This window comes from Shewanella algidipiscicola (assembly GCF_900380485.1).
In the GTDB taxonomy this organism is placed as follows: domain Bacteria; phylum Pseudomonadota; class Gammaproteobacteria; order Enterobacterales; family Shewanellaceae; genus Shewanella; species Shewanella algidipiscicola.
Genome location: NZ_OXJV01000016.1, coordinates 1 through 115,343, shown reverse-complemented (window position 1 = coordinate 115,343; position 115,343 = coordinate 1). Strand labels below are relative to the sequence as shown.

Below are 115,343 nucleotides of genomic sequence, written 5' to 3'. Positions count from 1 at the left end.
CGACATTAGCCGATATGATTGTCGCATGCCCGCACATTGAGTAAAGCGGGGTTCAGCGGCGTGCATCCACAGCATGTATCATTGCTCTTTTAGTAAGTAGATGTGTCGTCTGCTAGCTATGCTAAGTGCACATTTGTTAACATTCGCTACAAATTTGCCACAGCCTATATTGCCTCGCGGTTTAAAGCAGCATAGCCAGCAGCAGAGATTAATTAACAATCATCAATGTAAATGGTCAGCCGTAATTGCATAACCTACTGATATTTAACCGTATAACATAAATATCAGCCTGTGCAGTGAACGACGATACCACCTAATCATCACTCTATTTCTAAAAAGGGGATTTCATGTACCGTATCGTTAACGGCGGACTCGTGACTGTAGCGTTGCTCAGTTGCACTAGCTTAAGTGCCAATGAATTTGTATTAAGTAAAGTCGCTAAACCTATCTCTCAAGCGGTGCAGTTGTCACTGGATCCAGCCCGCGATGATTTTTCAGGTTCTACCCAAATCTCCCTTAACGTGCTCAACGCCACCAAGGTGCTCGACATCAATGGGCTGGCCTACACTGCCAGTAATGTGACCTTGAGTGGCAATAAGCCCTGTGAAATGTCGGCCACCATGCTCGACACCGGCATAGTGAAACTCAGCTGCCCGCATACTATTACCCCTGGTGAATACACCTTGTCGCTCGATTTTACCGCCCCCTATAATCGGCAATCGGTCGGCTTATATAAGACTATCGATGGCGACTTACCTTATCTGTTTACCCAATTTGAGATGAGTGATGCACGCCGTGCATTTCCGCTATTCGATGAGCCTGAGTATAAAATCCCATTTCAGCTCACCATTAGCGCTCCTAGTAGCGAAAAGGTGTATAGCAACACACCCGAAGTCAACACTCAGCAGCAAGATGGCATGACCATACATACCTTTGCGCCAACGCAGATCATCTCCTCTTATTTAGTGGCGTTTGCGGTGGGACAATTTGAAGAGATAGAAGTGAAGGGCATGAGTGTCCCTGGCCGGGTGATCACCACTAAAGGTAAAATTGCGTCAGCCAAATATGCCGCCGAGCAGATGCCTATCGTATTAGGAGCATTGGAGGACTACTTTGGTGTTGATTATCCTTTTGCAAAACTCGATTCTGTCGCCGTACCAGAGTTTCCGTTTGGCGCCATGGAAAATGCCGGGTTAGTCACTTACCGTGAAGATATTTTGTTGCTCGATAATGCCAGCGCCACCCAAAGTGCCCGTCAACGTACGGTCTCTATCGTAGGCCATGAGCTAGCCCATCAGTGGTATGGCAATTTAGTGACCATGGCGTGGTGGAATGATTTATGGTTAAACGAAGCGTTTGCTAGTTGGATGGCCGCTAAAATTACCCATCAGACTCATCCAGAGTTTGAGTCCAACTTGCGTTTGCCCAAAAACCGCGTCATGAGCCTAGATGCGCGTTTATCGACCAAGCCCATTCGCAAGCCGATTAATAATGAGGCCGATATTATGGATGGCTTAGGCTTAGCCTATAGCAAAGGGGAAGCCGTGCTCGCCATGGTTGAAAACTGGATTGGGGAAAGCGCTTTTAAGGCGGGTATTCGTCAATATATTCAAGATCATGCTTATAAAAATACCACCGCCGACGATCTGTGGAACGCGCTGGCGAAAGCCTCAGGTAAAGATGTCCCCCAAGTGCTACGCACTTTTATCGAGCAATCATCTTACCCACTAGTGAAAGTCAGTCTTAATGGTGATCAACTAACCTTATCTCAGCAGCGCTTTGTGAGTGCAGGGACGCAAGCTCCGGCGCAAACCTGGACAGTGCCTGTGTCGCTTAAGTTTGGCGATGCTAAACAGAGTCAGCAACAAACTTTACTGCTTGATAAGCCAAGTCAAACTTTTACATTGCCCTTTGCCCCCACTTGGGTCTTCCCCGATGCCGACGGCATGGGCTATTACCGTTGGTTACTGCCTGAGCAACAACTGAGTGCATTATTAGCCACAGCCAAAACGGCACTCAATCCACGAGAGCGACTCGCGTTGCTGTCGGGCGCCGATGCACTGCTTGATGCAGGCTTTATTGATGGCGGCGCACTGCTCAATATTGTCGGCGAATTTGTCGATGATCAGCATCCACAGGTGGTCGCCAGTGCATTAGGGCTGTTGCAGGCACAAAAACAGACCTTTATCGACGCTAGCAATCATCAGCTATGGGCCAAGTTTGTGACCGCCAGAGCCCAGTTAGCGGTCAAGCGTTATGGTTTATCGACCGTCGATGGCGAAGATCCACAGATAAGCAAATTGCGCCCAACACTGATTGCGCTGCTTGGGTTTGAGGGACAAGATCCCAATGTCATTGCAACAGCAACCAAACAGACACAGGCGTATTTAACGCAAAGCGATGCGGCCGATCCCTACCTGATTGGTACTTATTTGCAGATAGCCGCGTTTAATGGCGATGACACCTTGCTTGAGCAGATGCAGCGTCAGTTTGAAATCACTAAAGATGCTCAACAACGCACTCATCTATTGTATGCCTTAGGTTATGCGCCTGCGGGCAAGTTGCAGCAACAGATATTGGCTTACAGTCTGACCGATGCGATAACCGCGCCGGATCTGAGTTATCTTTATGCGGGGCAGTTGTATCGTGATGATCGCAAACAAGCTTTTCGTGATTGGGCCTATGCACATTACGCTGCCATAGCCAGTAAATTACCGCCGTTTGCACTGCCTCGCTTACCCGGTTACCTCGCCAGTGGTTGTGAGCTTGCACCACTTGAGCGTGCTGAGGTGTTTTTCACCCCAAAAGTTGAACAAGTCGCCGGTTATGGCCGCAGTTTAGCTAAACTTAATGAGCAGGTTAATGACTGCGTTATATTAAAACAGCGCGAGCAGGCCAGTGTGGTGAGTTTTCTTCAGCAGCAATAGCCACTCAGCTATAACTTATTATGACCAAAGCCCGCATGTGTGGGCTTTTTTGCGTAGCTTGATGGTTGTTAAATAAGCGATACGATAAAATAACGCCACCAGAGCAATTGGGCTTGGCTGCATGATTTAGGCGGCGAGTGCAGTTAATGGCCAACACTGTTATTTTATCGCGTAAAGCTACTGTAAATTGATGTCGACTTTGATAAAATGCCGCAAAATTTTCATCGAGAGTTAATTATGCCAATGTACGTTGTGGGACATAAGATCCCTGATTCAGATTCTATTTGCGGCGCAATCGCGCTGGCTTACCTCAAAAATCAGATAGGCGAAGCGGCCATTGCAGCCCGTCTTGGCGAACTTTCACCGGAAACGGCCTTTATTCTGGAGCGTTTTGGTTTTGACGCGCCAGAATTTAAAGAAAGTTATGCTGGCGAAGAAGTGTATATTGTTGACCACTCTGAATTAACCCAAGCGCCTGACGATATTGACCAAGCCACGATTGTGGGGATTGTCGATCACCATAAATTGGGTGACTTAACCACATCGACTCCGCTTGAGTGCTGGATCCGCCCAGTGGGTTGCAGCAACACAGTTATCAAGATGATGTACGATTTCTATGGTGTTGAAATTCCTAAAGATATCGCTGGCATCATGCTATGTGCCATTTTAAGTGACACTGTGATCTTTAAATCTCCGACGTGCACCACTGCCGACATAAAATGTGTTGAAGCGCTAGCTGAAATTGCCGGTGTTGAGGATTACAAAGCCTTAGGCATGGAGATGTTTAAGGTGAAGTCTGCGGTCGAAGGCACGCCAGTACGCGATCTGGTGATGCGCGACTTTAAAGACTTCAACATGAATGGCAAACTCATCGGTATTGGTCAGCTTGAAGTGATCGATTTGTCAGTATTTGACGACATCAAAGCCGATCTTGAAGCCGATATCGCCGCCTTAAAAGCGGAAGGTAACCGTCACAGTGTGCTGTTGTTGCTCACTGATATCATGAAAGAAGGGTCTGAAATGTTGGTGGTGTCTGATGACAGCGAACTCACCACCCGCGCCTATGGCAAAGCGACCGAAAATGGCCGCGTTTGGCTTGATGGTGTGTTGAGCCGTAAAAAGCAGGTGGTGCCGCCATTACAAGATGCGCTGGCATAAGCCACTCCCTTATATTGATAACTTGTATTGATAGTCAGTTGTAAAAAAGCCGGCAGTTGCCGGCTTTTTTTGTGGCGCGTGTTAAGGCCTATGGCTTAGTCGGCTTTTTTGGCTTGTTGCTTCGCATGCTGCCGTAATTTTTGCAGGCGTTTATCCGCTATACCTAACACTGTCTGCGGCGGATAGTCTTCAAACTCAAAGTCCCGCTCGCCGCAAGCTATGCCTGTGAGTAATTCAATGGCTTCTGAAACATGATTAATCGCCCAGATAGAGAAACGTCCTTCGTTAGCCGCTGTCACTATGTCGGCGCGCAGCATTAAATTTTGCACGTTGGCCTGTGGAATAATCACCCCTTGGCTATCGCTGCGTCCTTTTATGGTACAAACATCGAAAAAACCTTCGATTTTTTCATTAACGCCACCGATAGGCTGAGCATGGCCAAATTGATTCATCGAGCCTGTGATCGCAATATCTTGCCTTAATGGCAGGCCCGAAAACGCCGATAAAATAGCACATAACTCGGCCATCGATGCGCTGTCACCATCGACGCCACCGTAATTTTGCTCGAAGGTGAGGTGAGTCGACAGAGGGATTTTATCGGTTTGACCAAACAAGGTTGCCAAGTAAGCGGTTAAGATCATCACCCCTTTTGAGTGAATACTGCCACCAAGATCTACCTTGCGTTCAATATCAAATACTGCACCTTCACCGTAGGCAGTGGTGGCCGTTATACGATTAGGTACCCCAAATTGATGATCCGAGGTGGCAATAACCGATAACGCATTTATCTGACCGACAACCTTGTTGGCCGTGTCGATAAGAGTGGTGCCATCGACAAAACTTTGCATCACATTATCTTTTAAGCGGCACACTCTAAGCTCATGATTATAGAGGGCTTGCTCTACATGACTGACTCTTATCATATTGGCGTTGCTGGATTTTGCTACGTAATTAGCTTCACGTAATAGGTTAGCAATGTCGGCTGAGTGTAGGGATAATTTATGCTTTGAGTCGGCCTGACGCGCACTAAACTCGATGATCCGTTTTATGGCCCCTCGATCGCAATGCAGCATCTTATTACCACGGACAATACTGGAGATAAATTGGGCGTAAAGCGCCTCAGATTGTGCGGTGCGTGGCATCTCGTCCTCAAAGTCGGCGGTCACTCTAAATAGCTCTTTAAACTCAGGATCGTAATGTTGTAATAGCTGGTAGGTTTGATAATCGCCAAAGAGAATAATCTTAACATTGAGCGGCATTGGCTCGGGATCAAGCGAAATGGTGCCCGATAAGGTTACCTCTCGTTCGAGTGAGCTTAAGCTTAACTGGCGTGATCGCAGTGCCCGCTTTAATCCATCCCACACATAAGGCTGCTCTAATACCTTGATGGCATCGATCATCAACACTCCACCGTTGGCACGGTGTAGGCTGCCTGGGCGGATCAAAGAGAAATCAGAAAAAATAGTGCCTTTAAAGGTCGCATTCTCGATGTAACCAAAAATATTGTGATAATTAGGGCTCTCTTCCACCACGATAGGCATGGTTTTATCGGCTTGATTAACCAGTACATTCACTTGATATCGGCGGGGCATTTTTTTCTGCATCGACGCATAAGCAAGTGCAACTTGTTCTTCATTTTGCTCTAAGAAAATATCCAGATTTTCGATAATATCTTTATGCATATCATGCAAGTGGGCCTTAATCACGGGATAGTCTGCATAGCTTAGCTTTAATGGATCCATTAAATGCACTAAGACATCTTGAGCCACCTGTTCGTCATGCTTTTGTTGTTGATCGCTATAACGCTCTTCCCAAGCAGTAAATTTACGCACCACTTCACGCAGCTTTGATTCTATTTCACTGATGTTATTTTCAAGCGTCTGTTGCTGTTTATGACTTAATGCTGCAAATGTGGCTTCAGAGTGGGGTTCATCACCATTCATGGCGAGCAATTCATAGCTGCCCTGAGCGGTAATGCTTAAGCTAATGTGTTTAGCCGCGGCCTCTTTAGTGATCTTATTTAATGCCGCTTCTTGTTTACTGGCAAGTTGTGCTTTTAATTTGTCTGCCCGGGTATAGTAAATCTCGTTATCGAATGCCAAGGGCAGGGCTTTGACGAGTCGTTTCATCAACTCTTCAATATCTTTTTTAAATTGGGCGCCTTTACCCTGAGGCAGTTGCAGCACCTTGGGGGTGCGAGCGTCAGTAAAATTAACCACATAACACCAGTCATAAAGCGGATGATGCAGACCAGGATCATAACGGTCTAAATAGCGCATCACCATCGTTCGCTTACCCAAACCATTACGGCCGATGGCGTAAATATTGTAGCCTTTGTCCTGCATCGACATGGCAAACTCAACGGCACTTTGGGCCCGCTCTTGGCCAACGATTTTATCTAACGGGTTAAGGCTTTTAGTCGATTTTACTTTGGCATCTAAACTGCTTAGCAGGGATGGTAGGTAAAGTTCGGCACTGGTAAGAGGGGAGATTGGCATACGCTAACTATCTCATATGAAAATATTAACTTCAGTGTAAACAGCGGTTACACAAATGACAGCAGTCATTTACTCAATTAAGGCCATATTATTAACAAACCGGTTCGTTTGATTGTTTTTCATACTAAAAATAATCTATTCCCTATGATTTATAGTGGATCCTTTAGAGGAAAATACGCCAGTAGGTGATACTTAAGTGAATGATCCAGATAAAAATCGTGTCATCTTCACGCCACACACACATAACTTATTGGCCTGCTGAATGACATTACTTGTTGTCAAACCTAACCCGCTGATAAATAAACTTGCGCCTTTGTAGCTGGCTGCTAAAATAACTGTGTTTATATACAGTGTACTTATTGGGTCTTATCTATGCGTGTTATTCCTTTTCCAGCCAGTGCTGGCATTACTGGATTCGAAAGCCCTGCGGCTGAGTATTGCCAATTAGGCTTAAGTTTAGATGAACTACTGATAGTACATCCCAACGCGACTTTCATCGGGTTGGCACAGGGGGATTCAATGCAAGGCGTCGGCATTTTTGATGGTGATGTGATTATTGTTGACCGCCATGAATGCGCCCGCAGTGGCGATGTCATAGTGGCCAACTTCAATGGTGAGTTTGTCTGTAAAATTATCGACACCCAGCGACGTTTATTGCTGTCATGTAACCAACAATATCAACCTATTAGCATTCACGACCACGATATTTTTAATATCGAAGGCGTTGTCACTCGATCGATTCGTTGTCACCGTCAAAGCCCACTACTGGTGGATCATTAAGGTGATGTTTTTATGTTTGCCTTAATCGATGCCAATTCTTTACCGCGACAGGTCGACTCTGGAATAAATCTGGAAAGGTATGTGTGATAAGGCTTCTCAGCCTTTTCCAGAAAAACAGTAGTTTTTGACTATTTTTCCTAAAATTCGAGTTTTTAGAATACCAATTTCCAGATAATTTGTCACTCGCGAATTCAACTCCGAAGTGCACCACTCGCTAAATTAGGCTGCCTTGCGTAATTCATTGAATACCGCAACAGGTTGCCTGAAGCCGAGGTACTTTCTCGGTCTGGCATTTAATGTCCGTTCAATCTCACTAATTTGCCTATCTGTTACCGTCCGCAAATCGGTGCCTTTCCGTATGTATTGCCGCAGCAAACCGTTGAAGTTTTCATTCAGTCCGCGTTCCCAGGACGAATAAGGGTTAGCGAAGTAGACATCCGTTTTAAGCTTTTCTGCGACCTGTTCGTGGTCACAGAACTCGCTGCCGTTGTCCGCTGTGATAGTTCGGACACAACCTCGATATTTCCACAGCATGCCAACCATTGCCCGGGCCACATCGGCTGCGCTTTTCGCTGGCACTTTGCGTATCAGGTACAGCTTACTTTTCCGCTCAACTAGGCTGACAATCGCGCCCGTACCTTGCTTGCCCAGAACCGTGTCAGCTTCCCAGTCTCCGAACCGCTTTTTCTTGTTCACGATAGCGGGACGATGCTCTATGCCAACGCGATTCGGGATAATCACACGCTTCGCGCGATTACCTTTACGGTATCTTCGGTGACTCTGGCGTAGCTGTTTGTACAACTTGCCGCCGCATAATTTATCACGCTGGACATAGCCATAAATCCACTCATGACTGACGTTATATCCGATGATTTTACCGACACCGGCTATTTGTTCTGGACTCCACTTCTCATTGAGACCGAACTCAACAAAGGTGATGGTCAGTTCAGATACTCTAGACTTCGCGGACTGACTACGGCGTTTTAATGCCTTCACCTGAGCGACTTCCGGCAAGTAATGGTTATCCCGAATTCGATTGCGATTTACTTCCCGGCTGATTGTGCTGTGACTTACTTTCAGACGTTTTCCTATCTCCCGATAACTGAAACCCTCGCGTAAATAGGCCTCAATCTGGTATCGTTGTCCCTCGATCAACTGCTTGTAATTCATGGTAACTACTCATGTTTGTTTGGCGACTACAGAGTATCACCAACAGGCAGTTGATCTCTCCTCACCGTTTAACCATGAGTGGTGCACTTATTATCTGAATTCGGGCTATTTTTAATTAGTCTTTTTACTTCTCTAATCCACACACTTTCTGCTGTATAAAATTATTACACGAGCTAGCTCACAAAGAATTTTGCTTATTTATTTATCATATCGAAGAATTTTAAAATTAAGGGATGTTTAAATGAAAAAGCAACTTGTCACAGCCTTAGCTGCGCTTGTCGTGGCGCCAGCCATGTCGGCTACATCAGTCGATTTGGGCTATAAGGCGTACACCTCTGATACTAAATCCGATAATGGTGGTGCATACGATCAGCCTTTTGTGAAGTTAACTCATTTCAACAAGGCGGATTGGGGCACCTTACTGGCCTATGTGAAGTTAGAAAACCCAGGCGAAATCGAAGATGCTCAACAGGGCAAAGACGGTAAGCTGACAGTGAAGTCATTACTGGTGCTTGATAAGCAGATTGCTGAAAGTCAGTACAACTTTTGGGTCCAAAACTTCTTAGTCAGCAATCGTACTGTAATGGAAGACAACTTCTATTTGGGGGTCACGACTAATCGTAAGTATGGCGATTTGTTCATTAACGCGGGCTTAGGGGTGAACTATTCTGCGGCGCACTTTGATCCAACTGGGGCCAGTTTCGATGGCATAAGTGGTTACGCAGCCGTGATAAACGCACGTTACCCTTTTGCTTTTGCGGGACTAAAACATTCGTTGTCTGTCAATTATGAAGGCCAAATCGACCGTGATGACGAGCATATGAGCACACTGGGTTATGACAGTTATGGCCATCAGATCATCACAACGCTTAAAACCAGCGTTACTGATTCTTTCTACACCAAGTTGCACCTTACTCATTTCGACAGCTGGGGCTCAGTGCCAAATGACGGTATCGAATATGGCGTTGCCCTTGGTTTTACTTTCTAGTATTGGTTTGGCTTAAAAAGGAATAAACAATGATTAAAAGAACGATTATCGCCAGTGCAATTGTAGCTCTGGCCATGGGATGCTCTACACAAGAGAGTCAACCTATAGTGAAGAGTGAAGGCGCTGCTTTTGGTAAGCACGGAGAGATCCAGATCCAAACTGCTACTAAAGGTGGTCAGTTGGTGGATATTAGTGTCATTAAGCAAAATGAAAACAAAGTCTTAGCCGCCTCGGTATTTACCGAAATGAAAGATGCCATGATTGCCAATAACAGTACCGAAGTCGATGGTATCAGTGGCGCGACCATTACCAGTGGTGCATTTAAAGAGGCAGTTGAGAGCTCTCTTGCCGCAGCGGGTGTGACCTTGGTAGCCGGTATGGCTAAGAGCAGTGATAAGTCGAAAGATCTGATTGCCAGCGAGCAAAATTTCGATGTGGTTGTCATCGGTTCCGGTGGCGCAGGTTTCAGCGCCGCGATCACGGCTAAAAATGCCGGCGCTAACGTTGTGATTATCGAAAAGATGCCGACTGTTGGTGGTAACAGCTTGATCACCGGTGGCCAGATGAATGTGCCGGGCAACTGGGTTCAAAAGAAGATGGGCATCGAAGACAGTATCGATCTGTTTGTAAAAGATACCCTTAAGGGAGGCGACTACCTGGGTGATCCTGAGATGGTACAGCTCCTGGCCGAACAGGCACTGCCTGCCGCAGAGTGGCTAAGGGACTATATTAAGGTCGATTTTTACAAAGATCAGTTATTCCAATTTGGTGGCCATAGCGTTAAGCGTGCTTTGATCCCACGTAACCATACGGGAGCAGAGTGGATCAGCAAGTTTATGGCTAAAACTGATGAGCTGCAGATCCCTATTCATACCCGCACGACTGCAACAGCTTTGATTAAAGATCAAAGCGGACGCGTGATTGGTGTTGAAGCAGAGAAAAATGGCCAGAAGATAACCTACAACGCCAAGCGTGGTGTGGTCATTGCAACTGGCGGTTTTGGTGCTAATGTGGCGATGCGTACCAAATATGTGCCTGAGCTAGATAGTCGTTATGGCACCACCAATGCGCGTGGGATCATGGGCGATGGCATTGTTATGGCCGAAAAGTTAAATGCTAAAACCCATAATATGGAGTCGATTCAGACTTATCCTATCTGTCATATCGATACTGGGGTGATCTCTTTAATTGCCGACTCTCGCTTCTTTGGCGCCATCGTGGTGAATAAAGAAGGCCATCGTTTTGTTGAAGAGTTAGAGCGTCGTGACGTTATCAGCCGTGCGATCCTAGCGCAAACTAATCAGCAGGCTTATGTACTGTGGGGCGCAGAGATCGAAGAAGTTGCCGATGTGGTTAGCGTACATAAAGATGAATTCGCTGAGCTTAACCGTAAAGGCATGATGTTTAAAGCTGACTCAATCGAAGAGTTAGCCGACAAATTCGGCGTCGATAAAAAAGCACTTATGGCACAAGTTGACCGTGTGAATCAGTTTGCTAAAGCAGGTGATGATAAAGAGTTTAATCATCGTGGTGGCCTGAAAACGATTATGAAGCCACCTTTCTACATGCTAGTCGCCAAGCCTTCTGTACACCACACTATGGGTGGTTTGATGACAGATACCCATACCCGAGTGTTAGACACCCAAGGTAAGCCGATTGCAGGACTATTTGCCGCCGGTGAAGTGACAGGTCTGACGCACGGTTCGAACCGTCTTGGTGGTAACGCCATTACCGATATTACCGTATTTGGACGTATCGCAGGTCAAGAAGCTGCCGCGCAATAAGCGTTAGTGCAGCAATACCATGCCGACCAGCCAGCTGGTCGGCATTTTTCATCCTCAATCATGAATGACTTAGCGGCGCATTGACTCTGAGCTGATTGTTTTATCTCGTCACACCCTGTAATTATCACCGCCAGATGTCACTTTTATACGGCGTAAACTCGCTGGTCGCGACATATTCGAACGGCTTACTTAATGATTTAAATGACATTTTAGGCAATGCTGCGAACCATTTTACTGCTATAGGCTCTGGCCGCTGCCGTATCTGCTACTGCGTTCATTGTACTGACCATGTTGAGTTAATTAGCTGGCGCGCAGTCAGAAGAAGCACTGTGCCGACTTGGTTATTGTTAACGTTTTTACTGTTTTTAGCTAATAGGAAGTGCACAGTTGTTGAATTTTAAAAAAGCATTAATCTCTTCATCAGTCATATTACTGGCGCTTAGCCTGTTGGTGTCTAATTGGCTGTCATATACCCATATTAGAGATCTCACTATTAATAGTGTTAATCAGAAAAGTATCGCTTTAGTGGATGCCGAGTCGAGTAAACTCGGCACCTGGTTTGATAGCCAAGTATTAGCGGTTACCTCTGTGGTCAATAATTATAAAAGCGGCTTGCTTCATCAAGATTTTGCTGCGGTTGCTCAGTTAGCACAAAGCGGCAGCCATCTGACCAATATCTGCTTAGGATTTGAATCTGGCATTGCGTACTCTTCTAATAGCGATCATGGCTGGACCGATGGGATTAGTCCCGCAGATTATGATCCGCGTCAACGCCCTTGGTACAAGCAGGGGCGTAGTGCCGATGGGTTAGACATTACCGATGTTTATCTTGATAAATTTACCGGTGAGCAGGGCGTTTCGATTGTCAGTGATTTAGGTGACGGTGCTATTTTTGGCAGTATCGAACTCTCAAGGTTACATTCAAGCGTTGCCAATATCGCCTTTCCTGGTGCAGTGGCTGTTATCACCGATGGCACAGGTAAAATCATGGCATCGAGTGCGACAGAATATCCAATCGGTCAGCATTTTTCGGCAATGGGGCTAGGTCAGGTTGAGCAGCAGATGTTGTCCAATCAGACCACACAGCAAGCATATCGATTTAATGGTATCGAAAAGTTAGCGTTTTCTAAAGCGATTGAGTTGCTTAATGGCAAGCGATGGTATCTGTTTATTGGGGTGGATAAATCGGTTGCGTATGCGGAGGTGGAAGACGCACTGCATGATGCCATTATGCTATCGCTGTTGGTATTAGTCATGGCCATTTTGGCTTCCCTTGCCATATTAAAAATTCTCTATCGTCCTATCTTGGCGCTTAAAGAGATGGTGGAGGATCTGGCGATAGGTAATGGCGATCTAACCCGCCGTTTAACCGTCAATAGTGATGACGATCTTGGGCAGATCTCTGCCGGCATTAACCGCTTTATCGCTAAGCTGCAAGAGATGCTATTAGAGATAAAAAGCGCAGCAACACATATCTCTCACAGTGCACAGTCGTTAAAGGCACAGACTGATTCGAATGCAAAAATACTAGCCGCACATATTCAAGAAACGGATCAAGTGGTTACCGCTATTGAGGAGATGAATGCAACGGCACATGATGTTGCACAAAACGCCTCTGATACCGCCCAGTTTACTCAACATACCAATACACAAACGGCCAACGCCAGAGAGTGTGTCTCTGAGGCTAAGGCGACGGTTGCCCAGCTGATGTTAGAGGTCGATAACACCGCAACCGACATCGCCGCTATTGATAAGGATACCTTAAATATTACCCATGTTCTTAAGGTCATAGGGGATATTGCCGACCAAACTAATTTGTTGGCGTTAAATGCTGCCATTGAAGCGGCGCGAGCGGGAGAGCAGGGCAGAGGGTTTGCCGTGGTCGCCGACGAGGTGAGGGCGCTAGCCGCCAGAACACAGGCGAGTACCGCCGAAATTGAAACCACGCTGGCAAAATTGCGCCTCGGAGCCGACAATGCGATTTCGGCTATGCAAGTCACCAAGGACACCTGCCAAAAAACCACGCAGGCCACCGATTTAGTTGCCGATGATCTCGACATTATTGGCAATTCGGTAAGGCATATATCTGATCTTAATGCCCAAATAGCGACAGCTGCAGAGGAGCAGAGCTCTGTAGCGGCTGAAATCACGCGTAATATTGCTTCGATGAGTGAAATGGTTACCGCGTTAACCGCCAGTGGCGATGCCGCCGTGGCTGAAACCACGGAGTTAACGGCCGCACATGGCACGCTCAGCCAGTTAGTTGCGCAATTCAAACTGAGTTAATCTTAAAGCCTTAATCGATGCTTTCGGATTTATAGTCAGTGTGTAGCTGTAATCGACAAATCGGTGCGAAGAGCCTAACAAAGACAGTAATGTAATGAGCGTTTAAATGCACTGGCGGCTGGCCGTATTCCTTGCTCACTGGCAAGGTGGGTATAGATGGCGTTCAGGCTGCTTTTGCACAATTGATGACAAACCAGCATCACATTAAGGTGATCATCGAACCGTGGCGAAGTGGGGCGCTACACATGTTTGGCATAAACGGTGTTATAACGTCTTACTCTCATAAAATCAGCCTCCGAGCCTGCACTTTGAGGCTGATTTTTTTAGGCGATATTGAGTGTCTACTCGGCCCGCCTTGGGGTTAATGACCAATGGCGTTAAGGTGTTGGATCAGGTACATCCGCATTTCAGTTGGGGTTTGACTGACCCAAAAACCGCTCACATAGGCGATCAGTGGCAACATAAATAGCAGCATGAATAACATGATGGTCAAACCCCGGGCGGATAGGGTAAAGCCTTTTCGGGTACTTAAGTGCAGCGCCTCTTTCTTAGGGCAGGCGCTGACACAGCGCATGCAGGCTTGGCATTCGTCTGAGCGGATATGTTTTTGGGTGTGCACACTGATGGCCGCTGGGCAGGCGCGAGTGCATTTGTCGCAGTGCATCCCTTTAGATTCGATAAGGCAGTGCTGAGTGTTACGGCGTATTTTAAATGGGCTTAAAAAGCTCAGTAGTCCAAGAAGTGCACCATAGGGACAAATATAGCGACAAAAACCTTGTCGGCGCCAAGCGGCGAGCGCCAAAATCATCCCGAAGCAGATTAGGGTGACTACGCCTGGGGTGATAAAAAACAGCGCCATTTTTAGGTCGGCAATTTTATGGTAGTGACTGTTTAGGTATTGCGGTATCGATGCACTTGGCATGCTGAAGATGATGTAAAAAAAACCGGCTAATAGAAGGTATTTAAGCATCCGTAGTGGCCAGTCTAGCCATGCTGGTGGCATAAATTCACGTTTGATGACGCGTTTTCTGAGTTTATACAGATATTCACCCGCCAAGCCCAGTGGGCAAGCCCAGCCACAAAAGGCCCGTTTACACAATAGCCCTGTCAGTAGTACTACGGTTAGCATCACAGCTGCAGCAGGGTGGTTTTGATCCCAAATGCCCAAACTTATAATGGCCTTTAGTTCGATCCCCCCCGCGATAGGTAAAAAGCCATCACCCACATCGGGGCGCATTAACCAAGGCGTTATGCCCATTTTTAGTAGGGCTGCATTAGCGGCAAACTGTAACCCCACCAGCAACATCGACAGTGCCAGCAGGTGTTGGCATACCTCTCTTAAGGTGTTGGCTCTCACAGTGCCTTTTATCAGCTCAGGGTGATAGCGGTTGGTGATAGCCAGCCCTATAACGGCGATGAATAGCGCTAATAATAACGGCCAGTAAAGGGTGATTGCCAAGGCGCCAATGAGTAGGCCTCCCGTTAGCAGTGCCCCCCATTTTTTGCCGCTCCAATAGAGCAAGCTGATGCTATACACCAAGGCTAACATTAAGGTTACAGATTCGATTATGGTCATCGTGGAAATACCAAGTAATGGCTTGTATCTATAAGAGGAGAGAGCTTGATCTTAGTTCTGCTTCGCTATCGATAGTGTGGTGTGAATCGCGAAATTAAGCCCTTATATGTCTGGTTTGATGATCTGTATCGCCTTGTTAGTAAAGTGTAATACTTCGATTGGTTGGGTTTTACTGTTACAGCAGCATTAACTCATGTTCAACGGCTACTCTGCGTATCTTAAAATGCAAGGCACAAAAAAGCCCTCAAAGATGAGGGCTTTTTGCGAAGGGGTGGCTATTTTGCGCCTTCGAGCGATTCGATAAACTGGGTCGACTCGGCTATCGATTTATTCATTTCGTTAATCAGGCTAGCAATATCGGTTTGCAGGCTGGCAAACTCGCCCTTTATGGCGCCTATGGCTTGGGCATTAAGGTTATGCTTGAGATACAGCATATTGTCTTTCATTGCCGTTAAAATAGGTGCCATTTTGCCCTCGGCACGGCGCATAGTGCGCATCAGCTGGGTGTAAGAGCGTTGAGTTTCACGCAGCTTAGCCTCGCTATTGCGTCGAAGGCTGGCTTTACTTATCTCGCCAATCTCCGTTTGCCACTCATCAAATAGCGCTTCGGCGACATCTTCTACTTTATTGATACGACTGCTGACCTCGTCGGCGGCCTCTTGTGAGGCTTCGTACTCCTCCTTGGCCTTGTTGTAGGCGCTTTGTAGATCGCCGCCGTCATGGTTAAGCAGTGTCTGCATCTCTTCCAGAGCCGAGCTAAATTGTTCTTGCGCCTCTTGCTGCGACTCTTTGGCATCGCTCACTCGGTCGACCATGATGTCGCGTTTATGGTAACCCACTTTTTCCATAGCGCCGTAGTAGGCACTCTGGCAGCCACTGAGTAACAACACCGAGGTGATGATGGCCACAGATAGTCTGTTTTTCATCCTGAAAGTATCCTTGTGTGAGTTTAATAGGCCCTAAATTTGGCCGCATCGATAATGCTCCACAGGTGGGCGATACCGCCTATAATTGCCGGAACAATCAACCACCATAAAGCATAACCAACAATGGTGATGACGCAAAAGAGTAAGGCCGCCAAGATGCGCCCTTGCACTAATTGCCCCAACCCAGGGAAAAAGAAACTTGCGATAGCGGCAATCACATTGCCTGCAGAACCTTGTTGAGACATGAATTTATTCCTTACACTTGTATCTAGTGTCTTTAAACTTGTAATCTAGCTTACGCAGTTAACACGACTTGAATCAAGAGAATACCGTGATAAATAGAATCGATGTAAGCCTATTTCGTTCCATTATGCTGGGTATCTGGGCATTTATGATACATCTAAAGCAGCGTGTGGCGGAAGATCAGATCAACATGCGCGCCGGGCATTTGGCTTATGTGACCCTACTGTCTTTGGTGCCCATGGTGGCGGTAACCATGTCGATGCTGTCAGCCTTTCCCGTATTCAAAGGCATTAGAGTGCATATCGAGGCCTTTATTTACAATAATTTTATCCCTTCGGCAGGCGACAGCGTACAAACCTACATTAATGAATTTGTGGCAAATGCATCCAAAGGTACTGTGGTGGGGATCGGTGCCTTGGTGGTGGTGGCAATTTTACTGATCTCTAATATCGATAAATCAATTAATGGCATTTGGCGCACCACAGAGCAGCGCCCATTTGCGGTCTCCTTGTCTATGTATTGGATGGTGCTGACCTTAGGCCCTGTATTGATGGGGGCGAGTTTAGTCGCTACCTCTTATGTAGTATCGCTGCAACTGTTTAATGATACCGAGTTTGGTGATGTGGTGCCTTGGTTGGTTGAGCGTTTACCCATGCTGTTTTCTGTCGCGACCTTTTTACTCATCTATATGGTGGTACCCAATACTAAGGTGAAGTTTTTTCACGCCTTATTAGGCGCGATTGCTGCCGCGTTGCTGTTTGAACTGGGTAAAAAAGGCTTTGCATTGTACCTCACTGAATTTCCGGCCTATGAAGCCATTTATGGCGCGTTAGCCACTATACCCATTTTATTTGTATGGGTTTATCTGTCGTGGATCATAGTGTTGATTGGCGCCGAGATCACTGCCGCTATGCCTGAATATCTAGATAAACGCCTGTTATCACTCGATGATAGTGATGAGCCAGCTGCCGATGCCGTCAACCATGACGATAGTCATGCTAGCAGTAAGTCTAAAGATAACGCCGCTAAATCATGAGCTTGTTCGATGCCTTTGGACTGATCCGCCAAGATTGGTTGGATGTCGGTGATGGTCATCAATTGTTCTTAGCCCAATATGGCGATGCCGATGGCATCCCTGTGCTTTATTTGCATGGTGGCCCTGGGGCGGGATGCAGCCTTGATGAGCTGGCTCTGTTTAGGGTGAAAGGTTTACGTATCTATATGTTAGATCAACGTGCTGCAGGGCGCTCTAAGCCTTATGGTTGCTTGGAAGATAACGATCTTGTTAATTTGTTAACCGACATAGAAAAGGTCAGGCAATGGGCCGGAGTAGCGCGTTGGTGTCTGCTGGGCGGTTCATTTGGGGCAACCTTAGGGTACTTATACAGTTGCATCTATCCGCAGCGAGTCTTGGCTCAGGTGTTATGGAGCCTGTTTATTCCATCGGCGGCTGGCATCGACTGGCTGTATGGTCGCCGTGGTGTTGCGCAGATCTTTTCGAGCCAATATCGCCAGTTTGTTCGCCGTGTCGATGATACCGACCAATTGCTGCAGCAATTTGAACAAGACTTTAATGACCAAGATAGCGAGATTAGGGATGAGGCGATTCAACGTTGGTTGGCCTGGGAACTGGCACTCGCCGCCCCAGGTATGAGTATCGATAATGTTGAACAAGGCCGAGTGTTGGCCCGTATCGAGTTACATTATGCTCGCCATGACTATTTTGGTGCTTACCCATTGATGCAACAAGTTGGCGCCTTATTACAATGCCCCACAGTGATTTTGCAAGGAGAGCTAGATTGGGTGTGTCCACAACGGTTAGTGGATGACTTTTTAAGCCAATTTGGCCCGCCTTTATTACGCTCTCGCCTAGTCAATAGCGGCCATCATACTCTTATCGATACCAGGATGCGTCAGGCGGTCAGCGATGCGGTTGGGCAAATGAGCCGTTACATTAAACATCAATAAAAATATCGACAACTCGTGTTGAGGTGCTGGGCTAAGCCATAGTTAAGTGTCGCCCGCAGTGTCGTAATACAGACGTAGATAAGGAGAGTAAGGGTTGTGATAGCCTTAATTCAACGAGTAAAACAGGCTAAAGTCGAGGTGGCAGGGCAGACCATTGGCGCTATCGAGCAAGGCCTATTAATTTTTCTTGGCGTAGAGCGCGAAGACGATATCGCTAAGATGGAAAAACTGGCCACTAAGGTGATGAACTACCGCGTATTTGCCGATGATAATGGTAAGATGAACCTCAATGTGCAGCAAGTGGATGGGAGTCTGCTGGTGGTATCGCAGTTTACTTTAGCTGCCGATACTGGTCGTGGTTTGCGCCCCAGTTTTTCAGGGGCGGGGACGCCTGAGCAAGCCAAGGGGTTGTATCACGCTTTTGTGGATTATTGTCGAACTCAAGGCATGGCGGTCGAAACGGGTGAATTTGCTGCCGATATGCAGGTCAGCTTGATCAATGACGGCCCAGTGACCTTTAATCTGCAGGTGTAGCCTATGCCCCTTAGGATGACAGAGCGATTAATACAATTGGGTGAGATCTGGCATAACACCATTCCGGTGAGTGAATTTATGCAGATAACGCCTGAGTCATACCATGATGACACCTTGAGTGTATCGGCCCCGTTAGCTCCGAACATCAACCTACATCACACTATGTTTGCCGGCAGCATCTATACCTTGATGACGTTGACTGGTTGGGGGGCGGTTTGGCTAAATCAGGGCCTGTGTCAGGTTGAGGGGGACATTGTATTGGCCAAGGCGGATATTCGTTATCTTGCCCCTGTTGGTGCAAAGCCTGTCGCCAAGGTGCGCTGGCCAGATGCTGATTTAAGTGGTTTAGCCAAGGGGCGTAAGGTCAAAGTGACCTTACAGGTTGCGCTTTATTGTGATGACAAGTGTTGTGCCCGGTTTGAGGGGACATATGTGAGTCTGCCACATTTACCCTTGGCATAACGATCGATCCATAGAGAAGGGTTGGCATTAAATAACAAAAAAGCCTCATTACTGAGGCTTTTTTACGTTTATCGATTTAGGCTAGTGCCAAATACTCGATGATTATCCTTTTGGATAAGGGTGAGCAACGCCCTTGTGACAATCAACACAAGTCTTACGCTTGTCAGCGTCTTTCTTGAAGTTCATGTCGTGCATTCTCTTAGCCATCTTCTTCATGGTTTCAGGCTGGTTTTCGTAAATACGAGTATGACAGTGGCGACAGTTCGCACTATCGTTAGCGCGGAAATACTTAAGTGCAAGGTCTGCTTGTTCTTTACGGTTTTCATCTAACCACTCTTGCGTGTTAAAGCCATCGATAGTCAAGAAACCATAGAGGTCTTTAGACACGATGATCTTTTTAATTAGGTAGTCGACCGGGCCGTGAGGTAAGTGACAGTCTTGACACTGCACCGTGACACCTGCGCTACCGCCGCCATGGGCAGAGGCCAATACTTCATCCTTGAGTGAATGATTGCTATGGCAAGACATACAGAATTCATCTGTACTGGTTGCATGTAATGTTTGTTGTGTCGCGAAATAACCCACAACACCGATGACAACACCGACCACAATTAGGGCTAGTATTGAGTATTTCGCGCTTGGTTTGAATAGTGCACGCCAGTTCATCGCTGTATCTCCAAATATAGTTGTTTTATCTAATATTTACTTCATCTCTGACACTGAGTATAACCAGAAGCAGACGGCGGATCTGGGTTTATAACTGTAAAATGAGAGCTAGCTCTAACTCTAATTTACATTAATGAGAATATCGTAATTTGATTAATATATATGCGTATTAGCTAAAGTTACTGCAAACTGAAGAATGTAGCAAGGTTGATAACATCTTTGTATTAAAGTGAAATTTGTGGCGGATGGTGTGCAATAAATTGAGTCTGTCGATGTGGTGGGATATTTTTGTGGCGCAGACGGAACCTATTGGCGGCTCTGCTGGTCTACTGCAGTACAGCTATTGCACCAAGTGCAATAGCAATAACCCAGTGTCGACGTCGATAAACCTATGGTGCTGAAAGGCATACAAAAAGGCAGGGTGTTACCGTTAGATATCTGGGTTGTTTGTCTAGAAATTGTGAATTCAATCAAGGTTGTTTAAAAATTTCGTGATAAACTACCGTCATCTCATTGTTAGGAAAGTTCATGCGTAACGTATTTCGCCGCCATACATTAGTTATCTTTACTCTGTTCGCTATGCTGGGACAGGTAATGCTATCTAATGGGTTTTCTATGGTGCCCAATGCGCATGCCCATGATTCATCCATGATGATGCAGATGAGCAATAGTGATGCATGTCATCCATCCGAAGCAGAGCGCCAAGCTCACTGCTGCGATGCCGAGCAAAATGTGCTTCCCGCGGCTCAGCATTGCTGTGAAGGCAATGGATATTGCAAGGGAGATTGTACTCACTGCTTAGTGATTTCGATGACAGGTACCCTATTTAGCGTTACGTCTTGGCCAGACTTTCGCGGCTCAGAATCTATCCTGGCTACTCAAATGCCTCATTTCCACTCCATCTCGTTAGGGTCAGAAATTAAACCTCCGATTGCGTAGCATCGTCGGCTATTACCGACACTTAATGTTACCTGCAATGTCAGGTCTAATTTTTAGCTTTAGCTTTTTATATATTTTTAGTCGTTAACTCCTGCTATGCGCATGGCGCTAGGTTAGGTGATCTCACACCACAATAAGTTGAATTGTTAGTGTGGTGCACTTTTCTGCCATAGTGTTATGCAGTTACGGGATGCTAACGGTGATTATTTTATATTTAGCCGCCAATTGCTTTAGCCATATTTGGCTATATCAGGGCTCGAGGCCTAGCAATGCGGCCACCATTACGATGGAGTCAATCAATGCAAACCCTTATCAGTTTAGTGCTAACTGCTTTTCTTTTTGTTATCTCGGCGCCGATGGCATCTGCCCATCAGCACGCTCATGGTGAGCAAGCCCAGCAACATTATGATTGCCCTATGCATCCCGAAGTCATTGGTGAGAAAGGTGATACTTGCCCAAAATGCGGTATGAACCTCACGCCAGTTAAAGGTACCGCTGAACATAAGAAATACCCACATGGTAAACATCACTCAAACGCACAAGGGCACCATGGTCATCATGATGCAGGCAAGTGTGATAACTGTCCGAAACATCAAGGTGAGGCTAAAGCGTCTGCAAAATACGACTGTCCTATGCATCCTGAAGTTGTTGGCGAGAAAGGTGACACCTGCCCAAAATGCGGTATGCACCTCACGCCAGTTAAAGAGGCAGCTTTGAGTGCAAAATACGACTGTCCAATGCATTCTGAAGTTGTTGGTGAGAAAGGTGATACCTGCCCAAAATGCGGTATGAACCTCACGCCTGTTAACACGGCTCACGGCGCAGCAACGCATAAACATCACTAATTACTGAGTGGGATTGAGGCATTATGAGTTATTTCAATATGAGTGATAAGTGTAAACCATTGGCGTATTTTGTCAGTGCATTACTGATGGTGACGCCGCAATTGAGTGCGGCCCAAGTACAGTCAAGTGGCAGTGATAGTGCAACACAAACCCAGCATCAACATCTTGGTGAGCAAAAAACCTATGTGTGTCCCATGCATCCAGAAGAGACCAGCCACGAAGCCGGCAGTCGTTGCCCGCAGTGCAATATGTTTCTGGTGGAGCAAGAACATGAGTCGGCACTAACAGATAAGGTCGTCAGCGCCGACCAAAAAACCTATGTGTGCCCCATGCATCCAGAAGAGACCAGCCATGAGGCCGGCAGTCGTTGCCCGCAGTGCAATATGTTTCTGGTTGAAGAAGAGGAAGAGGAGGCGGTCGATAGCGAGCATACGGCACATCAAGTCGCCAGCGGCGAGAGCGCCGATCCCTTAGCGCGAGCCAAACCAGCCCCCTTAACCGGTGAGCCTTCGATCAAGTATGTATGCCCTATGCACGCGCATATCATCAGTGATGTGCCGAGCACGTGTCCTATCTGCGGCATGAACCTTGAAAAAGTCGAAGTGGGCGGTGCCCAGTCTGAAATCGAGATCCAGGTATCCGGTGGTATGCAGCAAGCCTTAGCGTTAAAAGTGGCGCCAGCCACAAGAGACACTATGTGGAAGTTTGTCAGAACCGTCGGTCAGATAGGCTATGATGAGAGCGAAATTAGCCATATTCATGCGCGAGTCAACGGCTGGATAGAAAAGCTCGCGATTAAATCTGTCGGCGATAAGGTCACTAAAGGGCAGTTGCTGTATGAGATCTATTCGCCCGACTTAATTAACGCCCAAGATGATTACCTGTTGGCGCTGGGCAGTTTACGCAGCTCGGGCAACAGTAAAAACTATCAAGATTTAGTGCGCCGCGCCGGATTGAGGCTTGAGCTGTTAGGTATGACTCGCGGCCAAATTGAGCGTTTAGCCAAGACGGAACAGACCCAATATCGGGTGCCATTTTATGCGCAAACCGATGGCATAGTTAAACAGCTGTCGGTCAGAGACGGCATGTATATTCAGCCCACCACCGAGGTGATGTCATTAGCTAACTTATCTAAGGTGTGGGTGATTGCCGATGTGTTTGAAAATGAGCAGAACTGGATTGCGTTAGGACAACATGCCGAAGTGTCTGTGCCTGCGATGGGACTACAAGATATCGAGGGCGTGATCGATTATATCTACCCCGAACTTGATCCCGTGACCCGCAGTTTACGGGTCAGAGTCGTACTCAATAGTGGCGATGTGGCGCTGCGCCCCAATACGCTGGCCAATATCGCCATTTTTGGCGGCCCTAATCGTAATGCCTTAGTGATCCCACAAGAAGCTTTAATCCAAACTGGGCATGAAAACCGGGTGATAGTTAAGCAGAGCGACAACAGTTTTGTGGCCCGTCAGGTCACTGTGGGCATGATGTCTCAAGGTAAAGCGGAGATCCTCAGCGGCTTAAGCGAAGGGGAAAACGTGGTGATCTCGGGGCAGTTCTTGCTGGATTCAGAAGCTAGCCTAAAAGGCAGTTTAATGCGCCTTAGCAGCGGCCATCAGCACTAGGGGACATTATGTTAACCAAAATTATTCAATTGGCCATCCAGCAAAGGCTGATGGTGCTGATCATCACTATTATGATTGGCGTGTGGGGTGTACAAGAGCTCAGAAGTACTCCGTTAGATGCCTTACCGGATCTGTCGGATGTGCAGGTGATTATTAAAACTCCTTTTGCAGGGCAAGCCCCACAACTGGTAGAGGAGCAGGTCACTTACCCTTTATCGACCGCTATGCTCGCGGTGCCAGGCGCGAAAACCGTGCGCGGTTATTCGTTTTTCGGTGACTCTTATGTGTATGTCATCTTCGAAGATGGCACCGACATCTACTGGGCCCGTTCGCGGGTACTGGAATATTTAAGCCAAGTAAGTAGTCGCTTACCGCCTGGGGTTCAGCCATCATTGGGGCCTGATGCCTCGGGTGTGGGCTGGATTTTTGAATATGCCTTAGTGGATCGCTCCGGCAGTTTAGATCTGTCACAATTAAAAAGTCTGCAAGATTGGTACTTAAAATTAGAGCTGCAGAGTGTGGCGGGAGTGTCAGAAGTCGCCACCGTTGGCGGCATGGAGCAAACTTATCAAATCGTGGTCGAGCCAGACAAGCTGGCCATCTATCGTTTAGATATCGCCACCATTAAAAACGCCATCGCGAAATCGAACACCGAAGCCGGCGGCTCGGTGATTGAGATGGCCGAAGCTGAATATATGGTGCGGGCTAAAGGATACCGACAAACCTTAGATGATTTTCGTGAAATCCCACTGGGGATCACCAGCCCGTCGGGAACGCCTCTGTTACTTAAAGATGTGGCGACGGTGCGCAAAGGCCCTGCGTCGCGTCGTGGTATTGCCGAGCTTGACGGTGAAGGTGAGGTGGTCGGCGGCATTATCGTGATGCGTTACGGTGAAAATGCCTTAGCCACCATTGAGGCGGTCAAAGCCAAGTTAGAGCAGCTCAAGGCTGGTTTGCCCCAAGGGGTAGAAATTGTACCTACCTATGACAGATCGCATTTGATCGAGAGTTCGGTCGACAACTTGTTCAGCAAGGTGATTGAGGAGATGGTGGTTGTCGGCGTGGTCTGTTTGCTGTTTTTACTGCATGCGCGCTCGACATTGGTGGCGGTGATCACCTTGCCGCTGTCTATTCTCATCGCCTTTATCGTGATGAATAAGATGGGAGTAAACGCTAACATCATGAGTCTGGGCGGCATCGCCATCGCCATTGGCGCCGTGGTCGATGGGGCCATTGTGATGATAGAGAACATGCACAAGCATCTGGAGCATTTTAGGCAGGAGCATCAGCGCGGCCCAGATAATAAAGAGCATTGGCACATCGTGGCGCAGGCCTCGGTCGAGGTGGGGCCGGCGCTCTTTTTCTCACTGCTTATCATTACCTTAAGTTTTGTGCCCGTTTTTGCCTTAGAGGCGCAAGAGGGGCGGCTGTTCAGCCCGCTGGCTTACACTAAGACCTTTGCGATGGCGGCCGCGGCCGTATTGTCGATAACCTTAGTCCCCGTACTCATGGGCTTTTTTATTCGCGGCAACATTCCTAAAGAGAGCAGTAACCCCATTAGCCGCATATTAATTGCCCTGTATAAGCCGTCGCTGACGCTGGTGCTACGTTTCCCTAAAGTCACCTTGTTAGTGGCACTCGTGGCACTGGGTAGTGCTTGGTATCCGGTAACGCAAATGGGCAGCGAGTTTATGCCTGAACTGGAAGAGGGCGATCTGCTGTATATGCCCACCGCCTTACCGGGGATCAGTGCCAGTAAAGCGGCCGAAGTTCTGCAACAGACCGACAGGTTAATTAAAACCGTGCCTGAGGTTAAGCGAGTGTTTGGTAAGGTGGGGCGTGCCGAAACCGCGACCGATCCGGCGCCGCTCACCATGTTAGAGACCACTATCATGCTTAAACCCAGAGCCGAGTGGCGCGAGGGTATTGCGTTAAGCGACATCATAGATCAGCTGCAAAAAACCGTTAAAGTGCCCGGTTTAACCAACGCCTGGGTGCAGCCGATTAAGACCCGTATCGATATGTTATCGACGGGGATAAAAACCCCGGTAGGGATTAAGATCACTGGCGCCGATGTCAATGAGTTGCAGCAAGTGGGCGCCGATATCGAGGCGATCCTCAGTCAGTTGCCACATACCAAATCGGCTTATGCCGAGCGAGTTGGTGGCGGACGTTATATCGATATCGCCCCTAAGTTAGATGTGGCTTCCCGTTATGGTATGTCGCTGAGTGATATCCAAGATGTGGTGCGCTATGCCATCGGGGGGATGAAAATTGGTGAGTCGGTGCAGGGCGCCGAGCGTTACCCTATCAACCTGCGTTATCCCCGAGAGCTGCGTGACAATATCGACAAGCTAAGAGAGCTTCCGGTGATCACTAAGTCAGGGCATTACCTGCCGCTACGCAACTTGGCCGATATCAGCATTAGCGATGGCGCGCCTATGTTAAAGAGTGAAAACGGTCGCCTGATCTCGTGGGTGTTTGTCGATATTGAGGGCACTTCAATTGGCGAGTACATCACTCAGGCGCAAACGGTGCTCGATGAGCAGTTGGTGGTGCCGCCGCGTTACAGTTATAGCTTTGCCGGGCAGTATGAATATATGCAACGGGTGGACGCTAAACTGAAACAGGTGATCCCCATGGCGCTGGCGGTGATCTTTATTCTGCTGATGATGACTTTTGGCTCAACCATGCAGGCCTCTATCATCATGCTCAGTCTGCCATTTGCTTTGGTTGGCAGCACTTGGTTGCTCTACCTGCTCGACTTTAATATGTCGGTAGCGGTCGCTGTTGGGATGATCGCGTTAGCGGGTGTGGCCGCCGAGTTTGGGGTGGTGATGTTGGTGTATCTCAATAATGCCATTAAGCACCGTAAAGAGACCGGCAGCTATGTGGTCATTGGCGATCTTAAAGCGGCGCTTATCGAGGGGGCTGTGATGCGTATTCGACCCAAGGCGATGACGGTCGCGACCATCTTCTTTGGCCTATTACCTATCATGTGGGGCTCGGGCGCGGGTAACGATGTGATGCAGAAGATTGCTGCGCCTATGGTGGGCGGCATGATAACCGCGCCGTTGCTGTCGCTGTTTGTGTTACCCGCGCTGTATTTGCTGATTTACGGTCGCACGTTGAGCAAGGATGACGCTAATACCTAGTTGCTTATCTTGTAAATGACAACAGTAAACAAAAAAAGGCGCTCTAAGAGCGCCTTTTTTATTGGGTTGCAGTGAGGTGAATTACGAACCGTAGACCGGCAACAATTCAGCCATGGCAAGCAGGTGACAGGCCGCGGTCAATACGCCATAACCAATGACGATGGCGATCACTGCTGTGCCGCCAGGCACTTTAAAGCTTTGGCTATGGGGAAACATCTGCCGCGCCCGATACGCCATCAAGGCAGGCACAATGGCCGCCCAAATGGTGGCGGCGATGGCCGCAAAGCCAATGGCAATTAAGAAGCCATTGGGAAACAGCAGCCCAAGTAAGGTTGGCGGTACAAAGGTGACCGTCGCGGTTTTTAAACGGCCAGCGCGAGTTTCCTCAAAACCGAATAGATCCGCAAGGTAGTCAAACAGCCCTAAGGTTACCCCTAAAAACGACGAGGCTACCGCCAAGTTAGCAAACAGGGTTAGCATGGTATTAAGCCAACGGCTACTCATCACATCAGATAGCGCCGCTACCAGCACGCCGATATTCCCCCCTTGGGCGATAATATCGATAAACTCGATACGTGAGATATTGCCCATGGTGGCCATGAGCCAGCAGACATAAATGACAAACGCGATTAAGGTGCCCAAAGTGATGGCTTTCACTATGGTATTGGCGTCCTTGCCATAGTACTTCACTAAGCTTGGCACATTGCCGTGATAACCAAAACTGACTAAACCAAACGGGATCGCCGCTAACATATAGGGTAAATAACGGTTTTCACCATTGGGATTAAACAACTTAACGGGCTCAATTTCGATAAGCAAGTTACCTATGGCCAAAAAGAAGGTGATTATCATCCCCCCCAGCATGATGGTGGTGATGCGATCGACCGCCTTAGTGCTGATAAACACCACTATGGCTAAGCCAACGGCGAAGATAAGCCCGGCTAAGCTTTGAGGCAATTCAATCCCTAAGCCCGTTAAGCTATGGTTGACGATGGACCCGCCGCCACTGATGTAAGCATAGGCCAGAATGTACAACACAAAGGCGATGGACAGGCCGTTTACGATGCGCCAAAAGTTGCCTAAGGTGTCGCGGGTCAGGGTGTCAAAACTGGCGCCGGGTTCAAAGTGTAAATTGGTTTCGAGCAGTAATAGCCCAGAGACCAACATACAAAACCACACGCCTAACATCATCACTAGCGAGTAACTAAACCACATACCCGCGCCGACGACAGGCAGAGAGAACATCCCGGCACCGACGGCGGTACCTGCGATAATCATTGCGCCACCCAATAATGATTTGCCAGAGGCTTTATGCTTGGCGGCATTCATATGGTTGGCCATTACGCGTGGTGCTCCGCAGCGACACTGTCGACAATGGTTTGTTTCACCGAGGCATGTAGCAGATGGTTCGCCCGTGAGCGAATACGCTGCACATCGGCTTGCTTCGCATTATCGGCCAGATAACCTAACTCTTTTAACTTAACGCTCAGGGTGCCGTAGAGTTTTTTATCATAAAACTCAGGTGCTGTGATGCCATGCAATGCGCCAAGGCGCTGAGCTAACTGATGGCTATCGCTCTCGAGTTCTGAGCGTTCAATGTTAGGTGCAGCGGCCAAAATATTGAAGATAATGGCGTAGCGCTGCATAGTTTCACTGATAGTGCCCGCCAAATACAGTAGTTGGTTAAGATGCTCTGGATTGACGCTAAAGCTTGTTGCTTCACTGATAAGCCCCTGCTCAAGCAGCAGATCCAACAACTGAGAGACATATTCAGGTATATCGTCTATTCCCATAAACAGTTCGGCTTGTAGCAGTGGATAAAAGTCTTCGACGGTATCGATAATCGTTTGACGAGTGCAGTTATCGTGCTGGGTTAGGCAACTGGCGATTAACGACGGGATAATCATTAAGTGAATGATATTATTGCGATAATATGTCATAGACACCGCCTGGCTTTCATCGATAGAGATGATGTCACCCAGTGGGTCACGGTCGAGTGTAAACTTTTTCAGCTCAAGCCCCTGTTCTATCAATTTGGCGCCGTCGCCTTCAACGACCGAGGCAAATTCAGTGTAAGGTAGCTTTTTGAGTATGGTCAGATACAGATCTAGCTGTTTTTCCAGCTGTGAACGTTCTAACGCATGTTGCTCTGAGGCCAGTAACACTAAACTGGTTAAGGTCACCGAGCTGACTGCGGCGGCATCGTTAATGCGCGTCATCACCCGATTAGCCAAAGTGTTGACCACAGGGGTGAGCCAAGTGGGTTTTTGCTCGCGGTCTTGGGCCAGCTCTTCACGCCAGTTTGGCACTTGCTCGTTGAGGAAGTTGTGTAGCGTGATTGGCTGACCGAAGTTAACGTAACCTTGACCGAAATTGCCTAATTTACGGATGGCACCAAACACCTGCCATAGCGACTCTTTTTTCTTTGTCTTACCGCTGAGCTCTTTGTGGTAAGTGGCCACTTCCATCACATGATCATAGCCAAGATACACGGGCACTAAGGTCACTGGGCGCTCGACTCCGCGCAGTACACTGTTAAGTGTCATGGCGATCATGCCGGTTTTCGGTGCTAATAAGCGTCCTGTGCGTGAACGTCCACCTTCGGTGAAATACTCAACCGAATAGCCTTTGGCAAACAGTTGATCTAAATATTCACGAAAGACGGCGGTGTAAAGTTTGTTGCCGCGGAAGCTGCGGCGAATAAAGAAGGCGCCGCCACGGCGGAACATGGGGCCAGCGGGCCAGAAGTTAAGGTTAATTCCGGCGGCAATATGCGGTGGCACCATACCTTGGTAATAGAGGATATAAGAGAGTAACAGGTAGTCCATATGGCTACGGTGACAAGGGACATAGACAATTTCATGACCGTCATGGTGCAACTGACGAACCTGCTCTGCGCCTTTGATATTGATGCCTTTATACAACTTATTCCATAACCAAGTGAGGAAGCGCTCGGCAATACGCACTAGGCTGTCGGAGTAGTCCGCCGCGATCTCATCTAGGTATTCGAGTGCGGTTTCGCGGGCTTGGGCTTCGGAGATTTTTTTGCTCTGAGCTTCTTCTTGAATCGCTTTTTTCATCGATTCAGACTTAAGCAGCGAGTGGAATAAGTTTTGGCGATTCGGTAATACGGGCCCGGTCATGACCTTGCGTTGACGACGAAAATGCACCCGTGCCACTCGCGCCAGTTTTTGCGCGATACGTTTATCTGTGCCGTGTTCGTCGGCCATGTATCGCAGCGACATCGCATTAGAAAACTGTACGAAGTTATGTCGGCCTAAGAATAAAATCATCAGGCACTTACGCAGCCATGTCGGGTTTTCTCGCTCGAACACTGCCGCCTTCATGGTGTCATCTTCTTTGCCGGGAGTTCGCCCCCAGTATAGGCTGACGGGCACTAGCTGAATGTCGAGCTCTGGGTGTTGTTTGTGTGCACTGAGTAGACGAGTGAAGCTGTCGAGGTAATATTCGTTACTCTCGCGTTCACCAAACAAGGGTTTCGCCCCTTCGAGACAGACGACGCGCGACATTTTTTCGCCGCACACATTGAGTGCTTCATAGGGGCTAGGTAAGCCGAGTTTAGCGGTTATCTCGCTCAAGGCAGCGATATCACTGATGGATTTCGTCTTCATTACGTAGACCAGAGGTCTATCTGAATCCAGATTTAGGTCATCAAAAGGGTGCTGGGGAACCACTATAGTATGGACCAGTTTCTTTTGTATCCAACGTAATGATTTAAACCAGAAAGAGTCTTGTTTGGACATGATTATGTATGTGTTCAAGTCATTTTTAATAATGCAGAGAATACCAGAAAATGACAGCGACACCCTAATTTGTCTCCTTTAGGCGGGCCAAAAAGGGGTTGAGATAGAGGCGCTTTTATAAAAAAACAGCGCCTACTATAATTAGGCGCTGTTGTGGTTGGTCTCATCAGTAATCGCTGCGCCATTGAAATACTATGGTCAGCGTAACCTTGTGTTGCAATGCACTATCATCAAAGCGCTATGGCTAAAGCGTTGCAGTTTAAAGAGCTGCCACTCAAGACAAGTAGCTTATAAGACAATCATTTAACAGCAATAACTAAAGCGCTGGCACAAAGTCATCCATTAAAATCACTCCAAGTGGAGTGCCACCATTTGCGGCATCTACCGCCGCCACGCTGTAGAGGTTACCCGCCGCGAGCGTAACATTGAGTGGTCCAATCGCCGCCGTTTTACTGCCAGTGCCTGTTACTGTGACCACATAATCGCCAGCAGGCACGGACAAACTGCCCGATGTGGCTTTAAATGGCACGTTGCTAAGTGCTGGTGTGGCAGCGGTAATATCACTGCTTGGAGTGAGGTAGATATCCACATTACCCGCCGAATAAGAGGCGTGAATAATATTGAGTTTGGCCTCAGTTGCAACTCGGCGACGATCTTCCATCACCACTAATGGTGCAATATCACTATCGCTTAACGAGCCTACCGCCAATACGCTATAGCTGGCGCCTTGCGCTAGCGTCACAGGCGCGGCATCAATGACCACTAGGCTGTTGTCTGCATCGGCAGCCACGGTAATGGTATGGTCGCCCTCAGGCACATTAAGGTAGTCGGTCAATTCGCTAAAGCTAAGCATATCAACCGCAGGGATGGCTGCGCCGTCGAGGAAGATATCGACCGCAGGGGCATCAGCTACTGCATGAATGGCTCGCACATCACTGCCTGTCATGGTGTCTTGTAGCACCAGCTGTGCATCATCTAAGGCGACCAGAAGTGCTACAGGTGAATCACCGGTGGCAGCATTAGGGATGGCGCTTATCAGGTAATCATTGCCGGCTTGCAATGGGACAGTGCCAGAATCAAACACCGGCGTTTTTTGCCCAGATGCGGTAATGCGGATCTGATAATCGCTGGCTAAGATCTCAAGCTGATCGCTGACATCGAGGAAGTTAGCCGACAAGGTGGGCGCCTGAGATGTGATATCGACTCCCGGTGCGGTGACATAAATATCCACTAAACCGACATCAGATGCGCCGTGCAATACTTGTACACGGGCGTAATCGGTAGCAATGTCACTGACCGCATTGGCGATGAGTTTGAGTTGCAGCGTGTCCTCTGCCACCTTGCCAACGGCGACGGCGGTGTATTGCATCTCTGCCATGGCATCCAGCTCAGCGGTTAATACCTCAAGCACTGAGCCATCGGCTAATTGGGCATCGACACCAATGGCATAGGTATCAACTGGAACGGTCGTAAAACCGCTGGACACGGCATAATCGACGTCAGTGAGTAACGCGGCGCCGTTGGCATTGACGTTCACCTTTGGGGCATCGACGCCAGCATGGATCACACGTACCTGTGTTTCAAGCATGGGCTCGGGTAACTTGATAATATCGTCATCATCGTCATTACACGCGCTCAAACCAAACATCACGCTTGTACTGAGTAGTATCGCAGGGTATATCCGTTTCATGCATCCTTCCTCTATAACAGTTGATTAACATCAGCTATCTACGGCGAGATAAGAGCACAAGATCACAAAAAAAAGGGGATAAAAAACGACTCATTACGTTGTTCGTTAATTAATCAAATAAAATCAATGCGATATCATTTAGCCTTTGCTTATTCCTAATTCGTACCGGTCAGTAGGGAGGAGTGGTTGGTTTTACAATTCTATTTTATCGATTGTTTTGTCGCATTTTATGCGCTTTAGTTTCGATTAATCGATAATTATAATGGCTCATCTTTAGTCGGTATTGGAGTGTGTTATGGCGAGTGTATTGGTTTTAAAATCGAGTATTTTGGGTGAGTATTCTCAATCGGCTAAGTTAGTTGATGAGTTGCTACAAGAGTGGCAAGTAGAGGGGTCTAAGGTGACGGTGCGAGATTTAGCTGAGCAGACATTACCCGTGCTTGACGGTGAAATTGCACTAGCACTAAGAGGTGCTGACAATCTATCGGATAAGCAGCAGCAAGCAGTTGCAGTGTCTGATGAGCTGATTGCCGAGCTTAAGGCTCACGATACCCTGATTATCGCTGCGCCCATGTACAACTTTAGCATTCCGACGCAGCTAAAAAACTGGATCGATCTGATCGCTCGTGCCGGTGTGACCTTTACTTATACCGATACCGGCCCTCAAGGCTTGATCCAAGGTAAACGGGCCGTTGTCGTCACCACTCGTGGCGGTGTGCATAAAGCCGGAGCGACTGACCATGTTGTACCTTATCTTAAGACGGTATTAGGCTTTATTGGTATTGAAAATGTCGATACCGTTTACGCCGAAGCGCTCAATATGGGCCCTGAAGCCGCCGAGCAAGGAATACAGCAGGCGCAGCAAGAGATTAAGCAGCTGGTCGCGTAATCTGCTCAGATAAGCTCGCAGCCTTTAAGCTTTGGCAGTGTGGCTGCCTTGACTGAATAAGGCCGAATATTAAAATGGCGTAACCTAGGTTACGCCATTTTTCATTGTGCCACGGTCAATTGCGGCACTTCAAATGACCAATCAATGACCTATGACGCCACTGTCAATGAACAATGATGGCATAGTCTATTACGTCTTTTTGTGTTGCCAGCCTAGCCGCGCCAGCGCTTAAAGATCAGTGAAGTATTGATCCCGCCGAAGGCAAAGTTATTGCTCATTACATACTCTGTTTCTAGGTGGCGAATGCCATCTTTAATATAATCGAGTTTGCCGCAGGCCGGATCCACATGCTGCAAGTTTAGCGTCGGCGCAAACCACCCCGCATTCATCATCTCAATCGTTAACCAAGCCTCTAGCGAGCCGCACGCCCCGAGTGTGTGGCCAGTGTAGCTTTTGAGCGACGAGATAGGCATCTGCTGACCAAATACTGCCTCAGTTGCTTGGGTTTCGGCAATATCACCGCGGTCGGTGGCCGTGCCGTGAGCGTTAACATAGCCTATGGCTTGGGGCGCGAGCTGGGCATCTTTTAATGCCAAGCGGATAGCCACTTCCATGGTGTCGGCATTGGGCTGGGTCACGTGTAACCCATCGGCATTGGTGCCAAAGCCCACCAGTTCGGCGTAAATTTTCGCGCCGCGCGCCTTGGCGTGTTCAAGCTCTTCTAGCACTAAGGTACAGGCACCTTCACCGATAACCAGCCCGTCGCGATCGCTATCAAAAGGGCGCGGCGTCATGCTGGGCTGATCATTTTGAGTGCTGGTGGCAAACAGGGTGTCGAACACCACAGCTTCGGTTGGGCAAAGCTCTTCGGCGCCGCCGGCTAGCATCAGATCTTGCAGACCAAATTTGATCGCTTCATAAGCATAACCTATGCCTTGGCTGCCCGACGTACAGGCACTGCTGGTGGTGTGCACTCGGCCTTTTAAACCAAAAAACACCCCCACATTGACCGCGGTAGTATGGGCCATCATGCGTATATAGCTGGTGGCGGTGACGCCAGACATATCGCCAGTTTTCAACATGTCACCAAAGGCGATGAGCGGATCGGTACTGCCCGTCGATGAGCCGTAGGCGATGCCCATGGCGCCAGAATTCACCACAGGATCGTCAAACAGATTGGCATCAATTAAGGCTTTTTCGCTAGCCCATGTGGCCATGACAGAGACACGACCCATGGCGCGGATCTTTTTACGCGAATAGTGCGCAGGTTTATCGAAGTCGTTGATGGGGGCGGCGAGGCGCGTATTTAAACCGTCATATTTGTCCCACTCATCCATGCGCTGCACACAATTTTGTTGTGCCTGTAACCGCTTGGCAATGGTTGGCCAGTCGTGGCCCAATGCACTGACACCACCGATTCCGGTGATCACTACACGTCTTGTCGAACTTGTCATTAAATCATGCCACCATTAACTGAAATAACCTGACGGGTGATATAGGCGGCGTCTTCTGACATTAAGAAGTTCGCCAGCCCAGCGATTTCTGCCGGGGTGCCCATGCGGCGCATCGGCACCAGCTGTTTAACCATATCGCTTGGAATATCGGTTACCATGTCGGTTTCGATAAGGCCCGGCGCGATACAGTTAACGGTAATTTTACGTTTTGCCAGCTCTAAACTGAGCGCCTTGGTTGCACCAATAATCCCCGCTTTAGAGGCGCTGTAATTGACCTGACCGCGATTTCCGGCAATGCCAGACACTGACGCCATGGTGATAATGCGCCCACCTTGGCGGGTTTGGATCATCGGCATGGTGCAGGGATGGATCACATTATAGAAACCGTCGAGATTGGTGTGCACCACGCTGTCCCATTCTTGCTCGCTCATGGCGGGAAAGGCGGTGTCGCAATTAATGCCGGCATTTAACACCACGCCATAATAGGCGCCATGCTGCGCGATATCGGCCTCAATGGCCGCCTTGACGCCAGCACGATCGGCCACATCAAATTGCAGGCAACTGACCTGTGCGCCTAAGGCTTGCAACTGTGCTTGGGTGGCGTTAGCGGCATCTTGATTGCGGTGAAAATGCAGCGCAATATCAAACCCATTGGCCGCCAGTTTGAGGGCGATGGCTTTACCTATTCCGCGGCTAGAGCCTGTGACTAATACGCGTTTATTCATGAGTTATCTTCCCTGTTGTCTTGGCTGCTTTGAGCGATATAGGCTTGGGTGTCTTGCGGCTGAAATACATTGATGTTGGCCGTCGCCACAAGGGTAGCTTGGTGCAGAATTTGGCAGTCAAACACCGCCAACCCGCTCTCTTCTTGATATAGGCGACTGACCCTGATCTGGTAACGCTGCCCCAATTGGTACGCCTTAATGTGCAGCTGGAGTTTACGGGTGCCCAGCAGAAATCCGACGCGGATAGGCTGCTGCTTGGCGGTGGCTTCAATTCCCGCAAGCGCGGCGATGCTTTGCGCCATATATTCTATTCCCACATAGTTGGGTACAGATTGGGTCTTGTCATCAAAATAGGGGCTGCTAGGTTGAATAAATACCTCGCTCAGCAAGGTGTCTGGCTGATGTTCAAGCAGCCGATCGATCAAGATCATGGGCGCGCGATGGGGCAGATAATCGGCCACATCGAGCAGCGCTAATGGGGAGTTTGGGTTGTGGGTATTGCTCTGGTTCATTGGGTTACATCTCGGGGCGGCAAAAAATAACGCTGGCGTTACTGCCACCAAAGGCAAAAGAGTTACTCATGACATAGCGTAGCGCGCACGCTTGGGCATTATCACTGTGAGCGGGCACAAAGCGCAGTGGCGGATTGTTATCGTCCCACTGCTGATCGCCCAACTGCGGCGGTAAGCGCCCACTTGGATTACGGGCTGATAAGAGTAAATAACAGAAGGCCGCCTCGATGGCACCCGCTGCGCCAAGGGCGTGGCCTGTTAAGGGTTTAGTGGAGCTCACCCAAGGTAAGTCATCGGCAAACACTTGGGCTATCGCGCGGCTTTCCATGGCATCATTTTTGATGGTTGCGGTGCCGTGCAGGTTAATATAGTCGATCTGTTTGGCGCTAATATTGGCCTGCTTAAGCGCCATTTCGATAGCGGCGATGGCGCCAAGCCCCTCAGGATGAGGCGCCGACATATGATGGGCGTCGCTCGACTCTCCCACACCAGCAAGCATCACGTCCGCGCGGCCTCTGATTAAGGTAAATAGTGCCGCCCCTTCGCCAATATTGATGCCGTCGCGGTTGGCGCTAAAGGGTTGGCAGTGACCTTTGGAGATAGATTCTAACGAATTGAAGCCATTTAACGTTAGCTTACACAGGCTATCGGCGCCGCCCACAATCACCATATCGCACAGGTTTGCCGCCAATAAGCGTTTAGCACTGGCAAACACCTTGGCGCTGGATGAGCAGGCCGTCGACACAGTATAACAGGGGCCTTTAAGGTTGAAATAGTGCTGTAAAAAGTCGCTGCTATTACCCAATTCCTGTTTGGAGTAGAGGTAATCATCGGGCAGCACGCCGTGCTCGGCGCGATAAGCCAGTGCCTTTTCGCCTTTGGCGATCCCCGAGGTGCTAGTGCCTAAGATAATGCCGATACGATCGGCACCATACTGAGCTTTCGCCTGCGTCACTTGCTGCTCAATCTGCATGGCGGCCACCAAGAGTAATTGATTGTTACGGCAATCGAAGCGCAGCAGCGGGTCAGGGATGGCCGGCAAGGGAGCGGTGACCGCCCCGACCAATATGCGCTGCTCGGGGATCAGATCATCACGCCACATCATCCCTTGGGTATCACCATCTAGCAGGCGTTGTAACACCAGCTCTTGCGTGTGCCCCAGTGGGGTACAAAGACCTAAATGGGTGATTGCTATCTCTGTCATCATGTTGGTTCTTATGGTTTGTGAGAGTGACATTAGGTTACTCAACCGGCCTTATGTGCAGTGTCAGTTCTGCTGGGACAACCGCCAGATCCACCTGAGCTTGCCAAGGTTGTGGCTGACTATAGCGAATATCAATAATGTTGGCCTCGTTGTCGTTAGCATAAAGCCTGCGGCACAGCGGCGCATCACATTTGACTGTAGTCATTGTAGCGCCATGTAAATGGCGATTAACAGTCTCTGTCGGCCAATAAATAAGTTGCAGCAATCCCAGCAGGTATTCGGCTTTAAACTGCTCGCCGAGTATCCGACTTTGCAGGCTGTCGAGTCGCTGACCATCGAAGGTCAAGGTAAATAGCGCCTGCCCCAGTGGCGCGAGGCCGACCAGAGTGAGTTGCTGCGAGCTGAGTTCGAGTTGGCTCAATAATTGGTGCCGATTGCCTGCGATGCTTAAGTCAACCTGCAGGCTTTGGCTACGGAGCGGCTCATTGAGCAGCGGCGCTAAACAGTAGCTGACCTCACTGGCTAGCGGCATACAGGTTTGCCGCTGCAGATGTTGGCTGCATCCGCTAAGGGCAAGGGCGATAAACACGCTTAGCGCAAAACCTAGGTGCTTAACTGCGGTCATTGGCACAGCTCGACAATCATATTGAGTCGCCGCTCAGACTCTGTCACAAAGGGGTTGTTTTCATCCCAAGCGTAGCCAGCTAAGATCGCACTAATCATCTGTTTGATTTTGGGGTTGGGCGACTCATAAAAAATCACGTCTTGAAAACGGCCGTCATACCAAGCCTGCACATAGGTGCGAAAGGTATCGACGCCGCGCATGAGTGGCGTGGCGTACTCGGCTTGCCAATCAACGCTTTCCCCCTCTAGCTGCCTGACGATGCAACGCGTTGCCATCGACGCCGATTGCATGGCGATGGTGACCCCAGATGAAAACACCGGGTCGAGAAACTCCCCCGCGTTGCCTAATAGGGCAAACTTGTCGGTTGCCAGCGTGCTGACGTTGGCCGAATAGCCCGCTAGGCGACCACATTCTCTGACAATCTTAGCCTTGGCCAGTAGCTGTTTTAAGTACGGCTCTTGGTTTACTAAGCGCATCAATATGTTGCTAGTATCAGTCTCTAAGTCGCCCAATAGGTGAGGCTCTGCCACCACGCCCAGTGAGCAGCGGCCATTACTAAAGGGGATCAGCCAGTACCAGATATCTCGATTATCAGGATGCACGCTAATTAAGATTTTATTGCGGTCGAATGGGCGATCGCCCAGCTCAACCTTATCGATATTGTCTTCGATATGGGTAAAAATGGCGGTGCGGCTAGGTAAGCTTGACGGGCGCTCTAACTGTAAGAGGCGCGCTAACACTCGGCCGTAGCCGCTGGCATCGAGCAGGTACTCGGCGCTTATTTTATAGGAGTGCTGGGCGCTATCGACAATGGTGAGCGTCGGCGTCGCCGACAAGTCAACGGCGGCGACGGTGTCGCCATAGCGGATCTCAACCCCTTGCTTAGCGGCTGTATCGGCCAATAATTTATCGAAATGGCCGCGCTCGACTTGATAAGTGGTGCCGGGGCCTGGGGTGAATTTGTTGGTAAAATCAAACATGGTCGAGCGGCCTTGCCAATTAAAGGCGGCGCCATTTTTAAATTGGTAACCCGCCTGATTAACCGCTTCTAGCATGTTGACTTCTTCTAACATCTGCATACAACAAGGCAGTAGACTTTCGCCAATAGAAAAGCGCGGAAAATGTTGTTTTTCAATCACCAAGACTCGCTTACCTTGCTGATGTAGTAGGCTAGCTGCCACGCTTCCTGATGGGCCTGCACCTATGATCACAACATCATAATGGCCTATTTGTGGTGCGTTAGCATGGGTTGAGTCGGTCACTTGTCTGTCCTTGTAAAAGTGTAAATAAGGGGCGCAAGCACGAAGGTGAATGCTATGCCCAATAAGAGTGTTAAGCCGAAATAGTGTATTGCTGGCGTGTGGCTAAATGCCAATAAGCCAAAAGCCATTAAGGTGGAGCAGGCCGACATAAACACCGCCATCATCACCCCTTTACCCTGTTGGGTTTCGGCGAAAAATAGGCTGTAGTCGACCCCGATCCCGAATACCAAAATCAGCGCCAAGGCATGAAATAAGGTCAGTGGTGAGCCTAGCAGCCCAAGCGTTGCTAGGGTCAATAACGCCGCCAATGCAGGCACCGCGGTGACCCATAACGTCAGCTTGATGCCAAATCGCCGTGAGAAAATCAACGAGGCCAGCACCAGCGCCAGTGCCAACAAGGTTAAGGTGAGGCCGCGATATTTGGCCATCACACTGGAGATATCGGCGACTTTATCCACCAGTTCTACCTGAGTGAACGGCGCAATACTCGCCTGCAGCGCCGCCAGATCGGTAATGCCGCCGAGCAATACTATGGCGCCATATTGCGGCGTAGGATCGGTACCGCTTGGGCTTAACCAGAGCGGGGCGAGCGATATGCCAGCGGGTGACGCCAAAAAGGCGTCGGGCTCAATCAGTAAGCTGGCACTGTCTAGGTATTGTTGGCGCAGGCTTGGGGCTAGGCCTAGGTCGAGCCCTAGTCTGCCTAGAACCGCTTCGATGTCTTGATAAATGAGGCCTTGTAGTTGATACGCCTGTTGCTGTTTTTGATGGCTAGGGATATAGCTGGCCAAATTAATCGCATTGCCAATCACGCCTCGCTGCTGCAGCTGCTTGAGCGGCTCAGCAAGTTGCTCGAGTTGTTGTAATAACGGCTGCTCGCCTTGGGCCCTGACCAAGATAAATTGATTATCGGTGCCGCCACTGAGCAACTGACGCAGGCGCTGCTCCTGCTGCACGACCTCAAGCGGGCTCTGTTGTAGGTTACGAATATCATCATCAGTGGTCAGTTGCAGCAGCCCCCACAGACAGAGTAGCGCCATAATTAGCGCCAGTGGCGCTGCCCCTTTAGTGCGCAGGCGGCGGTGCAGCAAGGTTAATCGCGTTAAGTAACCCTGAGCCAATGCCAAGGTGCTCGGCCTTGGTTTAAGTGGGCTATTGGCTAATTTGGGATAGGCCAGCAGTAATGTCAGGTAGGCACCGATTAATCCAGCCGCGCAGAAGATGGCGACCTGTTGCATGCCCGGAAACGGTGTTAAACCAATGCCAAGGTACGCTAGCACTGTGGTCACTATGGCCAAAGATGCCGCCGGAAACACCGCATTGACCGCAGGCGTTGCCGCCTGTTGTTGGCTAAGGCGCTCACAATAAAAATGAAAGCTGTAGTCGATGGCGATCCCAATCAGGCTGGTGCCAAACACTAAGGTGAGTAGGTGTAGCTCGCCAAACACACTCAAGGTGGTCACGCAGGCAAACAGCAAGCTGGTGGCGATCGTTAGGCTGGCTATCACTAATGGGAAAATCGAGCGAAATGCCAACCACACGAGTGTAATTACCCCGATAAGTGAGGCGGCTCCTAAGGTTGAGATCTCCTGTTTGGCTTGGATTGTCGCGGCGCTGGCATGCAACAGTGCCCCCGCTTTCAGCACCTCGATGTCGCCAGTCATGCTTAACTGATTAAGTGAGGCGTCTAAGGCGGCGAGCTGTTGTTGCTGGGCGTTAGGATTAAAAACGCTGCCTACGCCTTTAGCCATCACTATGGCCCCGTAGCGAGTGTTCCCTGACGCCTCTTGTTGGGTACTAAGCAAGATCCCTTGCGCGCTTTGCAGTTGCTGGCTTGGCGCTAAGGCTTGTAGATTAGCGGGGTACAGCAGCAGTGGATCTTGGCTCAGCAGCGCACTATTGGCATAACCAAAGGCATTGTAGAGCTGGGCGAGTGCTTGCTGCTCTAATCTGTCCTGCTGACCTTGGCTGAGCAAGTTACGCTGCTGCTCGGTGAGTAGCTTAAACCTATGGGCAAAGTAAAAGTGATTAAACGCGTTGGCGCTATCTATATTAGCGCTGCTGATGTCGGTAAAACTGTCAGGATGTTGCGCCAATGCCTGCATGAGCCGCTTTGCGGCGCTGATAGCTTGGGCCTGGGTGTCGGCAACTAACCCGATATAGATACGGTCGCTGAGTTGCTGCTCAACCCGGTCAATGGCCGCTTGTGTGAGCGCATCTTGCTGTAATATTGGCAGCATGGCCAAAATATCGCTTTGCAGCTTAGCGCCTTGTTGCAGCTGCACTGCGCCTAAGGCGAGCATAGTCCCCAGTAGCAGCAACCACATACACAGCTTACTGTTGGCCGATAGGCGGTCGAGTTGACGTGCGAGAAGGGCGATCATCGGCGCGCGTCAGGCCGGTTGTCGGCATCATTGTCGGTGGCAAAATTGTCGGTGCCAAATAGCGCCCGTTGCTGGGGCGATAATGGCTGCTCACTTATCTGCTCAAACTCAATGAGGCTACGATCGCCATTGCTATTAAGTAAGGTGAGTGACTTTATCTGGGTTTGCCCCTGCATCACCATTTTGGGCAGCGCTTGCGCTAGCATGGGATCTTTTGGGATCAAACCGAGTTGCCAGCCACTGGCCTCTTGGATGAGATGTAGGCTAAATTGCTGGCTGAGCGGCGCTATGTCGCCACGCAGCAAGGCACTCATCAATAACGGTATGGTGTGGGCTAATGCTTGCGCTTGAGGGTTGTCATCGGCTCGATTGACCTGACGCCGACCGTCACTGTCGATCTGCACCAAGGTGTCTTGGCTCAGCACTAAGGTGCTGGCAAATGGGCGAAGCTGCACCCAAGCTAAACCTAAGTCACTTTGAAATACAAATTCGCCATGGCTGACAAGCGGGCGTTGCAATACGGTTAAGTAGCGATATTGAGTAAATTGCCCTTGAGCCGTGTCGCCGCTGCTGAGCTGCTCGGCCAGTTGCTGCAGGGCGAGCTTATCTGCGGGCGTAGCAAACAAGCTGGTAAAGGTGCTATCGGCAGCAGGACTCGCCTGCTCGGCATAGCTTGACGTGCTGAGGATTAAGCCCAGCAATAGGGCGCAAAGGTAGCGGCTTAAGGTGGCCATGGCTAGTCTCCGCTGCTGTCGAGCAGATGTGCAATCTTGTCGCGAAAACACTCTGGGGTCACAAAGCACAGCTGCTGGTCACGCATGTCGACCGCCGCCTGAATGGTATAGCCTTTGGTCAAGCGCTTGTTGCTGGCGAGGTCGCGGACTTCATAGGTGATTTTAAGGCGGTTTTCCCACTCGACCAGTGACGCGGTGAGCTTCACCTTTTGATCGAAGGTGCTGGGCTGCACGTATTTGATCTGCAGATCCACAATGGGCCAACCATAGCCTGACTCTTGCATCTTGCGATAGCCATAATCAATTTTATCCAGCAGCTGACAGCGGATCACCTCAAAATAGCGCAGGTAGTTACCGTGCCAAGTGATCCCCATGGAGTCGACATCATGGAAGGGGATCAGCATGTCCATTTCGGTTGTCAATATGGCTTTCATCGGCATCATTCCTTAGTGGCACACTTCCCATAACCCTTGCTGTATTTTATCGACCGTTTGGCGTAATACCTGCTCTAGCGGCCGGTCTTCGCTTAAAAAGTCGAAATCCTCGCTCACCTGTTGCAGGGTTTTCGCCACCGATGGGGTCAAGGATGCTTGGCATAACTCTTGTTGGCTGACCCGCAAATGAATGCCTTGAGTCATGGCGAGTAAGGCGGCGGCCGCGACTTGTTCGGTTAACTGTAATACCCGCATGCAGTCTCGCGCGGCAATGGTGCCCATGCTGACCTTATCTTGGTTGTGACACTCGGTCGAGCGTGAAAAGACGCTGGCGGGCATGGTGTTTTTTAGCGCTTCGGCCGTCCAGGCTGACACGCCAATTTGCACCGCTTTAAAGCCATGGTTGATAGCACTGCGATGGCCTGCAGCCCCCGACAAATTGGCGGGTAAACCATTGTTAAATTTGGGGTCCATCACCAAGGCCATCTGGCGATCGATAAGGTCAGCAAGGTTCGCCACTGTGTTTTTCATCGAGTCCATGGCGAAGGCGATATGGCCGCCATAGAAGTGGCCGCCATGGAGAATATGCTCACCTTCTGCGTCGACAATGGGGTTGTCGTTGGCACTGTTGAGTTCGGTCTCAATAAACTGGCGCATAAACGGTAGGGCATCTTGTAGCACGCCAATAATGTGAGGCGCGCAGCGGATAGAGTATCTATCTTGTAAGCGATCAGAGTTGCGTGGATGTTCATGGTGATTCAAATCGGCGCGGATCCAAGCGGCAATTTGGTTTTGCCCTGGGTGTGGCTTGGCGGCAAACAGTATTTCATCGAAATGGTTTGCGTTGCCCTTAAGCGTTAACGAGGCCATGGCAGTAATGCGGCTGGTCAGGCGAGCTAAATACTGAGCTCTGTCGTAGGCAAGGCAAGCCAGTGCCGTCATCACCGCGGTGCCGTTCATCAGGGCGAGCCCCTCTTTGGGGCGTAAGGTGAGCGGCGTGATCGATAGCTGGGCGTACACCTGGGCTGTCGTTTGACGCTTGCCTTGATAAAACACCTCGCGTTCGCCCACCAATACCGCCGCTAAATAGGAGAGCGGGGTGAGGTCGCCACTGGCGCCGACCGAGCCCTCTTGGGGGATAACGGGAACAATATTAAGATTGAGCAAGGTTTCGATGCGCTGCAGCAGCTCATAACTCACCCCTGACTTACCCAGTGCCAACGAGTTGAGCCGGCACGCCATTACCGCGCGGGCCTGCATTTCACTGAAAGTGTCGCCGAGCCCGCAGCCATGAAAGCGTGACAAGTGCAGCGGCAGCTCATGGACCAAGTCCAGCCCCACGGCAACGGTGCAGGAGTCGCCATACCCTGTGGTGACACCATAAACCACGCCCTCTTCGGCCAGTAGGCTGTCGATAAAGCGGGCGCCCTTTTGAATCGACTCTTGGTAGTCTGGCTGGCGGTTGAGTTTGGCTTGAGCGCCTTTGGCAATGGCCACCACCTCTTCTAGTGTCAATGAGCGTTGGCCGAACTCAATGAGGTTTACTGCGGGTTGCGTCATCTATTTATCTGTCCTGTTAGCGGTTGAGGGGCGAGTTACACTCGCCGCGCGCAGGTGCTCGTCATCCTTGCGCCAAAAATCGAAAAAATTAAACCATTGCAGCGGCTCGCGCCGTGCGTGGTATTCAAGTCTGGCGCTGTAGCGGCCAATGGCTTGCTCGAGGCGTTGCATGCGTCCGGCGCGTGGCCCTTTCAAGGTGTCGCTAAAGTGTTCTAAATAGACTCGATAGCGCCCCTGTTCTCGCAAGCAAAACATCAAATAGACCGGGCAGTCGAGTAACCCTGCCAAAATAAAAGGCCCCTGAGGAAATGGCGCGGGTTTACCCATAAAGGGGGCGTAAACCACTCGGCCTTGGCTGCGCGATGAGGTGCGATCGCCTGCGATAACCACCAACTCGCCTTGGGCGATTTTTTCGTGCAGCAGCATGGAGGTGGTGGGGCCCAGTTCGCTCACTTGGATAAGGTTTAGTGCGCTGTCCGGGTTGAGTTGTTTAAGTACCCGATTGAAATTTTCAGCGTTCTCGGTTAGCACCATCACATTGACTTTAATCTTGTGCTGGTGGCTGGATATTGCCCGGCACAGCTCAATGTTACCTAAGTGTGAGGCCAGTAAAACCGCGCCTTTACCCTGTTCAATCTGTTGGTAGAGTAGCGCGCGATTCGCGAAGTCTACTTGGTTTATTTGCAGCCGATTGCACCAGGCATCGATACGATCTAAGGCCGCGTTACCAAAGCTGATGAAGTGTTTTAAGCTATGGCGCCACCCTATCTTGCCCTTGAGTTGGGGATGCTGGGGTTCAACGCGTTTAACTTGCTGTAAAAATTGCAAAGAGGCGGCTCGTGCGCTGCTGCCAGTGAGAAAAAAATAGCCGATCACCGGATACATAATGGCGCGACATAGCCAGTGGCCACCAATCTTATAGCTACTTGCGAGCAGCTTGATGCCCCAGTAACTGCCGCGTTCGCTGATGCGCGACCAGTGTCTGGCTTGTTGTGGCTCAGACTGGCGCAGCAGTCGCTTAGGTAGGCGTTTGAGCATGGTGAAAAACAGTTTGGTATGCAGGGCTGAGATGCGTAGGTTATCGCGTACCCCTTGAAAGTGGCTGCTACCATCTTCTGGATAAATGACCTTGGTAGGTAGGTGCACGATACGTGTGCCTTGCCAGTAGAGTTTGACTAATATCTCGATGTCAAAGTCCATACGCTCGCCTAGCGCCTCGGTTAAAAACAGTCGCTCGGTCGCCGTCAGTGGATAGACGCGAAAGCCACACATGGCATCTTTTATCTCAAAACTTAAGGTCTCGACCCAAACCCAAAAGTGGGTGATATAACGGCCATAGAGGCGGCCTTTAGGCACTGAGTCATCGTATTGCGGCTGGCCAGAAATCACCGCCTCTGGTCGGGCTTTGGCATGTTCGATAAAAGCCGGAATATCGTCTAGATCATGCTGTCCATCGGCATCGACTTGCAAGGCATGGGTAAAACCATCGGCGTAAGCCGCCCTTAGCCCTGTGGTAACTGCGGCTCCCTTGCCTCGATTATAGGGGTGATGCAATAGGGTAACCCAATCATATTGCTCGGCTAATTGGCTTAATAGGTAGCGGGTCTCATCGTTACTGCCATCGTTAACCAGATAGCAGGGCAGAGCCAGCGGCGCTAAACGCTCAAGGGTCTGCTTAATCGCCTGTTGATGGTTGTAATTGGGAATGACTAACGCTAACTGCATCAGGCGCTCTCCTGGAGTTTAGCGCCGCTCAGGGCGATACGACCCGAGCCAAAACGCTTGTCGCCATCGTAATAGCTAAAGGTGAGTTTATGCTTGCTGGCATTGAGGCTGATTTTGAGAAACACCTGGCTGTTAGGCAGTATAAGTTGCTGAAACTTTAATACTTCAAGGCTGTCGACTTGTGCTTCATAGCCAAATTCGTGTGCGCCGAGTTGCACCGCCCAATCTAACTGAGTCACCCCGGGCAATACGGCTTGCTGTGGGAAATGGCCGTCGAAATAGGGCAAGGCTGCCACAATGTCGAGGTGCCATTCGACGCCATCGGTGAGCATGGTCTTACCGATAATGGGCGGTAAACTGGACTTAATCATGGCTAAATAACTCAATTAATCGTTGATTATCACGCTTGCCCTGCGGGGTCAGCTCAAGCACCTCTGGATAGCGCCAACGTCTGGGCAGAGTGACCCGTTCAAACTGAGTCAACAGGTGGGCTTTGAGCAGGTTATTCACCGCCAACTTACCTTCATTGTTGAGCAGTTGTTGCCCTTGACTCGATAGTACGATGGCCGCGCCAAGTTGCACTCGTGGTTGCTCTAATACCATTAACATGGCTTGAGACACCATGGGGTGGCATTCTAGCAACTGCTCCATCTGCACTAAACAGATCCGTTTTTCTTCAATTTTGACGATGCGGTCGAGTCGACCCAACAGATGAAACTCGCTGTCGCTGACAAGATTGACTTTATCGTCACATTTTAACCAGTCGTCATTGTCCAAATAAGGTGATTTGAGCAGCAGCGCGCCATCCATTGCATCTTGCTTAATTTGGTGTGAGGCAAAAATGCGCCAAGGTTGATTGTCGGCGCTTTGACGGCGATATGCGATGCCACCGGTTTCAGTGCTACCGTACACTTCTATGGGCGGTTTGCCATAGCAATGGGCGATTTCTGCTGCCGCTTGGAAATTGAGCGGCCCGCCAGAGCTAAAGACTAAGCTGGGCGAATGCAGCTGTGGCTGATGCTCGAGTGCTTCGGGCAGTCGCGACAGTTGCGCCGGGCTACTGATCAAACATAAGTTAGGAAATAAGCTAGTGTAATAGGTTAGGGTTTCTGGGTATTCCACCAGATCGCTCAGAAAAGGGCGACTGGCGGCGAGCGGCCAGAGAATTTTAAACAAGAGCCCATAAATATGTTGGTGTGACACTGTCGATATCACGCTGCAATGGGGCAGGTGCGCCGCAAATGTTTGCTCCAGTACGCTGACTTCGGCATCGAGCTGGGCTAGGGTCTTGGTGATGGCTTTGGGCTGACCGCTGCTGCCTGAGGTAAAGAGCACCAGTTCACCCAAGGTAGCGTTATCTGCAAGGGACGGCCAGTGAGATTCGGCGCCAGAGTGCTCTTTTTTTAGCGTCAACATCAGTTTACCTTCACACAAGCAACTGTCAGACAAGATGCCGTCAAATTCGTGAGTCAGTTCACTCAAGGTGCCAGCTTGGGTATTGCTAGGTAAGATCAATTGTTTACCCGCAAGCAACCCCGCGCACAACCCTACGGCGAAGAGATCGCTACTGTCACTTGCCAGTAACCAGCGCTTGGCGGGTTGCTCACTTAAGCTGGCATGCAGGGCGGCCACTTGGGCGGTAAATGCACTGCCCGTGACGATGTCGTGGTGATTGAAGCTGATAAGTTGCTGGCTCGAGGGGCCTTGATACAGCCAAGTTTTTAATAGCTCTGTCATGACTTTGTTAACCACAGTGTTCGATATAGCCATTCCCCACCGAGTAGTAGCCCAATAAGCAGATACGCGATGAGACCGTTGTACAGGGTCCAGGTTGCTAAGCTGGTGTAGTGGGCGGTATACCAAGCCACTACGCCGTTAACAATAAATAGCCCGCACCAGAGTTTGGTGACGTTGGCCAAATAGGGGATCGCCGTGTCAGGCAGCTTGGGTTCTTTCAACCTCGCCAGACGCTCTATCATGCTGGGACCGTGTTTTAGCGAATAAGCAAACAGCCCCAACATAGTCAGATTGATCACCACAGGATAGTAGAGTAACCAGTCGTTACGCTTGGCAATAAAACTGCCTGCGGTCAAAGCGATGCCAGCCAATAGTGGCAGGACCATCGCCTTGACACGCTGTTGTTGTACGGCTAAGCGTGCCACCAACAAAAGGCATAGGCTTAACGCAATCACGCCTGGTGGCAAGTAATGTAGCCCAAAATATACCGCTATGGGATAGCCCAATAACAGTAGGGTGCTAATTACTTGTATTATCAGGCGCATTACTGCTTAACGAGTCCTTCGATGGCGGATACGACATCATCGACCGTGCGCACCGCTTTAAACTCATCGGGTTGGATCTTCTTGCCCGTGAGTTGTTGCAGTTTGATCACCAAATCGACCGCATCTATGCTATCGAGATCGAGCTCGTCATATAATGAGGCCTCAGGGGTAATATCTTGCGCTTCAATTTCGAACTCTTCGACCAATATTCTTGTTAGCATGTCGAGGATCTGTTGACGATTTTGCATGTAACCCCCTACGCGCGTTGCGATTCAATAAAGTCGGCTAAGCTGGCCACACTGAAAAAGTGAGCCTTGGTTGCTTCGGAGTTGGCTTCAATTTTTACATCGAACTGTTTCTTTATCGCTAAGCCCAGTTCTAGTGCATCTATTGAGTCTAAGCCTAAGCCCTCACCAAAAAGGGGAGCGTCGGTGTCGATATCATCGATGCTGACGTCTTCAAGATCGAGGCAATCAATGATCAGTTGTTTAATTTCGTTTTGTAAGCTCATAATTAGTATCAAGTTGTTGTTTATAATAGTTTTCAAGATCCCGAGTCAGTTGACGCGCCATCTTGGCTTCGCCGCCTGGGCCAGCATCATACCCGATATGGGCAATGGTTTCGCCTACTTCAACATGCATGCCTATGGTTTGGCGAGGTATTTCATACCAAGGTTGCTGTTTGGTGAGGCCAACGGCATTGGTGCGCAATACAATTGGGATCAGGTCTGTTTTTGTCCGCAGGGCGATATTGGCCGCCCCGCGCGCAAATGGGTTGATGATGGCTCCTTGTTGTGTCCGAGTGCCTTCGGGGAAGATGATTAGGCATGTGCCCTGACGCAACACCGCTTGGCAATCTTTTAAGAGTAGATCAGCACCGCGATTAGGGATATAGCCGGCGCTAGAAAGCACGGCGCGTAACAGGGGATTACGCCACAAGCTTTGCTTAACGATGCAGCCCACATTAGGCATTAGGCTGATAAGCACCACGACATCCACCAGTGTGGGATGGTTGGCGATAATCACTTTGCCCTGAGCGTCATTAAGACGATGCAGATCTTGGCAGGTCACTTTGATTACCCCAGCCCAGGTGAGCAGGGTGACAAAGCCGCCAAACATGATATGGACCGTGTGTTGCACGCGAGCGGCTCGTTGCTGTGGATCGCTTGAGCATATCCTCAGCATAGGAATGACAGTTAAAGACAGCAATAAGCCTCCTAGGCCGAAAGCTACATAACAACTGACGCCCGCTAACCAGCGCGGAATATAGGCCAGTGAGTGCAAATCAGTGCCTGTGTGGTTAGCCATGGGAGAGTTGCCAGATGAAGCGGTTTAAGCGCCCATACAGGGGGTGTTTGCCGGCGATGGCATGGAGCAGTTGGCCATAACTCATGGGCGGCGCATCACGATATTGCTCGGCACTGGGTTGGGTGTGTAATTGCAGCAACGTGGCGGGTGGCGAGTCAGGCGTTGGCAGCGACAATTGCAGCGCGATAGCGATAGGTAATTCAGGTTCATGAATGAACTCTTTATACACATCTGATACCGGCTCATCGCCAAACACCAACAACACATCGCTATTATCTTCACAAAGCTGGCCATAGGCCTCAGTAAGCGCTTGTTCCAGCGTAGTTTCGCTGGCGGCGATAGAGGTTGAAGCAGCGCGGTTATGGGTCAAAATACTAAAGATACCGCTGGCAGTATTGTGCACCGATTGGCTGAAGCCTATGGGGGAAATAGGCTGCTCTTGCACAATATCTTCGAGTAACTCAACGGTACGATTGAGCTCGCCATGACGCGAAGCGAAAATGGTGCGGCATTGAGTTGGGGCATCGCATTGAAATGCCGCATCGAGCAGCATTTTGGTCAGCTTGCTAAAGCGTCGTCGCTGCATCGCAGGAACTTGAGGTAGTGTTGGCGCACTCGCCAGATGATCTTCATCGCAGAGCGAATGAGGCCATTGTTGCCAATCGGCTATCTGTTGGTAGCGTGGTGACCAAGCACCTGACGATTGGATCCTAAAGGTTAACTGCACTGCTTTGCCTCAATCTGCAGCGTACGGCTGCGTTTTCCATAACAAGGGAAGATGGGCTTTAAGCCGCATCAATTGTGCTATTGTACACCGATATGTAGAGAAAAAGCACGGTTTGCGCTATGCAGATGTTGCCTTGTTATAGCGATAATGATGGCAGAAAAAACGAGTTAAAATCCAGCGCTAATCGATAAAAAACCGCCTAAGAAGGCGGTTTAACTCAGGTGTGGACGGTCATTATTCTTGCAGCTGTTTCTTCAGTTTACGCAGCGCAATTTTCACTTTTTTGCTGTTTTCGGGGCCCATACGAATCATCAATTTTTGTGCATTGGGTAATGATTCGAGCTGTGGATCGACAAACTTATAGTTAACGCTAACGCTATTGAGTTCAATGGCTTGCTCAATAATGGGCGCGGCCAGCACCACGTCGATGGCGTCGATCATACGTTCATTGAAGCTACCATGGCTGTAACCGAGTTCATCAAACGCTTGGTTAAGCAGAGGCGTCAGTTGTTCATAGGTAGCGACAAGTTGCTGCTCATCAAGGTTGCTAATAAAGTCGGCGTAGAGATCATAGCGGTGGTAACTGTCTGGATTAAGATAGGTTTTATTACTCATATCCGAGACGGTAAATTGGCTATTAGGCGCCTTAAGTGGGCTGACTTTTCGGGCTAATTCTCCTTGGGCGATATTATCGACGAACACCACAAAGTGTCTGATGATATCTTTTTCAACTAAAATCGGGTCGATTTTCATGCCATTGGCGACGTCGAGAGTTTTGGCTTTCACATAACTATCACTGTCGGCGAGTGTTGGGATGGGCTCAACTTGTGGCGTCGTTACTTGCGCAACTGGCGGCTCAACTACGGGCTCAGGCACAGGTTCGACTTCTGGCTCCGGCAGGTTGGCATCAGTGGGTAACGGCTGCTCGGGGATGATTTCGGGCAAGGTCACTGCTGTAGGTTGTTCTGGCTCTGGTTGAGTTTCTTTGCTGTCAAAGAAATAATAAGCGCCAGCGGCCAGGATCAGCAAAATCACCACAATAGCAATCGTTAGTGCACTGGCACCACCACGTTTTTCTTGTGGGGTGATTCTATCTTCTTGACTGACTTGCATGAGAGTTCCTTGAAAAATAGCTCGTGTTTAAGGAGGGGCCAACACGGCCTATCTCCATTCTGCAAAATTCAGTCAACTTGTCTAGTGAAGTTGACTGAAATAAAAAATATTTAACTTCAACAAAGAATACAATCTAAGTTATAGCACTGGTTAGGCTTGCACATATTGCTGTCTGTTCCCGAGCCAGCGCATGATGATGGCATCGACATTCTCTGGAGCCTGCTGCATCACGTGTTGCGCCAGTTTTTGGATCGCGGGGATTAGGGCTTGATCGCGAATAAGATCGGCGATTTTCATGTTGACTATTCCCGTCTGCTTGGTACCAAGTACCTCCCCTGGTCCGCGTATCTCGAGATCTTTCTGCGCGATAATAAAACCATCATTACTGTCACGTAGTACGCCTAATCGCTTAGTTGCGGTTGCCGACAGCGGAGCCTTATACATGAGGACACAGTGACTGGCTATGGCGCCGCGGCCGACACGGCCCCTGAGTTGATGCAGTTGCGCCAAACCTAGACGCTCGGGGTTTTCGATGATCATTAAGCTGGCATTGGGTACATCGACACCAACCTCAATGACTGTTGTCGCCACGAGCAAATGAATCTTTCCTGCTTTAAAGTCAGCCATAATAGCTTGTTTTTCTGCAGGTTTCATTCGTCCGTGCACTAAACCAATGGATAATTCTGGCAGTTGCTGCTTTAGCTCTTCGGCGCTATCTTCGGCCGCTTGGCACTCTAATACTTCCGACTCTTCAATCAGGGTGCAGACCCAATAGGCCTGGCGATGATGTTGCAATGCGGCTTGGCGGACTCGCTCAATCACCTCTGCTCGTCTGCTATCGGATACCGCCACCGTGGTTACGGGAGTTCTGCCAGGCGGTAGTTCGTCGATAATAGAGGTGTCTAAATCGGCGTAGGCGGTCATGGCTAATGTGCGTGGGATAGGCGTTGCCGTCATAATCAATTGATGAGGATGGAAGCCTTGGTTAATCCCTTTTTCTCGTAGGCCTAATCGCTGATGTACGCCGAATCTGTGTTGCTCATCAATAATGATCAGGGCCAGCTTATTAAATTCGACTTTGTCTTGAAAAATCGCGTGGGTACCGATAACAATGTGAGCCTCACCACTTTTTATCATGTCCAGAGACTGGCTGCGCGCCTTACCTTTGAGCTTGCCCGCTAGCCAACCCACGGTTAATCCCAGTGGCTCAAACCAGGTGGCAAAGTTATTGGCATGTTGCTCTGCCAGTAGTTCGGTGGGCGCCATCATGGCGACCTGATAGCCGCTCTCAATCGCTTGTAGCGCCGCCAATGCGGCGACTAAGGTTTTACCCGATCCCACATCGCCTTGCACTAAGCGCATCATAGGATGTTGCTGGCGTAAATCACTCTTGATCTCTGCCACCACACGTTGCTGGGCTCCAGTTGGGCTAAAGGGTAAGGCGGTTAAAAACGGGTTGACCAGTTGGCCGCTACCTGCGAGCGATACCGCCGCGTCGCGATTACTGCGTTGCCTTAGTTGTAACATACTCAAATTGTGGGCCAGTAGTTCTTCTTGGATCAAGCGTTGCTGCGCCGGATGAGAGCCTTGTTCGAGTGTAAAAGGGTCTGTGCCCGTGGGTGGCCGGTGCAGTAATTTGAGCGCCTCGATGAGCGACATCTGGTTTGGTTGAAGATGGGCTGGTAATAGCTCTTTTAGTGCGCCATGGGCCAATAATGCTAGTGCTTGGTCGGTGAGCTTTATCCAACTGGCCTGTTTAAGCCCCTCTGTAGTCGGATAAATTGGCGTTAAGGTTTCACTCAAGTCCAGGTTACTACCCGAGTGGATCACCTTGTATTCAGGATGAATGATTTCTGGGTGATGTTTGCCGCGTCGCACTTCGCCATAGGCGCGAATCGTGGCGCCATTTTCTAGGCCATTGCGCTGCGCAACAGAGAAATTAAAGAAGCGTAGAGTCATCACGCCGCTGTCGTCGCGTACGGTGCAGGTGAGCATGCGTTTGCGGCCTTGAATAATTTGCGATGAATGAATCGTGGCTTCGATGGTGCCATAGCTGCCGGGGTAAAGCGCGGCTATCGGGTATATTTGCGTGCGATCTTCGTAGCGCAACGGTAGATGAAACAGCAGGTCTTGGACTGTTTTTATGCCGAGCTTTTCTAGCCGCTGCGCCATTTTGGTCGCCACGCCCTTTAGCTCAGTTACAGCCATAAGATCGAGTCTATCCACGCTTTATACCCATTTGATTCATTGAGTCATTTAAACAACTATTGGCTCAATCACTGTAAATATATACATATATTATCAGAGTTTGCTCTGAACGCAATCTTAGTCAAATTGACGTGCTGTGGGCTGCGACAGTCCGAGGGGAAAAAGCACATGTGCGTGGTGAAGCGTGAGAGGGGTGAGGCAAATACAAATAGACCTAGGACTCTTGCCTAGGTCTATTTGTTGAGCTATTGGGTTTGGTGGCCTTGTTTAAGGCTGCTTCATTAGCGGTGTTATCCCATAGCGCTATTAATGAGATAACCCATATAGGCAAGGTAAGCCACTAGCAGTAAGGTCCCTTCGCGGCGGCCAATACGCATACCTGTCCACGCTACGGGCAGTAAGATTAACGCCAGTGCTAACATCATGCTCATGTCGATAATCTGTAATCCACCCGAGGTAATGGGATGGATAAGGGCTGTAATACCTAAAATACCTAATATATTAAAAAGGTTAGAACCAACAACATTGCCAATGGCGATATCGCTTTCGCCTTTACGAGCCGCCACGACTGAGGTGACCAATTCTGGCATGCTAGTACCAATCGCGACTATAGTTAGGCCGATAATGAGCTCGCTAACCCCAAATTGCTGCGCCAGTGTCACTGCGCCATCGACAAAGAGCATACCACCACCGATCAGCATGCTGATCCCAACGGCAATGAGCAGCGTGGCCAACAGTGGATGTGCCAAGCTTGAACCTGGAATATCGCTGGCGCCTTCTCCTCTGCTGCTGATATAGCTAAAGCCTAAATAGGCTACAAGCAGTGTGGTGAGTAGGGCACCATCGAGCAGGCTGACATCGCCATCGTTAATCAAGCCCCAAAACAACAGACTGGCGCCGATCATGATGGGAATATCCCGTTTGATCATTTGCGTCTGTACTTGTATTGGCCGAATAAGGGCCGTGATGCCTAAGATCAAACCAATATTAGCAATGTTAGATCCGATGACATTACCGATTGCAATGCCTGGGTTGCCGGCTAATGCAGATTTAAGGCTTACGGCCAGTTCGGGGGCGCTAGTGCCGAACGCAACAATAGTTAATCCAATGATTAAAGGTGCAATTCCCAACTTTAATGCCACCGAGCTAGCACCGCGTACCAAGGCTTCTGCCCCTGCAGTCAGAATAATAAAACCACCGATAATGGCTAATAAAGTCAACATGTTTACCTCCAATAAACGTTAGGCGGCAAGGATAGGCTTTCGCACTCGGAAGGCAACTAAAATTTAGCACTACCAAGATTAAATTTTATTTAAGATAAGCGGTTAAATTAATAGTAAAAAAGCACGTCTTAGACGTGCTTTTAGGTGTTATACAAATTAATTTATGCCTAAGGGCTTAAAGCTCATCTTCCCAGCGGATTTTACCGCCGCGCAGCCCATCGACTTTGGCACTAAAGCGCTCTTCCAGTACGTGGCGTTTAATCTTGAGTGTCGGTGTGAGGACATCGTTATCTATATCCCATGGCTCACTGACGACTACTATGGCATCGACAGTTTCGTGAGACTCTAGATGCGGATTGACGCTGTCGAGTGTCGCCTTGAGTGAGGAGCGAATCTCCTCTTTAGGTTGCGTTGCTGCGCCCTCAGAAAGCTGAACTAAGGCGATAGGGTGCGGTAAGCCTGAGCCAATAATGCAGATAAGTTCAACGTGAGGATCTTGTGCCAATTTACGTTCAATTGGCACTGGAGCTACATATTTGCCTTTAGAGGTTTTGAAGTTGTCTTTAACACGCCCTGTGATGGTCACATAACCCTCATCATCGATAGCGCATAGATCACCCGTGTGGAAATAGCCTTCGGCATCGAAACTGCTGGCGCTGGTTTCGGGTTGTTTATAATAACCAGTCATTAGGCCTGGGCTTTTAACGAGCAGTTCACCATTGTCGGCTTGTTTTATGCTGCAGCCTTCTACGGCGCGGCCGACGGTGCCAATTTTACTCGCATTGAAAGGGTGGTTAATGATGGAGTAAGCGCTGTTTTCTGTCATGCCCCAGGCTTCGCAAATATCGAGACCAATTTTGTGGTACCAAGTGATCAACGAAGGGGGAATAGGCGCTGATCCCGATCCCAGTAGATGACAGTGTTCAAGCCCTAATCCTTGACGGATTTTCCCTTTAACGATACTGCTAATAATAGGGACTTTTAGTAAAAAATTCAGTTTTTTATAGCCAATTTTGTCGATGATATTCTTTTGAAATAGGCTCCACAGTCTGGGGACAGAGAAGAAAACCGTTGGCCTAGCGCGTTTAACGTCGTCGACAAAACTGTCGAGACTTTCGACGAAGGCGACACAGCTACCAGAATAGAATGAAGAGCCTTCCATCGCCACGCGTTCAGTAATGTGTGCCAGTGGCAGGTATGACAGTAGCCTATCTTCCACATCGGTCTTAAGATCGCGCACCACGGCTTTGCAGGTCCATTCGAAACTGGCAAAGGTTTGTATGGCTCCTTTAGGTTTACCGGTAGAGCCAGAGGTGTAGATGATGGTCATTATTTTATCTGAGGTGATCACCGGTGCGTCAATTAAGGGCTGACCTAATTTGAGTAGGCTGTCCCATTGGTATTGGGCGGGCATAGTGTCGTAGGGCATAGCCATGCGTAAGATATCGCCACCGACGCCGGCTTCTTGATCGGCCCAGTAATCGAGTTTGCCAATAAAGATGGCTTTGGCTTCGCTGTGCTCTAGCACGTAGCGAATGGTATCGGCGTTTGCCGTTGGGTAAATAGGTACGCTGATGTAGCCGCCATGCATTAATGCCAGATCGGTGATGAACCATTCGGCGCAGTTTTTCGATAAGACAGCAACCTTCTCACCTGGCTGCAGGCCGAGGTGACGCAGCGCCCCTGCTATTTGCTGCATTTTTTGCTGCACTTCTCGCCAGCTAAAGTCGGTGTATTTACCGTTGATGGGTTGTCTTAGGTAGGTGCTGTCGCCATAGAGATCGACCCAATGCTGCAACATGTCGACCGGAGATTTAAAGTGTGAGTCCATCTGCAATTCCATAGTTATCCATAGGGTGAAAGTAAGCGCACTGAGTTGTTCTGTTTATATGTGCACGCTAGATGAGTATGGCGAATAATGTGATCTATGACAATTGTTTTTGCTTGAATAATAGACGAATTGTCATAGATTTAACATTAGGATAACTTAGGTAGTGGCGTTAAATTATGTTGATAATACTTGACTGATCCGCGTTGGGATCGGGGGCGCGCATTCGTTGCCACCAGGTGTCATCGGCGACTATTTGCCCCTGGTCATCGATACGCGGGTAGGGGATGTTTTTACGTCGACAAGCCTTGGCGTAAATGGGATGACCCTGTTCAAATAGCAGGGTTTGGCAGTAAGCATCATCTAAGGTGCGCGTGCCATACATGCCAGCTTGCTCGCGCTGGCGTTGGGCCTCGTACATGATCAATGCCGATGCGACCGACACATTGAGTGATTGCACCATGCCCACCATAGGAATAATGATCTGTTGATCGGCAATCGCAAGCCCTGCCTCACTGACGCCATCACGCTCGTTACCCATGATCACTACCGTAGGTTTGGTGTAATCAACCTCGCGAAAATCGACTGCGCTGGGGGAAAAGTTGGTGGCTAACACCTGCATGCCTTGTTGAGCAAACTGGGCGGCAGCTTCATCCATATGGTAGTGCTTTATGGTGTTCACCCACTGTTGGCTACCTGAGGCAGTATTACCCGATACCCGCATTTCGATGTCGGGCCATACGGCATGAATCTGATGGATACCAACGGCATCGGCTGTGCGAATAACCGCTGCAATATTATTGGTTTTGTGGACTTTATCGAGGCAAACAGTGAGGTCGGTTTGGCGATTGTCTAGCATCTGATTGATGCGGGCGAAGCGTTCTGGGCTCATGGTGATTGGTGTTACTTGTAGGTCAAAAAGTAGCAAGGGCGCCGCGGCGCCCTAAAAGATAGTGGCTGGATTACAGCTCCATTACTCCGTCCATTTCAACTAACGAATCTTTCGGTAGTTGCTTAACGCCAATAGCGGCACGGGCAGGATAAGGTTGCTCAAAGTAGCGCCCCATTATTTCGTTGACGGTCGCAAAGTTGCTCAGATCGGTCATATAGATATTGAGTTTAACGATATCTTGCAGTGAACCGCCAGCGGCTTCACACACAGCGGTTAAATTATCAAATACCTGAACCACTTGGGCATCAAACTCATCACTGACCATCTGCATAGTTTCAGGATTTAACGGGATCTGGCCAGAAAGATACACTGTGCCGCCTACTTTAACTGCTTGAGAATAAGTACCGATAGCCTGTGGGGCTTTGTCGGTTGCAATAATAATCTTCTCTGCCATAAACTTTTTCCTACTTGTCGTTATTAATAGTTGTCGTTATGTCGACGGGTTAATAAATGCAGGCTAAGCGCCGCGCAACTTAACGGTTGCGCGAGGTACGCAATACTTCGGGTAGTACACGAATACGGCGCATCACATTGGCCAGATGAACTCGGTCGGTCACCGAGATCCGTAAGTTAATCAAAAAGACTCTGCCATCACGCTCTTCGGTACTTAAACTATGAATATTAGAGCCTTCGGCGGCCACGATAGAGGTGATCTTTGCCAGCGCACCTTGATGATTGACGATTTCGATACGTAAATTGGCTTGGAATTCGATACCTTCGGCGTTATCCCAATGCACAGGAATATATTTATCGGGTTCGCCCTGATAGCCACGGATATTGGCGCAGCTTTCCATGTGCACCACTAAGCCTTTACCAGGGCTAACATGAGCAATCACGGCATCGCCAGGAATGGGGCGGCAACAGTTAGCAAAAGATACCAGCATCCCTTCGGCGCCGCGAATGGGCATCATATTGGCTTCTTTGTGCTCTTGGGTTTCTATTCTATCGCCCTTAAGACGCTGGGCGATAACAATGCTCATGGCATTGCCTAGACCGATATCGGCGAGTAAAGACTCGAGGTTTTTGTGCTTGGTTTCATGCACGACTTTGTCAATCTGTTCTGGTGCAATGTCTTTAAGTTTGACATCACCTAAGGCGTGATTGAGTAGACGTTTGCCTAAAACCACCGCCTCATCTTCCTTGAGACTCTTGAGTAGTTGCCTTATCTTGGCGCGTGCCTTACCTGTGACGACAAAGTTAAGCCAGGCTGCGTTAGGTCTGGCACCCTTAGCGGTAATGATTTCGACGGTTTGCCCCGAGATTAACGGCTGACTCAAGGGATACGCTTGGCGGTTGACGCGCGCGCCAACACAAGTGTTACCAACATCGGTATGCACTTCGTAGGCGAAATCCACTGGCGTTGCTCCCACAGGAAGCTCCAAGATGCGCCCTTCAGGGGTGAAGACATAAATCTCTTCAGGGAACAGCTCAGTCTTAAAGTTTTCCACAAACTCGAAAGAGGTGCTGGCGCTTTGTTGCAGCTCCAATAAGCTTTGCATCCACTTGCGTGCGCGTACTTGGGTGGTGGTGCCTTGCTGTTGCGTGCCGGCGCCTTTATAGAGCCAGTGAGCCGCGACCCCTTTGTCAGCCATCTGATCCATATCTTCGGTACGAATTTGTACTTCAACAGGGACCGCATGGGGGCCAAACAGCGAGGTGTGCAGCGATTGGTAACCGTTCGCTTTAGGTATGGCAATATAATCTTTAAAACGCCCCGGACGTGGCTTATATAAGCCATGCATCGCGCCCACCACTCGATAACAGGTATCTATGGTGTCGACTATGATGCGGAAGGCATAGATATCCATGACTTCCTGAAATTGGAGTTCTTTATTACGCATCTTGTTATAGATGGAATAAAGGTTTTTTTCTCGCCCCTTTACCGTGCCTTTGATGCCCGCATCTTCTAAGCGGGTTTTTATCGCCACTTCAATGCGCTGGATCAGCTCTTTACGGTTACCACGAGCCGCCTTGACTACCTCTTTGAGTACGCGATAGCGCATCGGGTAGTAAGCCTGAAAACCTAAATCTTCGAGCTCGGTCTTGATGTTGTGGATACCTAAGCGGTTGGCGATCGGTGCGTAAATCTCTAAGGTTTCACGGGCGATACGACGGCGTTTGTCGGGACGCAGTGCACCTAAGGTACGCATATTGTGGGTGCGATCGGCAAGCTTAATTAAGATGACGCGAATATCTTGGGTCATCGCCATCATCATCTTGCGAAAGTTTTCTGCTTGGGCTTCTTTTTTATCGCGAAATTTGAGTTTGTCTAGCTTTGAGACGCCCTCAACCAGTTCACCAATTGCGGGCCCAAAAAGTTCGGACAGTTCTTCTTTAGTGACGGGAGTATCTTCGATAGTGTCGTGCAGCAGAGCGGCCATTAGCGTCTCATGATCGAGACGCATTTCGGCCAGGATGCGAGCGACCGCAACCGGATGGGTAATATAAGGTTCGCCACTGGTACGCATTTGCCCTTCATGAGCGTCGCGCGCAACCTGATAGGCCTGCTTGAGTAATTCTACTTGCGTCGGTTCTAAATAAGCTGACGCAGACTCCTTGAGACCTTCAAACAGATACAAGTGGCAGCACTCCTTATATAGCGTTGCGGCCTTCAGCGATGGCAGCAACAGCAGCAATTTCTGCCGCTTCACGTTCGCGCACAGTTTGACGCTCATCGGCATCAAGTGTGTCAGCGGTGACTAAACCCAGTTCGATTTCGCGCAGGGCGATAACCGTTGGCTTGTCGTTCTCTTCTTCAACCATAGGGTCTTTACCCTGCACGGCGATTTGGCGAGCACGACGCGCTGCAACCAGGATCATATCAAAACGGTTGCCGATTTGGTTTACGGCGTCTTCTACAGTTACGCGAGCCATGTGTTGAAACTCCAGTGATTATGGGTGAAAAAATGACGCAAAATTATACATTATGACAGTTAGTCTGCCAATAGATCGTTAAGCATATCATTTAGAGTATGAATTTGACCAGCACGAGTAAGGCGTTGGCTACGAATTATTGCTTTTAAATCGACCTGAGCTTGCTCGAAGTCGTCATTGACTATGATGAAGTCATACTCACCATAGTGCGAAATCTCAGAAGTGGCTTGTGCCATGCGGCCAGCAATTACTTCGCTACTGTCTTGGCCTCGACCGGTAAGGCGGCGTTCGAGTTCAGCTTTTGACGGCGGTAAGATGAATACCCCGATGGCCTCTGGCATCATCTGTTTCACCTGTTGCGCGCCTTGCCAGTCGATATCGAGAAACACGTCGATCCCGTCGGCGAGCATCACCTCAATGGCTTCGCGCGAGGTACCGTAGTAGTTACCAAACACTTCAGCCCATTCAAAAAAAGCTTGTTTTTCAATAAGCGCTTTAAATTTATCGACCGAGACAAAGTGATAATGTTGGCCGTCGACTTCCCCCACACGTGGCTGGCGCGTAGTATGCGATACTGACACTTTCATATCGGCAGGATTATCCTGCAAAATAGCGTTAAGAAGAGAAGACTTGCCGGCACCACTAGGCGCTGAAATTATAAACAGGTTTCCGCGAGCGGTCATGAGCGTACTATCCAAAAAGCTGATTAATTTAGGTAGCCAGACATTATACAGCCTAGCGGTAAATTTAGGCTAGTGATTTAGCCTATTAGTGTCACTGTTTATCCGCCAAAGTGAGTAATTTATGGTAGTTTTTAAGTTCTAGCTCAGCGTTGATAGTTTAGACTCTTGGCTGAGTCTGTGAACCGATAGCTAATGTAGTAGGATTTTTATGCAGTTTAATACCTTTTTTTGTCGTCAAGGCGTGGATAGCAGTGTGCGTTTTGCGCTGATCAATCTCGCCGCATTCTTTGCCGTATTGATTTTCTATGTGCTACTAAACGGCCATGTATCGCTTTTGTTAGTTGGGCTTGCTGCGGCGGTGTTTGCCGGCTTAAGTGCTAAACGTCGGTTGCAAGGTCGGCCCATCATATGGGCTTTTTTGCCTGCGCCTGGGCTGATATTACTGAGTCTTGGTCTGATTAATGAAACCAATACTATAGTCATTGGTTGTGGTGTGTTACTGGGGCTAGCTGCCTGCGTGTTTGCCGTGCTACAAGCGCCCCCTAAAAGCCAATTTAGGGCAAGCAGTTACGGCTATCGGGGGCCATTATCACCGGCGAATCGCCGCGTAAGGCGTGTCGAACCTGTGATTGCTGGCGATGGGCGCGATGCTGTTATGCCCCTTGAGCTCGATGATGACCCCAATGAGTCCCCCTATCGATTTCAGGGGCATCAAGCGAATGACCAACAAGCTTATGAGCCTGCTGACGGCTCTAGTGATCACAGTGCGAGTACACATAATCGTGAAGCCCTCGCAAGTATCATAAAGGTGATAGGTCAAGGTGCTTTACGTGCCATTGAGGTGATTAAAGCCCGGCCCCGAGCCAGTTTACTTGGCGCTGGCAGCTTGATGTTAGTGAGCGCATTAGTGTTAATGTGGTCGGATGAACCTAGTGCTCCCCAGAGTGCACAGCAGGAAAACACTGAAGCATCGGGGAGCATAAACCAAACAGCCTCTTATCAAGAGGCAATAATGCCCGATGGTTTTAGCATACTACTCGATGAAGATGTGTTGATGATCAGTTGGTTAGGGGAGCGCGGCGAGCCAGGATTATTGTGGTCATTAGCTACCGGCCAAGGTGATCGTAGCTGCCAAGAGTTAACCTTTAATAATGGTGCTCAATATCGCCCGATGGAGGTGAGTTTATTGCCTGATTCATCAACGTTAGCCCGATTTTCGCCGCTCGATACTCGAGCCATTCTTAACGATGTGGCCATGCGCGGCAGCCTTAAGTTGTGTGGGTATCAGTTTAGTCTAAAAGGCAGTCAGGCAGCATTGGCGAAACAAGCGGCGTTTCGTCCCTATCTTTAGGCTTGTGGTCTGCACTATAAACGGGGATTAATCGGCGAGATCTATCACAGCTAGCTTTATACAATAGGGGGCAATGGCGGCCATTGGCGCTGGTGTTCATCGTCATAACTGATTAAACTCATCGGTTACATTTTTAATGGTCGGTGGCCAGCGCGCCGCCCCTAGTCCAGTTGGTTGTAGACAATGGTTGCGACGCACTCTTCTAGTACAGCCGATAATGAGTTCAATAATGTCACGCTGGTGATCATGGCAGCCGGTTTAGGTAGTCGTTTCGGCGGCGATAAACAACTGGCAAGCCTAGGGCCGCAGGGCGAAACCATGCTTGAGCTCTCGCTGGCGAGTGCGATAAAGGCAGGATGTTCGGCGGCGGTGATAATCACCCGCGTCGAGCTTATCGAACCGCTGCAGCAGCGGTTAACCGCCTTGCCAGACGGTTTTGCACTGCATTTTTGTGTGCAACAAACCGATGACTTACCAGCCGAGTGTTTGCCTTTGCAAGGTGAAGCTAAGCGGCGGGGCAAGCCTTGGGGGACAGCCCACGCACTTTGGTGCGCTAGGCATTGGGTTAATGGCCCTATGGTCGTGATTAACGCCGATGATTATTATGGTGACAATGCCTTTAAATTGCTGGTCGATGGCTTTAAACACGCTAGCGAACGGTGGCAAATGGTAGCTTATTGCCTCAATGAAACCTTGTCACAACATGGTGGCGTTAATCGGGGGATTTGCCAAACACAAGGGGACTATTTAAGCAGTGTCCAGGAGTGGCTCGATATTGCATGGCAAGGTGATAAACTGCTGGGAGACAATGGTCAACAACAAGCCGAGCTGGATCCACACAGCCTAGTGTCGATGACATGCTGGGGGTTTTCGGTCGATATTTTTAGGGTGTTAGAGCTGGCCTTGATTCACTTCATCAAAGATTGTGGTCATCTTGCTGGCAGTGAATGTTACCTGCCTGCTGTGGTGCAGACTTGCCTACCGTCACAGTATCAGCAAGACCATAATATCAGCGTCAAACCGGTTTACGTTAACATTAGCCCCGACACTTGGATGGGGGTGACATATCCGCAAGATGCCCTCTGGGTCAAACAAAAATTAATGGAGTTATTGGGTGATTGAGCTTATTCGGCAGCAGGTGCTGCCCCACTTTGGCATAACCGATTGCGCTAAAGTGTCGCCCCTTGGCAATGGTCATATCAATGACACATTTTTAGTGCGCTCACCGCAGGGGAAGTTAGTCTTACAGCGGATTAATACTCAAGTCTTTAAGATGCCAGAAGCCTTGGTGAATAACGCTAAAAAGATTGCCAGCCACTTGCAAATGAAGGTGGCCTGCGGTGATTATCAATTAAGTGTGGTGGCACCGGTGTTGACCATGGATAACGCCTTATATGTCGATTTAGCCGACAATGGTTTTTGGCGCGCGATTAATTACTTACCCCACAGTCATAGCATCGAAGTGGTATCTAATGAGCAAGAAGCCGAGTCAGCCGCTAAAGCCTTTGGCCATTTTTCACGCGCCTTGAGTGATCTAGATGCGACCGACTTGGAAGATGTGATCCCGCAATTTCATCACCTTCCCGGACGAATAGCCCAGCTTAACCAGGCCGCCACCCAAGACATAGTGGGTCGATTAGTACACTGCCAACACTGGGTTGATTTTGCACTGGCGCAGACTCCTCTACTTGATGAATTGGCTCTGTTGGCTGAGACATTACCGCTGCGAACCTGCCATAACGACACAAAAATCAATAACATGCTTTACGATAAGCGCGACATGAGCAGTTTAGCCATCATAGATTTAGATACCTGCATGAAAGGGCATTTAATGTATGATTTTGGCGATATGGTGCGCACCTTTACCTCGCCCGAGGAGGAAGATTCCACCCACCTTGAGAAGGTTGAGGTACGCGAGTCGATATTTGCCGCTATCTGCCGTGGCTATTTAGCTGAGCTAGGTGATGTGTTAACTGTGGATGAAAAGCGCAGCCTGTGGCTGGGTGCGCGAGTGATCTGCCTGATGATTGGGGTCCGCTTTTTGACCGACTATCTCAATGGCGATAGCTATTTCCATGTGCAGCATGACACCCATAATCTCGATCGCGCGGCGAATCAGTTTACCTTGTATCAAAGCCTATTGAAGCAGCAAACGACGTTGAAAAAGTATTTTCAATAGTCGGCGCCAAGGGCGCTATTCTAATGAAAGGCGGGCATGAATAATGCGCGCCTTTTGTTATGTTGGTTACGACTCTTAGCAATACGTGACTCGCTTGCTCAAGATCAATTAAGGTGCAACTCATCCTCGCAATCACTATTAAAGTGTTGCATAAGCCCTTACACTGCTTACAGATTAATAACATTGGATAACCATTGATGGCCCCCATTATCTGTAGTACTGCCCTAGAAGCAGTGTCTTTAATCGAAAGCGGTGAAACCCTATGGACCCACTCGATGGGGGCGACGCCTAAGGTGCTACTCGATGCGCTAGCGCAGCATGCGTTAACGATTCAAGACTTAACCCTATTACAGCTGCACACTGAATGTGCCGAGTCGCTTAGCTCACCCAATCTGAAAGGGCATTTGCGACATCGCTGTTTTTTTGGTGGCCTACCAACGCGGCAATTGTTACAGCGTGGTGATGCCGACTATGTACCTATTTTCCTCTCGGAAGTGCCCAAATTGTTTCGCTCTGGCGAGCAACCCATCGACACCGCGATTATTCAAGTATCGCCACCAGATAAACACGGTATCTGCTCTTTAGGTATCTCGGTCGAAGCCACCTTGGCCGCTTGCCAAGTAGCTAAAAAAATCATCGCTCACATCAACCCTATGATGCCGCGCACTCACGGTGATGGATTTATTCACTATCAAAAATTCGCCGCTGTGTATGAGCAGAGTATGTCTTTACCACAACACCCACTCGCAGCTAGCGATGTCACCAGTTTGGCGATAGGTCAAAATGTGGCAAAACTAGTGCGTGATGGTGATTGTTTACAAATGGGCATAGGCGCGATCCCCGACGCCGTGCTTGCTTGTTTAACCGAACATCAAGATCTTGGTGTGCATACTGAGTTATTTTCCGATGGCGTGCTTAATTTGGTCGAACTTGGGGTGATTAACAATAGCCGCAAAAAAGTGCACCCGGGTAAAATTGTCACCGGTTTCGCCCTCGGTAGCCAGCGACTCTATGACTATGTCGACGACAATCCATCGGTGATCTTTATGGATATTGAACAGGTCAATGACACCTCGATCATCCGTAAAAATCCCAATGTGATGGCGATAAACTCGGCGCTGCAAGTGGATATTTCGGGACAAATTTGCGCCGACTCATTAGGCACGCGCATCTATTCCGGCGTGGGTGGGCAGATGGACTTTATTCGCGGCGCGGGATTGTCAGAAGGCGGCCGTTCGGTGATTGCACTGCCAAGCACCGCAGCGCATGGAAGTGTGTCACGTATCAGCACCGTACTCTCACCTGGTGCAGGCGTGGTCACCACCAGAGCCCACGTGCATTACATTGTTACCGAATATGGCATTGCCAACTTGCGTGGTAAATCACTGCGAGAACGCGCCCGCGCCTTAATCGACATCGCCCACCCAGATTTCAGAGAGCAGCTTTGCCAAGAAACTTTCGATATGTGGGGACTCACGGTTTAGTTTCATCTTGTAATAAACATATAGCTTCTGCGAAGGGGCTTATTCCCTCTTGAGTCGCACTACTTTGATTCGTTCTCTGGGCGCATTCTCCGCCAACCAGGCTGAAGCGTCAGCCCCAATAGACAAGCCAGGATACCGATAAGGTTATCCTGGTTTTTACTTTTATATCATTGGTTATGTTGAGGTTTTTTGGCAGGTCGCGCATCAGCCCCTTTTCCTCAAACCTGTCACTCCTGTTTCGATGAGTTGGGACAGAAAGAAGCAAAGGGCAGCATTAGTATGACGTATGTTGAGGTCTACTCATCAATAAGTTAGAAGCGATAGCAAATAGGCAATAGCCGGTGAAAAACCAGAAGCCGATTTCTAGTTGGGCGTGCATCACTATCAATTCGCCCATCTGATCTTTGGCGTTACCGGCGAGATAACTGACAATGATGGCGACCACAAATACATCGGCCATGCTCCATTTACCTATGGCGTCGATAACGCGTGTAAGTATTATCGCCGTGCTGCCCTGAGTGAAAATCAGAACGGCTTGCGCCAGTAGTTTGAGGGTAGGAATAATTACCGAGAAGGTGACAATCAAGAGCCCGACCAACAGGTTACCACTTTGCATCAGGTCTTGTACCGTCCCCAGTATACTGCGGTGCTTACGATAAATTTCCACCTGACCCTCTAGCTGGTTAAAACCGAGGAATGCTGATACCGAGCCGAGCAAACCGCGTGTTTCACTGTCTTGAGTTATTAACTCTATGGTGGTCTGGGCAAATTGTGATTTATCAGCGTGGCCATCTAGGCTTAACATTGGCAGGCTGAGACCGGGTATAAGTAGGGCTAGGGCGATGAGAATCACTAATAACTGTAGCCATTTACTCCGTTTTGACATGATTGCTCCATTTTTCTATGTTGCCTGTGGGTTGGCACCAGAGAACCGATTATACCCTATTTGGAGTGAACGCTAGCTGAATGTCGCCGCTCACGCTGGAGATATTTTTTATCATGCCGATCGTCACCTTTAAAGTCTGGTTGCAGCCATTGGGTGATGCATTTTCATCATCTGGCTGAGACTCTTGTCGATATTGTCTATCCTAATTTTAGAGAGCCGCTCCGCCAAGAGACCTTCTATCATGTGAGGACACACATATTGGCTTTACAGTATCTCAAAACGAAAAAAGCCTCATATTGAGGCTTTTTGCTAAGAGCGAGGTACTTATTCTATGTTCTGGATCTGCTCGCGCATCTGCTCGATGAGTACTTTTAATTCGACGGCTGCGGCGGTGACCTCGCTACTGATAGATTTAGAAGCTAGGGTGTTAGATTCGCGGTTAAATTCTTGCATCATAAAATCGAGTCTGCGACCTTGAGCGCCGCCTTTATTGAGGATGCGACGCGTCTCGGCTACGTGGGCGTCGAGTCGGTCCATCTCTTCGGCGACGTCCATTTTCTGGGCGAGGAGTACCATTTCTTGTTCTATACGAGCGGGATCGAGTTCGCCCTGAATTTCGCTTAAACGATTGGTGATTTTATCGCGCTGCCATTGCATAACGTTTGGCATGTGTTCATGCACAATAGCGACTTGCTCGACAATTTGATCAAGGCGGGTCTGTAGCATGGTGTTGATTGCATCGCCTTCACGACCGCGTGCTTCGATAAACTGCGCAACGGCATCATCGAATGCAACTAATAATTCTTTACTGATAGCGTCCATATCTTGCTCGCTACCCGACATCACGCCTGGCCAACGTAGTACGTCGACGACGTTGATGTCGCCTTGACCGGCCTCTTGCTTTACCCAGTTAGCGGCTTGAATAATTTGCGCTGCTAAGGCTTGGTTGAGTTGTAGGTCGCTGTCTTTATTTTCACCTAGGTCATAGCGTAGATTAACTTCGATTTTACCGCGATTTAAACGTTTGCGCAGACGGTCTCTAAGCACTGGCTCTAGGCTGCGAAGTTGCTCTGGTAGGCGTAGGTAGGTTTCTAGATAACGCTGATTAACCGAGCGGATCTCCCAAGAGGCGGTGCCCCATTGTGCTTTGTGCTCGATGCGAGCGTAGGCTGTCATGCTTTGGATCATGGTTATTCCAATAGTCTAAATCGATAAAGTTAGCCTCGATTATAGTCCGATGACCTCATGGGTTAAAGTAAACTCTGTCTGTTTCGGCTTTCGGTAGTGAATATCATGGCATCCGTCGTCTCAAGCCCCTATAATATGCAGCCAATTTAGCTTTTCATATTTCAAAACAGGAATTTCCTATGCGCCCAAGTGACAGAACGCCCGCTCAATCTCGTCCAGTAACTATTACTCGACAGTTTACCGCTCACGCAGAAGGTTCTGTTTTGGTTGAATTTGGTGAAACCAAAGTACTTTGTACAGCCAGCTTCACCGAAGGTGTGCCGCGTTTTCTAAAAGGCCAAGGCCAAGGTTGGGTAACGGCTGAATACGGTATGTTGCCACGTTCTACTCATAGCCGTATGGATCGTGAAGCGGCCCGTGGTAAGCAATCTGGTCGTACGCAGGAGATCCAGCGTCTTATTGGTCGCGCACTACGTGCTGCGGTTGATATGAAAGCACTTGGCGAGAACACCATAGTTATCGATTGTGACGTGATTCAGGCCGATGGTGGCACGCGTACCGCTGCTATCACTGGTGCATGTGTGGCATTGGTTGACGCGCTGAACTGGGCTCGTGGTAAAGGGATCATTAAGAGCAATCCGCTTAAGTTCCTGATCGCAGCGGTTAGCGTGGGCATCTATAAAGGTGAGCCAATTTGTGACCTTGAATATATCGAAGATAGTGCCGCTGAAACCGACATGAACGTGGTAATGACCGAAACGGGCAAGATCATTGAGATCCAAGGCACCGCAGAAGGCGAGCCGTTTAGCCACGAAGAGTTGCTCAGTCTACTTGAACTGGCCAAGCACGGTATTCGTGAAATCGTCGATGTGCAGAAAGCCGCATTGAGCTAAATCATTCGTTTGTTATTAGGGCCCCGAAGGGGTCCTTTTTTTGAGTAAAATTTTACACATTATACGTTACCCTACATTTTTAAGGAGAGATTGTGAAAGCCTATCAACGTGAGTTTATTGAGTTTGCCCTTGAGCGTCAGGTATTACGATTTGGCGAATTTACGTTAAAGTCAGGCCGCACTAGCCCTTACTTTTTTAATGCGGGCCTTTTTAACACAGGCCGTGATTTAGCGCGTCTTGGACGTTTTTATGCATCGGCGCTGATGGATGCTGGCATCGAATATGATCTGCTGTTTGGCCCTGCATACAAAGGCATCCCGATTGCCACGACAACTGCGGTAGCACTTTGTGATCATCATGATGTCGATATGCCGTATTGCTTTAACCGCAAAGAGAAAAAAGATCACGGCGAAGGTGGGGCGTTAGTGGGCAGTGAGCTGACGGGCAAGGTGATGTTGGTCGATGATGTGATCACAGCAGGTACAGCGATCCGTGAGTCGATGGATATTATTCAGGCTCATGATGCTAGCTTAGCGGGCGTCTTGATTGCGCTCGATCGCCAAGAAAAAGGCAAGGGTGAGTTGTCGGCGATCCAAGAAGTGGAACGTGACTATGGCTGCGCGGTGATCGCGATTATTAAGCTCGCTGACTTAGTTGATTATTTAAGTGAAAAGCCAGGCATGGAAACCGAGTTGGCCGCGGTGAGTGCTTATCGCGCCCAGTACGGGATTTAAGCGATAACGTAAAGAGTTAGTGCGCTCGAGAGCTCAGGTTAAAGCTGTATGTTAGCTCTCGGTTAAAAAAAGCAAAATCTTAACATAAGATTTTGCTTTTTGTTTTTTTACTCTCTAGTAAAAGGTTGCAGCATTTTGCTTTTCATCATTACCGCATTCTAAGGATTAATCTTAATTGCAAACGGTGCTTACAGTGCAACGGATATTATCATCACAGACCATCTCGGTGGGTTCACAAGTTTGGCTACCTGAAAAACTAATGGGGACACCGAGGGACGCCCCAAGCTGGATCAATGATGGCAGATATATCTTGGTAGCTGATTGCATTAAGTTTTTAAACTGATGTGTACTTTGTGGAATAGGCGTCCCATCAGCAAAAACTGAAGCGCCATCGTAAGTGATTTTAACCTCGAAATTAGTCCCTATTTTGACCAAAGAAATATTTACTCTAGATAATGTACCATCAGGAAATTTAACATAAAAAGTATTGCTACTTGGCAGGATATGACTAAATGAGCCGATTGAAAGGTTTAAGTTTCTGGCTTGAATTTCGAGAAGAGATAAGGTTCTGTTAATCGTTGTTTGGCTATTTAAATATTGATTGATGTAGTCAGCAATAGTTACAGTCACTGCGGGGTTCATTACTATATCTGCAGCGCTTGGGATAATAAAGTTATCTGGTAACTCTTCTGCAGAGTTATAAAGGTTTTCCCCGTTGGGTCCCAGCTGGATTATTGCATTTTCATAGGCTCTTTCTAACTCTATAGTTGCGGCCGTTTTAGGTTGTAGCTCAGATACATTGAATATTCTCGGAATATTCGTATTTGGATGTTCTTCTCCTTCACGTTGAATAATTTTGAATTCATTAACCGTTCGGTTGATATAATTAAAAACAAATACCCTGTCATTATTATTAAGCATAGGAATTTGCGTTGCGGCTAACCCTTGTTGGGCGATACCACAATCATTACAGGTGGTATAGGTTATCCTTGCGTAAGCATTAGACATAGTAATAAAGCTACTTAGTAATATGAAACTAAGCATAGTGAAGACGTGTTTCATATTTATATCTTCCTTGACTAGGGTATAAATCCTTAATTATAGATAACCCGCATTGCATGATATTTGAGCAGTAATTTTTGAAAACTAAGATAGTCGATTAGTGAAGTCAAGTTTTTTGTTGATTAAATGTTGCGGCCGAGGCCGCAGCATGAGTAGTTTGATAAGCTTTATTGATGTAGAAATTCGGCGCGGGTGGCTGGGTTAGATTTAAAAATACCGCCCAGTGCCGTAGTGGTGGTGGAGCTGGTGGAGTCCATTACACCACGGGATTTGACGCAGTAGTGCACCGCGTCCATCTTTACTGCCACATCTTGGGTCTCAAGTAGCGTTTGCAGTGCTACGAGTACCTGCTGGGTTAGGCGTTCTTGCACTTGGGGGCGCTGAGCAAAGAAGCGTACGATACGGTTGATTTTCGATAAGCCAATAATGTTTTTGCGTGGTAGATAGGCCACGGTCGCGACGCCGTCTATGGTCACTAAGTGATGCTCGCAGGTACTGGTGAGGCTGATGTCCTTCACCTTAACCATCTCATCAAACCCCATCTTATTTTCGATAACAGTGATCTTGGGGAAGTTAGCATAGTCGAGACCAGAGAAAATCTCGTCAACATACATCTTGGCAATGCGTTTTGGGGTGTCGACTAAGCTGTCGTCACGTAAATCCAGAGACATTAAGGTTAAGATCTCACGCATATGGTGTTCTATCTTTTCTTTGCGCTCATTGGCGCTGAGTCCACAAGGTACCATAGGGGTCTCTAATCCCCGCGCTAATAATGCGGTTTGCACCTGTTGTGCTGCTTCACTTAATGCCATTGGATCCTCCACCATATTAATAGTGGTTAGTTCAATTGCGGTAAATTATCAATAATATGAATATTTTGCCGCTTCAAAGTAATGATTATAGATCGCCTATCTAGGTAAAGGCTAATAGGCGGACAAGGAGAATACCTTGAATGACGGCCAATTTATACCCAGAAAACGTAGGGGAATAGCAAAAAAGCCGATGTTGATAATCGGCTTTTTAATTCGGAGCTGAAGGATGAAGCGGATTGAACCATCAAATGCTTAGGTGATAGACATGCTACAGCGGCATAGGATGTTGCTAACCGCCATCAGCTTTGTCTCGGTTAACTTTGTAGTAATTGCAGCTGAATAAAGTTCCACTGTTCGACAAAATGTGTGGTGGGTTTTTGCTTAAAGTCGCTGCGAACAAACTGGGCGATACGGCCTTCAGCAACGGCTAATAACAAGTTAGCCAAAATGGCTTCGTCTAACTGAAAGCCTTTGCCTTCGCGCAGGGTCTTTTCGCGTAAAATCTGTTTTAAGTGGGTTTCGACTTTTGAAAATATTTGGCTGGTGCGGCTGCGTAGACGCTCATTTTCGCCAAGCAGTGCATCGCCATTGAGTACGCGTGAGATGCCAGGGTTACGCTCGGCGAAGACCAGTAGCAGCTGCAGTAATAGCTGGCAGCGCTTCATGGTGTCTTTTTCATCGTCCATGATCAGGTTGATGCGCGACAATAATGACTCTTCAATAAAGTCGATAAGCCCTTCAAACATTCTGGCTTTACTGGGAAAGTGACGATACAGCGCCGCTTCTGACACGCCCACTTCTGCGGCGAGTTTAGCCGTGGTGATACGTTGGCCCGGGCTGGTTTCTAACATGGTGGCGAGGCATTGCAGAATGTGTTCACGACGATTGATTTTAGGGCTTGCAGCCATTTAAGTTTCCTTTACTCAATTACTACAGGAGCCGATGGTATTAAGTGAATCCCCATGGCTCTCTAATTATGCTTGTTTGGCGTGACAGATTATTGGGTGCCTGAGTGGCCGAAACCACCTTCACCTCTATCTGAACTATCAAACTCATCAACCAGCTTAAACTCAGCTTGCACCACAGGCACAAACACCAGTTGTGCCAGTCGGTCGCCAATTTCTAGGCTGAAAGGTTCATTGCTGCGATTCCAGCAGGAGACCATTAATGCCCCCTGATAATCTGAGTCGATAAGGCCGACTAAGTTGCCCAACACTATGCCGTGTTTATGGCCTAAACCTGAGCGCGGTAATATCACCGCTGCGAGACTTGGGTCAGCAACATGTACAGCAATGCCTGTTGGGATTAACTGGGTTTCACCTGGTGCAATCACTAAGGTGGTGTCAAGCATGGCACGAAGATCCATGCCAGCACTGCCAGGGGTGGCATAAGCGGGCAGTGGAAACTGTGAACCTATACGTGAATCTAAAATTTTTAGTTCAATTGGTGTCTTCATGCTGTTTTCATCTGCTGTGCAATTAAGGTGAGTAACTGTCTGGCTAAGCTCAGCTTATCGGTTGCGGGTAACTCATACTGACCATGAGACCAGAAGACGGTTAGCGCATTGATATCACTATTAAAACCCTGTGAGGGATCAGATACATCGTTAGCGGCAATCATATCCAAATTTTTACGCTTAAGCTTGTCTTTTGCATAATGCGCCACATCTTGGGTTTCTGCGGCAAAACCGACAGTAAACGGCCGCTGTGGGTGGGCGGCAACGCTGGCTAAGATATCAGGATTACGCACTAGCGCAAGTGCCATCTCGTGTGCTGATTTTTTGATTTTATCGGTGGCAATATCGGCAACTCGGTAGTCACAAACGGCGGCGCAGCCGATAAATATATCGCTATGATGCACTTGTTGCATAACGGCGTCGAGCATCTCTTGGGTCGACTCTACGTTGATGCGATTGCTGTTTAGCGGGGTTTCAATATTGACCGGCCCTGTCACTATGGTGACTTTAGCACCCATCTCGATGGCGGCTTTAGCAAGGGCAAAGCCCATCTTGCCTGAGCTATGATTAGAAATATATCGCACCGGATCGATGGCTTCGCGCGTTGGTCCTGCCGTGAGTAATAGCGATAGACCTTGTAAGATTTTAGGGGCAAAAAACTGTTCGACTCGCTCGGCAATCACCAGCGGTTCTTCCATGCGTCCAGGGCCCACTTCACCACAGGCTTGATTGCCCGAAGCGGGTCCCCAGATGGTGATATCTCTGCCACGTAGCGAGTCTAAGTTGGCTTGGGTTGCCGCATTGCGATACATCTGTTGATTCATCGCGGGGCACAATACCACGGGAGCCTCGGTGGCTAAGCAAGTGGTGGTGATCAGCTCATCAGCCATGCCTGCATTGATACGAGCTATAAGATTGGCGGTTGCAGGAGCAATCAGCACCATATCGGCCCAGCGGGCTAATTCAATATGCCCCATAGCCGCTTCGGCTGCGGGGTCAAGCAGATCGCTTGCAACAGGGTGACCAGATAAGGCCTGTAGTGTCAGCGGAGTTATAAACTCTTGAGCACTCTGGCTCATCACCACTCTTACATCGGCGCCACGCTCTTTGAGTCGGCGCACTAAATCAGCCGATTTATAGGCAGCAATACCACCGCCAATGCCCAGTAATATCTTTTTATTTGTCAGACTCATATTGATCACTAATCGCGTTAATTTGCCTTGCTTCGCATCCGGCTAACCATACCACAATCAGAGTAAAGTAGAGCAAACAAGTTTGTAAAAACTGAGCCATACTCAATAACTCAAATAAAAATGTGGCAAACATAATTGCCAGCCTAGCGCTACAACATGGAGGTTGTATGACCATCAAGGATTGGCCCAGTGGTGAGGGCCCAAGAGAAAAGTTATTGCATCAAGGCGCGGCGCAACTGTCAGATGCCGAGTTATTAGCCGTGTTGCTTAGAAATGGCTTACCGGGCCAAAGTGCGGTGTCGTTAGCTCGCACCATGATAGGTCATTTTGGTGGATTACGAGCCTTGATGTCGGCGAAGCAGAGTGAAATGTGCGTGATTAACGGTATTGGACCAGTAAAATACGCCCAATTACAGGCGGCAATCGAAATAAGTAAGCGAATTTCGAAAGAAAATCTACAAAGAGGCAAGATTTTAACAGATCCTGATTTAACTCGAGACTATTTAATGAGACAATTAGGGGATCGTGCCTATGAAGTGTTTGCCATCTTATTACTCGATAGCCAACATAGAGTGATTCAGTTCGTTGAATTGTTTCGTGGTACCATAGATTCAGCCTCGGTTTATCCACGTGAAGTGGTCAGCCTAGTGCTTGAGAAAAAAGCCGCGGCCGTCATTGTTTGCCACAATCATCCTTCGGGGGTTGCGGAACCAAGTCATGCCGATCGGCGAATTACTGAGCGATTGAAATACGCGCTAGCAACTATCGATGTTTCGCTGTTAGACCATATGGTTATAGGCGATCATGAGATAGTGTCGTTCGCAGAGAGGGGATGGATAGATTGAATATCCCTTGATCTTTGATTTTAGATGCTGTATAAAATGCGCCCTCTTTGTGTGCCTCGGGCGACGGCCATATTCGAGGTACATTAATGCTCGAGCGTTAAATTGTTTTTGGAGAAGATTGACATGTCAAGAGTATGCCAAGTTACTGGCAAGAAGCCGATGGTTGGTAACAACCGTTCGCACGCTAAGAACGCGACTCGTCGTCGTTTTTTACCTAACCTACAGAACCACCGTTTCTGGTTAGAAGACGAAAAGCGTTTCGTTCAACTACGTGTATCTACTAAAGGTATGCGTATTATCGATAAGAAAGGTATCGAAGTTGTTGTTAAAGAACTTCGTGCCCGCGGCGAGAAGGTGTAATAAACCATGGCTAAAGCTAAAGGTAACCGTGAGAAGATCAAGCTAGTTTCTAGCGCTAAAACTGGTCATTTCTACACGACTGAGAAAAACAAACGTAACATGCCAGAAAAAATGGAAATCAAGAAATTTGATCCAGTTATTCGTCAGCACGTTATGTATAAAGAAGCGAAAATCAAGTAATTCTTGATAACGTTTTTTGAAAGCCCCTACTTGTAGGGGCTTTTTTTTGCCCTTTTTGCCCTTTTTGCGCGGGGACCTCGTCCAACAGGTAGGACTCGCCACTGTGGTTGAATAGTCTGTTGCGCGCTCTCTGCATACGCAATTCCTCTCCCAGCTGTACTCATCTTCTATGTCATGCCATCGCGTTTATTTAAGCTTCACCTCGCCTTACTGATAGATTAACTCCAGTGCTTATTTTGTTACTGCTTAATTGAGCTGTGCACTCGTGGGTTTGCTAGATGACGGCAGACTGAACTAATTGTACGAAATGAAAACAAATGCTTTTAAAGTGAATTTAAATGCAATATTATCGGGTTGTTATTCTCATGTGGTCAAAGCTGCTCCCATTTCTTGTTATTTAGAGGTCATACGTGCGCACTACTGAACTAGTCGATGGATTTCGTCATTCTGCATCTTATGTCAATGCACATAGGGGCAAAACATTTGTGGTGATGTTGGGTGGAGAAGCATTAGCGCAAAACCAATTTCGCTCCATCATCAATGATATCGCTTTGCTGCATAGCCTTGGGATCAACATAGTGTTGGTGCATGGTGCGCGGCCGCAAATCGATGCCGCCTTAAAGCAACAGCAGTTGATTCCTGAATACTATAACGGCGTGCGTATTACCGATGAAGACTCGTTTAAAGTGATTAAACAGGTGGTCGGTGGGTTGCAGCTCGATATTACCGCGCGGCTGTCGATGAGCTTAAGCAATACCCCGATGCAAGGGGCGCAGATTAACGTGGTCAGCGGTAATTTTGTTATTGCTCAGCCACTAGGTGTCGATAACGGTGTCGATTACTGCCTAAGTGGCAAAGTGAGAAGGATTGATGTTCAGGGTCTAAGGCGTCAATTAGACAACCATGGCATCGTCCTATTAGGCCCTGTGGCGGCATCGGTGACGGGTGAGAGTTTTAACCTCACCGCAGAAGAGGTCGCCACCCAAATTGCCGTGAAGCTCAAAGCCGATAAGATGATTGGTTTTAGCGCCGAAAAAGGCATTTTAGATAGTGATGGCGAAGTGCTGGCGGAGCTGATGCCAACCGATGCACAGCGCATTTTGTCTGAGCAGAGTGAAACCGATGGGTGGTGTGTGGCCACACGGGCCTTTTTGCAGGCGAGTATCGATGCCTGTCGTAACGGAGTGGCCCGTTGCCACTTTGTCAGTTATCTAGATGATGGGGCACTGCTGCAGGAGTTGTTTTCACGCGATGGCATCGGCACGCAAATCGTGACAGAGAGTGCAGAGCGTTTACGTCGTGCCACTATCACCGATATTGGTGGCGTACTGGACTTAATTCGTCCACTGGAGCAAAGTGGTATTTTAGTGCGTCGCTCGCGTGAGCAGCTTGAGATGGAGATAGAGCAGTTTATGCTGATTGAGCGTGACGGCTTAGTGATTGGCTGCGCGGCGCTGTATCCGTTTGAGGAGGATAATGCCGGTGAATTTGCGTGTTTGGTGGTGCATCCCGATTATCGCGATGCCGACAGGGGCAGTGTACTGCTAAAAAATATTATTGGTCAGGCCAAGGTTCGCGGATATTCACGATTGTTTGCTTTGACGACTCGCAGTATTCATTGGTTTTTAGAGCAGGGTTTCGAGATTGTCGAGGTTGATTCGCTGCCCAATAAGAAGAAGCAACTGTATAATTATCAACGTAAGTCTAAGATATTGGCACTCGATTTATAGTCAGTATATCCACAAAAAAAACCACGCTTTGACGTGGTTTTTTTTGTGTTATTTAGACTGGTATCGTCCGTCATTTAATCAGTGTTGGCGCCTTTTTAATAGCATATCTATGCTAAAGATAACCAGTGCGCTCCAGATGAAGGCGAAGGTGATGCCTTTTTCTAAATCGAACGGTTCATTAAATAGACTAACAGCCAAAACGAACATGATACTTGGGCCTATGTATTGGAAAAAGCCTAACATTGACAATGGAATACGTGTCGCAGCTCCGGCAAAACAGAGCAGCGGTACCGAGGTGATCACACCAGCCGCAATAAGTAATAAGTTCATATTGATGTCGTTGGTCAGCATATTTGCAGTGGCCGAATCTAAGGTAGAAACCAGATAGATTACCGCGACAGGAAACAATAGTGCAGTTTCAACCAATAACCCCGTTTTAGCATCAATGTTGACTTTTTTACGCAGTAAACCATAAAAGCCAAATGAGGATGCCAGTGCCAATGACACCAGTGGGATCGACCCAAAAGAGATCAGCTGGATCAGTACTCCAGTACAGGCGAGGCTCACCGCGAACCATTGCAATTTACGTAACCGCTCACCAAGAAATATCATGCCCAACATGACATTTAATAAGGGGTTAATAAAATAACCTAGGCTGGCATCGAGCATGTGATCATTATTCACCGCCCAGATAAACAGTAACCAGTTGCCGGCAATTAATACCGAGGTGATGGCCAATACGCCCAGTTGTTTAGGGCGGCGGAATAGGGCTCTAAGCTTAGAAAAACCACCGATAAATTGCATGAGGATGATCATAAATACAAAAGACCAAATCACGCGGTGAAGTAGTATTTCTGTCGCAGACACATTGTGTAATAGTTTGAAATATAATGGGGCAAAGCCCCAAAGGCAGTATGCGCAAAGCGCCAATACTACCCCTTTGCGATATTCAGTATCGGCCATAACCTGGGATTCTAGTCGTAACAAGGAGACGCATTGTAGGGCGCAAGTGGTTTGGACTCAAGCAGGTTATGTGCTCGTGTGAACGAGCAATAAGCCACGTATTATGACCGTTTCAACTTAGGCTACACGGCGCAATTGCACTGCTGTTTTAACTGGCGTTAGCCCACCATGTAAGTGCCAGTACCAAAGGCGATGTGAGAGCCCTGCTCGTTATGCAGCTCCATGCGGCAGACGGAAACACGATTGCCCGCACGAATCACCGTGCCCGTGCCGGTAAATATCTCGCCTCTGCCTGGGCGTAAGTAATCGACACGTAGATCGATAGTGCCAAGGGTGGTTAAGCGTTGTTGTAAGGCATCTAGGCTCCAATCATCCCGGCTGGCTACCAGTCCTGAAAATGCAGTCAGACCACCCACCACATCGAGCACTGTGGCGGTTACGCCGCCATGTAAAATGTGTTGATGGATATTGCCAATTAACTGAGGCTTCATTTTTACTACTACTTCGACACCGTGGATATCGTAATGCTGAATATGTAGGTCGAGAAGATTATGAAACGGCACTTGTTGGTCAAATATCTCGGCGACGCTGGCCAAAACCTGTGCTTGAATTGCGGTTGTCATTAAGCGATTACTCCGTTAATCATCGGCTTGGTATAGAGTAATTAACCTATATCTAAACAATGCTATGAAGCAAGCTTTTGCTTAAAACATCACCACTATGGTTAAGCGAGCATGGGGGATGGCAATAAAAAATGGCGCAATTGTCAGCGTAACCGAGACAAGCGCGATGAGCTTGATTAGAATAGGCGGCCCGATTGATGACTATGATGCCCAATGGATTCTGCAGTAACCCAAGTTGAACCCCTTAACACAGATCCGCTCGCCAGTTGTTTGCAGGCGGTATTTGGTTATCGCACCTTTAGGCAGGGTCAGCGAGAGGTTATTGATCAAGTCTTTCTCGGTCATGATGCGTTGGTTATCATGCCAACAGGGGGCGGTAAAAGTTTGTGTTATCAACTGCCAGCGTTGCTCTTTTCCGGGTTAACTGTGGTGGTGTCTCCCTTGATCTCTTTGATGAAAGATCAGGTTGATAGCCTCAAACAGATGGGCGTCGCGGCGGCATACTTAAACTCATCACAGTCTCGTGAAGCATCGCAACAGATTTTTCAGCAGATGCACCGCGGCGAACTTAAGTTGCTCTATGTGTCGCCAGAACGGCTGTTGATGGACAGTTTTGTTGAGCGTATGCAAGCCCTGCATATTTCGCTATTTGCCATCGATGAAGCGCATTGTATTTCTCAATGGGGACATGACTTTAGGCCCGAATATGCGGCGTTAGGTCGCCTTAGACAACTGTTTGCCCATGTGCCCATTATGGCCTTGACAGCCACGGCGGATCAGGCCACCCGCCAAGATATTTGTCAGCGCCTTGGGATCAGCCCCTACGTGCTATTAACCAGTTTCGACCGGCCTAATATCCGCTATACCGTTGCCGAAAAGCTCAATGCCGCCAATCAGCTTAGGCAATTTATTCAGGCGCAAAACGGCAATAGCGGCATTATCTATTGCGGCAGTCGTCGCCGCGTCGATGAAGTCGCTGAGCGGTTACGTCTGCAAGGCTATAAAGCCGATGGTTATCATGCGGGTAAAACACAAGAAGAGCGCGGCGATATTCAAGAGCGTTTCTTAAAAGATCAGTTAGATATTGTGGTAGCAACCGTGGCTTTTGGCATGGGGATTAACAAGTCTAATGTGCGTTTTGTAGTGCATTACGACATCCCTAAGAGCGTCGAGGCCTATTACCAGGAAACCGGCCGAGCTGGACGTGACGGCCTCGATGCCGAAGCGTTAATGCTGTTTGATCCTGCCGATATTGGCCGGGTACGGCATCTAATTGAGCAGGCTGAACCTGGGCCACAACAACAGGTCGAATTTCATAAGCTCAATACGATGGCGGCGTTTGCCGAGGCGCAAACGTGTCGACGTCAGGTGTTGCTGCATTATTTTGATGAGAGTGCGTCTGAACCCTGTGGTAACTGTGACATCTGTTTAGATCCCCCTAAACGCTACGATGGGGTTGAAGATGCACAAAAAGTATTGTCGTGCATTTTTAGACTGCAACAGAAATTTGGTATTAACCATTTGATCGAAGTGCTACGGGGCTCAAAGTCGGCCGGCGTGGTCGATAGAGGGCACGATAAACTCTCAACCTGGGGTATAGGTAAAGATAAGAGCCATGAATTTTGGCTTAGTATTATCAGACAGATCATTCATTTAGGTTTTGCGAGCCAAGATATCACTCGTGGCTCATCTATTAAGCTCAACCCTCAAGCGCGGGCGGTGCTCAAAGGCGAATTACCTTTGTTATTAGCCGAGCCGCGCATCACCTTAACCACAGATGTCAAACGTCGTGGCAACAGTCGTGCGCCGTTAAATTACGACCGAAAATTGTTTGCTCGCCTAAAGTTACTGCGTCGCAGTTTGGCCGAAGAGCTCGATGTGCCACCCTACCTGGTGTTTAACGATGCGACATTAGCCGAGATGGCCGCGATGTTACCCACAAGCCCGGGTGAGATGTTAGCGGTCAATGGCATAGGCGAAACTAAGCTCAAGCGTTTTGGCGATGAGTTTCTCGATGAGATCAGCGATTACCTAGCCGAAGGTTCATAACGCGGGATTAACGCCCTAATTGCTCGTTGTGCCGACTGAGTTGATCTATGCCTGCACGCTTGGTCAGTGATGACAAGGTGTCGTAATATTGCATCTCTGCCATACCTATCCTAACTTTGTCACCGCCCGGTAATGGGGCTATAACCGCTTTTAACTGTTTGACAATCTCTTTCGCCCCAGAGAGGGAGGTAAAAGGCAGCATGATAAGCAACTGGTCGCTGGCTTTATCGAGCATAATATCTTGTTGGCGAAGCTTCTGTCGTACCTCATCCAATAATGTGGCGACATTGCTAGGCGCAAGATGGCTTGGATTAATCAATAAAATCGTTATTGGATATCCAATCTGTTTGGCGCTGGCAATCAGTGCCAACATCCTTTCTTGGGCCGTCAATGGTGCATCTTGGTGTGGCATCTGTGGCGCGGTGTGCTCTTTGCGTAAACGAGATAACAACATCAGCAAGGGTAATAACAGGGCAAATACGAGAATAGCAATTAAGCCATAGTTATCATTAATACGTGCATCGAGCTTGATGGGCTTGGGCGGCTGGTTTTGTGCCAGTTTTTGGTAGCGGCCAAGCTGCGCCTTAATTTGTAAGAGGCGAGTGTTTTTTAAAAATTCATAACTGCTTTTAATACTGTCCACACGCTGTAGTTGGTAATGATAGGCTTGGCGATAGTTACCCATCCCAACAAAGTATTCACTCAATAGCTGATAGCAAATGACCAATTCATCATATTGATTCGTACGTTGTCCTATTGCGATGGCTTGCTGCATCAAGTCTAATCCTTGCTGCTCCTCACCATTGGCTAACTGGATCCGCGCCAGTAAACGAGTGGCTCTTAGGCTATCATTAATCTTTTTGTTTTTATTAAAGGTATTAAGCGCGATATTAAGCAGTTGGATGGCATTTTTGTCATTGTTACGCAGAAATTCTACCTCGGCGAGCTCGGTGTAGCTTTCGGCGAGTTCGTTGGCCGTAGCGAGTTCAGGCATTAAAATTTTAGCCTCTAAAATCATATCGTCCCTGAACTTTACCTCTTGATTCTCGTGCGCGATCTTTGCCAATGCTAACAAGATATTTAGCCTGACTTTACCTATCGTTTGTGGATAAGTTAACGCCAGTTTTGCCGTATTAAAAGATTGATTAAGTTGGCCTTTTTTTCTTAATAACTTGGCTCTGGCTAATTGCAGATAAGCCTGTGGTGGAGTGATCCATTGAGTAGGTTGGCGTAAAGCTGCTGGATAGATATCTCGTGCTAAACGAAAGTCTTCTAATGCACTGCTGTCGTTTTCTATGTGGGTATCTATTTGTCCACGTAGCATTAAGCCGTTAACTAAAGACTGAGGCTGTTCAAATTCTCTAGATTGATAAATGGCGGTATCGAGTAATGTTAAGGCTTGGCGTAGATCGCCGTAATCAATATAGGCTTCTGCCATGCAGTTTAAGAAATAGGGGCTAGCTTGTTGGATATCAAGGGATTTTGCTTTGGCATCGCCCATGCGAGCTAAGTTGATGGCCGCTTCGTTTTCGCCTAGTTGCACCAAGGCGTGACACTTAAGCAGTGATAATCTTAGCCGCGGTATAGGCGTACTATTCTTGTCATTTAGGCGCTGCTCTATGATGGCAATACTCGACAGCGCGTCACTAGGGTATTGATAAACAATGGCGGAGAGTTCATCTAACTCTGTCACAGTGTCTGCCCAAGAGGGCCACAGCCATAGGCTGAAGCTGAACACTATGAGACGAAAATCCATTTTTAAAACTCCGAAACCAAACCGTTAAAAATATTCCATTGGTCGCATTATACTGAGTTTTTATCGGTGAATGCATAAAAATTACTGCCTTCACTTGTAAAGCGTGATCTTGCTGGCGTTACATTTATCTTAGTGTAAAGAGGCTGTTTGTTGGTCGAATATGCAGTTATATCGCCACAATCTGTACGGTAAATCGACGTTGTTATGGTGATGTTTCATTAAATGTGAAAAATATGGGGTTGACTATTTAGGCTGCACACGTTAAAAAGTTAAGCGTTACCTCGAAAATATCGAATAATTAATTATTTTTTTTGAATAGATAAAAGATGAATACTAACCGTGCATTACTCAACCTCATTATTCTCCTTCTCGCAGAACCTGCGCGGAGAATGTAGTGTTGCACGCTTAATAACACCAACAGCATTCATAAACCCCGCGCTCAACACCGCGGGGTTTTTTTGTATATGGATTGGATAAAAACGCAACATAGAACCTAGTCGTTCCACGGAGAAACGAGATGTCTAACCGAGTGATAATATTTGATACAACCTTACGTGACGGTGAGCAAGCGCTGGCGGCCAGTTTAACGGTGAAGGAAAAATTACAGATAGCACTATCACTGGAACGACTCGGTGTAGATGTGATGGAGGTAGGCTTTCCTGTATCTTCACCTGGCGATTTCGATTCGGTGCAAACCATTGCCCGCACGATTAAGAATAGTCGAGTCTGCGCCTTAGCCCGTGCGCTAGAGAAAGACATTGACGCTGCTGCTCAGTCGTTATCGGTTGCGGAGCAATTTCGTATTCACACTTTTATCTCTACCTCGACCATACATGTAGAAAGTAAGTTAAAACGCTCTTTTGACCAAGTACTTGAAATGGCGGTGGCGGCAGTCAAATACGCCCGTCGTTTTACCGATGATGTCGAGTTTTCCTGCGAAGATGCAGGGCGCACGCCAATCGATAATCTTTGCCGAATGGTGGAAGAAGCCATTAAGGCGGGTGCCAAGACCATCAATATTCCAGATACTGTGGGTTATACCATCCCCAGCGAGTTTGGCGGCATCATCGAAACACTGTTCAACCGTGTCCCCAATATCGATCAAGCGGTGATTTCTGTACATTGCCACGATGACTTAGGGCTATCTGTGGCTAACTCAATTACCGCGGTGCAGCATGGCGCTAGGCAGATTGAATGTACCGTCAATGGTATCGGCGAGCGTGCTGGCAACTGCTCGCTAGAGGAGATCGCCATGATCTTAGCCACTCGAAAAGCGGCATTAGGGTTAGAAACGGGCATTAATGCCAAAGAGATCCACCGCACCTCTAACCTTGTTAGCCAGCTTTGCAATATGCCAGTGCAAGCCAATAAGGCGATTGTGGGGGCGAATGCGTTTACTCACTCTTCGGGTATCCATCAAGATGGCATGCTTAAGGCGCAAAATACCTATGAGATCATGACGCCCGAGAGCATAGGGCTAAATCGTAATAATTTAAATATGACCTCGCGTTCAGGCCGCCATGTGATTAAGCATCGCATGCAAGAGATGGGTTATGCCGAGCACGATTATGATATGGATACTCTCTATGAGGCTTTCTTAAAGCTGGCGGACAAAAAAGGCCAAGTGTTCAATTACGATCTTGAAGCCTTGGTCTTTATGGAGGCACAGGCCGATGATGAAAATCAATATAAATTGCAACAGTTAGTGGTGCATTCCGATTCCACCCAAGGACAGGCCACCGCGACGGTGACGTTAGAGGTGGGCGAGCAAGTGGTCACCGAAGCCGCCACGGGCAATGGCCCGGTCGATGCAGCGTACAACGCCATTACCCGCGCCAGTGACTGCCAAATCAATATCTCTAGCTATAAATTAAGCGCCAAAGGTGAAGGCCAAGATGCCCTAGGCCAAGTCGACATTACCGCTAAGTACCATGAGCAGAATTTCCATGGCGTCGGGTTGGCAACCGATGTGGTTGAAGCCTCAGTACAAGCCCTTATCCATGTGATGAACCTAACATGGCGTGCCGATAAGGTTGCCGAAAATAAAACTAAAATTCAACAAGGCCGGGCGGTATTAGGTGGCGTGTAACGCCAGCATGAGCGGACCTTTTTGACCATAATTGAGTAAATAAGCAGGGAGTGGGTGATTAATGAGTTATCAAATAGCAGTACTCGCCGGAGATGGTATTGGGCCAGAAGTCATGGCCGAAGCACGCAAGGTACTGAGCGCCGTTGAAGAGCGGTTTAACTTAGCTATCGAATACAGCGAATATGATGTGGGCGGCGCGGCCATCGACAACCACGGTTGTCCATTACCAGAGGTGACCCTCAAGGGGTGTGAAACTGCCGATGCGATATTATTTGGTTCTGTGGGGGGGCCAAAATGGGAACACTTGCCCCCTAATGAGCAGCCAGAGCGCGGCGCGTTACTGCCACTAAGAGGCCACTTTGAGCTGTTTTGTAATATCCGCCCCGCCAAATTGCACACGGGGCTAGAGCACATGTCGCCGCTGCGCAGTGACATCTCAGCACAAGGTTTTGATGTGTTATGTGTACGAGAGCTCACTGGCGGTATTTACTTTGGTAAACCTAAAGGGCGCCAAGGTGAAGGCGAAAACGAAGAAGCCTTCGACACTATGCGTTACAGCCGCAAAGAGATCCGCCGTATTGCCAAAATCGCCTTCGAAGCCGCTCAAGGGCGCCGCAAAAAAGTGACCTCGGTCGACAAGGCCAACGTCTTAGCCTGCTCGGTGTTATGGCGTGAAGTGGTTGAAGAGGTGGCTGCCGATTTCCCCGATGTTGAGCTTGAACATATCTATATCGATAACGCCACCATGCAGCTACTGCGTCGTCCGTTCGATTTTGACGTGATGCTGTGTTCTAACTTATTTGGCGACATTATCTCCGATGAAATCGCCATGTTAACTGGCTCAATGGGCTTATTATCATCGGTCAGTCTTAATAGTGATGGCTTTGGCTTGTATGAGCCTGCTGGTGGCAGTGCACCGGATATTGCAGGCCAAGGCATTGCCAACCCCGTGGCTCAAATCCTTTCTGCCGCCTTATTATTGCGCCACAGCCTTAAGTTAGAACAGGCCGCCGAGGCTATCGAGGTCGCTGTGGCTAAGGCGCTGAGCGACGGTTATTTAACCGCAGAACTATTGCCCGCTAGCAAGCGCGGTAATGCCAAATCAACCCGTGAAATGGGCGATTACATCGCTCAAGCTGTCAGAGAGGCAAAGTAATGGCTAAGACACTCTATGAAAAAGTATGGGACAGCCACATTGTTGCCGCACCCCAAGGAGAAGCACCACTGATCTATGTCGATCGACATTTGGTGCACGAGGTGACCTCACCTCAGGCATTTAGTGGCTTAAAGGTGGCGGGTCGTCAATTGCGCGCCCCAGAAAAAACCTTTGCTACCATGGATCACAATACCTCTACCAAGAGTGCCAGCTTAGATGCCCTAAGCCCAATGGCCCGCATTCAGGTAGAAACCTTGGCGCAAAACTGCGAAGAGTTTGGAGTTCGCCTTTATGATATTCACCATAAAAACCAAGGCATAGTGCATGTGATGGGCCCGGAGCTGGGGATCACCTTGCCAGGTACTGTCATTGTGTGTGGTGATTCTCATACCGCGACGCATGGCGCTTTTGGCGCACTGGCATTTGGTATTGGTACCTCTGAGGTTGAGCATGTGATGGCGACGCAGACTCTGCGCCAGCTTAAAGCGAAAACCATGAAGATTGAGGTGCGTGGTCACGTTGCCGATGGCATTACTGCTAAAGATATCGTGCTGGCCATTATCGGTAAAATCGGCATGGATGGCGGTACGGGTTATGTGGTGGAGTTCTGCGGTGAGGCGATTGAAGCCCTGTCGATGGAAGGCCGTATGACTGTGTGTAACATGGCGATTGAAATGGGCGCCAAGGCGGGGATGGTGGCGCCCGATGCGACGACTATCGATTATGTCAAAGGGCGTGAATTTGCGCCAAAAGGGGCCGATTGGGAGAGTGCCGTTGCCGCATGGCGTGAATTACGCAGCGATGATGATGCTGTTTTTGATGCCCATGTGGTGTTACAGGCTGCGGACATCGCACCGCAACTGACTTGGGGCACCAATCCTGGTCAGGTAGTGGCTATCGATCAGCCGGTACCTAATCCGCTGGATGAACCCAACCCTACCTCACGCAGCAGTATCGAAAAAGCCCTTGAGTATGTAGCGCTTACAGCGGGCACCCGCATGACAGATGTCTCAATTAATAAAGTGTTTATCGGCTCGTGCACCAATTCGCGTATCGAAGATTTGCGCTTAGCGGCACATCAGGCCAAAGGGCGCAAGGTGGCTGCAGGCGTCACCGCCATAGTGGTGCCAGGCTCAGGCCTAGTGAAAGAGCAGGCCGAGGCCGAAGGGTTAGATAAAATCTTTATCGATGCAGGTTTCGAGTGGCGCTTGCCCGGTTGCTCTATGTGTTTGGCGATGAATGACGACAGGTTAGAAGCGGGCGATCGCTGTGCCTCCACCAGTAACCGTAATTTTGAAGGACGCCAAGGGCGCGGCAGTCGCACCCATTTGGTGAGCCCAGCCATGGCAGCCGCTGCTGCGGTTGCTGGCCATTTCGTCGATATTCGCAAAGCCTATTAGGAGAGCATTATGCAAGCATTTACCACTCATACTGGCCTAGCGACCATGATTGATAGCGCTAATATCGATACCGATCAAATCATCCCTAAGCAGTTTCTATCTAAGGTGACTCGCGACGGTTTTGGAGTGCATCTTTTTCATGACTGGCGTTATCTTGATGACGCTGGGAATACACCTAACCCTGCATTTAGCTTAAACCAAGCGCGCTATGCCGGCGCGTCAGTGTTGCTCGCCAAAGAGAACTTTGGTTGTGGCTCAAGCCGCGAGCATGCGCCATGGGCCTTAGCCGATTTTGGTTTTAAAGTGATTATCGCCCCAAGCTTTGCCGATATCTTTTATGGTAATTCAATCAATAATGGCCTGTTGCCTGTTTGTTTGACAGAGGCGCAAGTACAACAGTTGATGGATGAGGTCAGCGCTCAGCAAGGTGCTCAGGTGACGGTTGATCTGCAGCGCCAGCAAGTTATTGCCCCTTCAGGCGCCGAGTTTGCTTTTACGATTGCCGAATCGGCGAGGCACAACCTACTCAATGGGTTGGATGCCATCGGTATTAGCTTAACTTACAGCGAGGCTATTGTTGCTTATGAGGCGCAGCTCCCCGCTTGGCGAGCTTAATGTAGCCTTAACTTTTTAGCGTACACTTGTACTGTACCTGTTCAAAATTGGGCCAGTTCAACAATCTGTTGTGCTGGCTTTGTTATATTGGTCGCGTGTAAATGCAAGTAAATTACTTTACTTACAATTGGTTAGGGTTTTTGGATCGTGTTTTTTTATGTAAGTCTAACAAGGGTAGTGATTTATGCTGCCATTTTTAACGGGTAAGAGTGAACACTTGTGTTATTAATGTTTTGCATTTATTTATATGATAAATAAGGTCTTTTGTTTTTTGTTATATGCTTCCAGGCTTGGTTAAGTGAACATGGATCACATTTTTAGCCAGTTTTGTATCAGTTTTGTGAGCAGTTTTGTGTGTATTTCACTGCTCGATAATGAGGTTGGTAGCATAATGAACTGAAATGATTTCTTTGCTTGTAAAGATATTCTGCGTAAGTAGACTGCGGCTCACTAAAAGACTGGAGTGATAACTCTAAGTCAGCTGATAACAATAAGAGAGCCACGATGAATAAGCGTATTTTATCTTTAGCGGTACTTGCAGCCATGACTGCACCTTTAACTCAAGTTCAGGCAGCAGGCTTCCAGCTTGCAGAGTATTCAGCCACAGGTTTAGGCCGCGCCTATGCTGGTGAAGCGGCGATAGCCGATAACGCCGCCGTGCAAAACCGCAACCCAGCCATGTTGACCTATTTAGCGGGCACTCAAATCACCGCTGGTGCGATTTTGGTTATGCCAAATATCGATATCAATGGCGAAGTGACTTACACCGATGGTATTAATGCCACTTCTGCACAAGATATTGCCGATGACGCGGTAGTGCCTAACTTTTACCTGTCGCATCAGTTGAATGACCAGTGGTTTTTAGGCCTAAGTATTGGCAGTAACTTTGGTATGGCGACCGAGTTAGATGACAGTTTCCGTGGCACACAGTATGGTAACGAAGCGTCTGTGACCACAATCGAAATCAACCCAAATGTGGCTTACCGTATTAATGAACAGTTCAGTGTTGGTGCGGGTGTCCGTTTAGTCTTAGGTGAAGGTAGCATTGGTGCTAAGAGCTCTGCTGACGTTACATTGCCGCCGCAAATGGGCAGTCTTAAAGTGCCTAAAGGTACAACCCTTAAGTATATGGAAGGCGATGATGTCGCCTGGGGTTGGCAACTAGGTGCCGCTTGGCAGTTAAACGAGGCGCATCGTATCGGTGTTAACTATCGCTCAGCGGTTGATCAAACCCTTGAAGGTGAAGCCAATGGTTTTGCCTTCAACCCACTCGATCCAAGCTTAAAGCTGGCTGGCTCTATGGAGTTGTCGTTGCCGGCAACGGCTGAGATCGCCTCTTTTCACCAGTTAAGTAATGATATTGCGGTGCACGCGAGCATCAATTGGACTGATTGGAGTTCATTTGAAAAGCTAGAAGCCGTGATCCCAGCGCTACCTACGCCAACGCAACTGGTGAAGCAAGAAAACTGGCAAGACAGCTATCGCTTTGCCTTAGGCGCGACCTATGACCTGTCGGCCTTATCGACACTGCGTGCTGGTGTCGCTTATGACAAATCGGCAGTGTCAGATGATAACCGTACCCTCACAATCCCTGAAATGGATCGTGTTTGGGTGAGCGCCGGTTACAGTTATAAGATGAGCAAGCAGTTGGATCTAGATGTCGGCGTTACCTATATCTTTGCCGACGAGTCTGCAGTCAAGGAGCCGCGCCCAGGTATCGCGTCTGATCTAACGTCTGCTCCTTTTGGCGGCACATTTAGCGGTACCACCAGCGGTAACATTATGTTATTTGGTGTTCAGGCAAGCTATCGCTTTTAAGGGCTAACCGGACCTAAAAGGGGTTGAGGCGTTGTGCTTCGCCCCTTTTTTTATGCAAGTTATTGGGTAGCAGCAGCTTTTAGTATGGGAGGGGAGGTAACTTTTATTCGCAAAATGGATCTTAGGCGATTATATTCTTCTCAATATCAAACCATTATTCACTGTTGCTGATTGTTGCAGTATTACCCCGTCGGCCGTTATGGTGTTATTGGCTTGACCTTAATTCGCATAAGAGGTGCAAAATGAAACCCTTACTCCTAGCTGCAAGCATAGCGCTACTGCCGATGTCGGCTATTGCAACCACCCAGTCAACAGAAGTGGTTAAAAGCTTTATTGACGCCTATAACCAACACAGTGTCGAGCAGATGATGCAGTATGTGACCGATGAGGTTCGCTGGATGCACATTACGGGCAACCAAGTCGATATTGAAACGGCTAACAAAGACCAGTTTGGCGCTGCAATGACTGATTACTTCGAAACCTTAAACCATCCCAAGGCCACTATTTTACAGATGATCGACTCATCGCATTATGTCAGCACGGTCGAGCGAGTCAGTTGGACTCACGAAGGCGAAGAGCTGAGTCAATGTAGTATTGGTAATTTTAGAGTGCAAGAGGGCAAAATTGCCGAGTTTTGGTATTTGCCGGCTCATGCCTGTGATGATATTCCTGCAGTGAATCATGCCGATGAAGCGCGTTAACCTCTTAAGTCATAGTGTGGAGTTGTTATAGTGGATAAGCGTTATGTCATCGCACTGGATCAGGGTACAACCAGTTCTCGAGCGATGATTTTTGATCATGATGCCAATATTGTTGCCGTTTCGCAGCGGGAATTTGCACAGATATACCCTAAGGCGGGATGGGTTGAGCATGATCCGATGGAGATCTGGTCATCGCAAAGCTCGACCTTAATCGAAGCCTTAGCACGTGCGGGGATCCATGGCGATGAGGTTGCCGCAATTGGCATTACTAATCAGCGTGAAACCACTGTGGTGTGGGACAAGACCACGGGTAAACCCATTTACAATGCAATTGTGTGGCAGTGTCGTCGCAGTCAGCCCCTGTGTGAGGCGCTTAAGCAGCGTGGTCTAACTCAATATATTCAGCAGACCACAGGTTTATTGCTCGATCCCTATTTTTCGGCCACTAAGATCCGCTGGATTTTAGACAATGTCGCAGGAGCCAGAGAGAAGGCTCAGGCAGGCGACCTGCTGTTTGGCACTATCGATACTTGGTTAGTATGGAAGCTGACAGAGGGCAAGGTGCATGTGACTGATCCCACTAATGCTTCGCGTACCATGCTATTTGATATTCACAAGCAGCAGTGGGATCCGCTGTTACTCGATGAGCTGGATATCCCAGCCTCCATGTTGCCCGAGGTTAAACCCTCATGTGCCATCTATGGTAATACTCGTATTGCTGGGGAGGGCGGTGAGATCCCCGTTGCAGGCATGGCGGGCGATCAGCAGTCGGCGCTTTTTGGTCAGTTATGCATAGATGAAGGTATGGCTAAAAATACCTATGGCACAGGTTGTTTTTTACTGATGAATACTGGCCTGCAGGCGGTGCAATCACGTCATGGGCTATTGACCACTATTGCCATTGGTGCCCAATGCGAAGTGAATTACGCTTTAGAAGGCTCGGTATTTATGGGCGGAGCAACCATTCAATGGCTGCGTGATGAATTAGGGCTTATCCGTGATGCTCAAGATACCGAATATTTTGCCTCAAAAGTGTGCGACACCAATGGCGTCTATCTGGTACCTGCGTTTGTGGGACTAGGCGCTCCTTATTGGGATGCCAATGCCCGTGGCGCACTGGTAGGCTTATCTCGTGGTGCTAATCGTAATCACATTATCCGTGCCGCGCTTGAGGCCATTGCCTACCAAAGTAAGGATCTGCTCGATGCCATGATCAAAGATAGTGGCGTGCAATTAAAGCAGATAAAAGTCGATGGCGGGGCGGTGGCAAATGATTTCTTGATGCAGTTTCAGGCTGATATTACCAATGTTGAAGTGCAGCGTCCCGCTGTTACTGAAACGACCGCCATGGGCGCGGCATTTCTGGCGGGGCTTGCTGTGGGTTTCTGGCAATCTACGGCTGAATTAAAACATAAGGCGGGGGTGGATAGGTGTTTTACTCCGTCGATTAGTCCTGATACGCGTCAAGCGCTATACCAAGGGTGGAAACTGGCGGTCGCGCAAGTCACTGAACATTAATTATTGTGGCTTGTCTGGTCACGTCAAGCTAAGCCAGCCTTAGACGTCAATATCGATATGGGGTAAAGGCGATGATAGCGCTTCATCTTGGGCGCGTTGTTCTTGGGCTTTACGATGTGCACGACCACGACGATCGCCACGCGGGTTGGCACGGCGTTCTTCTTTTTTACGGCGCTCAAGATGCGGCGGTAATTGAGACTGAGGCGCCTCATGACTGTCGGCATGGATAGCCTCAATGTTTTCAGTTTGCTCTACGATCCGCTTACGTTTGGTTATTTGCACCACAGGTCGTGCCAGCATGGCATATACACTGTCTAAACTAATCATGTTGACCTCTGCCTTGGCATTTTCTTTGTTCCCCCCCGTACCTTGTATTAGATTATATCGACCAAACTTGGCTAAATTTTAGTCTATGGCGTTTTTATTTTTTACCAATCGTTTTTATTGTGTCGGCAGTGATACTGCGTAATTACGATGATAAGGGGTTGGTGATGTTAAATCAGGTGAGTATTTTCAGCGCGTAAGTTGGTGGGCTATTGATGTTAAGATGTGTGCTTCTGCGAATCCAATGAGAGCAATAATCGCTAACCTTGTCCAATATTAGGGTGACAGATCCACCTAATGGCTGATTTCGGTTATTTGTGGCGATATTTTGTACTTAAACAACGCGCTTCTAGTCCCTCACTCCCGCTTTTTGCCGTGAATTACCCCTGTTATTAAATATTTACAAACATGCCGCTAAGCCGCTTGAATACTGGCTTTATAAATAATTTCATTCCTTGACAATACTTGCATAGTATCTCTAAACTTAGCATCTGTGGGAAATTGTGGATATTTGTGGATCATTTAATTTTAACAAGGATGAATTAACGTGTTTCGTGGTGCGAGCGCTATAAACCTTGATACGAAAGGACGGATCGCCATTCCAAAGCGATATCGTGAGACGCTGCACGCCGAATTTAATAGCCAGTTGATTATCACAGTTGATTTTGACGACCCCTGTTTATTGCTATATCCGCTAGAAGCTTGGAAGAAGATTGAAGCCAAGTTATTGCTGTTATCAGACACTCGAAAGACCGAGCGTTCGATGAAGCGCATGTTACTCGGCTATGCCCACGAATGTGAATTAGATACCAATGGTCGCCTGCTATTGCCTCCTCCTCTGCGTCAGTACGCTAACTTAGACAAGCGTGCGATGTTGGTGGGGCAATTGAATAAATTTGAGCTGTGGGATGAAGCGCAATGGCAGCAACAGATCGAACTTAGCCATGAAATGATTCAAAGCGAAGCGTTTGCAGACAGCGAACGTTTGGCTGACTTCTCTTTGTAATAAAGAGATTAACTTAATAGATAGAAGAGAGCGATGACTCAAGAATTTGCGCACTTATCAGTACTGTTGAACGAAACGGTAGCAGGACTCAACATTAAGCCAGGTGGTATCTATATTGATGGCACCTTCGGGCGTGGTGGGCATTCTAGAGAAGTGCTCAAGCAGTTAGGTGAAACAGGCCGCCTCATCGCAATCGATCGCGATCCGCAGGCGATTGCCGCCGCAGAGCAATTTGCCGATGATAAACGTTTTTCTATCGTGCATGGTGGGTTTGGTCAGTTAGCGCAATATGTTAACGAGCTTAATCTTAAAGGTAAGATAGACGGCATCTTATTTGATTTTGGTGTTTCCTCCCCACAACTCGATGATGCCGAACGTGGCTTTAGCTTTCTGCGCGATGGTCCGCTCGATATGCGCATGGACAACTCACAAGGCGAAACCGCAGCACAATGGCTAGCTCGCGCCGAAATTGAAGATATGGCTTGGGTATTTAAAACCTATGGCGAAGAGAAAAACGCCCGCCATATTGCCCGTTGCATCGCCGCCGATCGTGATAAAACCCCCTTTTTACGCACCACAGAGTTAGCGGATTTGATCGCGCGTATCAGTAAGAGTAAAGAGCGTAACAAGCATCCTGCAACCCGAGTGTTTCAAGCGATCCGTATCTACATTAACAGCGAGTTAGAACAGATAGATCAAGCGCTTGAAGGCGCTTTAAGTGTACTTGCACCACAAGGGCGCTTATCGGTCATCAGCTTTCATTCGTTAGAAGATCGTATGGTAAAGCGTTTTATTCGTCGCCACAGTCAGGGAGAGTCTGTGCCTCATGGCTTACCTATTACTGAAGCTGAAATCAATAAAACCAAATTACTTAAGCCGATAGGTAAGGCGATTAAGCCGTCAGCTGAAGAGATTGAGCGCAACACCAGAGCAAGAAGTTCGGTGTTACGCATCGCTGAGCGACTCGATTATTAACCTCGCGATGGGTTTTGAGATAAGGGATTCTAGTGAGTAAAACACAGCTCAATTTGACCCGCATCGTGTTACTAGATTTATGGCATCACAAGTGGGTGCTATTGCTCGCGGTGGCCGTGTTAGCTAATGCCGTGTTGGTGGTGTACACCAGCCATGCCAGTCGTAAGTACACCAGTCAGTGGGAGCAGTTATTGCAAGAACGTGACCGCCTCGATATTGAGTGGCGTAATTTGCTGTTAGAAGAGCAGTCGCAATCTGAGCACAGCCGTGTGACTCGTATTGCGACCAAAGAGTTAGAGATGATCAGGCCCTTGCCTAACGAAGAAGTGGTGATAAGAATACCGTGAAGAAGCAAGCGAAACGTAAGCAAAAACCACAACTTATCCACTGGCGTCTATACGTCGTAGTGGCGTTTGTGTGTGTGTTGTTTACCAGCTTAGTGGGACGCGCGGCGTATATTCAAATTATTGAGCCAGAAAAGCTGCGCCACGAGAGTGATATGCGCACACTACGTACCACAAGCCGCGAAGTGCACCGAGGCTTGATCACCGACCGCAACGGCGAGATGCTTGCCGTTAGTGTGCCCGTTAAGGCGGTTTATGCCGACCCTAAAGTGGTGCATGACGAAGACGGTTTTGCTGATATGCGTCGCTGGCAAGCGTTAGCCGACGTGTTGCACGCGCCTAAAAGCGAGATTCTTACGCGGGTGCAATCAAACCCAAAGCGCCGCTTTACCTACCTTAAGCGTCAAGTCACGCCCGCCGTTGCCGATTACATTAAGCAACTTAAGTTACCCGGCGTGTACTTAAAAGCCGAGTCGCGGCGCTACTATCCCACCAGTGAAATTTCGGCGCAGCTGGTGGGGCTGACCAATATTGATGATATCGGTATTGAAGGCATTGAAAATACCTATAACGACTGGCTGACGGGTACGCCAACCAAGCAACAGGTGCGTAAGTCGCGCGACGGTCATGTGGTTGAACGGTTAGACATGGTGCAAATGGGTGAAAACTCGAATGATTTAGTGCTCAGTATCGATCAGCGCATTCAGCAACTTGCCTACCGAGAGATTAAACGTACTACGGAAATCAACCAAGCGACGTCAGCCTCGATTGTGGTGCTCGATGTGCATACGGGCGAAGTCTTGGCCATGGCGAATACTCCCTCTTATAACCCTAACTCTAGGGATAATCTGCAGAGTTACCGCATGCGCAATCGCGCGCTCACCGATGCCTATGAACCGGGCTCAACCATTAAGCCGTTTGTGGTTGCGGCGGCATTAGAAGCGGGCACCATTGACGTTAATCAGATTTTTAAGACTCACCCAGGACGCATTCGTATCGGTGGTAAAATTGTGCGTGATGGGCGCAATTACGGTGACATGAGCCTCACCGATGTATTGGTGCATTCAAGCAACGTGGGCATGACCCAAATTGCGCTCTCTATGCCGGTGCAAGAGCTATTGGGCTATTACCAAGCGATGGGGCTGGGCAGCTACTCTGGCATTAACCTTCCGGGTGAAAGCGCCGGACTCATTCATGATCGCCGTCGCTGGTCTGATTTTGAACGAGCGACCCTCTCTTTTGGTTATGCCTTAACGGTAACGCCGCTGCAGATAGCCAGAATGTACGCCATGCTAGGCAGTGGTGGCATCTTGTATCCTTCATCCATTCTTAAATTAAATCAGCCACCTGAAGGGCAGCGCGTGGTATCGACCGAGGTGGCCGAAAACGTAATGCAGATGCTGATAGGGGTGACCGAGCCAGGTGGCACCGCCAAGAAAGCCCATATTGATGGTTATCCGGTTGCGGGTAAAACGGGCACAGCACGTAAGGCGGTTGCTGGTGGTTATGGTGACGACTACGTGGCGTTATTCGCTGGTGTAGCTCCGGTACATAATCCTAAGTTGGCGATTGTCGTCGTGGTCAACGAACCCAAAGGCGATCGTTATTATGGCGGTGATATTGCAGCTCCAGTGTTTGCTAAAGTGATGTCAGGAGCGTTACAGATGTTGAATGTTGAGCCTATTAGTGCTCAAGAAAAAGTGAGATTAGCCGGTAATGTTAGGAGAGGTGAATAATGTTACTGCGTGATGTACTGGCGCCCTGGTTTCATTTTGCGGGCCCCGAAACGATGACACATTTAAGTTTAGATAGCCGCGATATTTCGCCTGGCTGTGTCTTCGTTGCCGTGCCTGGCCACAAGGTCGATGGTCGGCAATATATTGCAGCCGCCTTTGCTAATGGTGCGAACGCCGCCATTGTGCATACCGACTCGCCAGAGTTGCACGGTCAAGTGAGCCATGAGGGCGGCTTACAGGTTTTTTTCTTTCAGCTATCGCGTCAGTTGTCAGCCTTATCGGCGCAAGTTTATCATTTGGGCGTCGAGCGTTGTAAAATCATCGGGGTGACGGGTACCAACGGCAAAACCTCGGTCACCCAATTAATTGCCCAGTTATGTGAGAGCATGGCATGTCGCAGTGCGGTTATGGGCACTTTAGGTAATGGGATTTGGGGGCAGTTAGTCGATAGCGGCAATACCACTGCCGACCCTATTACTGTGATGCGTCAGCTGCATGAATTTAATCGCCAAGGCGCGCAGGTGTGTGCCATGGAAGTATCGAGTCATGGACTGGTACAAGGCCGTGTCGATGCGGTGCCCTTTGATGTGGCGGTATTTACTAATTTAAGCCGCGACCACCTCGATTATCACGGCACGATGGACGCCTATGGCGCTGCAAAGCAGCGGTTATTTCGTTTTGCCTCTTTGTCTCATGGGCTACTTAATATCGACGATCCTATTGGTGAGCAGTGGCTCGATGATAGCCATGGCCAACACCTTGTCGGTTACAGCGTTAACGCTCATCCTCGTGCTGCCATTTACACCACAGAGGTAAAGCAACATGCTAATGGCGTCAGTGCCACATTAGTTTGGCCAGAGGGACAAGCCCAAGTGGATAGCCCATTATTGGGCATATTTAACCTGGCCAATTTGGTCGCCGCATTAGGGGCTTTGTATCTGTGTGGTTACTCCATGGCAGAGCTGCTTAAGCATGTGGCACAGTTACAACCTGTCGCTGGGCGCATGGAGCGTTTTACGACCCAAAATGGCGTGACGTTAGTGGTGGATTATGCCCACACGCCAGATGCACTCGCCCAAGCATTAACGGCGCTTAGAGGCCATTGCCAAGGGCAGCTGTGGTGTTTGTTTGGCTGTGGTGGCGATAGGGATAAAGGCAAACGCCCATTGATGGCACAAGCTGGCGAGGCGCATGCCGATCGGCTAATGGTCACCAGTGATAATGCCCGTAGCGAAATCCCCGAAGCTATTATTGCCGATATTATCGCCGGACTTGCTCAGCCTGAGATGGCGCTGACAAATGTTGACCGCCAGCAAGCGATTGAGCAAGTGGTGGCCAATGCAGCTCCTGGCGATCTAATTTTGCTGGCTGGTAAAGGCCATGAGGCTTATCAAGAGATAGCTGGGCGCCGCATCGATTATGATGAACGCGCCTTAGCGGCCGCGATTGCTGGGAGAGCCGTATGATCCCCTTAACCTTAACGCAATTAGCCACTCAACTCGGTGGCAGATTAGTCGGTGATGACTTAACTGTAAGCAAAGTGGCTAGTGATAGCCGCGCGGTCGATGCGCAGACCTTATTTGTCGCCCTAAAAGGGGAGCGCTTCGACGGCCATGACTTTGCCGCCACAGCGGTTGATAACGGAGCCGCGGCCTTGTTAGTCGAGCGGGTGTTGCCATTACCCGTACCGCAGTTGGTCGTAGGCAATAGTCAGTTGGCGATGGGGCAGATAGGAGCCTTTGTAAAACAACACGTTGCGCCTAAGTCGTTGGCGCTGACCGGCTCTAATGGCAAGACCAGCGTCAAAGAGATGGTCGCGACGATTTTATCTCAGCAGCATCAGGTGCTTTACACCGCAGGTAACTTCAATAATGAGATTGGCGTGCCCTTAACCCTGCTGCGATTAGAGCCGCAACATGAATTTGGGGTGTTCGAATTAGGCGCTAATCATATCGGCGAGATTAATTACACTTCATCTTTAGTGCAACCGGATGTCGCTCTGGTTAATAATGTCGCCTCGGCGCACCTAGAGGGCTTTGGCTCACTCGAAGGTGTGGCTAAGGCTAAGTCTGAAATTTTCAATCATTTGGCGAAAGCTGGCGTTGCGGTGATCAATGCCGATGACGCTTTTGCGGATGTAATGCATGCTGCGGCCGCAGGTACTGCACAGCTGACCTTTTCGATACAAGAGAGTACTGAAGCCGAGCCAGAGCTTGCTAAGCGGGCCGATGTGGTCGCTTGCGACTTACGGGCGGATGTAGTGGGGCGCTATCGCTTTGACCTGCACTATCAGCAGCAGTGTTATCCAGTGAGTTTGCCTTTGTCGGGGCGCCATCAGGTGAGCAATGCCTTAGCGGCCACCGCATGTTGTTTAGCCTTAGGGCTGTCGCTACATGAGATTGTCGATGGTTTGCATAAATTGACGCCGGTGCAAGGCCGTATGTTGCCCACACAGCTGGGGCGCATTTTATTAGTCGATGACAGTTATAACGCCAATCCTGCCTCGGTAGGGGCGGCAATTGACTGGCTTCAAGAAATTAGCGGAAATCGCTGTTTAGTGCTGGGCGATTTAGGCGAATTAGGTGACAATGCGTCCCTTTTACATTGGCAACTTGGCGAAAAGGCCAAGTTACAGGGGATCGATGCCTTGTTCTCACTTGGAGAGCTTAGCCGAAACAGCAGTGACGCATTTTCGGGGCAACATTTTGACCATTTAGATGAGTTGGTCGTAAGTTTAATCAATTATTTTAACCAGTTAGATGGAGATGTGACTGTGTTAGTCAAAGGATCTCGCAGTGCCAAAATGGAGCGCGTGGTAGAGGCCTTAATTGCCGCCTTCGAGCGCAAGGAGTTGTATTAATGCTGGTTTATCTGGCTGAGTATCTAACCCAGTATTATTCAGGGTTTAACGTTTTTTCTTATGTGACATTTAGGGCGATCCTTGGTCTGTTGACCGCCATGCTATTTAGTTTGTGGTGGGGACCTAAGATGATTGAGCGTTTGCAGTTACTGCAAATAGGTCAAGTGGTACGTAACGATGGACCCGAATCGCATTTTAGTAAACGCGGCACCCCGACCATGGGGGGCTTGCTGATCTTAGCGGGCGTGTTCATTAGCGTGCTGTTGTGGGGCGATCTGGGCAGCCGTTATGTGTGGGTGATGCTGTTTGTATTGGCCGCTTTCGGTCTGATTGGTTTTATTGATGACTACCGTAAAGTAGTACGTAAAGATACCAAGGGCTTGATTGCTCGTTGGAAGTATATCCTGCAATCATTAGCGGCATTAGCCATAGCATTTTATTTGTATGCCTCGGCGCAAACCGTGGGTGAAACCCAATTGGTGGTGCCGTTCTTTAAAGATGTGATGCCGCAGTTGGGTGTGCTCTTTATCGTTTTGGCTTACTTCACCATTGTTGGGTCAAGTAATGCGGTTAACTTAACCGACGGTCTCGACGGCTTGGCAGTTATGCCAACAGTGATGGTGGCGGCAGCGTTTGCTTTGATTGCTTATCTTTCAGGGCACGTGCAATTTGCCAACTATCTGCATATTCCCTATTTGCCAGGTTCTGGCGAGTTAGTCATTGTCTGCACCGCTATTGTGGGCGCGGGGTTGGGCTTTCTCTGGTTTAACACTTACCCAGCACAAGTCTTTATGGGCGATGTGGGCTCTTTGTCATTGGGCGCTGCGCTCGGAACCATTGCCGTGTTAGTACGCCAAGAGATTTTACTGGTGATCATGGGCGGCGTATTTGTGATGGAAACCGTATCGGTCATCTTGCAGGTGGGGTCGTACAAGCTGCGTGGTCAACGTATTTTCAGAATGGCACCCATTCATCATCACTATGAATTAAAAGGCTGGCCAGAACCTCGGGTTATTGTACGTTTCTGGATTATTTCGCTGTTTTTAGTGTTGCTAGGCTTAGCAACCTTAAAGTTAAGGTAAACACTCATGACGAGTTGTTATACGCACATAGTATTAGGACTGGGAGCCACAGGGCTGTCGGTGGTGCGTTATTTAACCAAACAAGGGATCACGCCGCTGGTGATGGACAGTCGCGAGCAACCGCCTGGCCGGGAAACGCTCAGTCGTGATTTCCCGCAGGTTGAGTTGCTTACCGGCGGATTTGATTGTCGCTATTTAGTGCAAGCGAGCCAAATTGTGATTAGCCCTGGTATCCCGCTCGATACCCCAGAAATTAGGGTTGCTATCGATATGGGGATTGAGGTGGTCGGTGATGTGGAGCTATTTGCCCGAGCGATAGCCGATCGCCCTGCCTGTGTGATTGGTATCACCGGCTCAAACGGCAAGTCAACCGTCACGACACTTGTGGGAGAGATGGCAGCGAGTGCCGGGCTCGATTATGCGCTGGGCGGCAATATTGGTGTGCCGGTATTAGATCTGCTTGACCAGCAACCAGCCTTATACGTGCTGGAGCTGTCTAGTTTTCAATTAGAGACCACGCACAGCCTTAAATGTATCAGCGCAACGTGTCTCAATATCAGCGAAGATCATATGGATCGTTACGCCGATTTAGAGGCGTATCGTCAGGCCAAGTTGAGTCTATATAGTCAGACTAAGTTGGTGATTGTGAATCGCGATGACGCTCAAACCATGCCAAGCGAGCCGATGAACCTGCAAAGCTTTGGGTTATCGGCACCTAAAGGCGATGAATGGGGGATTGAACATGGCATGTTGGTGCATGGCACCACAGAATTTGTGGCTGTAAGCGAGCTTGCTCTTGTCGGCAGCCATAACCACGCAAACTTGTTAGCCGCGATGGCACTGGCGGACAGTGTCGGTATTCCTAAGGCGGCGATGGTGCAGGTGGCGCAGCAATTTACCGGCCTACCGCATCGTTGTGAGTTAGTGACTAAACGCAATGGCGTGATGTTTGTTAATGACTCTAAGGCGACCAATGTGGGTGCAACCTTGGCGGCATTACAAGGGTTGGCGAGTTATACCGGTGAGATATTACTGATTGCCGGAGGTGACGGTAAAGGTGCCGATTTTTCGCCGCTGATAGATGCGCTACAGGGCGTGAGCCAGTTAATCACCTTAGGCAAAGATGGCGATAACATTGCGGCATTGTTTGACGGTGCGATTAAGGTCGATTCTATGGCGGCGGCGGTTGAGCAAGCGGCTCGCTTGGCGAGCGATGGCGACATAGTGCTGTTGTCACCAGCGTGCGCTAGCCTCGACATGTACCGTAACTTTATGGAACGTGGCGACGATTTTCGCGCGCAAGTGATGGCACTCGATACTGAGGCTGGGAATGCGTAGCGCCGAGCGCCAGCTTAACCTGTTTGGTAGTGGCATTCGTTGGTCGCTGCCCAATCTGTTTAGTCAGCGTGATGCGCCGGGCATGCAGCTGTACGATCGCTCGTTGCTGTTTGCGGTTATCGGCTTAATCTGTTTCGGTTTTATCATGGTGATGTCGGCTTCTATGCCAGAGGCGCAGACATTAACGGGTAATCCATTTCATTTTGTGTGGCGTCATGTCGCCTATATCAGCGGGTGTGTGATTATCGCCGCGGTGGTATTACGAGTTGAGATGCATCGCTGGCAGCAATTTAGCCCGATATTATTGCTGCTGGTTGCAATAATGTTGGCCTTGGTGCCCATTATAGGCACCACAGTTAATGGTGCTACGCGCTGGTTATCGGTTGGACCCATTCGTATTCAGGTGGCTGAGCTTGCTAAGTTTGCCTTTGCTATTTATATGGCGGGCTATTTAGTGAGGCGTCATCAAGAGGTGCGTGAAAACGCTAAAGGGTTTTATAAACCGATTGCGGTATTCGCAGTATACGCCTCGCTAATCTTACTGCAGCCCGATTTGGGTACGGTTGTGGTGCTATTTGTTGGCACAGTCGGGTTACTGTTTTTGGCTGGGGCGAGGTTGCTCGACTTCTTCGCCTTAATCTTAACTGGTGCGGTGGCTTTTGTTGGCTTGGTACTTATTGAGCCCTATCGTATGCGGCGGATCACTTCGTTTAGGGACCCGTGGCAAGACCCTTTTGGTAGCGGCTACCAATTGACGCAATCGTTAATGGCTTATGGCCGTGGCGACTGGTTTGGTCAGGGATTAGGTAACAGTATCCAAAAATTGGAATACCTGCCCGAGGCCCATACCGACTTTATTTTTGCGGTGATTGGTGAAGAGTTAGGTTTTGTCGGCATCATTATTGTGTTGTCGGCTTTATTATTTGTGGCGCTAAGGGCGATTAAACTAGGCAATTTATGTTTGCTCAGAGACAGAGCATTTGAAGGCTATTTAGCGTATTCAATTGGTATCTGGTTTTGCTTTCAAACCGTGGTCAATGTGGGAGCCAGTATTGGCATGTTGCCGACAAAAGGCTTAACTCTGCCTTTTATTAGTTATGGCGGCAGTAGCCTTTGGGTGATGACCGCAGCCGCAATGATATTAATTAGAATTGACCATGAGCGGCGATTAAGCCTGATACAGGCAGTGCAAGGCAAGGTGAAATAATGGTCTTACAAAAACGTATTTTGATCATGGCTGGCGGCACGGGAGGGCATGTATTTCCGGCGTTAGCGGTGGCCAAACATTTGGCCAAACGAGGCTGGCAGGTGCGGTGGTTAGGCACCGCAGAGCGGATGGAGGCGCGCCTAGTGCCTCAGCACGGTTTCGATATCGACTTTATCGATATTAAAGGGGTCCGTGGTAACGGTGTGCTGCGTAAGTTAGCGGCGCCGTTTAAAATTGTGCGTTCAATTATGCAAGCTCGTGAGGTGATTAACGAATTTAAGCCTGATGTGGTATTAGGCATGGGCGGTTTTGCCAGTGGCCCAGGTGGCATTGCGGCTAGGCTAAGCGGTATTCCGCTGGTGCTGCATGAGCAAAATGCGATCCCTGGCATGACCAACAAGCTGTTGTCGCGTATCGCCAACCGCGTGCTATGTGCCTTCCATAATACTTTCGAGAGTCGCGCCGAAGTGGTGGGCAACCCCATACGCCGTGAGCTGATTAATTTAGGTCAGTGCAGGACGGGAAGTACTGACGACGCCTTGCGTGTGTTAGTCGTGGGGGGCAGTTTGGGGGCCAAAGTCTTTAACGACTTAATGCCAGCTGTGATGGCCGAGGTGAGCAAGCATCATTCGATCACTGTGTGGCATCAGGTGGGTAAAGGCAATTTGCCCAGTGTAGAAAATGACTATTTACAACGTGGCCAGTCGGGCAGTGTTAAGGTGGCCGAGTTTATTGATGATATGGAGGCTGCGTATCGCTGGGCTGATGTGGTGTTATGCCGTGCTGGCGCGCTGACGGTGTCAGAAGTGGCGGCGGTAGGCTTACCCAGTATTTTGGTGCCTTATCCCCATGCGGTAGACGATCATCAAACTAAAAATGCCCAAGTATTAGTCGAAGCGGGTGGCGCCTTTTTATTGCCGCAAACCGTATTAGATAGTGACAAATTGATCAGTAAACTGCAGATGCTGGCAAGTGATCGCAACGCCTTGAGAGAGATGGGCGAATTGGCGAAAAGTGTCGCAGTGTTAGATGCAACAGAGCGAGTGGCGGCCGTGTGCACCGCGCTGGCCAATAAGGATTCAGATGAGTAAAGCCGAAGATAAATATGCCCCTTTAAGAAGCATAATTCCTGAGATGCGCCGGGTTAAACAGATCTACTTTGTTGGCATCGGTGGTGCGGGGATGGGCGGTATTGCCGAAGTGTTGCTCAATGAGGGCTACCGTTTAAGCGGATCGGATATCGCCGATAATGCAGTGACCACCCGTTTGCGTCGTTTAGGGGCAACTGTATATATCGGCCATAAGGCTGCACAAGTGCAAGGCGCCGATGTGGTGGTGGTATCCACCGCAATTGATGCGGCCAATCCTGAAATATTGGCCGCCAAAGATCTGCGCATTCCCATCGTTCGTCGGGCAGAAATGCTGGCCGAATTAATGCGCTATCGTCACGGCATTGCCGTTGCGGGTACCCATGGAAAAACCACGACTACCAGTTTAATTGCCAGTATTTATGGTCAGGCTGAGCGCGATCCGACCTTCGTCATTGGTGGCCTGCTTAATAGCGCCGGCACCAACGCACGTTTAGGTAAGAGCCGTTATTTGATAGCCGAAGCGGACGAGAGTGATGCCAGCTTCTTGCACTTGCAACCTATGGTGAGTGTGATCACCAATATCGAAGCCGATCACATGGACACCTATGGCGGTGATTTTGAGAAACTCAAATCGACCTTTATCGACTTTTTGCACAACCTGCCTTTTTACGGGGTTGCGGTGGCCTGTATTGACGATCCTGTAGTGAGAGAGTTATTGCCCCGTATCAGTCGCAAGGTGGTGACTTACGGTTTTAGCGAAGACGCCGATGTGCAGGCGCTCAATTTTGTGCAGCAAGGTTATCGTTGCAGTTTTACCGTGCGCCGTGAAGCGATGGCCGATCTGGACTTAAGCGTTAATTTGCCAGGGCAACACAATGTACTAAATGCACTGGCGGCGATTGCCGTGGCAACCGAAGATGAAATTGAAGATGAGGCCATTGTAAAAGCCTTGGCAGAGTTTCAGGGGATTGGTCGTCGTTTTCAGCAGTTGGGTGAATTTAACACTCAAACGGGTAGCGTCATGTTGGTCGATGATTATGGTCATCACCCCAGTGAAGTCGCAGCAACCATTAAGGCGGCGCGCTCTGGCTGGCCGGATAAGCGTTTAGTGATGTTGTATCAGCCTCATCGTTACAGCCGTACCCGAGATTTGTATGATGACTTTGTTGATGTATTAGCCCAGGTCGACTGTTTGCTGTTACTCGATGTGTATAGTGCAGGGGAAGCGCCAGTGCCAGGTGCTGATAGCCGCGCCTTGTGTCGCTCAATTCGCCAACGTGGGCAGCTTGACCCTATTTTTGTCGCCGATCCACAGCAGCTAGAAGCAATTTTACCTGGCGTGTTACAAGATGGCGATCTGTTACTGACCCAAGGGGCTGGCAATATTGGGGCAATTAGCCGTCAACTGGCCGATGCCAATTTGTTATTTGAACAGGTGAAGTCGTGATGGTGTTATCGCTGTCACGATAGGCCGACGATGAAGCTTTTGACGCTATGGTTGAGGTCGTTATAATGCCCGGTTATTTATTACAGTACATGTGTGACATTTTGAGTGTTTTATGTACTAAAAATAGTGTGTTAGGACGGTAAATCGTGTCCTGGAACGAGCGGCTTAATCGTGGGCGAAAGCGACTATTACGGGTCGATTGGTATCTGTGCCTTGGATTGATCTTTCTGTTTCTAGTGTTCAGTGGCTTGTTCATGGGGGCTTGGAAGTTAAACCTAGTGCTCAACGATGCCGATGCTTTGCCTATCGAAGCGGTGGCGGTAAAAGGTGATAGGCAATTTACCAGTGACGCAGAGATCCAAGCGGCCCTGAAAGATTTGATGCAGCGCAGCTTTTTTTCGGCTGATGTGAATCAGGTACAACAGGCGTTAGAAAATTTGCCTTGGGTGTATCAAGCATCGGTACGACGTGAGTGGCCAGCAAAGCTCAAGGTGTATCTGATAGAGCAGAAAGCTGTCGCTCATTGGAATGAAACCGATTGGGTCAATGAGCAAGGGCAAGTATTTGTGGCGCCAATGAAACCAGGGGTAGGTGAACTACCGAGTTTAGTTGGCCCAAACGATCAGGCGATGTCGGTTTTAACCCACTATCGTCAGATTGGTGAGTTATTAACCATAAATGGGTTTAAATTAACCCATTTAGAATTGAGTCCTCGGCATGCTTGGCTGGGCGTTTTAGACAGCGGCATAGAGTTAAATTTAGGACGAGAAGATAAAATGGCGCGGGTTCAACGGTTTATCGATGTGTACCCCACATTAGTAAACCAAGATAAACCCGTTGCCAGAGTGGATTTGCGCTACGATACCGGATTGGCCGTAGGTTGGGATAATGCACAAGATGAGAGCCATTAATTAATGACCAAGAATCAAGATAGAAATCTGATCGTTGGATTGGACATAGGGACATCAAAGGTCGCAGTGATCATTGGCGAGGTGTTACCTGATGGAGAGATCAGCGTGGTTGGCTTAGGCAGTCATCCCTCTCGCGGCATGGATAAAGGCGGCGTGAATGATCTTGACTCTGTGGTGCGCAGTGTTCAGCGTGCATTAGATCAGGCAGAACTCATGGCCGACTGTCAAGTGGCCTCTGTCTATTTAGGCATTTCGGGTAAGCATATCCAATGCCAAAACGAAAATGGCATGGTCTCGATTAATGACGAAGAAGTCACCCAAGAAGATGTCGATAACGTTATCCATACGGCGCGCTCAGTCAAGATCCCAACTGAGCGCCGTATTTTGCATGTGTTACCGCAAGAATATGCGATTGATGTGCAAGATGGTATTAAGAGCCCTATCGGTATGTCGGGTATGCGCATGGAAGCTAAGGTGCATATCGTCACCTGTGCAAACGACATGGCAAAAAATATCACTAAGAGTGTCGAACGTTGCGGTTTAAAGGTTGATGATCTGGTGTTTTCCGCTATCGCTTCGGCAGATTCAGTGCTGACCGATGATGAAAAAGATCTGGGTGTGTGTTTGGTCGATATGGGCGGCGGTACTACCGATATCACTATCTATACCAATGGTGCGCTGCGTCATTGTGCGGTAGTACCAGTGGCGGGTAATCAGGTGACCAATGATATCGCCAAAATATTCCGTACGCCTTTGTCTCATGCCGAGCAGATCAAAGTGCAGTATGCCAGTGCGCGTAGTTCTATGGTCAGCCGTGAAGACAGCATCGAGGTGCCATCGGTTGGTGGGCGCCCATCACGCACTATGTCGCGTCATACCTTGGCTGAGGTGGTTGAGCCTAGGTACCAAGAGTTGTTTGAGCTAGTCCGTAAAGAATTAAGAGACTGTGGCATGGAAGATCAAGTCGCTGCAGGGATTGTATTAACTGGCGGCACGGCATCGATTGAAGGTGCTGTGGATGTGGCTGAAGCCACCTTTGGTATGCCAGTGCGAGTGGCTGAGCCATTAGCGGTAAAAGGGTTATTTGAATATGTAAATCAACCCATCTACTCCACGGGAGTTGGGTTGTTGCATTACGGCGCAAGAAGGGTGATCGAACGTCAGTTTGAGCGTCCAGAGCGTCAAGGGGTAACCAGCCTTTGGAATCGAGTCCAAAGCTGGTTTAAAGGCGAGTTTTAAATTAATAACGCAGACTAAACGGAGAGAATACCATGTTTGAGATCATGGATAGTCATTCAGACGAGGCGGTGATTAAAGTCATCGGCGTCGGTGGAGGTGGCGGCAATGCCGTCGAACATATGGTCAAGCACAACATCGAAGGTGTTGAGTTTGTTGCCACAAATACAGATGCTCAGGCGTTACGTAAGTCTGCGGCTGGCACAACGATCCAACTGGGTCGTGACGTAACTAAGGGACTTGGTGCCGGGGCAAACCCTGAAATCGGTCGTTTAGCGGCAGAAGAAGATAGAGAAAATATCCGCAATGCAATTAAAGGCTCTGACATGATCTTTATTGCAGCGGGTATGGGTGGTGGTACGGGGACTGGCGCAGCCCCTGTGGTTGCCGAGATCGCTCGTGAAGAAGGGATACTTACCGTTGCGGTTGTGACCAAGCCATTTCCTTTTGAAGGTAAAAAGCGCATGGCTTATGCCGACCAAGGTATCGAAATGCTTGCAAAGCATGTCGACTCTTTAATCACCATTCCAAACGAGAAATTGCTTAAAGTATTGGGTCGCGGCACCTCTTTACTCGACGCATTTGCCGCAGCAAACAACGTACTGCTTGGTGCGGTGCAAGGTATTGCTGAGCTGATTACTCGCCCTGGCCTTATTAACGTGGATTTCGCGGATGTTAAAACCGTGATGTCGGAGATGGGTAATGCCATGATGGGCACTGGCGTGGCAAGTGGTGAAGACCGTGCTGAAGAAGCCGCTGAAGCTGCTGTGGCTAGTCCATTACTAGAAGATATCGATCTTGCTGGCGCGCGTGGTGTATTGGTTAACATCACCGCTGGCATGGATATGAGTATCGAAGAGTTCGAAACTGTGGGTAACCATGTTAAGGCTTATGCATCAGATAACGCGACTGTGGTTGTGGGGGCGGTTATCGATCCAGAAATGAGCGATGAGCTTCGTGTGACTGTTGTTGCCACAGGTATTGGTGCCGAGAAGAAACCAGACATTCAGCTGGTATCAAAGCCTGCTCCACGTCCAGAGCAAGTGACTCCTACCGAGGTTAAGGGAGAATTACCTGTTGAAGACGCGATGCAACCTATGGCCGGCAGTGGTGGTAATGTCATGCCTGTGCACAAAGTGGAATCGATAAATCAGCCTAAGAACGATCTTGATTATTTAGATATTCCGGCTTTTTTGCGCAAACAAGCTGATTAATCTGTTGTGTTAAGCTGGGCGTGTGGTGGTTATTAGCAAATAACGCACACTGTGACTTGATGAGTAAATTTTTGTGAATTTATGAAGGTATGCTATCATGTCCGACCTGCTGCGCCTATGCGTGCTGTTTTGTTGTGCAAAAAATTTATTGCTTTGGTTGAGATATAACGGGTAAAAACATGATTTTTCAAAGAACTGTTAAAGAGATGGTTAAGACCACCGGTGTCGGATTGCATTCCGGTAATAAGGTGACTTTGACGATCAAACCCGCACCAGTCAACACCGGGATCGTCTTGGTTCGTACCGACTTAACCCCTAACGTTGCGATAGCGGCGAAAGCGGAACAAGTGCGCGAAACGACCATGTGTACGGCGCTGGTCAATGATGATGGTGTTCGTATTTCAACGATTGAGCATCTATTCGCCGCATTAGCGGGACTTGGGATCGACAATGCCGTCATTGAAGTCGACGCTCCCGAGATTCCGATCATGGATGGCAGTGCTAGTCCATGGGTTTTCTTGCTGCAATCAGTGGGAATACAGGAACAAGCAGCAGCAAAGAAATATTTAAGAATCAAGCGTCCCGTACGTGTTGAAGATGGTGATAAATGGGCTGAGTTACGTCCATATAAAGGTTTTAGAGTCGATTTTGCTATCGATTTCGATCACCCTGAAATCGCCAGAAGCCAGCAACATGTGGTGATGGATTTTTCTTCATCCGCCTTTGTTCGTGATATTAGCCGCGCAAGAACCTTTGGGTTTATGCGTGATATCGAATATCTACGGGCGAACAACCTAGCATTAGGTGGCAGCATGGAGAACGCCGTTGTGCTTGACGAATATCGCGTCCTCAACCCCGATGGTCTGCGTTATGAGGATGAGTTTGTTAAGCATAAGATACTCGATGCGTTTGGCGATCTCTATGTAGCCGGTCATGCAATTGTGGGTGAGTTTTGTGCCTACAAGACAGGGCATGCACTGAATAATCAATTGGTGCGTGCGCTGCTAGCTGAGCAAGATGCTTGGGAGCTTGTGAGTTTCGAGAAAGAAGAAGAGGCGCCAGTGAGCTTTGCGGTACCAAGTGGCGCCACCTTCGCCTAACTCGATATTAAGATTGCCTTGAACGGCTGGCTAAAGCAGCCAGCCGTTTTAGTTTTACGCCTAGTGAACCTTCGGTATGATCGGCTAAGGCTTGTATATGGGCAGCTGCAGTTTCGCTAATCTGGTTGTGAGCTGGCTTTGATTTTGTTTCATACAAGTTCAAGCCCGGGTTGACTTTAACCTCGATAGCGGACAGCATGGGGAGCGTTTCGGCTCGTAACTGCTGTAACATTTTGGGTTTTTGAAAGTTAATTCTGGCGGCCCATGCAGCAGTCGTGGTTTCGATAACAAGAACACCTTGACGGAAATTGGCAACTTTAAGTTGCTCCGTGACAGGACCTGTCATCACCTGTTTCACATAGTGATCCAAGTGAAGTAACAGTTCTGCTTTTTCAGCAAGTGAAGGTAACTGACCTTGTTGATGTAGTAACTGGCTGAGATCCTGCGGGGGCTTTTTCATTTCATCACATAATAAAATGGCTTAATGAGGCTATGAGTGTAACAGTTTTTATTCAAGGTCGAAATGGTGCCACGCGCTGGCAGCCAGGCAAGCGTTGGCTATTACTCCCTATCTTGCTCATTGCAGCAGGTACAGGGCTATACCAACATCATGCAAAACAAATTGTGCAGCAACAAAACAACGTTGATAACGAACGTGTTGCTCGAGAAGAACAGCTGCATCAACTCATCGAGTTAAAAGGTGCAACAGAATCGCAGTTGGCGATGCTGGTGACTCATGTCGCCCGCATGCAGGCCAAAGTGACTCGGTTAGAGGCGCTGGGGCAACAAGTTGCCAAAGATTACAAACTCGAAGATCAATTCGATTTCTCTTCAGAAGTCGGTGTCGGCGGCCTAAGTGAACTAGGTAGCAACATCGAACTCGATCAGCTTATCCAAGATATGGATAGGCTAGTCTATCGCATAGATAATAATAATGTTCAATTATCACTACTTGAAACAGTGACATCTAATCTCCATATAGATGATGAGCGTTATATCTCGGGACGTCCCATCCAAAAAGGCTGGTTATCATCCCACTATGGTTTACGTAATGACCCTTTTAATGGCAGAAGAACGATGCATAAAGGTATCGACTTTGCCGGTAAAGAGGGGGCCGACGTTGTGGCAACCGCTGGCGGTGTCGTAACGTGGTCAGGCAGTATGTTTGGTTATGGTGAGTTAGTCGAAATTGACCATGGTAATGGTCTGCGCACTCGCTATGGGCATAATAAGTCATTGTCAGTAGCTGTAGGTGATGTGGTCGCTAAAGGCGAGAGTATTGCGCAAATGGGCAGTACGGGTCGTTCGACGGGTCCGCATGTGCATTATGAAGTGTTGCGAAATGGGCAGCAGATAGATCCCAAAAAATATGTCTACCGCAAGGCAGGTTAAATTAAAAATAGGCTTCCAGTTTCGATAGAGACTAAGCCAATAACATAAAAGTGGTTCAGATGTTTGGTAAATTACTGACAAAAATATTTGGTAGTCGTAACGATCGTACCCTTAAAGCGCTTAATAAGGTCGTCATTAAAATTAATGCGCTTGAGGCCGATTTCGAGAAGCTCTCCGATGAAGAGTTGAAGGCAAAAACCGCCGAGTTTAAGGCGCGCTTAGCCGCAGGTGAGACTCTCGATGATGTGCTACCTGAAGCGTTTGCCGTTGTGCGAGAAGCCTCTAAACGTGTTTTTGATATGCGTCATTTCGATGTGCAATTGCTCGGTGGTATGGTGCTCGACAGTAACCGCATTGCAGAGATGCGTACCGGTGAAGGTAAAACGTTAACCGCCACCTTGCCAGCTTACCTGAACGCACTTACGGGGAAAGGCGTGCACGTTATCACAGTGAACGATTACTTGGCCCGCCGCGATGCCGAAAATAACCGCCCTCTGTTTGAATTCCTTGGCATGACTGTTGGCATTAACGTTGCTGGCTTGGGTCAAGTTGAGAAGAAGATGGCTTACGATGCTGATATTACCTATGGTACCAACAACGAGTTTGGCTTCGACTACCTGCGCGATAACATGGCGTTTTCACCAGCCGAACGCGTACAGCGTCCATTACATTACGCATTGATCGATGAAGTTGACTCGATCCTTATCGATGAAGCGCGTACGCCATTGATTATTTCTGGTGCTGCTGAAGACAGCTCTGAGCTTTATAAAAAGATCGACACCTTAATTCCTCATCTTATTCGTCAAGAGAAAGAAGATACTGAAGAGGAGGTCGGTGAGGGCGATTATTCTGTCGATGAAAAAGCCAAACAAGTTCATTTAACCGAACGCGGCCAAGAGAAAGTAGAAGTGCTGCTTACCGAGCGCGGTATGCTTGCTGAGGGTGATTCACTCTACTCTGCTGCTAATATTTCTTTATTGCATCATGTGAATGCTGCGCTACGTGCACACACACTATTTGAAAAAGATGTTGACTACATAGTGCAAGACAATGAGGTGATCATTGTCGATGAGCATACGGGTCGTACCATGCCTGGGCGTCGTTGGTCTGAAGGTCTGCATCAGGCTGTCGAAGCTAAAGAAAGCGTGCATATTCAAAATGAAAACCAAACGCTGGCATCTATCACCTTCCAGAACTTCTTCCGTCAGTATGAAAAACTGGCAGGTATGACGGGTACTGCAGATACTGAAGCGTTTGAGTTCCAGCATATTTACGGTCTCGACACCGTGGTGATCCCTACCAACCGTCCTATGGTGCGTAAAGATCATCCCGATTTAGTCTACTTAACTGCGGCCGAAAAATATGATGCGATAATCAAAGACATCATAGATTGTCGCGAGCGCGGACAGCCTGTATTGGTCGGTACTGTGTCGATTGAGCAATCTGAGTTGCTACACAACTTGTTAAAGAAAGCCAAAATCCCACACGAAGTACTCAACGCTAAGTTCCATGAACGTGAAGCTGACATTGTGGCGCAAGCTGGCCGCAAAGGTGCCGTTACTATTGCTACAAACATGGCCGGTCGTGGTACCGATATCGTGCTGGGTGGTAACTGGAATATGGAGATTGAAGCGCTCGACAATCCAACGCCAGAGCAAAAAGCCAAAATTAAGGCCGATTGGCAAATTCGACACGATGAAGTGGTTGCGGCCGGCGGTTTACATATTCTGGGTACCGAACGCCATGAGTCGCGTCGTATCGATAACCAGCTGCGTGGTCGTTCTGGTCGTCAGGGTGACGCGGGTTCTTCACGTTTCTATCTGTCGATGGAAGATAGTTTAATGCGTATATTCGCTTCAGATCGGGTTGCTTCAATGATGAAGAAACTGGGTATGGAAAAAGGCGAAGCGATTGAGCACCCATGGGTATCACGTGCGATTGAAAATGCACAACGTAAAGTAGAAGCACGTAACTTCGATATCCGTAAACAACTACTCGAATTCGATGACGTTGCCAATGATCAACGCCAGGTGGTTTACGCGCAGCGTAATGAATTGATGGATGCCGACAGTATTAAAGATACTATCGTCAATATTCAAGCCGATGTGGTCAATGCACTTATCGATCAATATATTCCACCTCAGTCGGTCGAAGAGTTATGGGATGTTGCTGGTCTTGAAACGCGCCTTGAGCAAGAGTATGGCTTAAAGATGCCAGTGCAAGAGTGGTTAGATAAAGAAGACGATCTGCACGAAGAAACGCTACGCGAGCGTATCGTCGATACTTGGGTGAAAGCTTATCAAGCTAAAGAAGAGATGGTCGGTGCTCAGGTGCTACGTCAATTCGAGAAAGCGGTCATGCTGCAAACACTCGATGGCCTATGGAAGGAGCACTTAGCTGCAATGGATCATTTGCGTCAAGGTATTCACTTACGTGGTTATGCGCAGAAGAACCCGAAGCAAGAGTATAAGCGAGAATCGTTTGAGCTGTTCCAGCAGATGCTCGATACCTTAAAGCATGATGTGATAAGTGTACTGTCAAAGGTACAAGTGCAAGCACAATCCGATGTTGAAGAGATGGAAGAGCGTCGTCGTCAAGAAGAAGCGAAAATCCGTCGCGATTATCAACACGCAGAGGCTGAAGCATTGGTTGGCGGCGAAGAAGCCCAAGCACTTGCTGCTACACAGCCTGTCGTACGCGAAGGTGAAAAGGTGGGGCGTAACGACCCCTGTCCTTGTGGATCGGGTCGCAAATACAAACAGTGCCACGGCAAATTAAGCTAATTTTGCCAGCCTAGTTAAAAGCCATCCTTAGGGATGGCTTTTTTGATCTTACCCCACTCGCGCTTTGTTTAACGATAATAATGCGGCTTTACACAAAGTAGAGGGTAATAACACACCACTTTGCATGTATTAACTAATAGTGTGCATTAATCAAAGACTATAAACCTTTAAATAGATATCGCTCTCTATGTTGGCCTACCCCTATAAAGAATGACTGCATAGACCAAGTCAGTACAATGTACTACTGATAAGGTAAAGCTATCACTACTAACTTCTGAGTGGATGAGCCTGTAACCCAGTCACTTCATCGCAATAAAGAGTGTGATTTTTAATCGTTCAAGTCTGTTCTGTGGATAAAGCTGGGGGTAATAGGTGTGTATTTTGTGGCTATCTAAAAAGATTGCAAAAATTGTCATTTTTCTTCAAAAACAGCTTGCGCCCCCAAGATAACTCCCTATAATGCGCAACCACTGACACGGCGAAGCTCGCAGAGATAAGTCGTAAAGCACTAAGTAACCTGGTTAAACACCTTGCTTACAGGGTGGTCAGGCGCTGAAAAGTGCCGCATCAAAAAGTTTTCAAAAACTGCTTGACGCGAACCAAGGATTGCGTAGAATACGCAGCCCTAGCCACTTGGAACTACCGAGATGTGCTAACGCTCTTTAACAATTTATCAAGTAATCTGTGTGGACACTCACAGGTGTTGAGTTAATCGAAATTGCCTAACTTTCGGGTTGGCAATCAAAGAATTAAATCAATGTAACAATGAGTGTTCATAGCAATATGTACAACGTTTTTAAGATTCTTCCGAGTCTTTGAAACGGAATCAGAATTCATTGAGCCGAAACCTTCGGGTTTCACCAAAACTTTAATTGAAGAGTTTGATCATGGCTCAGATTGAACGCTGGCGGCAGGCCTAACACATGCAAGTCGAGCGGTAACAGGAATTAGCTTGCTAATTTGCTGACGAGCGGCGGACGGGTGAGTAATGCCTAGGGANCTGCCCAGTCGAGGGGGATAACAGTTGGAAACGACTGCTAATACCGCATACGCCCTACGGGGGAAAAGAGGGGACCTTCGGGCCTTCTGCGATTGGATGTACCTAGGTGGGATTAGCTAGTTGGTGAGGTAATGGCTCACCAAGGCGACGATCCCTAGCTGTTCTGAGAGGATGATCAGCCACACTGGGACTGAGACACGGCCCAGACTCCTACGGGAGGCAGCAGTGGGGAATATTGCACAATGGGCGCAAGCCTGATGCAGCCATGCCGCGTGTGTGAAGAAGGCCTTCGGGTTGTAAAGCACTTTCAGCGAGGAGGAAAGCTTAAGCGTTAATAGCGTTTAGGTGTGACGTTACTCGCAGAAGAAGGACCGGCTAACTTCGTGCCAGCAGCCGCGGTAATACGAGGGGTCCAAGCGTTAATCGGAATTACTGGGCGTAAAGCGTACGCAGGCGGTTTGTTAAGCGAGATGTGAAAGCCCCGGGCTCAACCTGGGAATTGCATTTCGAACTGGCAGACTAGAGTCTTGTAGAGGGGGGTAGAATTTCAGGTGTAGCGGTGAAATG

98 protein-coding genes and 1 rRNA gene are annotated in these 115,343 nt (G+C 48.7%); 51 read left to right on the top strand and 48 right to left on the bottom strand.

From position 1 onward, the window contains the following. Positions 1-347 precede the first annotated feature (347 nt). Positions 348-2,927: a M1 family metallopeptidase gene (locus tag DN599_RS10810; RefSeq protein ID WP_110457637.1), complete on the top strand. Its 2,580-nt coding sequence runs from the start codon at positions 348-350 to the stop codon at positions 2,925-2,927. A gap of 237 nt (positions 2,928-3,164) precedes the next feature. Continuing rightward, entirely contained in the window at positions 3,165-4,085 is a 921-nt protein-coding gene (locus tag DN599_RS10805; protein ID WP_110457849.1) for a manganese-dependent inorganic pyrophosphatase, read from the top strand. 95 nt (positions 4,086-4,180) lie between these two features. Here DN599_RS10805 and DN599_RS10800 read toward each other — a convergent pair whose 3' ends face one another. Continuing rightward, on the bottom strand, positions 4,181-6,583 hold the full coding sequence (locus tag DN599_RS10800) for a Lon protease family protein (RefSeq protein WP_110457636.1): 2,403 nt from the start codon (positions 6,581-6,583) through the stop codon (positions 4,181-4,183). 372 nt (positions 6,584-6,955) lie between these two features. On the opposite strand from DN599_RS10800, the gene DN599_RS10795 reads away from it, so the two are divergent. Beyond that, positions 6,956-7,363 (top strand): LexA family protein, encoded by a 408-nt coding sequence (locus tag DN599_RS10795; RefSeq protein WP_110457635.1) that lies wholly within the window; start codon positions 6,956-6,958, stop codon positions 7,361-7,363. Between the two features lie 219 nt (positions 7,364-7,582). Here DN599_RS10795 and DN599_RS10790 read toward each other — a convergent pair whose 3' ends face one another. After that, a complete protein-coding gene (locus DN599_RS10790; protein WP_110457634.1) occupies positions 7,583-8,533 on the bottom strand; it encodes an IS30 family transposase in 951 nt (316 codons plus the stop codon). A gap of 241 nt (positions 8,534-8,774) precedes the next feature. On the opposite strand from DN599_RS10790, the gene DN599_RS10785 reads away from it, so the two are divergent. The 3 genes from DN599_RS10785 (at position 8,775) to DN599_RS10775 (ending at position 13,591) form a co-directional block, all read left to right on the top strand. Beyond that, on the top strand, positions 8,775-9,521 hold the full coding sequence (locus tag DN599_RS10785) for an outer membrane protein OmpK (protein WP_110457633.1): 747 nt from the start codon (positions 8,775-8,777) through the stop codon (positions 9,519-9,521). 29 nt (positions 9,522-9,550) lie between these two features. Beyond that, the gene (locus DN599_RS10780; protein WP_110457632.1) at positions 9,551-11,305 is read left to right on the top strand and encodes a flavocytochrome c; all 1,755 of its coding nucleotides are present in this window, start codon (positions 9,551-9,553) and stop codon (positions 11,303-11,305) included. A gap of 387 nt (positions 11,306-11,692) precedes the next feature. Continuing rightward, on the top strand, positions 11,693-13,591 hold the full coding sequence (locus DN599_RS10775) for a methyl-accepting chemotaxis protein (protein ID WP_338054435.1): 1,899 nt from the start codon (positions 11,693-11,695) through the stop codon (positions 13,589-13,591). A gap of 361 nt (positions 13,592-13,952) precedes the next feature. Here DN599_RS10775 and DN599_RS10765 read toward each other — a convergent pair whose 3' ends face one another. The 3 genes from DN599_RS10765 to DN599_RS10755 form a co-directional block, all read right to left on the bottom strand. After that, a complete protein-coding gene (locus DN599_RS10765) occupies positions 13,953-15,167 on the bottom strand; it encodes a 4Fe-4S binding protein (RefSeq protein WP_110457631.1) in 1,215 nt (404 codons plus the stop codon). A 275-nt stretch (positions 15,168-15,442) separates the two neighbouring features. Then, positions 15,443-16,093 carry a DUF2959 domain-containing protein gene (locus DN599_RS10760; RefSeq protein ID WP_110457630.1) on the bottom strand — a complete coding sequence of 217 codons (651 nt, stop codon included), beginning with the start codon at positions 16,091-16,093 and terminating at the stop codon, positions 15,443-15,445. 23 nt (positions 16,094-16,116) lie between these two features. Then, entirely contained in the window at positions 16,117-16,338 is a 222-nt protein-coding gene (locus tag DN599_RS10755; RefSeq protein ID WP_110457629.1) for a hypothetical protein, read from the bottom strand. An 86-nt stretch (positions 16,339-16,424) separates the two neighbouring features. Here DN599_RS10755 and DN599_RS10750 point away from each other — a divergent pair, with 86 nt between their 5' ends. The 4 genes from DN599_RS10750 to DN599_RS10735 all read left to right on the top strand — a co-directional run bounded on the left by DN599_RS10750 (position 16,425) and on the right by DN599_RS10735 (position 19,300). Then, positions 16,425-17,372, top strand: a complete 948-nt coding sequence (locus DN599_RS10750; protein WP_239473289.1) for a virulence factor BrkB family protein — start codon at positions 16,425-16,427, stop codon at positions 17,370-17,372. Continuing rightward, a complete protein-coding gene (locus DN599_RS10745) occupies positions 17,369-18,304 on the top strand; it encodes an alpha/beta fold hydrolase (RefSeq protein WP_110457627.1) in 936 nt (311 codons plus the stop codon). Before DN599_RS10750 ends, DN599_RS10745 begins: the two co-directional genes overlap by 4 nt. Positions 18,305-18,400: 96 nt before the next feature. Further along, positions 18,401-18,838, top strand: coding sequence for a D-aminoacyl-tRNA deacylase (gene dtd / locus DN599_RS10740; protein WP_110457626.1), 438 nt, complete (start codon positions 18,401-18,403; stop codon positions 18,836-18,838). A 15-nt stretch (positions 18,839-18,853) separates the two neighbouring features. Beyond that, entirely contained in the window at positions 18,854-19,300 is a 447-nt protein-coding gene (locus tag DN599_RS10735) for a thioesterase domain-containing protein (RefSeq protein WP_110457625.1), read from the top strand. A gap of 102 nt (positions 19,301-19,402) precedes the next feature. On the opposite strand, the gene DN599_RS10730 is transcribed toward DN599_RS10735, so the two are convergent. Further along, positions 19,403-19,966: a NapC/NirT family cytochrome c gene (locus DN599_RS10730; RefSeq protein WP_110457624.1), complete on the bottom strand. Its 564-nt coding sequence runs from the start codon at positions 19,964-19,966 to the stop codon at positions 19,403-19,405. 528 nt (positions 19,967-20,494) lie between these two features. Here DN599_RS10730 and DN599_RS10725 point away from each other — a divergent pair. The 4 genes from DN599_RS10725 (at position 20,495) to DN599_RS10710 (ending at position 26,530) form a co-directional block, all read left to right on the top strand. After that, positions 20,495-20,905: a hypothetical protein gene (locus DN599_RS10725; RefSeq protein ID WP_110457623.1), complete on the top strand. Its 411-nt coding sequence runs from the start codon at positions 20,495-20,497 to the stop codon at positions 20,903-20,905. A 299-nt stretch (positions 20,906-21,204) separates the two neighbouring features. Continuing rightward, the gene (locus tag DN599_RS10720; protein WP_110457622.1) at positions 21,205-21,750 is read left to right on the top strand and encodes a heavy metal-binding domain-containing protein; all 546 of its coding nucleotides are present in this window, start codon (positions 21,205-21,207) and stop codon (positions 21,748-21,750) included. A gap of 23 nt (positions 21,751-21,773) precedes the next feature. After that, positions 21,774-23,375 (top strand): efflux RND transporter periplasmic adaptor subunit, encoded by a 1,602-nt coding sequence (locus tag DN599_RS10715; RefSeq protein ID WP_110457621.1) that lies wholly within the window; start codon positions 21,774-21,776, stop codon positions 23,373-23,375. An 8-nt stretch (positions 23,376-23,383) separates the two neighbouring features. Next, a complete protein-coding gene (locus DN599_RS10710; RefSeq protein WP_110457620.1) occupies positions 23,384-26,530 on the top strand; it encodes an efflux RND transporter permease subunit in 3,147 nt (1,048 codons plus the stop codon). 81 nt (positions 26,531-26,611) lie between these two features. Here the strand turns inward: DN599_RS10710 and mtr are convergent, their stop codons facing one another. The 3 genes from mtr to DN599_RS10695 form a co-directional block, all read right to left on the bottom strand. Next, positions 26,612-27,871 (bottom strand): tryptophan permease, encoded by a 1,260-nt coding sequence (mtr, locus tag DN599_RS10705; protein ID WP_110457619.1) that lies wholly within the window; start codon positions 27,869-27,871, stop codon positions 26,612-26,614. Further along, positions 27,871-30,294 carry a glycerol-3-phosphate 1-O-acyltransferase PlsB gene (gene plsB / locus DN599_RS10700; RefSeq protein WP_110457847.1) on the bottom strand — a complete coding sequence of 808 codons (2,424 nt, stop codon included), beginning with the start codon at positions 30,292-30,294 and terminating at the stop codon, positions 27,871-27,873. The genes mtr and plsB overlap by 1 nt, the downstream gene beginning before the upstream one ends. 316 nt (positions 30,295-30,610) lie before the next feature. Further along, positions 30,611-31,984 (bottom strand): DUF4397 domain-containing protein, encoded by a 1,374-nt coding sequence (locus tag DN599_RS10695; RefSeq protein ID WP_110457618.1) that lies wholly within the window; start codon positions 31,982-31,984, stop codon positions 30,611-30,613. Between the two features lie 295 nt (positions 31,985-32,279). Between DN599_RS10695 and DN599_RS10690 the strand changes: the two genes are divergently transcribed. Further along, entirely contained in the window at positions 32,280-32,873 is a 594-nt protein-coding gene (locus DN599_RS10690) for an FMN-dependent NADH-azoreductase (RefSeq protein WP_110457617.1), read from the top strand. A 212-nt stretch (positions 32,874-33,085) separates the two neighbouring features. On the opposite strand, the gene DN599_RS10685 is transcribed toward DN599_RS10690, so the two are convergent. The 27 genes from DN599_RS10685 to gmk form a co-directional block, all read right to left on the bottom strand. Then, positions 33,086-34,327 carry a beta-ketoacyl-ACP synthase gene (locus tag DN599_RS10685; protein WP_110457616.1) on the bottom strand — a complete coding sequence of 414 codons (1,242 nt, stop codon included), beginning with the start codon at positions 34,325-34,327 and terminating at the stop codon, positions 33,086-33,088. Next, the gene (locus DN599_RS10680; protein ID WP_110457615.1) at positions 34,327-35,052 is read right to left on the bottom strand and encodes a 3-ketoacyl-ACP reductase FabG2; all 726 of its coding nucleotides are present in this window, start codon (positions 35,050-35,052) and stop codon (positions 34,327-34,329) included. Before DN599_RS10680 ends, DN599_RS10685 begins: the two co-directional genes overlap by 1 nt. After that, the gene (locus DN599_RS10675; RefSeq protein ID WP_110457614.1) at positions 35,049-35,564 is read right to left on the bottom strand and encodes a hotdog family protein; all 516 of its coding nucleotides are present in this window, start codon (positions 35,562-35,564) and stop codon (positions 35,049-35,051) included. Before DN599_RS10675 ends, DN599_RS10680 begins: the two co-directional genes overlap by 4 nt. A gap of 4 nt (positions 35,565-35,568) precedes the next feature. Continuing rightward, positions 35,569-36,771, bottom strand: a complete 1,203-nt coding sequence (locus DN599_RS10670) for a beta-ketoacyl-[acyl-carrier-protein] synthase family protein (protein ID WP_110457613.1) — start codon at positions 36,769-36,771, stop codon at positions 35,569-35,571. Between the two features lie 34 nt (positions 36,772-36,805). Beyond that, entirely contained in the window at positions 36,806-37,393 is a 588-nt protein-coding gene (locus tag DN599_RS10665; RefSeq protein WP_110457612.1) for a DUF3261 domain-containing protein, read from the bottom strand. After that, positions 37,390-38,655 carry an NAD(P)/FAD-dependent oxidoreductase gene (locus DN599_RS10660; protein ID WP_110457611.1) on the bottom strand — a complete coding sequence of 422 codons (1,266 nt, stop codon included), beginning with the start codon at positions 38,653-38,655 and terminating at the stop codon, positions 37,390-37,392. The genes DN599_RS10665 and DN599_RS10660 overlap by 4 nt, the downstream gene beginning before the upstream one ends. Beyond that, a complete protein-coding gene (locus tag DN599_RS10655) occupies positions 38,652-41,039 on the bottom strand; it encodes an MMPL family transporter (RefSeq protein WP_110457610.1) in 2,388 nt (795 codons plus the stop codon). The genes DN599_RS10660 and DN599_RS10655 overlap by 4 nt, the downstream gene beginning before the upstream one ends. After that, complete coding sequence (locus tag DN599_RS10650) at positions 41,036-41,773, bottom strand: outer membrane lipoprotein carrier protein LolA (RefSeq protein ID WP_110457609.1); 738 nt, start codon at positions 41,771-41,773, stop codon at positions 41,036-41,038. Before DN599_RS10650 ends, DN599_RS10655 begins: the two co-directional genes overlap by 4 nt. Before the next feature lie 2 nt (positions 41,774-41,775). Further along, positions 41,776-42,207 carry an acyl-CoA thioesterase gene (locus DN599_RS10645; RefSeq protein WP_110457608.1) on the bottom strand — a complete coding sequence of 144 codons (432 nt, stop codon included), beginning with the start codon at positions 42,205-42,207 and terminating at the stop codon, positions 41,776-41,778. A 12-nt stretch (positions 42,208-42,219) separates the two neighbouring features. Beyond that, positions 42,220-43,767: an HAL/PAL/TAL family ammonia-lyase gene (locus DN599_RS10640; protein ID WP_110457607.1), complete on the bottom strand. Its 1,548-nt coding sequence runs from the start codon at positions 43,765-43,767 to the stop codon at positions 42,220-42,222. After that, positions 43,768-45,492, bottom strand: a complete 1,725-nt coding sequence (locus tag DN599_RS10635; protein WP_110457606.1) for a glycosyltransferase family 2 protein — start codon at positions 45,490-45,492, stop codon at positions 43,768-43,770. Further along, complete coding sequence (locus tag DN599_RS10630) at positions 45,492-45,863, bottom strand: ApeI family dehydratase (RefSeq protein WP_110457605.1); 372 nt, start codon at positions 45,861-45,863, stop codon at positions 45,492-45,494. The genes DN599_RS10635 and DN599_RS10630 overlap by 1 nt, the downstream gene beginning before the upstream one ends. Next, positions 45,856-47,229 (bottom strand): AMP-binding protein, encoded by a 1,374-nt coding sequence (locus DN599_RS10625; RefSeq protein WP_110457604.1) that lies wholly within the window; start codon positions 47,227-47,229, stop codon positions 45,856-45,858. Before DN599_RS10625 ends, DN599_RS10630 begins: the two co-directional genes overlap by 8 nt. Continuing rightward, complete coding sequence (locus DN599_RS10620) at positions 47,226-47,774, bottom strand: COG4648 family protein (protein WP_110457603.1); 549 nt, start codon at positions 47,772-47,774, stop codon at positions 47,226-47,228. Before DN599_RS10620 ends, DN599_RS10625 begins: the two co-directional genes overlap by 4 nt. Next, on the bottom strand, positions 47,774-48,022 hold the full coding sequence (locus DN599_RS10615) for an acyl carrier protein (protein ID WP_110457602.1): 249 nt from the start codon (positions 48,020-48,022) through the stop codon (positions 47,774-47,776). The genes DN599_RS10620 and DN599_RS10615 overlap by 1 nt, the downstream gene beginning before the upstream one ends. A gap of 8 nt (positions 48,023-48,030) precedes the next feature. Continuing rightward, positions 48,031-48,285, bottom strand: coding sequence for a phosphopantetheine-binding protein (locus tag DN599_RS10610; RefSeq protein WP_110457601.1), 255 nt, complete (start codon positions 48,283-48,285; stop codon positions 48,031-48,033). Then, positions 48,263-49,081, bottom strand: a complete 819-nt coding sequence (locus DN599_RS10605) for a lysophospholipid acyltransferase family protein (protein WP_110457600.1) — start codon at positions 49,079-49,081, stop codon at positions 48,263-48,265. Before DN599_RS10605 ends, DN599_RS10610 begins: the two co-directional genes overlap by 23 nt. Then, positions 49,074-49,808: a beta-ketoacyl synthase chain length factor gene (locus DN599_RS10600; protein ID WP_110457599.1), complete on the bottom strand. Its 735-nt coding sequence runs from the start codon at positions 49,806-49,808 to the stop codon at positions 49,074-49,076. Before DN599_RS10600 ends, DN599_RS10605 begins: the two co-directional genes overlap by 8 nt. Before the next feature lie 234 nt (positions 49,809-50,042). Further along, complete coding sequence (locus DN599_RS10595; protein ID WP_110457598.1) at positions 50,043-50,921, bottom strand: DUF3014 domain-containing protein; 879 nt, start codon at positions 50,919-50,921, stop codon at positions 50,043-50,045. Positions 50,922-51,071: 150 nt separating this feature from the next. Continuing rightward, positions 51,072-53,147 carry an ATP-dependent DNA helicase RecG gene (recG, locus tag DN599_RS10590; RefSeq protein WP_110457597.1) on the bottom strand — a complete coding sequence of 692 codons (2,076 nt, stop codon included), beginning with the start codon at positions 53,145-53,147 and terminating at the stop codon, positions 51,072-51,074. Positions 53,148-53,419: 272 nt separating this feature from the next. Further along, a complete protein-coding gene (locus tag DN599_RS10585) occupies positions 53,420-54,352 on the bottom strand; it encodes a calcium/sodium antiporter (RefSeq protein WP_110457596.1) in 933 nt (310 codons plus the stop codon). A gap of 175 nt (positions 54,353-54,527) precedes the next feature. Next, a complete protein-coding gene (locus tag DN599_RS10580) occupies positions 54,528-56,183 on the bottom strand; it encodes an AMP-binding protein (RefSeq protein ID WP_110457595.1) in 1,656 nt (551 codons plus the stop codon). A gap of 169 nt (positions 56,184-56,352) precedes the next feature. Then, positions 56,353-57,072 (bottom strand): tRNA (guanosine(18)-2'-O)-methyltransferase TrmH, encoded by a 720-nt coding sequence (trmH, locus tag DN599_RS10575; protein WP_110457594.1) that lies wholly within the window; start codon positions 57,070-57,072, stop codon positions 56,353-56,355. Between the two features lie 70 nt (positions 57,073-57,142). Beyond that, complete coding sequence (locus DN599_RS10570; RefSeq protein ID WP_110457593.1) at positions 57,143-57,526, bottom strand: RidA family protein; 384 nt, start codon at positions 57,524-57,526, stop codon at positions 57,143-57,145. A 79-nt stretch (positions 57,527-57,605) separates the two neighbouring features. Next, complete coding sequence (gene spoT, locus DN599_RS10565; protein ID WP_110457592.1) at positions 57,606-59,711, bottom strand: bifunctional GTP diphosphokinase/guanosine-3',5'-bis pyrophosphate 3'-pyrophosphohydrolase; 2,106 nt, start codon at positions 59,709-59,711, stop codon at positions 57,606-57,608. A 13-nt stretch (positions 59,712-59,724) separates the two neighbouring features. Continuing rightward, positions 59,725-60,006, bottom strand: a complete 282-nt coding sequence (gene rpoZ, locus DN599_RS10560) for a DNA-directed RNA polymerase subunit omega (RefSeq protein WP_012275521.1) — start codon at positions 60,004-60,006, stop codon at positions 59,725-59,727. 59 nt (positions 60,007-60,065) lie between these two features. Beyond that, complete coding sequence (gene gmk, locus DN599_RS10555) at positions 60,066-60,689, bottom strand: guanylate kinase (protein ID WP_110457591.1); 624 nt, start codon at positions 60,687-60,689, stop codon at positions 60,066-60,068. 208 nt (positions 60,690-60,897) lie between these two features. Between gmk and DN599_RS10550 the strand changes: the two genes are divergently transcribed. The 4 genes from DN599_RS10550 (at position 60,898) to DN599_RS10535 (ending at position 65,703) form a co-directional block, all read left to right on the top strand. Further along, positions 60,898-62,040, top strand: a complete 1,143-nt coding sequence (locus DN599_RS10550; RefSeq protein WP_110457590.1) for a hypothetical protein — start codon at positions 60,898-60,900, stop codon at positions 62,038-62,040. Between the two features lie 183 nt (positions 62,041-62,223). Next, positions 62,224-63,162 carry an NTP transferase domain-containing protein gene (locus DN599_RS10545; protein ID WP_110457589.1) on the top strand — a complete coding sequence of 313 codons (939 nt, stop codon included), beginning with the start codon at positions 62,224-62,226 and terminating at the stop codon, positions 63,160-63,162. Continuing rightward, positions 63,155-64,219, top strand: a complete 1,065-nt coding sequence (locus DN599_RS10540) for a phosphotransferase enzyme family protein (RefSeq protein ID WP_110457588.1) — start codon at positions 63,155-63,157, stop codon at positions 64,217-64,219. Before DN599_RS10545 ends, DN599_RS10540 begins: the two co-directional genes overlap by 8 nt. A 197-nt stretch (positions 64,220-64,416) precedes the next feature. Next, on the top strand, positions 64,417-65,703 hold the full coding sequence (locus DN599_RS10535; RefSeq protein ID WP_110457587.1) for an acetyl-CoA hydrolase/transferase family protein: 1,287 nt from the start codon (positions 64,417-64,419) through the stop codon (positions 65,701-65,703). 274 nt (positions 65,704-65,977) lie between these two features. Here DN599_RS10535 and DN599_RS10530 read toward each other — a convergent pair whose 3' ends face one another. After that, positions 65,978-66,589 (bottom strand): paraquat-inducible protein A, encoded by a 612-nt coding sequence (locus DN599_RS10530; protein WP_110457586.1) that lies wholly within the window; start codon positions 66,587-66,589, stop codon positions 65,978-65,980. Positions 66,590-66,913: 324 nt separating this feature from the next. Next, positions 66,914-67,777 carry a YicC/YloC family endoribonuclease gene (locus tag DN599_RS10525; RefSeq protein WP_110457585.1) on the bottom strand — a complete coding sequence of 288 codons (864 nt, stop codon included), beginning with the start codon at positions 67,775-67,777 and terminating at the stop codon, positions 66,914-66,916. A 179-nt stretch (positions 67,778-67,956) separates the two neighbouring features. Here DN599_RS10525 and rph point away from each other — a divergent pair, with 179 nt between their 5' ends. Both rph and pyrE read left to right on the top strand, forming a co-directional pair. Next, a complete protein-coding gene (rph, locus tag DN599_RS10520) occupies positions 67,957-68,670 on the top strand; it encodes a ribonuclease PH (RefSeq protein WP_028763040.1) in 714 nt (237 codons plus the stop codon). 92 nt (positions 68,671-68,762) lie between these two features. After that, positions 68,763-69,404: an orotate phosphoribosyltransferase gene (gene pyrE / locus DN599_RS10515; RefSeq protein WP_110457584.1), complete on the top strand. Its 642-nt coding sequence runs from the start codon at positions 68,763-68,765 to the stop codon at positions 69,402-69,404. A gap of 171 nt (positions 69,405-69,575) precedes the next feature. Here pyrE and DN599_RS10510 read toward each other — a convergent pair whose 3' ends face one another. From DN599_RS10510 to coaBC, 5 genes are all read right to left on the bottom strand, one after another. Continuing rightward, positions 69,576-70,466, bottom strand: a complete 891-nt coding sequence (locus DN599_RS10510) for a hypothetical protein (RefSeq protein ID WP_110457583.1) — start codon at positions 70,464-70,466, stop codon at positions 69,576-69,578. A gap of 167 nt (positions 70,467-70,633) precedes the next feature. Continuing rightward, positions 70,634-71,278 (bottom strand): GTP cyclohydrolase I FolE, encoded by a 645-nt coding sequence (gene folE, locus DN599_RS10505; RefSeq protein WP_110457582.1) that lies wholly within the window; start codon positions 71,276-71,278, stop codon positions 70,634-70,636. A gap of 314 nt (positions 71,279-71,592) precedes the next feature. Then, a complete protein-coding gene (gene slmA / locus DN599_RS10500) occupies positions 71,593-72,186 on the bottom strand; it encodes a nucleoid occlusion factor SlmA (protein WP_110457581.1) in 594 nt (197 codons plus the stop codon). A gap of 89 nt (positions 72,187-72,275) precedes the next feature. Next, a complete protein-coding gene (gene dut / locus DN599_RS10495) occupies positions 72,276-72,734 on the bottom strand; it encodes a dUTP diphosphatase (protein ID WP_110457580.1) in 459 nt (152 codons plus the stop codon). Beyond that, positions 72,731-73,927, bottom strand: coding sequence for a bifunctional phosphopantothenoylcysteine decarboxylase/phosphopantothenate--cysteine ligase CoaBC (gene coaBC / locus DN599_RS10490; protein ID WP_110457579.1), 1,197 nt, complete (start codon positions 73,925-73,927; stop codon positions 72,731-72,733). The genes dut and coaBC overlap by 4 nt, the downstream gene beginning before the upstream one ends. A gap of 167 nt (positions 73,928-74,094) precedes the next feature. On the opposite strand from coaBC, the gene radC reads away from it, so the two are divergent. The 4 genes from radC to argA all read left to right on the top strand — a co-directional run bounded on the left by radC (position 74,095) and on the right by argA (position 77,042). Continuing rightward, a complete protein-coding gene (gene radC / locus DN599_RS10485; protein WP_110457578.1) occupies positions 74,095-74,772 on the top strand; it encodes a RadC family protein in 678 nt (225 codons plus the stop codon). A gap of 123 nt (positions 74,773-74,895) precedes the next feature. Then, complete coding sequence (rpmB, locus tag DN599_RS10480) at positions 74,896-75,132, top strand: 50S ribosomal protein L28 (protein ID WP_110457577.1); 237 nt, start codon at positions 74,896-74,898, stop codon at positions 75,130-75,132. A 6-nt stretch (positions 75,133-75,138) separates the two neighbouring features. Then, a complete protein-coding gene (gene rpmG, locus DN599_RS10475; RefSeq protein ID WP_028773492.1) occupies positions 75,139-75,312 on the top strand; it encodes a 50S ribosomal protein L33 in 174 nt (57 codons plus the stop codon). Positions 75,313-75,722: 410 nt separating this feature from the next. Further along, positions 75,723-77,042, top strand: a complete 1,320-nt coding sequence (gene argA, locus DN599_RS10470) for an amino-acid N-acetyltransferase (RefSeq protein ID WP_110457576.1) — start codon at positions 75,723-75,725, stop codon at positions 77,040-77,042. A gap of 78 nt (positions 77,043-77,120) precedes the next feature. Here argA and rarD read toward each other — a convergent pair whose 3' ends face one another. Together rarD and DN599_RS10460 are read right to left on the bottom strand one after the other, a co-directional pair. Beyond that, entirely contained in the window at positions 77,121-78,005 is an 885-nt protein-coding gene (gene rarD, locus DN599_RS10465) for an EamA family transporter RarD (protein WP_110457575.1), read from the bottom strand. Between the two features lie 158 nt (positions 78,006-78,163). After that, positions 78,164-78,628 (bottom strand): thioesterase family protein, encoded by a 465-nt coding sequence (locus tag DN599_RS10460; RefSeq protein ID WP_110457574.1) that lies wholly within the window; start codon positions 78,626-78,628, stop codon positions 78,164-78,166. Between the two features lie 213 nt (positions 78,629-78,841). On the opposite strand from DN599_RS10460, the gene recQ reads away from it, so the two are divergent. Continuing rightward, entirely contained in the window at positions 78,842-80,677 is a 1,836-nt protein-coding gene (recQ, locus tag DN599_RS10455) for a DNA helicase RecQ (protein ID WP_110457573.1), read from the top strand. A gap of 7 nt (positions 80,678-80,684) precedes the next feature. Here the strand turns inward: recQ and DN599_RS10450 are convergent, their stop codons facing one another. Then, positions 80,685-82,433, bottom strand: a complete 1,749-nt coding sequence (locus DN599_RS10450; protein WP_110457572.1) for a tetratricopeptide repeat protein — start codon at positions 82,431-82,433, stop codon at positions 80,685-80,687. Positions 82,434-82,950: 517 nt separating this feature from the next. On the opposite strand from DN599_RS10450, the gene leuA reads away from it, so the two are divergent. From leuA to glpK, 7 genes are all read left to right on the top strand, one after another. Beyond that, positions 82,951-84,522, top strand: a complete 1,572-nt coding sequence (gene leuA, locus DN599_RS10445; RefSeq protein WP_110457571.1) for a 2-isopropylmalate synthase — start codon at positions 82,951-82,953, stop codon at positions 84,520-84,522. A gap of 61 nt (positions 84,523-84,583) precedes the next feature. After that, a complete protein-coding gene (gene leuB, locus DN599_RS10440; RefSeq protein WP_110457570.1) occupies positions 84,584-85,678 on the top strand; it encodes a 3-isopropylmalate dehydrogenase in 1,095 nt (364 codons plus the stop codon). Continuing rightward, positions 85,678-87,078, top strand: coding sequence for a 3-isopropylmalate dehydratase large subunit (gene leuC / locus DN599_RS10435; protein WP_110457569.1), 1,401 nt, complete (start codon positions 85,678-85,680; stop codon positions 87,076-87,078). The genes leuB and leuC overlap by 1 nt, the downstream gene beginning before the upstream one ends. Before the next feature lie 9 nt (positions 87,079-87,087). Next, a complete protein-coding gene (gene leuD / locus DN599_RS10430; RefSeq protein ID WP_110457568.1) occupies positions 87,088-87,693 on the top strand; it encodes a 3-isopropylmalate dehydratase small subunit in 606 nt (201 codons plus the stop codon). 504 nt (positions 87,694-88,197) lie between these two features. Continuing rightward, a complete protein-coding gene (locus DN599_RS10425; RefSeq protein ID WP_110457567.1) occupies positions 88,198-89,511 on the top strand; it encodes an outer membrane protein transport protein in 1,314 nt (437 codons plus the stop codon). A gap of 242 nt (positions 89,512-89,753) precedes the next feature. Beyond that, positions 89,754-90,212 (top strand): nuclear transport factor 2 family protein, encoded by a 459-nt coding sequence (locus tag DN599_RS10420; RefSeq protein ID WP_110457566.1) that lies wholly within the window; start codon positions 89,754-89,756, stop codon positions 90,210-90,212. Between the two features lie 30 nt (positions 90,213-90,242). Then, the gene (gene glpK, locus DN599_RS10415; protein WP_110457565.1) at positions 90,243-91,730 is read left to right on the top strand and encodes a glycerol kinase GlpK; all 1,488 of its coding nucleotides are present in this window, start codon (positions 90,243-90,245) and stop codon (positions 91,728-91,730) included. A 39-nt stretch (positions 91,731-91,769) separates the two neighbouring features. Here glpK and DN599_RS10410 read toward each other — a convergent pair whose 3' ends face one another. Continuing rightward, positions 91,770-92,057, bottom strand: a complete 288-nt coding sequence (locus DN599_RS10410; RefSeq protein WP_110457564.1) for a hypothetical protein — start codon at positions 92,055-92,057, stop codon at positions 91,770-91,772. Between the two features lie 544 nt (positions 92,058-92,601). Between DN599_RS10410 and mraZ the strand changes: the two genes are divergently transcribed. The 15 genes from mraZ to lpxC all read left to right on the top strand — a co-directional run bounded on the left by mraZ (position 92,602) and on the right by lpxC (position 109,601). Beyond that, on the top strand, positions 92,602-93,060 hold the full coding sequence (gene mraZ, locus DN599_RS10405) for a division/cell wall cluster transcriptional repressor MraZ (RefSeq protein ID WP_110457563.1): 459 nt from the start codon (positions 92,602-92,604) through the stop codon (positions 93,058-93,060). Between the two features lie 33 nt (positions 93,061-93,093). Beyond that, positions 93,094-94,035 carry a 16S rRNA (cytosine(1402)-N(4))-methyltransferase RsmH gene (gene rsmH, locus DN599_RS10400; protein WP_110457562.1) on the top strand — a complete coding sequence of 314 codons (942 nt, stop codon included), beginning with the start codon at positions 93,094-93,096 and terminating at the stop codon, positions 94,033-94,035. Between the two features lie 32 nt (positions 94,036-94,067). Next, positions 94,068-94,382, top strand: a complete 315-nt coding sequence (gene ftsL, locus DN599_RS10395) for a cell division protein FtsL (protein ID WP_110457561.1) — start codon at positions 94,068-94,070, stop codon at positions 94,380-94,382. Then, the gene (locus DN599_RS10390) at positions 94,379-96,115 is read left to right on the top strand and encodes a peptidoglycan D,D-transpeptidase FtsI family protein (protein ID WP_110457560.1); all 1,737 of its coding nucleotides are present in this window, start codon (positions 94,379-94,381) and stop codon (positions 96,113-96,115) included. Before ftsL ends, DN599_RS10390 begins: the two co-directional genes overlap by 4 nt. After that, positions 96,112-97,581: a UDP-N-acetylmuramoyl-L-alanyl-D-glutamate--2,6-diaminopimelate ligase gene (murE, locus tag DN599_RS10385; protein ID WP_162599203.1), complete on the top strand. Its 1,470-nt coding sequence runs from the start codon at positions 96,112-96,114 to the stop codon at positions 97,579-97,581. The genes DN599_RS10390 and murE overlap by 4 nt, the downstream gene beginning before the upstream one ends. After that, positions 97,578-98,975, top strand: coding sequence for a UDP-N-acetylmuramoyl-tripeptide--D-alanyl-D-alanine ligase (locus DN599_RS10380; protein ID WP_110457558.1), 1,398 nt, complete (start codon positions 97,578-97,580; stop codon positions 98,973-98,975). Before murE ends, DN599_RS10380 begins: the two co-directional genes overlap by 4 nt. Continuing rightward, the gene (mraY, locus tag DN599_RS10375; RefSeq protein WP_110457557.1) at positions 98,975-100,057 is read left to right on the top strand and encodes a phospho-N-acetylmuramoyl-pentapeptide-transferase; all 1,083 of its coding nucleotides are present in this window, start codon (positions 98,975-98,977) and stop codon (positions 100,055-100,057) included. Before DN599_RS10380 ends, mraY begins: the two co-directional genes overlap by 1 nt. A 6-nt stretch (positions 100,058-100,063) precedes the next feature. Further along, positions 100,064-101,395 (top strand): UDP-N-acetylmuramoyl-L-alanine--D-glutamate ligase, encoded by a 1,332-nt coding sequence (gene murD / locus DN599_RS10370; protein ID WP_110457556.1) that lies wholly within the window; start codon positions 100,064-100,066, stop codon positions 101,393-101,395. Then, the gene (gene ftsW, locus DN599_RS10365) at positions 101,388-102,602 is read left to right on the top strand and encodes a cell division protein FtsW (RefSeq protein ID WP_110457555.1); all 1,215 of its coding nucleotides are present in this window, start codon (positions 101,388-101,390) and stop codon (positions 102,600-102,602) included. The genes murD and ftsW overlap by 8 nt, the downstream gene beginning before the upstream one ends. After that, positions 102,602-103,693 carry an undecaprenyldiphospho-muramoylpentapeptide beta-N-acetylglucosaminyltransferase gene (gene murG, locus DN599_RS10360; RefSeq protein WP_110457554.1) on the top strand — a complete coding sequence of 364 codons (1,092 nt, stop codon included), beginning with the start codon at positions 102,602-102,604 and terminating at the stop codon, positions 103,691-103,693. The genes ftsW and murG overlap by 1 nt, the downstream gene beginning before the upstream one ends. Next, positions 103,686-105,140 carry a UDP-N-acetylmuramate--L-alanine ligase gene (gene murC / locus DN599_RS10355; protein WP_110457553.1) on the top strand — a complete coding sequence of 485 codons (1,455 nt, stop codon included), beginning with the start codon at positions 103,686-103,688 and terminating at the stop codon, positions 105,138-105,140. Before murG ends, murC begins: the two co-directional genes overlap by 8 nt. Before the next feature lie 146 nt (positions 105,141-105,286). After that, entirely contained in the window at positions 105,287-106,051 is a 765-nt protein-coding gene (locus DN599_RS10350; RefSeq protein ID WP_110457552.1) for a cell division protein FtsQ/DivIB, read from the top strand. A gap of 3 nt (positions 106,052-106,054) precedes the next feature. Further along, positions 106,055-107,290, top strand: a complete 1,236-nt coding sequence (ftsA, locus tag DN599_RS10345; protein ID WP_110457551.1) for a cell division protein FtsA — start codon at positions 106,055-106,057, stop codon at positions 107,288-107,290. Between the two features lie 32 nt (positions 107,291-107,322). Continuing rightward, positions 107,323-108,501 (top strand): cell division protein FtsZ, encoded by a 1,179-nt coding sequence (gene ftsZ / locus DN599_RS10340; RefSeq protein WP_110457550.1) that lies wholly within the window; start codon positions 107,323-107,325, stop codon positions 108,499-108,501. Between the two features lie 179 nt (positions 108,502-108,680). Further along, on the top strand, positions 108,681-109,601 hold the full coding sequence (gene lpxC / locus DN599_RS10335; protein ID WP_110457549.1) for a UDP-3-O-acyl-N-acetylglucosamine deacetylase: 921 nt from the start codon (positions 108,681-108,683) through the stop codon (positions 109,599-109,601). A 7-nt stretch (positions 109,602-109,608) separates the two neighbouring features. Here the strand turns inward: lpxC and DN599_RS10330 are convergent, their stop codons facing one another. Then, positions 109,609-110,061 carry a DUF721 domain-containing protein gene (locus DN599_RS10330; protein ID WP_110457548.1) on the bottom strand — a complete coding sequence of 151 codons (453 nt, stop codon included), beginning with the start codon at positions 110,059-110,061 and terminating at the stop codon, positions 109,609-109,611. Positions 110,062-110,093: 32 nt separating this feature from the next. Between DN599_RS10330 and DN599_RS10325 the strand changes: the two genes are divergently transcribed. The 3 genes from DN599_RS10325 to DN599_RS10315 all read left to right on the top strand — a co-directional run. After that, the gene (locus tag DN599_RS10325) at positions 110,094-110,993 is read left to right on the top strand and encodes a M23 family metallopeptidase (protein WP_110457547.1); all 900 of its coding nucleotides are present in this window, start codon (positions 110,094-110,096) and stop codon (positions 110,991-110,993) included. A 59-nt stretch (positions 110,994-111,052) separates the two neighbouring features. Beyond that, positions 111,053-113,776, top strand: coding sequence for a preprotein translocase subunit SecA (gene secA, locus DN599_RS10320; protein WP_110457546.1), 2,724 nt, complete (start codon positions 111,053-111,055; stop codon positions 113,774-113,776). Positions 113,777-114,645: 869 nt separating this feature from the next. Beyond that, a 16S ribosomal RNA gene (locus tag DN599_RS10315) occupies positions 114,646-115,343 on the top strand; the annotation flags it as partial.

What these genes read in the sequence shown, in the direction of transcription:
- DN599_RS10810 (WP_110457637.1), top strand. Translation starts at nt 348, where the DNA reads ATGTACCGTATCGTTAACGGCGGACTCGTGACTGTAGCGTTGCTCAGT.
- DN599_RS10805 (WP_110457849.1), top strand. Translation starts at nt 3,165, where the DNA reads ATGCCAATGTACGTTGTGGGACATAAGATCCCTGATTCAGATTCTATT.
- DN599_RS10800 (WP_110457636.1), bottom strand. Translation starts at nt 6,583, where the DNA reads ATGCCAATCTCCCCTCTTACCAGTGCCGAACTTTACCTACCATCCCTG.
- DN599_RS10795 (WP_110457635.1), top strand. Translation starts at nt 6,956, where the DNA reads ATGCGTGTTATTCCTTTTCCAGCCAGTGCTGGCATTACTGGATTCGAA.
- DN599_RS10790 (WP_110457634.1), bottom strand. Translation starts at nt 8,533, where the DNA reads ATGAATTACAAGCAGTTGATCGAGGGACAACGATACCAGATTGAGGCC.
- DN599_RS10785 (WP_110457633.1), top strand. Translation starts at nt 8,775, where the DNA reads ATGAAAAAGCAACTTGTCACAGCCTTAGCTGCGCTTGTCGTGGCGCCA.
- DN599_RS10780 (WP_110457632.1), top strand. Translation starts at nt 9,551, where the DNA reads ATGATTAAAAGAACGATTATCGCCAGTGCAATTGTAGCTCTGGCCATG.
- DN599_RS10765 (WP_110457631.1), bottom strand. Translation starts at nt 15,167, where the DNA reads ATGACCATAATCGAATCTGTAACCTTAATGTTAGCCTTGGTGTATAGC.
- DN599_RS10760 (WP_110457630.1), bottom strand. Translation starts at nt 16,093, where the DNA reads ATGAAAAACAGACTATCTGTGGCCATCATCACCTCGGTGTTGTTACTC.
- DN599_RS10755 (WP_110457629.1), bottom strand. Translation starts at nt 16,338, where the DNA reads ATGTCTCAACAAGGTTCTGCAGGCAATGTGATTGCCGCTATCGCAAGT.
- DN599_RS10745 (WP_110457627.1), top strand. Translation starts at nt 17,369, where the DNA reads ATGAGCTTGTTCGATGCCTTTGGACTGATCCGCCAAGATTGGTTGGAT.
- DN599_RS10735 (WP_110457625.1), top strand. Translation starts at nt 18,854, where the DNA reads ATGACAGAGCGATTAATACAATTGGGTGAGATCTGGCATAACACCATT.
- DN599_RS10730 (WP_110457624.1), bottom strand. Translation starts at nt 19,966, where the DNA reads ATGAACTGGCGTGCACTATTCAAACCAAGCGCGAAATACTCAATACTA.
- DN599_RS10725 (WP_110457623.1), top strand. Translation starts at nt 20,495, where the DNA reads ATGCGTAACGTATTTCGCCGCCATACATTAGTTATCTTTACTCTGTTC.
- DN599_RS10720 (WP_110457622.1), top strand. Translation starts at nt 21,205, where the DNA reads ATGCAAACCCTTATCAGTTTAGTGCTAACTGCTTTTCTTTTTGTTATC.
- DN599_RS10715 (WP_110457621.1), top strand. Translation starts at nt 21,774, where the DNA reads ATGAGTTATTTCAATATGAGTGATAAGTGTAAACCATTGGCGTATTTT.
- DN599_RS10710 (WP_110457620.1), top strand. Translation starts at nt 23,384, where the DNA reads ATGTTAACCAAAATTATTCAATTGGCCATCCAGCAAAGGCTGATGGTG.
- mtr (WP_110457619.1), bottom strand. Translation starts at nt 27,871, where the DNA reads ATGGCCAACCATATGAATGCCGCCAAGCATAAAGCCTCTGGCAAATCA.
- plsB (WP_110457847.1), bottom strand. Translation starts at nt 30,294, where the DNA reads ATGTCCAAACAAGACTCTTTCTGGTTTAAATCATTACGTTGGATACAA.
- DN599_RS10695 (WP_110457618.1), bottom strand. Translation starts at nt 31,984, where the DNA reads ATGAAACGGATATACCCTGCGATACTACTCAGTACAAGCGTGATGTTT.
- DN599_RS10690 (WP_110457617.1), top strand. Translation starts at nt 32,280, where the DNA reads ATGGCGAGTGTATTGGTTTTAAAATCGAGTATTTTGGGTGAGTATTCT.
- DN599_RS10685 (WP_110457616.1), bottom strand. Translation starts at nt 34,327, where the DNA reads ATGACAAGTTCGACAAGACGTGTAGTGATCACCGGAATCGGTGGTGTC.
- DN599_RS10680 (WP_110457615.1), bottom strand. Translation starts at nt 35,052, where the DNA reads ATGAATAAACGCGTATTAGTCACAGGCTCTAGCCGCGGAATAGGTAAA.
- DN599_RS10675 (WP_110457614.1), bottom strand. Translation starts at nt 35,564, where the DNA reads ATGAACCAGAGCAATACCCACAACCCAAACTCCCCATTAGCGCTGCTC.
- DN599_RS10670 (WP_110457613.1), bottom strand. Translation starts at nt 36,771, where the DNA reads ATGATGACAGAGATAGCAATCACCCATTTAGGTCTTTGTACCCCACTG.
- DN599_RS10665 (WP_110457612.1), bottom strand. Translation starts at nt 37,393, where the DNA reads ATGACCGCAGTTAAGCACCTAGGTTTTGCGCTAAGCGTGTTTATCGCC.
- DN599_RS10655 (WP_110457610.1), bottom strand. Translation starts at nt 41,039, where the DNA reads ATGATCGCCCTTCTCGCACGTCAACTCGACCGCCTATCGGCCAACAGT.
- DN599_RS10650 (WP_110457609.1), bottom strand. Translation starts at nt 41,773, where the DNA reads ATGGCCACCTTAAGCCGCTACCTTTGCGCCCTATTGCTGGGCTTAATC.
- DN599_RS10645 (WP_110457608.1), bottom strand. Translation starts at nt 42,207, where the DNA reads ATGAAAGCCATATTGACAACCGAAATGGACATGCTGATCCCCTTCCAT.
- DN599_RS10640 (WP_110457607.1), bottom strand. Translation starts at nt 43,767, where the DNA reads ATGACGCAACCCGCAGTAAACCTCATTGAGTTCGGCCAACGCTCATTG.
- DN599_RS10635 (WP_110457606.1), bottom strand. Translation starts at nt 45,492, where the DNA reads ATGCAGTTAGCGTTAGTCATTCCCAATTACAACCATCAACAGGCGATT.
- DN599_RS10630 (WP_110457605.1), bottom strand. Translation starts at nt 45,863, where the DNA reads ATGATTAAGTCCAGTTTACCGCCCATTATCGGTAAGACCATGCTCACC.
- DN599_RS10625 (WP_110457604.1), bottom strand. Translation starts at nt 47,229, where the DNA reads ATGACAGAGCTATTAAAAACTTGGCTGTATCAAGGCCCCTCGAGCCAG.
- DN599_RS10620 (WP_110457603.1), bottom strand. Translation starts at nt 47,774, where the DNA reads ATGCGCCTGATAATACAAGTAATTAGCACCCTACTGTTATTGGGCTAT.
- DN599_RS10615 (WP_110457602.1), bottom strand. Translation starts at nt 48,022, where the DNA reads ATGCAAAATCGTCAACAGATCCTCGACATGCTAACAAGAATATTGGTC.
- DN599_RS10610 (WP_110457601.1), bottom strand. Translation starts at nt 48,285, where the DNA reads ATGAGCTTACAAAACGAAATTAAACAACTGATCATTGATTGCCTCGAT.
- DN599_RS10605 (WP_110457600.1), bottom strand. Translation starts at nt 49,081, where the DNA reads ATGGCTAACCACACAGGCACTGATTTGCACTCACTGGCCTATATTCCG.
- DN599_RS10595 (WP_110457598.1), bottom strand. Translation starts at nt 50,921, where the DNA reads ATGCAAGTCAGTCAAGAAGATAGAATCACCCCACAAGAAAAACGTGGT.
- DN599_RS10585 (WP_110457596.1), bottom strand. Translation starts at nt 54,352, where the DNA reads ATGTTGACTTTATTAGCCATTATCGGTGGTTTTATTATTCTGACTGCA.
- DN599_RS10580 (WP_110457595.1), bottom strand. Translation starts at nt 56,183, where the DNA reads ATGGACTCACACTTTAAATCTCCGGTCGACATGTTGCAGCATTGGGTC.
- trmH (WP_110457594.1), bottom strand. Translation starts at nt 57,072, where the DNA reads ATGAGCCCAGAACGCTTCGCCCGCATCAATCAGATGCTAGACAATCGC.
- DN599_RS10570 (WP_110457593.1), bottom strand. Translation starts at nt 57,526, where the DNA reads ATGGCAGAGAAGATTATTATTGCAACCGACAAAGCCCCACAGGCTATC.
- rpoZ (WP_012275521.1), bottom strand. Translation starts at nt 60,006, where the DNA reads ATGGCTCGCGTAACTGTAGAAGACGCCGTAAACCAAATCGGCAACCGT.
- gmk (WP_110457591.1), bottom strand. Translation starts at nt 60,689, where the DNA reads ATGACCGCTCGCGGAAACCTGTTTATAATTTCAGCGCCTAGTGGTGCC.
- DN599_RS10550 (WP_110457590.1), top strand. Translation starts at nt 60,898, where the DNA reads ATGCAGTTTAATACCTTTTTTTGTCGTCAAGGCGTGGATAGCAGTGTG.
- DN599_RS10545 (WP_110457589.1), top strand. Translation starts at nt 62,224, where the DNA reads ATGGTTGCGACGCACTCTTCTAGTACAGCCGATAATGAGTTCAATAAT.
- DN599_RS10535 (WP_110457587.1), top strand. Translation starts at nt 64,417, where the DNA reads ATGGCCCCCATTATCTGTAGTACTGCCCTAGAAGCAGTGTCTTTAATC.
- DN599_RS10530 (WP_110457586.1), bottom strand. Translation starts at nt 66,589, where the DNA reads ATGTCAAAACGGAGTAAATGGCTACAGTTATTAGTGATTCTCATCGCC.
- DN599_RS10525 (WP_110457585.1), bottom strand. Translation starts at nt 67,777, where the DNA reads ATGATCCAAAGCATGACAGCCTACGCTCGCATCGAGCACAAAGCACAA.
- rph (WP_028763040.1), top strand. Translation starts at nt 67,957, where the DNA reads ATGCGCCCAAGTGACAGAACGCCCGCTCAATCTCGTCCAGTAACTATT.
- DN599_RS10510 (WP_110457583.1), bottom strand. Translation starts at nt 70,466, where the DNA reads ATGAAACACGTCTTCACTATGCTTAGTTTCATATTACTAAGTAGCTTT.
- folE (WP_110457582.1), bottom strand. Translation starts at nt 71,278, where the DNA reads ATGGCATTAAGTGAAGCAGCACAACAGGTGCAAACCGCATTATTAGCG.
- slmA (WP_110457581.1), bottom strand. Translation starts at nt 72,186, where the DNA reads ATGGCTGCAAGCCCTAAAATCAATCGTCGTGAACACATTCTGCAATGC.
- dut (WP_110457580.1), bottom strand. Translation starts at nt 72,734, where the DNA reads ATGAAGACACCAATTGAACTAAAAATTTTAGATTCACGTATAGGTTCA.
- coaBC (WP_110457579.1), bottom strand. Translation starts at nt 73,927, where the DNA reads ATGAGTCTGACAAATAAAAAGATATTACTGGGCATTGGCGGTGGTATT.
- radC (WP_110457578.1), top strand. Translation starts at nt 74,095, where the DNA reads ATGACCATCAAGGATTGGCCCAGTGGTGAGGGCCCAAGAGAAAAGTTA.
- rpmB (WP_110457577.1), top strand. Translation starts at nt 74,896, where the DNA reads ATGTCAAGAGTATGCCAAGTTACTGGCAAGAAGCCGATGGTTGGTAAC.
- rpmG (WP_028773492.1), top strand. Translation starts at nt 75,139, where the DNA reads ATGGCTAAAGCTAAAGGTAACCGTGAGAAGATCAAGCTAGTTTCTAGC.
- rarD (WP_110457575.1), bottom strand. Translation starts at nt 78,005, where the DNA reads ATGGCCGATACTGAATATCGCAAAGGGGTAGTATTGGCGCTTTGCGCA.
- DN599_RS10460 (WP_110457574.1), bottom strand. Translation starts at nt 78,628, where the DNA reads ATGACAACCGCAATTCAAGCACAGGTTTTGGCCAGCGTCGCCGAGATA.
- recQ (WP_110457573.1), top strand. Translation starts at nt 78,842, where the DNA reads ATGGATTCTGCAGTAACCCAAGTTGAACCCCTTAACACAGATCCGCTC.
- DN599_RS10450 (WP_110457572.1), bottom strand. Translation starts at nt 82,433, where the DNA reads ATGGATTTTCGTCTCATAGTGTTCAGCTTCAGCCTATGGCTGTGGCCC.
- leuA (WP_110457571.1), top strand. Translation starts at nt 82,951, where the DNA reads ATGTCTAACCGAGTGATAATATTTGATACAACCTTACGTGACGGTGAG.
- leuB (WP_110457570.1), top strand. Translation starts at nt 84,584, where the DNA reads ATGAGTTATCAAATAGCAGTACTCGCCGGAGATGGTATTGGGCCAGAA.
- leuC (WP_110457569.1), top strand. Translation starts at nt 85,678, where the DNA reads ATGGCTAAGACACTCTATGAAAAAGTATGGGACAGCCACATTGTTGCC.
- leuD (WP_110457568.1), top strand. Translation starts at nt 87,088, where the DNA reads ATGCAAGCATTTACCACTCATACTGGCCTAGCGACCATGATTGATAGC.
- DN599_RS10425 (WP_110457567.1), top strand. Translation starts at nt 88,198, where the DNA reads ATGAATAAGCGTATTTTATCTTTAGCGGTACTTGCAGCCATGACTGCA.
- DN599_RS10420 (WP_110457566.1), top strand. Translation starts at nt 89,754, where the DNA reads ATGAAACCCTTACTCCTAGCTGCAAGCATAGCGCTACTGCCGATGTCG.
- DN599_RS10410 (WP_110457564.1), bottom strand. Translation starts at nt 92,057, where the DNA reads ATGATTAGTTTAGACAGTGTATATGCCATGCTGGCACGACCTGTGGTG.
- rsmH (WP_110457562.1), top strand. Translation starts at nt 93,094, where the DNA reads ATGACTCAAGAATTTGCGCACTTATCAGTACTGTTGAACGAAACGGTA.
- DN599_RS10380 (WP_110457558.1), top strand. Translation starts at nt 97,578, where the DNA reads ATGATCCCCTTAACCTTAACGCAATTAGCCACTCAACTCGGTGGCAGA.
- mraY (WP_110457557.1), top strand. Translation starts at nt 98,975, where the DNA reads ATGCTGGTTTATCTGGCTGAGTATCTAACCCAGTATTATTCAGGGTTT.
- murD (WP_110457556.1), top strand. Translation starts at nt 100,064, where the DNA reads ATGACGAGTTGTTATACGCACATAGTATTAGGACTGGGAGCCACAGGG.
- ftsW (WP_110457555.1), top strand. Translation starts at nt 101,388, where the DNA reads ATGCGTAGCGCCGAGCGCCAGCTTAACCTGTTTGGTAGTGGCATTCGT.
- murG (WP_110457554.1), top strand. Translation starts at nt 102,602, where the DNA reads ATGGTCTTACAAAAACGTATTTTGATCATGGCTGGCGGCACGGGAGGG.
- murC (WP_110457553.1), top strand. Translation starts at nt 103,686, where the DNA reads ATGAGTAAAGCCGAAGATAAATATGCCCCTTTAAGAAGCATAATTCCT.
- ftsA (WP_110457551.1), top strand. Translation starts at nt 106,055, where the DNA reads ATGACCAAGAATCAAGATAGAAATCTGATCGTTGGATTGGACATAGGG.
- ftsZ (WP_110457550.1), top strand. Translation starts at nt 107,323, where the DNA reads ATGTTTGAGATCATGGATAGTCATTCAGACGAGGCGGTGATTAAAGTC.
- lpxC (WP_110457549.1), top strand. Translation starts at nt 108,681, where the DNA reads ATGATTTTTCAAAGAACTGTTAAAGAGATGGTTAAGACCACCGGTGTC.
- DN599_RS10330 (WP_110457548.1), bottom strand. Translation starts at nt 110,061, where the DNA reads ATGAAAAAGCCCCCGCAGGATCTCAGCCAGTTACTACATCAACAAGGT.
- DN599_RS10325 (WP_110457547.1), top strand. Translation starts at nt 110,094, where the DNA reads ATGAGTGTAACAGTTTTTATTCAAGGTCGAAATGGTGCCACGCGCTGG.
- secA (WP_110457546.1), top strand. Translation starts at nt 111,053, where the DNA reads ATGTTTGGTAAATTACTGACAAAAATATTTGGTAGTCGTAACGATCGT.